This window comes from Allokutzneria oryzae (genome assembly GCF_042429765.1).
Classification (GTDB): domain Bacteria; phylum Actinomycetota; class Actinomycetes; order Mycobacteriales; family Pseudonocardiaceae; genus Allokutzneria; species Allokutzneria oryzae.
On record NZ_JBHLZU010000006.1, the window covers coordinates 69,874 to 185,216 of the forward strand.

General features: G+C 71.3%; 80 protein-coding genes and 2 pseudogenes (1 of these 82 running past the window's edge). 41 read left to right on the forward strand and 41 right to left on the reverse strand.

Annotated features, from left to right (window positions below; genetic code table 11):
• Nucleotides 1-66: 66 nt before the first annotated feature.
• Nucleotides 67-1,728, reverse strand: a complete 1,662-nt coding sequence (locus tag ACFFQA_RS07180; protein ID WP_377850871.1) for an FAD-binding dehydrogenase — start codon at nt 1,726-1,728, stop codon at nt 67-69.
• Between the two features lie 333 nt (nt 1,729-2,061).
• Here ACFFQA_RS07180 and ACFFQA_RS07185 point away from each other — a divergent pair, with 333 nt between their 5' ends.
• The 7 genes from ACFFQA_RS07185 to secD all read left to right on the forward strand — a co-directional run bounded on the left by ACFFQA_RS07185 (nt 2,062) and on the right by secD (nt 9,162).
• Nucleotides 2,062-2,541: a universal stress protein gene (locus ACFFQA_RS07185; RefSeq protein WP_377850872.1), complete on the forward strand. Its 480-nt coding sequence runs from the start codon at nt 2,062-2,064 to the stop codon at nt 2,539-2,541.
• Between the two features lie 61 nt (nt 2,542-2,602).
• Entirely contained in the window at nt 2,603-3,631 is a 1,029-nt protein-coding gene (locus tag ACFFQA_RS07190; RefSeq protein ID WP_377850873.1) for a FecCD family ABC transporter permease, read from the forward strand.
• Complete coding sequence (locus ACFFQA_RS07195; RefSeq protein WP_377850874.1) at nt 3,631-4,635, forward strand: FecCD family ABC transporter permease; 1,005 nt, start codon at nt 3,631-3,633, stop codon at nt 4,633-4,635. The genes ACFFQA_RS07190 and ACFFQA_RS07195 overlap by 1 nt, the downstream gene beginning before the upstream one ends.
• A 28-nt stretch (nt 4,636-4,663) precedes the next feature.
• Nucleotides 4,664-5,653, forward strand: a complete 990-nt coding sequence (locus ACFFQA_RS07200) for an ABC transporter substrate-binding protein (protein WP_377850875.1) — start codon at nt 4,664-4,666, stop codon at nt 5,651-5,653.
• Nucleotides 5,654-5,751: 98 nt separating this feature from the next.
• On the forward strand, nt 5,752-6,138 hold the full coding sequence (locus ACFFQA_RS07205) for a hypothetical protein (RefSeq protein ID WP_377850876.1): 387 nt from the start codon (nt 5,752-5,754) through the stop codon (nt 6,136-6,138).
• A gap of 260 nt (nt 6,139-6,398) precedes the next feature.
• Nucleotides 6,399-6,770, forward strand: a complete 372-nt coding sequence (locus tag ACFFQA_RS07210) for a hypothetical protein (RefSeq protein ID WP_377850877.1) — start codon at nt 6,399-6,401, stop codon at nt 6,768-6,770.
• 82 nt (nt 6,771-6,852) lie between these two features.
• Entirely contained in the window at nt 6,853-9,162 is a 2,310-nt protein-coding gene (gene secD / locus ACFFQA_RS07215) for a protein translocase subunit SecD (RefSeq protein WP_377850878.1), read from the forward strand.
• Nucleotides 9,163-9,206: 44 nt separating this feature from the next.
• On the opposite strand, the gene ACFFQA_RS07220 is transcribed toward secD, so the two are convergent.
• Nucleotides 9,207-10,982, reverse strand: a complete 1,776-nt coding sequence (locus ACFFQA_RS07220; RefSeq protein ID WP_377850879.1) for an ABC transporter ATP-binding protein — start codon at nt 10,980-10,982, stop codon at nt 9,207-9,209.
• 128 nt (nt 10,983-11,110) lie between these two features.
• Here ACFFQA_RS07220 and ACFFQA_RS07225 point away from each other — a divergent pair, with 128 nt between their 5' ends.
• Entirely contained in the window at nt 11,111-11,695 is a 585-nt protein-coding gene (locus tag ACFFQA_RS07225) for a TetR/AcrR family transcriptional regulator (RefSeq protein ID WP_377850880.1), read from the forward strand.
• Nucleotides 11,696-11,751: 56 nt separating this feature from the next.
• Here ACFFQA_RS07225 and ACFFQA_RS07230 read toward each other — a convergent pair.
• The 5 genes and pseudogenes from ACFFQA_RS07230 to ACFFQA_RS07245 form a co-directional block, all read right to left on the reverse strand.
• Nucleotides 11,752-22,503 (reverse strand): annotated as a pseudogene (locus ACFFQA_RS07230) (type I polyketide synthase); the annotation flags it as partial.
• Nucleotides 22,504-22,561: 58 nt separating this feature from the next.
• Nucleotides 22,562-34,684, reverse strand: a complete 12,123-nt coding sequence (locus tag ACFFQA_RS38075) for a type I polyketide synthase (RefSeq protein WP_512699652.1) — start codon at nt 34,682-34,684, stop codon at nt 22,562-22,564.
• Nucleotides 34,676-39,220: pseudogene (locus tag ACFFQA_RS38080) on the reverse strand (type I polyketide synthase); the annotation flags it as partial. The pseudogene ACFFQA_RS38080 and the gene ACFFQA_RS38075, both read right to left, overlap by 9 nt.
• Nucleotides 39,103-40,032: an ACP S-malonyltransferase gene (locus tag ACFFQA_RS07240; RefSeq protein ID WP_377850883.1), complete on the reverse strand. Its 930-nt coding sequence runs from the start codon at nt 40,030-40,032 to the stop codon at nt 39,103-39,105. The pseudogene ACFFQA_RS38080 and the gene ACFFQA_RS07240, both read right to left, overlap by 118 nt.
• Nucleotides 40,029-41,474, reverse strand: coding sequence for a class I adenylate-forming enzyme family protein (locus ACFFQA_RS07245; protein ID WP_377850884.1), 1,446 nt, complete (start codon nt 41,472-41,474; stop codon nt 40,029-40,031). The genes ACFFQA_RS07240 and ACFFQA_RS07245 overlap by 4 nt, the downstream gene beginning before the upstream one ends.
• A gap of 759 nt (nt 41,475-42,233) precedes the next feature.
• Here ACFFQA_RS07245 and ACFFQA_RS07250 point away from each other — a divergent pair.
• From ACFFQA_RS07250 to ACFFQA_RS07260, 3 genes are all read left to right on the forward strand, one after another.
• On the forward strand, nt 42,234-43,919 hold the full coding sequence (locus ACFFQA_RS07250) for a flavin monoamine oxidase family protein (protein ID WP_377850885.1): 1,686 nt from the start codon (nt 42,234-42,236) through the stop codon (nt 43,917-43,919).
• A gap of 83 nt (nt 43,920-44,002) precedes the next feature.
• Nucleotides 44,003-45,523 (forward strand): MFS transporter, encoded by a 1,521-nt coding sequence (locus ACFFQA_RS07255; protein ID WP_377850886.1) that lies wholly within the window; start codon nt 44,003-44,005, stop codon nt 45,521-45,523.
• A 44-nt stretch (nt 45,524-45,567) separates the two neighbouring features.
• Nucleotides 45,568-46,818: a glycosyltransferase gene (locus ACFFQA_RS07260; RefSeq protein ID WP_377850887.1), complete on the forward strand. Its 1,251-nt coding sequence runs from the start codon at nt 45,568-45,570 to the stop codon at nt 46,816-46,818.
• Nucleotides 46,819-46,844: 26 nt separating this feature from the next.
• Here ACFFQA_RS07260 and ACFFQA_RS07265 read toward each other — a convergent pair whose 3' ends face one another.
• Both ACFFQA_RS07265 and ACFFQA_RS07270 read right to left on the reverse strand, forming a co-directional pair.
• A complete protein-coding gene (locus tag ACFFQA_RS07265; protein WP_377850888.1) occupies nt 46,845-49,628 on the reverse strand; it encodes a helix-turn-helix transcriptional regulator in 2,784 nt (927 codons plus the stop codon).
• A 588-nt stretch (nt 49,629-50,216) separates the two neighbouring features.
• Entirely contained in the window at nt 50,217-50,360 is a 144-nt protein-coding gene (locus ACFFQA_RS07270; RefSeq protein ID WP_377850889.1) for a hypothetical protein, read from the reverse strand.
• Between the two features lie 133 nt (nt 50,361-50,493).
• Here ACFFQA_RS07270 and ACFFQA_RS07275 point away from each other — a divergent pair, with 133 nt between their 5' ends.
• The gene (locus tag ACFFQA_RS07275) at nt 50,494-51,528 is read left to right on the forward strand and encodes a zinc-dependent alcohol dehydrogenase family protein (RefSeq protein WP_377850890.1); all 1,035 of its coding nucleotides are present in this window, start codon (nt 50,494-50,496) and stop codon (nt 51,526-51,528) included.
• Nucleotides 51,529-51,555: 27 nt separating this feature from the next.
• Here the strand turns inward: ACFFQA_RS07275 and ACFFQA_RS07280 are convergent, their stop codons facing one another.
• On the reverse strand, nt 51,556-52,932 hold the full coding sequence (locus ACFFQA_RS07280) for a serine/threonine-protein kinase (protein ID WP_377850891.1): 1,377 nt from the start codon (nt 52,930-52,932) through the stop codon (nt 51,556-51,558).
• Nucleotides 52,933-53,452: 520 nt separating this feature from the next.
• Here ACFFQA_RS07280 and ACFFQA_RS07285 point away from each other — a divergent pair.
• The 4 genes from ACFFQA_RS07285 (at nt 53,453) to ACFFQA_RS07300 (ending at nt 56,681) form a co-directional block, all read left to right on the forward strand.
• Nucleotides 53,453-53,860, forward strand: a complete 408-nt coding sequence (locus ACFFQA_RS07285) for an RlpA-like double-psi beta-barrel domain-containing protein (RefSeq protein ID WP_377850892.1) — start codon at nt 53,453-53,455, stop codon at nt 53,858-53,860.
• Nucleotides 53,861-53,870: 10 nt separating this feature from the next.
• Nucleotides 53,871-54,479 carry a cell wall protein gene (locus ACFFQA_RS07290; protein ID WP_377850893.1) on the forward strand — a complete coding sequence of 203 codons (609 nt, stop codon included), beginning with the start codon at nt 53,871-53,873 and terminating at the stop codon, nt 54,477-54,479.
• Nucleotides 54,480-54,555: 76 nt separating this feature from the next.
• Nucleotides 54,556-55,356 (forward strand): MauE/DoxX family redox-associated membrane protein, encoded by an 801-nt coding sequence (locus tag ACFFQA_RS07295; RefSeq protein WP_377850895.1) that lies wholly within the window; start codon nt 54,556-54,558, stop codon nt 55,354-55,356.
• 179 nt (nt 55,357-55,535) lie between these two features.
• Nucleotides 55,536-56,681: a glycoside hydrolase family 88/105 protein gene (locus ACFFQA_RS07300; protein ID WP_377850896.1), complete on the forward strand. Its 1,146-nt coding sequence runs from the start codon at nt 55,536-55,538 to the stop codon at nt 56,679-56,681.
• Here the strand turns inward: ACFFQA_RS07300 and ACFFQA_RS07305 are convergent.
• The gene (locus ACFFQA_RS07305) at nt 56,667-57,872 is read right to left on the reverse strand and encodes a lipase family protein (protein WP_377850897.1); all 1,206 of its coding nucleotides are present in this window, start codon (nt 57,870-57,872) and stop codon (nt 56,667-56,669) included. The genes ACFFQA_RS07300 and ACFFQA_RS07305 overlap by 15 nt on opposite strands.
• Before the next feature lie 133 nt (nt 57,873-58,005).
• On the opposite strand from ACFFQA_RS07305, the gene ACFFQA_RS07310 reads away from it, so the two are divergent.
• Nucleotides 58,006-58,632: a TetR/AcrR family transcriptional regulator gene (locus tag ACFFQA_RS07310; RefSeq protein ID WP_377850898.1), complete on the forward strand. Its 627-nt coding sequence runs from the start codon at nt 58,006-58,008 to the stop codon at nt 58,630-58,632.
• Here the strand turns inward: ACFFQA_RS07310 and ACFFQA_RS07315 are convergent.
• On the reverse strand, nt 58,619-59,911 hold the full coding sequence (locus ACFFQA_RS07315; protein WP_377850899.1) for an FAD-dependent oxidoreductase: 1,293 nt from the start codon (nt 59,909-59,911) through the stop codon (nt 58,619-58,621). The genes ACFFQA_RS07310 and ACFFQA_RS07315 overlap by 14 nt on opposite strands.
• Entirely contained in the window at nt 59,908-60,387 is a 480-nt protein-coding gene (locus ACFFQA_RS07320) for a MarR family winged helix-turn-helix transcriptional regulator (protein WP_377850900.1), read from the reverse strand. The genes ACFFQA_RS07315 and ACFFQA_RS07320 overlap by 4 nt, the downstream gene beginning before the upstream one ends.
• Nucleotides 60,388-60,450: 63 nt before the next feature.
• Between ACFFQA_RS07320 and dprE1 the strand changes: the two genes are divergently transcribed.
• The 6 genes from dprE1 (at nt 60,451) to ACFFQA_RS07350 (ending at nt 66,340) form a co-directional block, all read left to right on the forward strand.
• Nucleotides 60,451-61,812 (forward strand): decaprenylphosphoryl-beta-D-ribose oxidase, encoded by a 1,362-nt coding sequence (gene dprE1, locus ACFFQA_RS07325; RefSeq protein ID WP_377850901.1) that lies wholly within the window; start codon nt 60,451-60,453, stop codon nt 61,810-61,812.
• Nucleotides 61,813-62,012: 200 nt separating this feature from the next.
• Entirely contained in the window at nt 62,013-62,198 is a 186-nt protein-coding gene (locus ACFFQA_RS07330; RefSeq protein ID WP_377850902.1) for a hypothetical protein, read from the forward strand.
• A 311-nt stretch (nt 62,199-62,509) separates the two neighbouring features.
• On the forward strand, nt 62,510-63,781 hold the full coding sequence (locus tag ACFFQA_RS07335; RefSeq protein WP_377850903.1) for an HNH endonuclease signature motif containing protein: 1,272 nt from the start codon (nt 62,510-62,512) through the stop codon (nt 63,779-63,781).
• 454 nt (nt 63,782-64,235) lie between these two features.
• Nucleotides 64,236-65,216 carry a Rieske (2Fe-2S) protein gene (locus ACFFQA_RS07340; protein ID WP_377850904.1) on the forward strand — a complete coding sequence of 327 codons (981 nt, stop codon included), beginning with the start codon at nt 64,236-64,238 and terminating at the stop codon, nt 65,214-65,216.
• 28 nt (nt 65,217-65,244) lie between these two features.
• Nucleotides 65,245-65,856 carry a flavodoxin family protein gene (locus ACFFQA_RS07345; RefSeq protein WP_377850905.1) on the forward strand — a complete coding sequence of 204 codons (612 nt, stop codon included), beginning with the start codon at nt 65,245-65,247 and terminating at the stop codon, nt 65,854-65,856.
• Nucleotides 65,857-65,938: 82 nt separating this feature from the next.
• Complete coding sequence (locus ACFFQA_RS07350; RefSeq protein ID WP_377850906.1) at nt 65,939-66,340, forward strand: hypothetical protein; 402 nt, start codon at nt 65,939-65,941, stop codon at nt 66,338-66,340.
• On the opposite strand, the gene ACFFQA_RS07355 is transcribed toward ACFFQA_RS07350, so the two are convergent.
• From ACFFQA_RS07355 to ACFFQA_RS07370, 4 genes are read right to left on the reverse strand one after another with little or no spacing between them, the layout of a single operon-like run.
• Complete coding sequence (locus tag ACFFQA_RS07355) at nt 66,333-67,838, reverse strand: FAD-dependent oxidoreductase (protein ID WP_377850907.1); 1,506 nt, start codon at nt 67,836-67,838, stop codon at nt 66,333-66,335. The two genes, ACFFQA_RS07350 and ACFFQA_RS07355, sit on opposite strands and share 8 nt — an antisense overlap.
• Nucleotides 67,835-68,533, reverse strand: coding sequence for a class I SAM-dependent methyltransferase (locus ACFFQA_RS07360; RefSeq protein ID WP_377850908.1), 699 nt, complete (start codon nt 68,531-68,533; stop codon nt 67,835-67,837). The genes ACFFQA_RS07355 and ACFFQA_RS07360 overlap by 4 nt, the downstream gene beginning before the upstream one ends.
• 4 nt (nt 68,534-68,537) lie before the next feature.
• Nucleotides 68,538-69,275 carry an SDR family oxidoreductase gene (locus ACFFQA_RS07365; RefSeq protein ID WP_377850909.1) on the reverse strand — a complete coding sequence of 246 codons (738 nt, stop codon included), beginning with the start codon at nt 69,273-69,275 and terminating at the stop codon, nt 68,538-68,540.
• Between the two features lie 4 nt (nt 69,276-69,279).
• The gene (locus tag ACFFQA_RS07370) at nt 69,280-70,218 is read right to left on the reverse strand and encodes a phytoene/squalene synthase family protein (protein WP_377850910.1); all 939 of its coding nucleotides are present in this window, start codon (nt 70,216-70,218) and stop codon (nt 69,280-69,282) included.
• Nucleotides 70,219-70,306: 88 nt separating this feature from the next.
• Here ACFFQA_RS07370 and crtI point away from each other — a divergent pair, with 88 nt between their 5' ends.
• Entirely contained in the window at nt 70,307-71,779 is a 1,473-nt protein-coding gene (gene crtI, locus ACFFQA_RS07375; protein ID WP_377850911.1) for a phytoene desaturase family protein, read from the forward strand.
• A 17-nt stretch (nt 71,780-71,796) separates the two neighbouring features.
• Here crtI and ACFFQA_RS07380 read toward each other — a convergent pair whose 3' ends face one another.
• From ACFFQA_RS07380 to ACFFQA_RS07400, 5 genes are all read right to left on the reverse strand, one after another.
• Nucleotides 71,797-72,594, reverse strand: coding sequence for an SGNH/GDSL hydrolase family protein (locus ACFFQA_RS07380; protein ID WP_377850912.1), 798 nt, complete (start codon nt 72,592-72,594; stop codon nt 71,797-71,799).
• Nucleotides 72,595-72,888: 294 nt separating this feature from the next.
• A complete protein-coding gene (locus ACFFQA_RS07385; RefSeq protein ID WP_377850913.1) occupies nt 72,889-73,860 on the reverse strand; it encodes a helix-turn-helix transcriptional regulator in 972 nt (323 codons plus the stop codon).
• A gap of 16 nt (nt 73,861-73,876) precedes the next feature.
• Nucleotides 73,877-75,418 (reverse strand): diguanylate cyclase domain-containing protein, encoded by a 1,542-nt coding sequence (locus tag ACFFQA_RS07390; protein ID WP_377850914.1) that lies wholly within the window; start codon nt 75,416-75,418, stop codon nt 73,877-73,879.
• Between the two features lie 338 nt (nt 75,419-75,756).
• Nucleotides 75,757-77,598 (reverse strand): glycoside hydrolase family 2 protein, encoded by a 1,842-nt coding sequence (locus ACFFQA_RS07395; protein ID WP_377850915.1) that lies wholly within the window; start codon nt 77,596-77,598, stop codon nt 75,757-75,759.
• 82 nt (nt 77,599-77,680) lie between these two features.
• A complete protein-coding gene (locus ACFFQA_RS07400) occupies nt 77,681-78,133 on the reverse strand; it encodes a nucleoside deaminase (RefSeq protein WP_377850916.1) in 453 nt (150 codons plus the stop codon).
• A gap of 72 nt (nt 78,134-78,205) precedes the next feature.
• Between ACFFQA_RS07400 and ACFFQA_RS07405 the strand changes: the two genes are divergently transcribed.
• Together ACFFQA_RS07405 and ACFFQA_RS07410 are read left to right on the forward strand one after the other, a co-directional pair.
• The gene (locus ACFFQA_RS07405) at nt 78,206-78,757 is read left to right on the forward strand and encodes a GNAT family N-acetyltransferase (protein ID WP_377850917.1); all 552 of its coding nucleotides are present in this window, start codon (nt 78,206-78,208) and stop codon (nt 78,755-78,757) included.
• 91 nt (nt 78,758-78,848) lie between these two features.
• The gene (locus ACFFQA_RS07410; RefSeq protein ID WP_377850918.1) at nt 78,849-79,802 is read left to right on the forward strand and encodes an LLM class F420-dependent oxidoreductase; all 954 of its coding nucleotides are present in this window, start codon (nt 78,849-78,851) and stop codon (nt 79,800-79,802) included.
• Between the two features lie 169 nt (nt 79,803-79,971).
• Here ACFFQA_RS07410 and ACFFQA_RS07415 read toward each other — a convergent pair whose 3' ends face one another.
• Nucleotides 79,972-80,406 (reverse strand): uL11 family ribosomal protein, encoded by a 435-nt coding sequence (locus ACFFQA_RS07415; RefSeq protein WP_377850919.1) that lies wholly within the window; start codon nt 80,404-80,406, stop codon nt 79,972-79,974.
• Nucleotides 80,407-80,697: 291 nt separating this feature from the next.
• On the opposite strand from ACFFQA_RS07415, the gene ACFFQA_RS07420 reads away from it, so the two are divergent.
• The gene (locus ACFFQA_RS07420) at nt 80,698-81,246 is read left to right on the forward strand and encodes a ClpP family protease (protein WP_377850920.1); all 549 of its coding nucleotides are present in this window, start codon (nt 80,698-80,700) and stop codon (nt 81,244-81,246) included.
• Nucleotides 81,247-81,264: 18 nt separating this feature from the next.
• Here ACFFQA_RS07420 and ACFFQA_RS07425 read toward each other — a convergent pair whose 3' ends face one another.
• Nucleotides 81,265-82,392 (reverse strand): acyl-CoA dehydrogenase family protein, encoded by a 1,128-nt coding sequence (locus tag ACFFQA_RS07425; RefSeq protein ID WP_377850921.1) that lies wholly within the window; start codon nt 82,390-82,392, stop codon nt 81,265-81,267.
• A gap of 115 nt (nt 82,393-82,507) precedes the next feature.
• Between ACFFQA_RS07425 and ACFFQA_RS07430 the strand changes: the two genes are divergently transcribed.
• A complete protein-coding gene (locus tag ACFFQA_RS07430; protein WP_377850922.1) occupies nt 82,508-84,010 on the forward strand; it encodes an ABC-F family ATP-binding cassette domain-containing protein in 1,503 nt (500 codons plus the stop codon).
• On the opposite strand, the gene ACFFQA_RS07435 is transcribed toward ACFFQA_RS07430, so the two are convergent.
• The gene (locus ACFFQA_RS07435) at nt 84,011-85,684 is read right to left on the reverse strand and encodes a chitinase (protein ID WP_377850923.1); all 1,674 of its coding nucleotides are present in this window, start codon (nt 85,682-85,684) and stop codon (nt 84,011-84,013) included.
• Between the two features lie 248 nt (nt 85,685-85,932).
• Here ACFFQA_RS07435 and ACFFQA_RS07440 point away from each other — a divergent pair, with 248 nt between their 5' ends.
• Both ACFFQA_RS07440 and ACFFQA_RS07445 read left to right on the forward strand, forming a co-directional pair.
• Complete coding sequence (locus ACFFQA_RS07440) at nt 85,933-86,826, forward strand: hypothetical protein (protein WP_377850924.1); 894 nt, start codon at nt 85,933-85,935, stop codon at nt 86,824-86,826.
• 169 nt (nt 86,827-86,995) lie between these two features.
• On the forward strand, nt 86,996-88,783 hold the full coding sequence (locus tag ACFFQA_RS07445) for a beta-N-acetylhexosaminidase (protein WP_377850925.1): 1,788 nt from the start codon (nt 86,996-86,998) through the stop codon (nt 88,781-88,783).
• Between the two features lie 363 nt (nt 88,784-89,146).
• Here the strand turns inward: ACFFQA_RS07445 and ACFFQA_RS07450 are convergent, their stop codons facing one another.
• From ACFFQA_RS07450 to ACFFQA_RS07485, 8 genes are all read right to left on the reverse strand, one after another.
• Nucleotides 89,147-89,581 (reverse strand): right-handed parallel beta-helix repeat-containing protein, encoded by a 435-nt coding sequence (locus ACFFQA_RS07450; RefSeq protein ID WP_377850926.1) that lies wholly within the window; start codon nt 89,579-89,581, stop codon nt 89,147-89,149.
• A 360-nt stretch (nt 89,582-89,941) separates the two neighbouring features.
• Complete coding sequence (locus tag ACFFQA_RS07455) at nt 89,942-90,163, reverse strand: hypothetical protein (RefSeq protein WP_377850927.1); 222 nt, start codon at nt 90,161-90,163, stop codon at nt 89,942-89,944.
• Nucleotides 90,164-90,286: 123 nt separating this feature from the next.
• A complete protein-coding gene (locus tag ACFFQA_RS07460; protein WP_377850928.1) occupies nt 90,287-90,628 on the reverse strand; it encodes a DUF6896 domain-containing protein in 342 nt (113 codons plus the stop codon).
• A gap of 145 nt (nt 90,629-90,773) precedes the next feature.
• A complete protein-coding gene (locus tag ACFFQA_RS07465) occupies nt 90,774-91,319 on the reverse strand; it encodes a hypothetical protein (protein WP_377850929.1) in 546 nt (181 codons plus the stop codon).
• A 625-nt stretch (nt 91,320-91,944) separates the two neighbouring features.
• Complete coding sequence (locus ACFFQA_RS07470) at nt 91,945-92,580, reverse strand: SMI1/KNR4 family protein (protein WP_377850930.1); 636 nt, start codon at nt 92,578-92,580, stop codon at nt 91,945-91,947.
• 621 nt (nt 92,581-93,201) lie between these two features.
• Nucleotides 93,202-93,372, reverse strand: a complete 171-nt coding sequence (locus ACFFQA_RS07475) for a hypothetical protein (protein ID WP_377850931.1) — start codon at nt 93,370-93,372, stop codon at nt 93,202-93,204.
• A 64-nt stretch (nt 93,373-93,436) separates the two neighbouring features.
• The gene (locus ACFFQA_RS07480; protein WP_377850932.1) at nt 93,437-94,051 is read right to left on the reverse strand and encodes a DUF6928 family protein; all 615 of its coding nucleotides are present in this window, start codon (nt 94,049-94,051) and stop codon (nt 93,437-93,439) included.
• 164 nt (nt 94,052-94,215) lie between these two features.
• Nucleotides 94,216-94,959, reverse strand: coding sequence for a hypothetical protein (locus ACFFQA_RS07485; RefSeq protein ID WP_377850933.1), 744 nt, complete (start codon nt 94,957-94,959; stop codon nt 94,216-94,218).
• A gap of 290 nt (nt 94,960-95,249) precedes the next feature.
• Here ACFFQA_RS07485 and eat point away from each other — a divergent pair, with 290 nt between their 5' ends.
• The 10 genes from eat to ACFFQA_RS07535 all read left to right on the forward strand — a co-directional run bounded on the left by eat (nt 95,250) and on the right by ACFFQA_RS07535 (nt 105,050).
• Nucleotides 95,250-96,689 (forward strand): ethanolamine permease, encoded by a 1,440-nt coding sequence (gene eat, locus ACFFQA_RS07490; RefSeq protein WP_377850934.1) that lies wholly within the window; start codon nt 95,250-95,252, stop codon nt 96,687-96,689.
• 9 nt (nt 96,690-96,698) lie between these two features.
• A complete protein-coding gene (locus ACFFQA_RS07495) occupies nt 96,699-97,436 on the forward strand; it encodes a FadR/GntR family transcriptional regulator (protein WP_377850935.1) in 738 nt (245 codons plus the stop codon).
• Between the two features lie 78 nt (nt 97,437-97,514).
• Nucleotides 97,515-98,879 carry a glutamine synthetase family protein gene (locus ACFFQA_RS07500; RefSeq protein ID WP_377850936.1) on the forward strand — a complete coding sequence of 455 codons (1,365 nt, stop codon included), beginning with the start codon at nt 97,515-97,517 and terminating at the stop codon, nt 98,877-98,879.
• A complete protein-coding gene (locus ACFFQA_RS07505) occupies nt 98,860-99,591 on the forward strand; it encodes a gamma-glutamyl-gamma-aminobutyrate hydrolase family protein (RefSeq protein WP_377850937.1) in 732 nt (243 codons plus the stop codon). Before ACFFQA_RS07500 ends, ACFFQA_RS07505 begins: the two co-directional genes overlap by 20 nt.
• Complete coding sequence (locus ACFFQA_RS07510) at nt 99,588-100,949, forward strand: aldehyde dehydrogenase family protein (RefSeq protein ID WP_377850938.1); 1,362 nt, start codon at nt 99,588-99,590, stop codon at nt 100,947-100,949. Before ACFFQA_RS07505 ends, ACFFQA_RS07510 begins: the two co-directional genes overlap by 4 nt.
• 5 nt (nt 100,950-100,954) lie before the next feature.
• Nucleotides 100,955-101,719: a 3-oxoacyl-ACP reductase gene (locus tag ACFFQA_RS07515; RefSeq protein WP_377850939.1), complete on the forward strand. Its 765-nt coding sequence runs from the start codon at nt 100,955-100,957 to the stop codon at nt 101,717-101,719.
• A gap of 524 nt (nt 101,720-102,243) precedes the next feature.
• Nucleotides 102,244-102,978 carry an SDR family NAD(P)-dependent oxidoreductase gene (locus tag ACFFQA_RS07520; RefSeq protein ID WP_377850940.1) on the forward strand — a complete coding sequence of 245 codons (735 nt, stop codon included), beginning with the start codon at nt 102,244-102,246 and terminating at the stop codon, nt 102,976-102,978.
• Between the two features lie 7 nt (nt 102,979-102,985).
• Nucleotides 102,986-103,432, forward strand: a complete 447-nt coding sequence (locus ACFFQA_RS07525; protein ID WP_377850941.1) for a cupin domain-containing protein — start codon at nt 102,986-102,988, stop codon at nt 103,430-103,432.
• Between the two features lie 223 nt (nt 103,433-103,655).
• Nucleotides 103,656-104,261 carry a TetR/AcrR family transcriptional regulator gene (locus ACFFQA_RS07530; protein WP_377850942.1) on the forward strand — a complete coding sequence of 202 codons (606 nt, stop codon included), beginning with the start codon at nt 103,656-103,658 and terminating at the stop codon, nt 104,259-104,261.
• Nucleotides 104,262-104,396: 135 nt separating this feature from the next.
• Nucleotides 104,397-105,050: a biliverdin-producing heme oxygenase gene (locus ACFFQA_RS07535; protein ID WP_377850943.1), complete on the forward strand. Its 654-nt coding sequence runs from the start codon at nt 104,397-104,399 to the stop codon at nt 105,048-105,050.
• 266 nt (nt 105,051-105,316) lie between these two features.
• On the opposite strand, the gene ACFFQA_RS07540 is transcribed toward ACFFQA_RS07535, so the two are convergent.
• From ACFFQA_RS07540 to ACFFQA_RS07555, 4 genes are read right to left on the reverse strand one after another with little or no spacing between them, the layout of a single operon-like run.
• Entirely contained in the window at nt 105,317-105,544 is a 228-nt protein-coding gene (locus tag ACFFQA_RS07540) for an RNA-binding S4 domain-containing protein (RefSeq protein ID WP_377850945.1), read from the reverse strand.
• An 8-nt stretch (nt 105,545-105,552) separates the two neighbouring features.
• On the reverse strand, nt 105,553-106,302 hold the full coding sequence (locus ACFFQA_RS07545) for a succinate dehydrogenase/fumarate reductase iron-sulfur subunit (protein ID WP_377850946.1): 750 nt from the start codon (nt 106,300-106,302) through the stop codon (nt 105,553-105,555).
• On the reverse strand, nt 106,299-108,233 hold the full coding sequence (locus ACFFQA_RS07550) for a fumarate reductase/succinate dehydrogenase flavoprotein subunit (RefSeq protein ID WP_377850948.1): 1,935 nt from the start codon (nt 108,231-108,233) through the stop codon (nt 106,299-106,301). Before ACFFQA_RS07550 ends, ACFFQA_RS07545 begins: the two co-directional genes overlap by 4 nt.
• A gap of 1 nt (nt 108,234) precedes the next feature.
• Complete coding sequence (locus tag ACFFQA_RS07555; RefSeq protein WP_377850949.1) at nt 108,235-108,942, reverse strand: succinate dehydrogenase cytochrome b subunit; 708 nt, start codon at nt 108,940-108,942, stop codon at nt 108,235-108,237.
• Between the two features lie 77 nt (nt 108,943-109,019).
• Between ACFFQA_RS07555 and ACFFQA_RS07560 the strand changes: the two genes are divergently transcribed.
• Complete coding sequence (locus ACFFQA_RS07560) at nt 109,020-109,946, forward strand: LysR family transcriptional regulator (RefSeq protein ID WP_377850950.1); 927 nt, start codon at nt 109,020-109,022, stop codon at nt 109,944-109,946.
• A 7-nt stretch (nt 109,947-109,953) separates the two neighbouring features.
• Here the strand turns inward: ACFFQA_RS07560 and ACFFQA_RS07565 are convergent, their stop codons facing one another.
• The 4 genes from ACFFQA_RS07565 to ACFFQA_RS07580 all read right to left on the reverse strand — a co-directional run.
• Nucleotides 109,954-111,987: a sensor histidine kinase gene (locus ACFFQA_RS07565; protein WP_377850951.1), complete on the reverse strand. Its 2,034-nt coding sequence runs from the start codon at nt 111,985-111,987 to the stop codon at nt 109,954-109,956.
• Complete coding sequence (locus ACFFQA_RS07570; RefSeq protein WP_377850952.1) at nt 111,984-113,987, reverse strand: sensor histidine kinase; 2,004 nt, start codon at nt 113,985-113,987, stop codon at nt 111,984-111,986. Before ACFFQA_RS07570 ends, ACFFQA_RS07565 begins: the two co-directional genes overlap by 4 nt.
• Nucleotides 113,988-114,092: 105 nt before the next feature.
• A complete protein-coding gene (locus tag ACFFQA_RS07575; protein ID WP_377850953.1) occupies nt 114,093-114,869 on the reverse strand; it encodes a hypothetical protein in 777 nt (258 codons plus the stop codon).
• Between the two features lie 106 nt (nt 114,870-114,975).
• Nucleotides 114,976-115,343, reverse strand: partial view of an SPFH domain-containing protein gene (locus ACFFQA_RS07580; protein WP_377850954.1) — the final stretch only. It continues 1,099 nt past the right edge of the window; 368 of the gene's 1,467 nt are visible here — the last part of the coding sequence; the start codon falls outside the window, past its right edge — the gene reads right to left on this strand; it ends in the stop codon at nt 114,976-114,978.

Genomic DNA, 115,343 nt, shown 5'->3' on the forward strand with positions numbered 1-115,343 from the left:
GGGGGGGGAGGGTGCCGGGGGGGGTGAAGGTGCCGGGGGGAGGTGGTGCCACCTGTAGGGCACGAGCTAGGCGGTGGCCGCGGCGGCGGCTCGCCCGGCCACGCGGCCGGAGAAGATGCAGCCGCCGAGGAAGGTGCCTTCGAGCGCGCGGTAGCCGTGCATCCCGCCGCCACCGAAGCCGGAGACCTCACCCGCCGCGTACACGCCGGGCAACGGCTCGCCGCTGGACTGGAGCACCCGGCCGTCGAGGTCGGTCTCCAGGCCGCCGAGGCTCTTGCGCGTGATGATCGACAGCCGCACCGCGATCAGCGGGCCCGCCTTGGGGTCGAGCAGCCGGTGCGGGGCGGCGACGCGGATCAGCTTGTCCCCCAGGTAGTTCCTGGCCCCGCGCAGCGCCGTGATCTGGAGGTCCTTGGTGAACGGGTTGAGGATCTCGCGGTCGCGGGCGCGGATCTCCCGCTCCACCAGCTCGGGGTCCAGCAGCGGTTCCGGGGTGAGCTCGTTCATCCGGCGGATCAGCGTGGCGAGGTCGTTCTCGACGATGAAGTCCGCGCCGTGCCGCTTGAACGCCTCGACCGGGCCGGGCGCGCCGGGCAGTGCCCTGCTCAGCACCTGGCGGACGCTGCGGCCGGTGAGGTCGGGGTTCTGCTCCGAGCCGGAGAGCGCGAACTCCTTCTCGATGATCTTCTGGGTGAGCACGAACCACGTGTGCTCGTGGCCGCCGCGCATGATGTGCTCCAGCGTGCCCAGGGTGTCGAAGCCGGGGAACAGCGGCACCGGCAGCCGCTTGCCGCGCGCGTCCAGCCACAGCGAGGACGGGCCGGGCAGGATGCGGATGCCGTGCATCGGCCAGATCGGGTCCCAGTTCTGGATTCCCTCGGTGTAGTGCCACATCCGGTCGCCGTTGATGGCGTTGCCGCCCGCCTTCTCGGTGATACCGAGCATCCGGCCGTCCACGTGCGCGGGCACCCCGGAGAGCATGTGCTCCGGCGGCGTGCCCAGCCGCGCCGGCCAGTTGCGGCGCACCAGGTCGTGGTTGCCGCCGATGCCGCCGGAGGTGACGACAACGGCCTGCGCGGAGAACTCGAAGGGCCGCACCTCGACACGGGAGCTCTTCTCGCCGCGCGCGGCGTCGCTGTGTTCGAGGACCTGGCCGCGCACTCCGTCGACGACACCGCCGGTGACGGTCAGCTCGTCGACGCGGTGGCGGCTCTTCAGGGTCACCAGGCCCCGGTCGACGGCCGCGCGGACCCGGCGCAGGAACGGTTCGACCACGCCGGGGCCGGTGCCCCAGGTGACGTGGAAGCGGGGCACGGAGTTGCCGTGGCCGGTGGCGTCGTAGCCGCCGCGCTCGGCCCAGCCGACGACGGGGAAGAACTTCATCCCCTGCTGGCGCAGCCACGCGCGCTTCTCACCCGAGGCGAAGTCCACGTACGCCTCGGCCCAGCGGCGCGGCCAGTGGTCCTCGTCGCGGTCGAAGCCCGCCGTGCCGAGCCAGTCCTGCATGGCGAGCTCGCGGGAGTCGCGCACGCGCATCCGCCGCTGCTCCGGGGAGTCGACGAAGAACAGCCCGCCGAAGGACCAGAACGCCTGGCCGCCGAGGGAGGCGGGCGGCTCCTGGTCCAGCAGCAGCACCTTCCGCCCGGCGTCGGCGAGCTCGGCCGTGGCCACCAGCCCGGCCAGTCCCGCCCCGACCACGATCACATCGGCGCTCGCCTCTGCCGCCATCACCACACCCTCCGCTAAACCCGAACGATTCTCACATCAAGGTCGTCTCCGCACCAGGCCCTGCCGCCGACCGCCGGGTCGGGGCGCAGCCACCCGCAACCGTAAGCGGTGATCGCTCGCCGCGAGCCGGAATGCCGACCGGAACACGAGCGGCTTCACCGGCCGAGGCCCTCCCTGCCCAACGAAACGGAAACGACCGCAGGGCCCCGGACCGAACTGTCCTTTGTGGCCGGTGCGCCGCTGCCCGACGAGCGGCACCGACCGACTTCCTCCCTGCGGCGGCCTCGAAGGCGTGATAGGGCTAGAGCACGTCGTCAGAAGGGAGGCCGCGCCATGAACGAGTGCGCGCGTCGGAACACCATCGTCGTCGGCGTTGACGGCTCCGAGCCGAGCGTCCAGGCCCTGCGCTGGGCCTTCAAGGAGGCCACGCTGCGCGAGGCCTCGGTGACAGCGGCGATCTTCTGGACCCCGCCCGGCATCTCGCCGTCGAGCATGCCGATCCCCGTGGTGACGCCGATGGACGACGAGACACGGGTCTACCGCGAGGTGCTCACCGACGCACTGGACCGGGCCCGGCCCGGCTACGAGCACGTGCCGGTGCAGGAGATCGTCGAGCCCGGCCTCGCGGGCGCGCGGCTGGTCGAGCTGGCAGAGGGCGCGGAGATGCTGGTGCTCGGCAGCCACGGTCACGGGCACGTGGTCACCGCGCTGGTCGGCTCGGTGAGCGCGGCCGTGGTGCGCAAGGCCAACTGTCCCGTGGTGGTCATCCCGACCCGGCTGGTCGAGGAGCTGGGGCACTCGCGGAACCAGTAGTTCGCTCACATTCCCCGGCCGCGGCTACGCCGCACAACTTAGGCATGGCTATCCTCACCGCGTGACCACGGCTGAGAACGCTCCCACGCGGGGGCGGCGCATCGCCCGGCCCGTCGGCCTGGTGCTCGCACTGGCCGGTCTGGCGCTGTGCGCGCTGCTGTCGGTCATGGTCGGCAGCCAGGACCTCGGCGTGAGCACCGTGCTGAGCGCCCTCACCAGCCAGGACGGCGGCCAGGCCGAGACGATCGTCTGGGGCCTGCGGGTGCCGAGGACCGGTTTCGGGCTGGCCGTGGGCGCGGCGCTGGGCATGGCCGGTGCGCTGATGCAGGGCCTGACCCGCAACCCGCTGGCCGACCCCGGACTGCTCGGGGTGAGCGCGGGCGCCTCGCTGGCCGTGGTGCTGTCCACCGGCGTGTTCGGCATCACCTCGCTCAGCGGCTACATCTGGTTCGCCTTCGCGGGCGCGGCCGTGGCGTCGGTGGTGGTCTTCGCGCTCGGCAGCACGGGCTCGGGCGGGCCGACACCGACCAAGCTCGCACTGGCCGGGGCCGGGGTGAGCGCGATGATCGGCTCGCTGACCACGAGCCTGCTGCTCTCCGACGCCGCCACCCTGGAGCGCTACCGGTTCTGGTCGGTCGGCGCGCTCAGCGGCCAGGACCCGGCGACGCTGCTCCAGGTGCTGCCGTTCCTCGCGGCCGGCGCGCTGCTCGCGGCCGCCGTCACCCCGGGGATGAACCTGCTCGCGCTCGGCGAGGACACCGCGCGCGGCCTCGGCCAGCGGGTCGGCCTGGTCCGGGGGGCCGGGGTCGTCGCGGTCACGCTGCTCGCCGGGGCCGGGGTCGCGGTGTGCGGGCCGATCGCTTTCGTCGGCCTGGTGGTCCCGCACGTGGCGCGGGCGATCTGCGGGCCGGACCACCGCTGGGTGCTCGCCTACTCCGCCGTGCTCGCGCCCGCGCTGCTGCTCGCCGCCGACGTGCTCGGCCGGGTCGTGTCCCATCCGGACGAACTGCACGTCGGGATCGTCGTCGCCTTCCTGGGCGCGCCGTTCTTCATCGCCCTCGTCCGCCGCCAGCGGATCTCGGAGCTGTAGTGAGGACACGGGTGCACCCCAGGACGGTGCTGGTCTGCCTCACCCTCGCGGTGAGCGCTTTCGTGCTGCTGTGCCTGGAGATCACGATCGGCGACTTCCCGCTGACGGTGCCGGAGGTGGCGGCGGGCCTGCTCGGCGCGGGCGATCCGGCGGCCCTGCTGGTGATCAACGAGATCCGGCTGCCGCGCGCGCTGGTCGGCCTGCTGATCGGCGTCGCATTCGGGATCGGCGGCGCGCTCTTCCAGTCCCTCGCCCGCAACCCGCTCGCCAGCCCGGACGTGATCGGCGTGACCGAGGGCGCCAACACCTTCGCCGTCGCGGCGCTGCTGACCAGTGCGGGCGCCGGGCTCGGGCTCGGGCTGCCCGCGATGGCCGTGCTCGGCGGGTGCGTGGTCTCCGCGATCGTCGTCGCGTTGTCGTGGAAGCGCGGCACCACCGGCTACCGCATCGTGCTCGTCGGCATCGGTATGGCGGCGCTGTGCGGCAGCGTCACCGACTACCTGTTGCTCAAGGTCGGGGTCTTCCAGGCGCAGCAAGCGGTCGTGTGGCTGATCGGCAGCCTCAGCGGTCGCACCTGGGGCCACGTCCACCCGCTGGGGCTCGCGCTGCTGGTGCTGGTTCCCGCCGCCCTGCTGCTCGGCAGGTGGCTGGCGGGTCTTGAGCTCGGCGAGGACGCCGCGCGCGGGCTGGGCGTGCCGGTGCAGCGCGCCCGGCTGGCGGTCATGGCGGTCGGCGTCGGCCTGGTGTCCTTCGCGACGGCGGCGGCCGGACCGGTCGCGTTCGTGGCGCTGCTCGCGCCGCAGATCGCGCTGCGGCTGGTGCGCTCCTCCGGTCCGCCGCTGCTGACCTCCGGGCTGGTCGGCGCGGTCGTGGTGCTGCTGAGCGACCTCCTCGCCCGCACCGTCCTGCCCTCCGGCGAGCTGCCGGTCGGCGTGATCACGGGCGTCATCGGCGCCCCTGTCCTGTTGTGGCTGCTGGCCAGGATGAACCGGCGCGGCGCTTAAGTACCCGTTCGATGCGGAAGGAACGACCATGACCACCTCACGACGCGGTTTCCTGGGCGCCACCGGGCTGCTCGCGCTGAGCGGGCTCCTGAGCGCGTGCGGCGGCGGCAGCGGCGCGGCCACCGGAACCGCCTGGGAGTTCACCGACGACCGCGGCGCGAAGGCCGGGCGCCCGGCGCGGCCGCAGAAGATCGTCGCCCAGATCACCGCCGCCGCGGCCCTGTGGGACCTCGGCATCAGGCCGGTCGGCGTGTTCGGCCCGCAGAAGCGCCCCGACGGCTCGGCCGAGGTCATGGTCGGCAACATCGACCTGGCGGCGACGCAGTCGCTCGGCACGACCTTCGGCGAGCTCAACCTGGACAAGTACGCCACGCTGCGGCCGGACCTGATGGTGACGGTGCTCTACGGCGACCAGCTCTGGTACGTGCCCAAGGAGTCCACGCCGACCATCGAGACCCTCTCCCCCGTCGTCGGCATCCGGCAGGACGGCCGCTCCGTCCGCGCCAGCATCGAGGCCTACATCACGCTCGCGGAGGCCCTGGGCGCGGACATCCGCACCCCGGCGATCACCGGGGCCAAGGCGGCCTTCGACAAGGCGGCCACCCGCCTGTCCGAGTCCGCGAAGGCCAAGCCGGGCCTCAAGGTCCTCGCGGTCAGCGCCACCAAGGACAAGCTCTACATCGCCACCCCCGCCTACCACGGCGACCTCCGCCTCTTCCGCGAGCTGGGCGTGGACGTGGTCGCGCCGGCCGCTCCCGACCCGGCGTTCGAGGCGCTGAGCTGGGAGCAGGCCGAGCGGTACCAGGCGGACGTGATCCTGGTCGACAGCCGCGCGGCCACGGCGATCCCGCGCAGCGAGCTCAACGCGATCCCGACGTGGTCCCGCCACCCGGCGGTGCGCGCGGGCCAGGTCCACGAGTGGGCGGCCGAGACCCCGTGCAGCTACCAGCGCTTCGCCCCGGTGCTCACCGCGCTGGCCGACGTGCTCGACAAGTCCCGCGCCGACGTCGTCGCCTGACGCGGGCGCTCACGCCGCTGAGGCCGGTGCGTGGCAGTCCGCTGTGGACACGCCACCCCGAAGTACCGCGTCGGCGTGCGCGTGGGCACAATCCCGCCATGACCTCCGTGCTCGGTTACTGGTCCGACGGCGTCCTGGACCCGCACGCGGTGGAGAACGCGGAGCTGAGCCTCCGCGAAGACGGCACGGGCTGGCTGTACTGGGTGAGCTGGTCGGGGAGCTTCCTGGTGCACCGCTTCACCTGGACCAGCACCGAGAACAGCCTGAACCTGCGCTTCGGTGTCTGTCTCTCCGGCACGTGGTCTCTCGACGACGAGAAGAACACCGTCCACGAGGTCGAGGAGCGGGAGTCGGACCCCAGGGACGTCACGCTCGGCTACACCGTGGACACCGACGGCACCCTGACGTTCTCCGAGCCCGTGCTCCTCGGCCTCGCTGGCACGCGCTTCGCCCGCACGACACCGGTTCCTGACCCCACCCGCTGAACCGCCCTGGTGCGGTTGAGCCCGTCGGCGAGCATCGCGCTCACCGACTTCTTCTTGCCGCGCAAGGGAAAGGCCAGGATCGCCGACCTGCGGCGAGCCGGGAGGTGAGCGGTGGCGCGCGTTGCTCGGCGGGGTCCTTTACTCCGTTCTCTGTGGACAAGGAACCCCGGATGGCCGGAGACACCTTGTGACGTAGCCCGCTACGCTGTGCCGCGAAGCCGGATGCGAACGGGAATGCGAACGGGAAAGGGCACAGTGGCGTGACCGGGACGAGCGCGATGCGACGGCCGTGGCTGTCGACGCTGCTGGTCATGCTCGCCGCGCTGGCCGCTCTCGGCCTGGCCTCCCCCGTCAACGCCGCGGCGGCCGACGACACCGACCACCACGCTCGCCACGTCGTCTCCGAGCTCGCCCACCCGAGCCCGACGCTGCGCGGCCGCCAGCACGCCTACGCGGTCCCGGTGCGCGGCTACTTCGCCGTCGGCCCGGTGCTGCTCGCGCTGCTGCCGCCCGCCGAGCCGGTGCCCGCGCCGCTGGCCCCGCTGGGGTTCGCGCCGCAGGACGCCCTGCTCGGCGACGTCGCCGCACCGGTGACGCCGGTCGGTTCACGGGCACCGCCCGCCGACCTCTGAGCGAGAAACGTCATCGGGCCGCACCGGCCCGCACATACCCCTGTCCACTGTAGACAGCCGGGTTCACTCGGAGGCTTACCCAATGTCGCGCCAACGCGCGCAGCGGGGACCCGTCGCGAGGGTGTTCATCGCCCTCGCCGTCCTCGCCGCGTCCCTCTACCTCGTGCTCACCACCGCCCCGCGCCTCGGTCTCGACCTGCGCGGCGGCACCCAGATCGTGTTGCAGGCCAACGACTCCGCCACGGCGAAGGCGGATGCCGAGACCACCGACCGCACCCTGGAGGTGCTGCGCCGCCGCGTCGACCAGCTCGGGGTCGCCGAGCCGACGCTGGCCCGCTCCGGCGAGAACCGGATCATCGTCGAGCTGCCCGGCGTTCAGGACCCGCGCCAGGCCATCGAGGTCATCGGCCGCACCGCGCAGCTGACCTTCCACCCGGTGATCAGCTCGCTGCCGCCGGGCACCCCGCCGCAGCAGCCGCCAGCCGGGCAGAAGGTGCTCGCCACCACCGAGGGCGAGCAGCTGCTGCTCGGCCCCACCGCGCTGACCGGCGAGGGCGTCGCGGACGCCTCGGCGGGCATGGGCCAGGACGGCCCCGGCTACGTCGTGTCGATCAACTTCCAGTCGGCGGGCGGCTCGGCGTGGGCCAAGCTCACCGGCCAGGCCGCGTGCGCGCCGGTGGGCAGCCCCGCCCGCCGCGTCGCCATCGCGCTGGACGACAAGATCATCTCAGCTCCCGAGGTCAACCCCTCGGTGAACTGCAACGTCGGCATCCTCGGCGGCTCGACGCAGATCACCGGCAAGTTCAGCAACCAGGAGGCGACCGAGCTGTCGCTGCTGATCAAGGCGGGCGCGCTGCCGGTGCCGGTGGAGATCATCGAGCAGCGGACCGTCGGCCCGACCCTCGGCGCCGACGCCATCCAGGCCAGCGTGGAGGCCGGGATCATCGGCCTGGCGCTGACCGCGCTGTTCCTGATCGTGGTCTACCGCTTCGCCGGGCTGATCTCGGTGATCGCGCTCGTCGGCTACTCCGCGCTGTCCTACGCCATGCTGCTGTTCATCGGCGCCACGCTGACGCTGCCCGGCCTCGCCGGCCTGGTGCTGGCGATCGGTATGGCCGTCGACTCCACGGTGCTGGTCTTCGAACGCACCAGGGAGGAGTTCCTCGGCACCAGGAAGCAGACGCTGCCCAAGGCCATCGACAACGGCTTCGGCAACGCGCTCTCGGCGATCGTGGACTCCAACATCACCACGCTGCTCGCGGCGGGCCTGCTGTTCTGGTTGGCGACCGGCCCGGTCAAGGGCTTCGGCGTCACGCTGACCATCGGTGTGCTCGGCGCCATGTTCGCCACCCTGGTGCTGACGCGGGCGCTGCTGTTCCTGGCCGTCCGCGGGCCGTTCGTCAAGCACCACAAGCTCACCGGCCTCACCCACCACGGCATCGTGCGGCGCAAGCTGGAGGAGCGCGACCCCAAGCTCTACGACCGCGCGGGCCGCTGGCTGATCGCCTCGATGGCGGTGCTCGTGCTGGTCTTCGCGGGCGTGTTCGTGCGCGGGCTCAACCTCGGCGTGGAGTTCACCGGCGGACGCGTGCTGGAGTACTCCACCGGCGCGGCCGCCGACGTGGAGAAGATCCGCAGCGCCGTCAGCGACGCGGGTTTCCCGCGCGCCATCGTGCAGGCATCGGGTGAGAACGCGGTGTCGGTGCGCACCGAGCCGACCGAGGAGACCGGGGCGATCCGGGACGCGGTCGCGAAGGCGGCGGGCAAGGCCGAGCAGATCCGTGACGAGAAGATCGGCCCGAGCCTCGGCGACGAGCTGCGCAACAACGCGGTGATCGCGCTGCTGCTCGCGGTCCTGGCGCAGCTGGCCTACCTGGCGTTCCGCTTCGACTGGCGGCTCGGCCTGGCGACCGTGGCCGCGCTGGCCGCCGACGTGCTGATCGTGCTCGGCGCGTTCGCGTGGATGGACAAGACGCTCGACGCGGTGTTCCTCGCCTCGATCCTCACGGTGATCGGCTACTCGGTCAACGACTCCGTCGTGGTCTTCGACCGGGTGCGCGAGCTGCGCGGGCTGCGGCCGAAGGAGAGCTTCGCCAGGGTCAGCAGCGCCGCGGTGCTGCAGACCCTGCCACGCACGGTGAACACCGGTATCGGTGTGCTGTTCGTGCTGGCCGCGCTGCTGGTGCTCGGCGGCGGCTCGCTGGAGGACTTCGCGCTGGCGATGCTGCTCGGCCTGATCGCGGGCACCACGTCGACCATCGTCACGGCGGCGCCGGTCGCGGTGCTGCTGGACAAGCGGTGGCCGGGCGCGGGCAAGCGGCGCGGGAAGAAGAAGTCGCACTACTCCTCGCAGCCGAGCCGCAAGCGCGACCACTCCGGCGCGGTGGTCTGACGGGAACGGGGTCACGGCTCACCAGCCGTGACCCCGCCCCTCCGCTATGCGGGAAGTGAGATGCGCAGCGCCGCGACGAGGTCGCGGTAGAGCTCGTCGGTGCGGAGCAGCTCCTCGTGGGTCCCGCTCGCCCGGCACCTTCCCTTGTCCAGCACCACGATCTTGTCCGCGTCGACCACTGTGGACAGTCGGTGCGCGATGGTCAGCACCGCGCCCTTGCGTGCCACTCCCCGGATCACCTCGTGCACCGCGGACTCGGTGAGCCCGTCCAGCTGCGCGGTCGCCTCGTCCAGCAACAGGATCTCCGGCTCGGTCACCAGCGCGCGGGCCAGCGCGATCCGCTGCCGCTCCCCGCCGGAGATCGCGGCGCCGGAGAGCTGGGTGTCCAGGCCGTGCTCCAGCCGCCGGACCCGCTCGTCGAGCCGGACCGCGCGCAGCGCCGCCCAGATCGCGTCCTCGTCGGCGTCGGCGTGGGTGTAGAGCAGGTTCTCCCGCAGGGTCCCCGGCAGCAGCGGGGTGTCCTGCTCCACGTAGACGATCCGTCTGCGCACGTCCTCGATCGACCACTGTCCGAAGGGGACGCCGTCGAGGGTGATCTCCCCGTGCTCCGGCCGCAGGAAGCGCAGCATCAGCGAGAACATCGTCGTCTTGCCCGCGCCGGAGGGGCCGACGAAGGCGGTGTGCCCGGTCCTGGCGATGTCCAGGGTCACGCCGTCCAGCGCGGGCGGGCCACCCGGCGCGTGCCGGGCGGTGACGTCGTGGAAGGACAGCACGGCCGCCGAGGCGCGCTCGCCGATCGGGGTCACCCCCGCGGTCTTGGTGGAGCTGGTCTCGTCGGCGTCCTCGGTGGCCAGGCCCTCCACCTCGCGGATGCGCGCGGCGGCGGCGATGCCGGACTGGAGGTGGGTCACCGACTGGGTCAGCGTGTTCACCGGGTCCATCACCTGGAAGGCGTAGAGCAGGAAGGCGACGAGGCCGGAGACGGCGAGCGCGCCGGTGCTCACCCGCCACGCGCCGAGCGCCAGGATGATCAGGATCGCCAACTGGAGGCCGAACCCGGCCACCGTCCAGGCGAAGGCGCGGATGCGCACCGCGCGCACGCTCTGCCGGTTGGACTCCCGCGCCTCCATGAGCACGCGGTCGCTCTCCCTGCCCTCGGCGCGGCTGGACTTGACGGTGCGGATCGCGCGCAACGCCCCCTCCAGCACACCGCCGAGGCGGCCGACCGCGGCCTGGGCCTTGCGCTGCGCGAGCGCCATCGAGGGCAGCAGCAGCGCGACGCCGATCCCCACCGCGGCGAGCACGCCGATCGTGGTGGCCAGCAGCACCCAGTCCAGCGTTCCCATCAGCACCAGCGCGCCGACCAGCATCACCGTGCCGTTGACCAGGTCGACGACGCTGGAGGCCGCGGCCTCGCGCAGCAGCACGGTGTCCGAGGTGACGCGGGTGACCAGCTCACCGCTGGAGCGGCCGGACAGCTCGCCGACCCGGATGCGGAACAGCCGCCGGACCATCGAGGTGCGGGCGTCGAGCACGATGCGCTCGGCGAGCCTGCCCAGGAGCAGCCACTGGCCCAGCGCCAGCAGCGACCCCAGCACCAGCAGCGTGACCAGCAGCGTCAGCGGCCCGCTGACCGGGGCCGACACCGCGAGGCCGTCCAGCACCGTCTTGGTGACCAGCGGTGCAGCCAGTGTGGCTCCGGTGGTGCCCAGTGCCAGCAGCAGGCCGAGCAGCAGCGCCCCCCGGTGCGGCCGGACGAAGGCCCACAGCACCCGCACGTTGCCCCAGTTGGCGCGCGGCGGCGGACTCGTTTCCGTCATCGCGACCGACCCCCTTTGAGAGTGTTGTATCCATCTTTCGGACTCAACAGTATCAGGATGAGACATCACTGTCCCATTCTTGGCGTGTGACGTCCTTCTCTGAAGATCAAAAGGGTTAGAGTGGGAGCATGACGAGCACGCGGACCCAGGAATCGGGCAGCAGGAGCCGGACGCGGCGGGCGATCGTCGACGCCGCGATCGTCCTGCTCGCCGCCCGCCCCACCGCCTCGCTCGCGGAGGTCGCCGAGGCGGCCAACGTCGGACGCAGCACGCTGCACCGGTACTTCCCCGAACGCTCGGAGCTGCTCTCGGCGATCATGGCGGACTCGGTGGAGCGGCTGCGGTCGGGGATCGAGGCTGCCGAGCTGGACAAGGGCACGCCCGCCGAGGCGCTGCGCCGGGTCGTCCAGGCGTACTTCGAGCTCAGCCCGATCCTGGCGCTGCTGGTCGGGGAGTCGACCACCGAGCAGAACGACGACCTGGCCGGGGCGCTGGACGCGGTCGAGGCCCCCGTCCGGCAGCTGATCGAGCGGGGCCGGGCCGAGGGCTGCTTCGACGAGCGGCTGAGCACCGACTGGATCAGCCGGGTGCTGTGGTGGGTGGTCCACGCGGGCGTGGACGCGGTCAACGACGGCGGCATGGCCAGGCACGCCGCGCTGGAGTCGATCATCAGGACGCTGGAGGGCGGCGTGCTCGCCACGCCGAGCGGCTGACCGCACGACAACGGCACCGGCCGTGGCGAACCACGGCCGGTGCCGTCAGGCGATGGTCAGAGCCCGGCCGCCCAGTCCTTGATGACCTCGGCGACCTCGTGCGCGTAGTCGCCCATCATCGTGAAGTGGTTGCCGGAGACCTCCGCGACCTCGTGCGGGTACGGCAGGCAGGCCCGCCAGTCGGTCGGCTCGTTCCACTCCAGCATCGGCTCGGAGGGCCGCACCAGCAGCGTGGGCGCGCTGATCTCGCGCAGGCTCCAGTCCAGCTGCGAGTAGTGGCCCATCGAGGTCAGCCACGCCTCGCCCCAGATGTCCCGCTCGCCGCGGACCCCCTCCATCTCCACCATCATCGTGTCCATCATGGTGTCGATGAAGCGGCTCATCGCCTTCATCCCGTTCTCGTCCTCCAGCGCGTAGCTGTCGACCATGACCAGGCCGGCGGGCGTCAGGCCGAGCTTCTCCAGCTCGTGCACGACGCGCTGCGCGATCAGGCCGCCGGAGGAGTACCCCGCCAGCACGAACGGCTCGTCGTCGACGGCCCGCCGGATCGCCTCGGCCTGCACCCGCGCCACCGCGTCCGCCGTCGGCGGCAGCAGCTCGCCGCGCGCGTAGCCGGGCTGCCGCAGGGCGAGCACGTCGCGCTCCCCCCGGAACGAGCCCGCGAAGCGCGCGTACTCGTGCGCCCCGGACCGGCCGATGTAGGAGGTCAGGCAGAACAGCGTCGGCCCGCCGTCGCCCCGTGCCAGCCGGACCGGCTGCGGGACGTGCTCGGACTCGGTCTCCTCGGTGAAGACCGGCCGGAACTCCGACGCGGCGTTGAGCAGCTTCATGAACGCCGGGAACGTGCCGGCCTGCACGCTCTCCACGAACAGCGAGCTGAGCGTGCCGGTGGACTCCTGCTCGACCTCGGCGACCTGGACGGTGGCCGCCGACCGGGGGCCGGAGTCCGTGGTCAGCTCGGTCAGCAGGTACTCCGCGAGCGCCGCCGGGTTGGGGTAGTCGAAGACCAGCGTCGCGGGCAGCCGCAGCGCGGTCTCCCCGACCAGCCGGTTGCGCAGCTCCACCGAGGTCAGCGAGTCGAACCCGAGTTCGAGGAACTCCCTGCGCTCCTCGATCTCCGCCGCGCCGGTGTGGCCGAGGACCTGGGCGACGTGCTCGCGCACGAACTGGAGCACGAAGCCGCCGCGCTCCTGCTCGGCCATGGCCGCCAGCCGCTGGCGCAGCGTCGTCGTGCCGCTGGCGCTGCCCGCCGCCCGGCGGGCCGGGGCCCGGACGATCCCGCGCAGCGCGGCGGCGAGACCGCCGGAGGCGGCCTCCTCCCGCAGCGCGGCGAGGTTCAGGCTGATCGGCGCGAGCACCGCGTCCTCGACCGCGCACGCGGCGTCGAAGAGCGCGAGCGCGTCCTCCGTGGACATCGGGACCAGGCCGGAGCGCTCGATGCGCTGCCGGTCGGCGTCGGCGAGCACCCCGGTCATGCCGCTGGTCTCCGCCCACAGGCCCCACACCAGCGATGTGGCCACGAGCCCCTGTTCCCGGCGCAGCTCGGCGAGCGCGTCGAGGAAGGCGTTGCCCGCCGCGTAGTTCGCCTGACCGAACCCGCCGAGCACACCGGCGGCCGAGGAGTACAGCACGAAGGCGGCCAGGTCGAGGTCCTTGGTCAGCTCGTGCAGGTTCCAGCCCGCGTCGACCTTCGCCCGCAGCACGCCGTCCACCCGCTCCGGGGTGAGCGAGACGACAGCGCCGTCGTCGGTGACGCCCGCCGTGTGCACCACGGCGGTCAGCGGGTGCTCCGCCGGGATCGCCGCGAGCACCGCCGCGAGCGCCTCCCGGTCGGCGGCGTCGCACGCGGCCAGGGTCACCTGTGCGCCAAGGGCTTCCAGCTCCGCCTTCAGCTCGGCGGTTCCTGGGGCGTCCGCGCCGCGACGGCTGGTGAGCACCAGGTGCCGCATGCCGCGCCCGGTCACCAGGTGCCGCGACACCAGGGCCCCGAGCGTTCCGGTCGCTCCGGTGACCAGCACCGTGCCCTGTTCGTTCCACTGTGGACCGTCCTCGGCCACCTCGGTGACCCTGGCCAGCCTGCGGGCCCGCAGTTCGCCGGAGCGGATGGCCAGCTCGGGCTCGGCCGAGGCGAGCGCGCTCGGCAGCGCCCTGCGGGACTCCTCGTCCTCGTCCAGGTCGATCAGCACGATCCGGTCCGGGTTCTCCGACTGCGCCGAGCGGACCAGGCCCCACACCGGGGCGAGCGCGGGCGCTGCCGTGACCGCTCCCCTGGTGACCAGCACCAGCTTCGAGGACTCCAGTCGCGGCTCGGCCAGCCACTGCTGGACCAGCACCAGCGCCTCGGTGACCGCGGCGCGGACCGCACCGGGCACCTCACCGTCCACAGTGGATCCAATTCGGGCGAAGACCGCCTCTGGCACGGCCGTTCCCGTGTCGAGTGCGGCGAGGAGCGCGGGAACGTCCTCGTAGTCGGGGACTCCGAGCTCCAGGGTGTCCACGCCGACAACGGCCCAGTCACCGGCGCGAGCCGGGGCCGATGCCACGGTGGCCCACTCCATCCGGAACAGCGAGTCGCTGCCGCGCGAGCGCACCTGGTCCCCGGTCACCGGCCGCAGCACCAGCTCCTCGACCGAGGCCACCGCGGCTCCTGCGGCGTCGGTGACCCGCACCGAGACCGACTCCTCGCCGCGCGGGGACAGGTGCACGCGAAGCGCGGTCGCCCCACTGGCGTGCAGTGAGACATCGGTCCACGCGAACGGCAGCCGGGCGGTGCCAGAGCCGAGGCCGGGCAGGAACCCGACCGCCTGGAGGGCGGCGTCCAGCAGCGCCGGGTGCAGGCCGAAGCGGTCCGCGCCGTCCCGGTTCCGCTCGGGCAGCTCCACCTCGGCGTAGACGTCGTCCCCGGAGCGCCACGCCGCGCGCAGCCCCTGGAACACCGGGCCGTAGCCGTACCCGGCGTCCCCGAGACCGGCGTAGAACCCTTCCACGTCAAGCGGTTGCGCGTCGGTGGGCGGCCACGCCGCCAGCGTGAAGGGCTCGTTCACCGCGCCCGAGGCCAGCCAGCCGGTGGCGTGCTGGGTCCACGGCAGCTCGGCCGGGGCGTCCTCGGGTCGCGAGTAGACGGTCAGCGAGCGGCGTTCGCCCGCGTCGGCCGCGCCGACGACGAGCTGGATCTGCACACCGGCCGGAGCGGCGGGCAGCACCAGCGGGGCCGACAGCGTCAGCTCCTCGACCCGGTCGCACTCGATCTGGTCGCCCGCGCGGATCGCCAGCTCCACGAAAGCCGTTCCTGGCAACAGGACCGTGTCCATGACGGCGTGGTCGGCCAGCCACGGGTGGGTGTCCAGGCCGAGGCGGCCGGTGAGCAAGAGCCCGTCCCCAGCGGCCAGCGGGACCGCCGCGCCCAGCAGCGGGTGGTCGGCCGCGCCGAGACCGGCGGAGGTGACGTCGCCGACGGACGCGTCGTCCTCCAGCCAGAACCGCTGCCGCAGGAAGGCATAGGTCGGCAGGTCCACCCGACGACCGCCCCTGCCCTGGAACACCGCGTCCCAGTCGACGGCGATCCCGTTGGCGTGCAACTGGGCCAGGGCCGTGACGACGGCCCGCGACTCCTCGCGGTCGGCGCGCAGCACCGGCACCACCACGGCGGTGTCGGTCCGCTCGGCGAGGCTGTCCTGCGCCATCGCGGAGAGCACTCCGCCCGGCCCGAGCTCGACGAAGGTGGTGACGCCGAGCCCGTGCAGGTGCTGGACGCCGTTGTGGAACCGGACTGCCCGGCGGACGTGGCCCACCCAGTACTCCGGGGAGCACAGCTGCTCGGCGCCGATCAGCTCGCCGGTCACGTTGGACACGATCTCCACGGTCGGCTCGGAGTAGGCCAGCCCCTTCGCGACCCGCTCGAAGTCGGCGAGCATGCCGTCCATCAGCGGGGAGTGGAAGGCGTGGCTGACCTGGAGCCGCTTGGTCTTGCGCCCCAAGGACTTCCAGTGCTCGGCGAGGTCCAGGACCGCTGCCTCCGAGCCGGAGAGCACGGTGGACAGCGGGCCGTTCACCGCGGCGACGCCGACCTCGTGCTCGCGACCGGTGAGCAGCGGCCAGACCTCCTCCTCGGCGGCCTGGACCGCGACCATCGCGCCGCCTTCCGGCAGCGCCCGCATCAACCGGCCCCGCGCGGTCACCAGCGTCGCGGCGTCCTCCAGGGTGAACACCCCGGCGACGTGCGCGGCGGCGATCTCGCCGATCGAGTGGCCGAGCAGGTAGTCGGGGGTGACGCCCCAGCTCCGGACGAGCCGGTACAACGCGACCTCGATGGCGAACAGCGCGGGCTGGGTGTAGTCCGTGCTGTCGAGCAACGCCGCGTCCGCGCTGCCCGCCTCGGCGAACATCACCTCGCGCAGCGGCCGGTCCAGGTGCTGGTCCAGGTGCGCGCAGACCTCGTCGAAGGCGTCGGCGAAGACCGGTTCGGCGGCGTAGAGCCCGGCCGCCATGCCCGCGCGCTGCGAACCCTGGCCGGAGAACATGAACGCGATCCCGCCCTCGCGGGCGCTGCCGCGAACCAGGTTGGCCGCCGAGCGCCCCTCGGCGAGGGCGGTCAGCCCGGCGAGGAGGTCCTCCCGGTCCTCGCCGACGACCACGGCGCGCTGTTCGAGCGCGGAGCGCGAGGTGGCCAGCGAGTACGCGACGTCGGCGGGAGCCAGCTCCGGCCGCTCCTCGACGAACGACAGCAACCGCTGCGCCTGGACGAACAGGGACTGCTCCCCCTTGGCGGAGAGCACCCACGGCAGCGCACCGCCGCGCGAGACCTCCACGACGGGCTCGGCGTCGGCGGGCGGCGCCTGTTCGATGATCGTGTGCGCGTTGGTGCCGCTCACGCCGAAGGAGGAGACACCGGCGCGGCGCGGGCGGTCCCGCTCCGGCCAGTCCACCGCCGAGGTCAGCAGCGACACCGAACCCGCCGACCAGTCCACCTCCGGCGTCGGGGCGTCGACGTGCAGCGTCGGCGGCAGCACACCGTGTCGCATCGCCTCCACCATCTTGATCACACCGGCGACCCCGGCCGCGGCCTGGGTGTGGCCGATGTTGGACTTGATCGAGCCCAGCCACAGCGGGTCGTCGCGGTCCTGGCCGTAGGTCGCCAGCAGCGCCTGCGCCTCGATCGGGTCACCGAGCGAGGTGCCCGTCCCATGCGCTTCGACCGCGTCGACGTCCGAAGTGGACAGACCGGCGTTGGCGAGCGCCTGACGGATGACCCGCTGCTGTGCCGGGCCGTTCGGCGCGGTCAGGCCGTTGGAGGCACCGTCCTGGTTGATCGCCGAACCCCGCACGACCGCGAGGACCTCGTGACCGTTGCGCCGCGCGTCGGAGAACCGCTCCAGCAGCAGCAGGCCGATGCCGTCGCCCCAGCCGGTGCCGTCCGCGCCCGCCGCGAACGCCTTGCACCGCCCGTCCGGGGCCATGCCGCGCTGACGGCTGAACTCCACGAACGCCCTGGGGGTGACCATCACGGTCACACCGCCGGTCAGCGCCATGTCGCACTCGCCGTTGCGCAGGGCCTGGGCCGCGAGGTGCAGCGCCACCAGCGACGACGAGCACGCCGTGTCCACGGTGACCGCCGGTCCCTCCAGGCCGAAGACGTAGGAGATGCGGCCGGAGACCACGGCGGCGTTGCTGCCGGTGAGCATGTAGCCCTCAAGGCCGTCCGGCACGCGTTCCAGGTTGGTCGCGTACTCCTGGCCGTTGGAGCCGATGAACACCCCGGTCCGGGAACCGCGCAGCACCGAGGGGTCGATCCCCGCGCGCTCGAAGGTCTCCCAGGTGCCCTCCAGCAGCAGCCGCTGCTGCGGGTCCATGGCCAGCGCCTCGCGCGGGGAGATCCCGAAGAAAGCTGGGTCGAACTTGTCGGCGTCGTGCAGGAACCCGCCCTGCCGGACGTAGGTCGTGCCCGGGTGGTCGGGGTCCGGGTGGTAGAGCCGCTCGACGTTCCAGCCCCGGCCCTCCGGGAACTCGCCCATCGCGTCGGTGCCCGTGGACACCAGCCGCCACAGGTCCTCCGGCGACTCGACGCCCCCGGGGTAGCGGCAGCTCATCGCGACGATCGCGATCGGCTCGTCCTCGGTCACCGAGGTCCCGGTGGTCACCGCCGCCGGGGCCGCCTCGTCCGCGCCGAACAGCTCCGAGCCCAGGTGGCGGGCCAGGACCGCGGGCGTGGGGTGGTCGAAGGCCAGGGTCGCGGTGAGCCGGAGCCCGGTCGCCGACGCGAGCCGGTTGCGCAGCTCCACCGAGATCAGCGAGTCGAAGCCGAGCTCGCGGAACGCGCGGTCGGCGGGGACCTCGTCGGTGCCGGTGTGGCCGAGCACGGCGGCGGCGTTGACGCGCACCAGCTCCAGCAGCGCCCGGTCCCGCTCCGCCGAGGACCGGCCGGCCAGCCGAGCCGCGAACGATGTGTCCTCTGTGGACTCACCGAGCCCGGACGCCGGGCTGGACAGCGCGCGCACGGCCTCCGGCAGGTCGCCGATCAGCGGGCAGGGCCGGGCGGCGACCACGCCGGGGGCGAAGCGCTCCCAGTCGATGTCCACCACGGCGAGGAAGGTCTCGTCGTGCTCGATCGCCTGGCGCAGCGCGGAGATCGCGAGGCCGGGGTCCATCGGCGGGACGCCGTCGCGGCGCATCCGCTCCCCCACCTCGTCGGTGACCAGACCGCCGCTGCCCCAGGAGCCCCACGCCACGGAGGTCGCGGGCAACCCGGCCGCCGCGCGCTGCTCGGCGAGCGCGTCCAGCACCGCGTTGGCCGCGGCGTAGTTGCCCTGGCCGACGTTGGGCAGCGTGCCGGCGAAGGAGGAGAACAGCACGAACGCGGACAGGTCGAGCCCGGCGGTCAGCTCCGCGAGGTGCCGGGCGGCATCGACCTTGGTGCGGGTGACCGCGTCCAGCCGCTGCGGGGTGAGGTCGTCGAGCACCGCGTCGTCGAGCACACCTGCGGCGTGGAACACCGAGGTGAGCGGGAGCTCCGCGGAGATCGACGCGATGAGCCCGGCGACGGCGTCGCGGTCGGTGACGTCGCAGGCGGCCAGGGTCACCCGCGCGCCGAGGGACTCCAGCTCCGCTCGCAGCTCGGCGGCACCGGGCGCGTCCGGGCCACGGCGACCGGCCAGCACCAGGTGCTGCGCGCCGTCCTCGGCGAGGGACCGCGCGAGGTGCGCCGCGACGGAACCGGTCCCGCCGGTGATCAGGGTGGTGCCGCGCGGGGTCCACCCGCGCCCGGGGGCGGCGTCGGCCAGCGGCGCGCGAACCAGCCTGCGGGCGAAGACGCCCTGGGCGCGGACGGCGAGCTGGTCCTCGTCACCGGCTCCGGCGAGCACGGCGACGAACCGGTCGGCCGCGCGCTCGTCGGCGACCTCCGGCAGGTCGACCAGGCCGCCCCAGCGGCTGGGCAGCTCCATCGCGGCGACCCGGCCGAGTCCCCACAGCGCGGCGAGGCCGGGGTGGTCGAGCCGGTCGGAGCGGCCGACCGAGACCGCACCCCTCGTGACCGTCCACAGTGGAGCTTCGAGTCCGGCGTCGCCGAGCGCCTGGACCAGCGCCAGCGTCGCGGCCAGGGCCGAAGGCCGATCGTCGAGCCCGGCCAGCGAGAGCACCCCGGCGACGTCTTGGTCACCGGTCGCGGCGCGCACCGCGGCGGCAACGGCGGCGCGGTCGGCCGACGCGTCCACTTCGACGCGCAGGACCTGCGCCCCGTTGCGCTGCAACGCCAGCGGGGCGACGGTGCCCCACGGGTGCGTCCCGCCGTCCCCGACGACCAGCCAAGTTCCCGCGAGGGGCGTGGACGTGACCGACACCGGCTTCCAGCCGACCCGGTAGCGCCATGCGTCCACAATGGACTGGTCGAGGCGCTGGCGGTGCCATCGGGACAGCGCGGGCAGCAGCGCGGTCAGCGACGAGCGCTCGACGTCGTCAGCGAGGTTCAGCGACCCGGCGAGAGCGTCGAGGTCGCCGCTGTCCACCGCCGCCCAGAACTCCGCGTCGGCCGTGCCCTCAGCGGCAGCGGAGGCTGATGCGGGCTGCTCCAGCCAGTAGTGCTGCCGCTGGAAGGCGTAGGTGGGCAGATCGACGCGACCGGCGTCGGGGAACACCGGGGACCAGTCCACCCGCACGCCCCGCGTGTACGCCTCGGCCAGCGAGGTGAGGAAGCGGGTCAGGTCGCCCTCGTCCCGGCGCAGCGAGCCCACGGCCACGACCGGTGTTCCGGTGGCCTCCGCGGTGTCCTGCACGGCCATGGTCAGCACGGGGTGCGCGCTGGCCTCGACGAACGCGCCGAATCCCTGCTCCACCAACGAGCGCGTCGCGGCCTCCAAGCGCACCGTCTGCCGCAGGTTGCGGTACCAGTAGTCGGCGTCCATCTCCGTGGTGTCCAGCCAGTCGCCGGTGACCGTGGAGAAGAAGGGCACCTCCGACGCCCGCGGCGTGATCCCCGCGAGCACGGTCGCGAGCTTGTCCTTGAGCGCCTCGACGTGCGCGGAGTGCGAGGCGTAGTCCACCGGGATCGTCCGCGCGCGGACCTCGTCCGCCTCACAGGCCGCGACCAGCTCCACCAGGGCCTGCGAGTCACCGGAGACCACGACGGCGGCGGGGCCGTTGACGGCGGCGACGGAGACCCGTCCGTCCCACTGCGCGATGCGCTGCTCGACCTGCTCAAGCGGCAGCGCGATCGAGACCATCCCACCGCGACCGGCGATGTCCAGGATCGCCTTGCTGCGCAGGGCGACGACCTTCGCGGCGTCCTCAAGGGACAGTGCCCCGGAGACGGCAGCGGCGGCGATCTCGCCCTGCGAGTGACCCACCACAGCAGACGGCTCGACCCCGAAGGACCGCCACAGCTCGGCCAGCGACACCATCACCGCCCACAGCGCGGGCTGCACCACGTCAACCCGATCCATGGCCTCGGCGTCACGCAGCACGTCCAGCAGCGACCAGTCCACATACGACTCCAGCGCTGTCGCGCACTCGCGCAGCCGGTCGGCGAAGGCCGGAGCGGTGTCGAGCAGTTCCAGAGCCATCCCGACCCACTGCGAACCCTGCCCGGGGAAGACGAAGACGACCCGGTCGGCGTCCTGGGCGGAGCCGGTCACCAGGTTCGGCGCGGCCTCGTCCCGGGACAGCGCGCCGAGGCCGTCTATGAACCCGGCCCGCTCCGCCGCCAGCACGACGGCCCGCCGGTCGAGCGAGGCACGGCCGGTCGCGAGCGAGCTACCCACATCGGCGAGCGCGTGCTCCTGGCCGTCCACAAAGGACAACAGGCGGCCCGCCTGCGCGCGCAGGGCCTCCGGCGTGGCACCGGAGAGCACCCACGGCAGCACGTCGGCGCGCACGGCCGGCCGGGTGGCCTCCTCGACGACCACCGGCTCCTGCTCGGGGTCGGCCTGCTCCTCGACGGGCGCTTCGGTCGCCTGCTCCAGGATCAGGTGCACGTTGGTGCCGCTGATGCCGAAGGCGGAGACACCCGCGCGACGCGGCTCGTCCCCGGTCTCCCACTCCCGCGCCTCGGTCAGCAGCGAGACCGCGCCGGAGGACCAGTCCACGTGCGAGCTCGGACTGCTCACGTGCAGCGTCCGCGGCAGCACTCCGTTGCGCAGCGCCATCACCATCTTGATCACACCCGCGACGCCCGCGGCGGCCTGGGCGTGGCCGATGTTGGACTTCACCGATCCGATCCACAGTGGACGGTCGGAGGGACGCCCCTGCCCGTAGGTGGCCAGCAGCGCCTGCGCCTCGATCGGGTCACCCAGCGAGGTGCCGGTGCCGTGCGCCTCCACCGCGTCGACCTGCCCGGCGGACAGGCGGGCGTTGGACAACGCCTGCCGGATCACGCGCTGCTGCGACGGACCGTTCGGCGCGGTCAGGCCGTTGGACGCGCCGTCCTGGTTGATCGCCGAACCCCGCACGACCGCGAGGACCTCGTGACCGTTGCGCCGCGCGTCGGAGAGCCGCTCCAGCAGCACCAGGCCGACGCCCTCCCCCATGCCGAACCCGTCGGCGTCGTCGGAGAACGCCTTGCAGCGCCCGTCCTTGGCCAGCGCGCGCTGACGGCTGAACGCGACGAACGAACCGAGGTTCATCATGATCGCGACACCACCGGCGAGCGCCAGCGAGCACTCCCCGGTGCGCAGCGCCTGAACCGCGAGGTGCAGGGTCACCAGCGACGACGAGCACGCCGTGTCCACGGTGACCGCCGGTCCTTCGAGACCGAGGGTGTAGGAGACGCGGCCGGACATCACGCTGGAGGCGGTCCCGGTCAGCAGGTGCCCCTCCGAGCCCTCCGGCGCGTTCTCCAGGGTCGGGCTGTAGTCGTGGTAGTTGCAGCCGACGAAGGTGCCGGTGGAGCTGCCCTTCAGCGACAGCGGGTCGATCCCGGCGCGCTCGACGGCCTCCCACGCGGTCTCCAGCACCAGCCGCTGCTGCGGGTCCATGGCCAGCGCCTCGCGCGGGCTGATCCCGAAGAAGCCGGGGTCGAACTCCCCCGCCTCGTAGAGGAACCCGCCGTCCACGGTGTAGCTCTTGCCGTGCCGGTCCGGGTCGGGGTCGTAGAGGCCCTCGGTGACCCAGCCGCGGTTGGCCGGCAGGCCGCCGACGGCGTCGGCGCCGGAGGCGACGAGGTCCCACAGCTGCTCGGGACTGCTGACGCCACCGGGGAAGCGGCAGCCGATGCCGATGACGGCGATCGGTTCCTGCGCCTTGTCCTCGACCTCGCGGAGCCTGCGCCGGGTCTGCCGGAGGTCGGCGGTCGCGCGCTTGAGGTAGTCGAGGAACTTCTCTTCGTTGGACATCAGCTGCGGCTCCTCGTGTCTGGGTGGCTGCTTGTGTCGGGTCGGGTCATGACGCACCCAGTTCCTTGTCGAGCAGGTCGAAGATGTCGTCGGCGGTGGCGCTGCGCAGCGCCCGGTCCTCGGCGGCCTCGGCCGCGGCGCTCGCGCCGAGCGCGACCGTGCGACCGGTCCACTTGGCCAGCAAGGCCTCCAGGTGGGTGGTGATCCCGGCGCGCTCGCCGTCGTCGGCCGCCAGGTCCGCGAGCGCGGCCTCCAGCCGGTCCAGCTCGGTGTGCACCGAGCCCACCGTGACCGTGTCGTCGCCGAACATCTCCGCCCGCAGGTGCTCCACCAGCGCCAGCGGGGTCGGGAAGTCGAAGACCACGGTCGCGGGCAGGGTCAGCCCGGTCGCCGCCGTGAGCTTGTTGCGCAGCTCCACCGCGGCCAGCGAGTCGAACCCGTGCTCCCGGAACGCCTTGGCCGGCTCGACCGCCTCCGATCCGGTGTGCCCGAGCACGGCGGCGGCGGTGCCGCGCACCAGGTCCAGCAGGACGCGGGTGCGCTCCACCCCGGAGGCCGTCGCCAGCCGCTGGGCCAGCCCGGTGCCCCCGGCGGCCGGTTCGTCCACTGTGGACGCCGGGGACAGCAGGCGGGCGGCATCGCGGATCTCGTCGAGCAGCGTGCTCGGCCGCGCCGAGGTGAACACCGGGACGAAGCGCTCCCAGTCGATGTCGGCGACCGCGACGAAGGTCTCGTCGTGGTCGAGCACCTGGCGCAGCGCGGTCAGCGCGAGGTCCGGGTCCAGCAGCGGCAGCCCCTGGCGCAGCGGCCGTTCCCGCAGCACGACCTCCCGGTCGGCGGTGTCGCCCGCGTCCCAGTCGTTGAGCGCGTTCCAGATGCCCCACGCCACCGAGGTGGCCCGCAGGCCGCGAGCGCGCCGCTGCTCGGCGAGCGCGTCGAGGTAGGCGTTGCCCGCGGCGTACGCGCCGTGGTCCCCGCTGCCCCAGACGCTGGAGATCGAGGAGAACAGCACGAACGCGTCGAGGTCCTCCTCGGCGAAGAGCTCGTCGAGCAGCTTGGCGCCGGTGACCTTCGCGTCGAGCACCTCGGCGAAGGACTCCAGGTCCGTCTCGCCGAGGTGGCCGAGCTGGATGACCGCCGCCGCGTGCATGACCGCCGTGACTGGGGTGCCCTCGTCCCGCATCCGCTGCACGAGCGTGGACAGGGACTCACGATCGGTCACATCGCACGCGGCGACGGTCACCGTGGCCCCCAGCGCGGTGAGCTCGGCGCCGAGCTCCCGCGCTCCCGGGGCCTGTGCGCCGCGACGGCTGGTGAGCACCACGTGCTCGGCACCCTCGCGGACGAGCCAGCGGGCGAGCCTCGCGGCCAGCGCACCGGTTCCGCCGGTGATCAGCACCGTGCCACGGGGAGTCCACTCGCGCCGCGGCGTGCGCACGGCCAGTGGCGCGCGCACCATCCGCCTGGCCAGGACCGCCTGGCCGCGCACGGCGAGCTGGTCCTCGCCCGAGGTGCCCGCGACGACCGAGACGAACCGGGCGAGCGCCTGGTCGTCCGGAGTACCGGGCAGGTCGACGAGGCCGCCCCAGCGCTGCGGGAACTCCAGCGCGGCGACGCGTCCGGCTCCCCAGATCGCCGCCTGCTCCGGGCGCACCGGCTCGTCGGAGCCGCCAACGGACACCCCGCCGGAGGTCGCGCACCACAGCGGCGCGTCGATCCCGGCGTCACCGAGGGCCTGCAGCAGCGAGACGGTCGCGGCCAGACCGGTGGACATCGCGGGGTGCTCCGGGTCCGGCCGCTCGTCGAGACCGAGCAGCGACACCACACCCGAGACCGCCTCCGACTCGGCCAGCCGCTCGGCCAGCTCCGCGCGCCGCCCCTCGGCCGCCGCGACCGGCAGCGTCCGGACCTGCGCGCCCCGTGCGCCCAGGGCCGATCCGGCCGCGGAGGCCCAGTCACCGGCGACCCCGTCCTCGGGGACCACCAGCAGCCAGGTCCCGCTCAGCGCGGGAGCCGCGGCGTCGGCGACCGGGCGCCAGCCGATGCCGTAGCGCCAGCTGTCCACAATGGACAGCTCGTGCCGCTGCCGCCGCCACGAGGACAGCGCGGGCAGCACCGAGCCGAGCGCCTCGGTCTCCGGCAGGTCGAGGGTGCCCGCGAGGGTGTCGAGGTCCTCGCGCTCGACGGCGGCCCAGAACTCCGCCTCCGCCGCCCCGGCCTCGCCCGGCTCGGGCTCCTCGGCGTCGAGCCAGTAGCGCTGCCGCTGGAAGGCGTAGGTGGGCAGCTCGGTGAACCGCCCGCCGTCCAGCGCCGGGGTGAGGTCCACCGCGACCCCGCGCACCTGGGCCTCGGCCAGCGAGGTCAGGAAGCGGTCGATGCCGCCGTCGTCGCGGCGCAGCGAGCCGACGACCACCGCGTTCGCCCCGGCATCGGCGACGGTCTCCTCGATGCCCACCGCCATCACCGGGTGTGGGCTGGTCTCGACGAAGACGCCGTGGCCGGAGTCGATCAGCGTGCGGACGGTCTCGGCGAAGTGCACCGGCTGCCGCAGGTTGCGGTACCAGTAGCCCGCGTCCATCTCCGTGGTGTCCAGCAGCCCGCCGGTCACCGTGGAGTGGAACGGGACCTTCGACGCGCGCGGCGTGATCGGCGCGAGCACCGTCATCAGCCGCTCGTGGATGATCTCCACCTGGGCGGAGTGCGACGCGTAGTCCACCGCGATCCTGCGCACCCGGACGCCGTCGGCCTCGCACTCGGCGAACAGCTCGTCCAGCCCCTCCGGGTCACCGGAGACGACCACCGAGGCCGGTCCGTTCACCGCGGCCACCGACACCGCGCCCTCGAACCGCCGCAGCCGCTCCCGGACCTGCTCCACCGGCAGCGCGACGGAGGTCATGCCGCCCCTGCCGGAGAGGTCCTGCGCGATGGCCTGGCTGCGCAACGCGACCACGCAGGCGGCGTCGTCCAGCGACAGCGCCCCGGCCACGTACGCCGCGGCGATCTCGCCCTGGGAGTGGCCGACCACGGCAGCGGGCTCGACCCCGAAGGAGCGCCACAGCGCCGCTAGCGAGACCAGCACCGAGAACAGCGCGGGCTGGACCACGTCGACCCGGTCGTAGCCAGGAGCGCCCTCGGCGCCGCGCAGCACGTCGAGCAGCGACCAGTCCACATAGGACTCCAGTGCCGCCGAGCACGCCTCGATCTCCGCGCGGAAGACCGGCGAGGCGTCCATCAGCTCCACCGCCATGCCCAGCCACTGCGAGCCCTGGCCGGGAAAGACGAACACGACCTTGCCGAGACCGCTCGCGACGCCCCGCACGAGCCCAGGGGCCGGCAGGTCGGCGGCCAGCGCGCGCAACCCGGCGGTCAGCGCCTCGGTGTCCGCGCCGACCACGACCGCTCGGTACTCCAGCTCGGAGCGCGTCGCGGCCAGCGAGAAGCCGACGTCCACGGGGTCCAGGCCGGGGTTGGCCGACAGGTGCTCGGCCAGCCGCTGAGCCTGCGCCCGCAGCGCGGCCTCGGAGCCGCCGGAGAGCCGCCAGGGCAGCGCCGGCCGCTCGCCCAGCGCGGGCCGGTCGGCGGGGACGTCCTCCGGCTGCTCGATGATCACGTGGGCGTTGGTGCCGCTGATGCCGAAGGACGAGACGGCCGCACGGCGCGGACCGGCCTGCTCCGGCCAGTCCGTCTCCTCGGTCAGCAGCGCGACCGACCCGGCCGACCAGTCCACGTGCGGGGTCGGCTCGTCAACGTGCAGGGTCCTCGGCATCGTCGCGTGCCGCATCGCCATGACCATCTTGATCACACCGGCGACACCCGCGGCGGCCTGCGTGTGGCCCAGGTTGGACTTCACCGAGCCCAGCCACAGCGGGCGCTCGCGGTCCTGGCCGTAGGTGGCCAGCAGCGCCTGCGCCTCGATCGGGTCGCCGAGCGTCGTCCCGGTCCCGTGGCCCTCGACGACATCGACGTCCTGTGTGGACAGTCCGGCGTTGGCGAGCGCCTGCATGATCACCCGTTGCTGCGAGGGACCGTTCGGCGCGGTCAGGCCGTTCGACGCACCGTCCTGGTTGGTGGCAGAACCACGGACCACCGCGAGCACCGGGTGACCGTTGCGGCGCGCGTCGGAAAGCCGCTCCACCAACAGCATTCCCGCGCCCTCGGACCAACCGGTTCCGTCGGCGGCCGACGCGAACGGCTTGCACCGGCCGTCCTGCGCCAACCCGCGCTGACGGCTGAACTCCACGAACGCGTCCGGAGTGGACATCACCGTGACACCACCGGCCAGCGCGAGGTCGCACTCGCCGTTGCGCAGCGACTGCGCCGCCCAGTGCAGCGCCACCAGCGACGACGAGCACGCCGTGTCGATGGTGATCGCGGGCCCCTCCAGCCCCAGGGTGTAGGCCACCCGGCCGGAGGCGACGCTGGTGTAGTTGCCGGTGCCGATGTAGCCGTCCACGCCTTCGGGAACCGAGGGCAGCCGGGTGGCGTAGTCCGTTCCGAGCATGCCCGCGAACACGCCGGTCTTGCTGCCGCGCAAGGAAAGCGGGTCGATCCCGGCGCGCTCGAACACCTCCCACGAGGTCTCCAGCAGCAACCGCTGCTGCGGGTCCATCGCCAGCGCCTCGCGCGGGGAGATCCCGAAGAAGCCCGGGTCGAACTGGTCGACGTCGTGGACGAAACCACCCTCGCGGACGTAGCTCTTGCCGTGCCGGTCGGGGTCCGGGTCGTAGAGACCGGCCAGGTCCCAACCACGGTTGGCCGGGAACTCCGAGACCGCGTCCACCCCGTCGCGCAACAGCTGCCACAGCTGCTCCGGGCTGCGCACACCGCCGGGGTAGCGGCAGCTCATGCCGACGATGACGATCGGGTCGTCGCCGACGGGCGCGGCCACCACTGCCTTGGGCGGGACCACAGCGGCCCGGCCGAGGACCTCGGCGCGGATGTGCTCGGCGAGCACCGCGGGCGTCGGGTAGTCGAAGACCAGCGTCGCGGGCAGCCGCAGCCCCGTCGCCGCGTTGAGCCGGTTGCGCAGCTCCACCGCGGTCAGCGAGTCGAAGCCGACCTCCTTGAACGCCCGGCCCGCGTCCACCGACCCGGCACCGTCGTGGCCGAGGACGGCCGCGGCCTGCGCACGGACCAGGTCCACGACCACGCTCGTCTGCTCGGCCTCCTCCAGCCGGGAGAGCTGCTGCCGCAGCGCCGATCCCCCGGCGGGCGCGGTGGCGTCCACAGTCCTGCGAGCCGGTCCGCGGACCAGACCGCGCAGCACCACGGGAAGCGTGTCTGCGTTGGCGCGCAACGCCGCGGTGTCCAGGCGCATCGGCGCGACGGCCGCGAGGTCGAGCCCCGGCGCGGAGTCGAACAGCGCCAGCCCCTCCGCCGTGGACATCGAGATCATGCCGGAACGCGCCATCCGTGCCACGTCGGCGTCGGAGAGGTGCCCGGTCATCCCGCTGCGCTGCTCCCAGAACCCCCACGCGAGGGAGCTGGCCGCAAGCCCGTTGGCCCTGCGGTGCTGGGCGAGCGCGTCCAGGAAGGCGTTGGCAGCGGCGTAGTTGCCCTGTCCCGCGTCGCCGAGAACGGCGGCGGCGGAGGAGAACAGCACGAACAACGACAGGTCCATGCCGCTGGTCAGCTCGTGCAGGTTCCACGCGGCGTCGACCTTCGGCCGCAGCACCGCGTCCAGGCGTTCCGGCGTCAGCGACGTGACCACGGCGTCGTCGAGAACGCCAGCCGTGTGCACGACGCCGGACAGGGTGTGCCCGGCCAGCAACGACCGCAGTGCCTCGCGGTCCGCCGCGTCGCAGGCCGCGATGGTGACCTCGGCGCCCAGCTCCGCCAGTTCCGCACGGAGCTCCTCCGCGCCGGGCGCCGCAGGACCACGACGGCTGGTGAGCAGCAGATGCCGCACACCGTGCGCGGTGACCAGGTGCTTGGCGACCAGCCCGCCGAGCGTTCCGGTGGCGCCGGTGACCAGCACCGTGCCGCTCGCCACTGCTTCGTCCACAGTGGACTGACGTGCGGCGGCGACCCGCGCGACGCGACCGGCGAACACCTCGCCGCCGCGCACCCGCAGCTGCGGCTCCCCCGCCTCCAGCGCGGCGAGCACCGAGCGGACCACCGGCTCCGTAAGGTCGCCGTCGGTGTCCACCAAGGCGAACCGGTCCGGGTGCTCCGAGCAGGCCGAGCGCAGCAGACCCCACACCGGAGCGTGCACTAGGTCGGTCACGTCCGCGCCGACGGCCTTCGTGGTGACGAGCACCAGACGTGCCGCCTCGAACCGCTCGTCGGCCAACCAGGACTGGACGAGGTTGAGCGCACCGTGCGCCGCGGCCCGCGCCGATCCGGGGACGTCCGGCGTCGGCGCGTCGGACAAAGGCAGGAACACGATGTCCGGGACCTCGGCGGCACCCAGCGCGGCGAAGTCGGCGTAGCGCTGCCCAGAAGCGAACTCCCCGTCACCGAGGACCGCCCAGCTGGCCGTGGGCTCTGCGGCAACCGTGGACACCCAGTCCAGGTGGAACAGGGCGTCGTGGTGCCCTGCCGCGCTCAGCTGCCCGGCGGAGACCGGACGCGACACCAGCGACTGCACGGTCGCCACAGGAGCGCCGTTCTGGTCGGCGACGTCGATCGCGACCGCCCCGGTGCCCGCCGGGGACAGCCGGACGCGCAGCACGGTGGCTCCGGTGGCGTGCAGCGACACCCCGGTCCACGCGAACGGCAGCCGGATCCCCCCGGCGTCGTCGTCGAAGGAGCCGAGCATCGTGCCTTGGAGTGCGGCGTCGAGCAGTGCGGGGTGGATCCCGAAGCCCCCGGTCTCCACGCCCTCCGGCAGCTCGACCTCGGTGAAGATCTCGCCGCCCCGACGCCACGCCGCGCGCAGCCCTCGGAAGACCGGACCGTAGCCGTAGCCCTGCTCCGCGAGCCGCTCGTAGACGCCGTCCAGGGACAGCGGCTGGGCCTGGGTGGGCGGCCATGCGGTCAGGTCGGCGGCGTCACCGGGCTCCGCCGGGCTCACCCAGCCGGTGGCGTGCCGGGTCCACGGCACGTCGGCGTCCTCCCCGCGCGAGTGGATGACCACCTGGCGGTGGCCGCCGGAGTCCGCCGCCTGGACCAGGACCTGGAGCCGGACCCCGCCGCGCTCGGGCAGCGCCAGCGGCGCCTCCAGGGTCAGCTCGTCCAGCCGACCGCAGCCGAGCTGGTCGCCTGCGCGGATGGCCAGCTCCACGAACCCGGTGCCCGGCAACAGGATCGTGCCGGCGGCGGCGTGGTCGGCCAGCCACGGGTGGGTGTCCAGGCCGATCCGGCCGGTCAGCACGACCTCGCCGGAGTCGGCGAGCTCAACGGCCGCACCCAGCAGCGGGTGCTCGGTCGCGCCGAGGCCCACCGAGCCGACGTCGCCGGTCGCCGCGCCCGCGGTAAGCCAAAAACGCTGGTGCTGGAAGGGGTACGTCGGCAGCTCGACCCGGACCGCGCCCTCGAACAGCGACGACCACTCGACCGTCGCGCCGTGCGCGTACGCCTCAGCGAGGGAGAGCAGGAAGCGGTCGAGCCCGCCCTCGTCCCGGCGCAGCGAGCCGACGGCGAAGGCGACCGCACCGGTGTCCTCGGCACTGGCCTGGATGCCCACGGTCAACACCGGGTGCGCGCTGGTCTCGACGAAGACACCGTGCTCCGAGGCGAGCAGGCCACGGACCGTCTGATCGAAGTGGACGGTCTGCCGCAGGTTCCGGTACCAGTACTCGGCGTCCAGCTCGGCGGTGTCCAGCAGCTCACCGGTCACGGTGGAGTAGAAGGGAGTCGTCGCCGGACGGGGCCGGATGCCGGAGAGGATCTCCAGCAGCTCCTCGCGGATCGTCTCCACCTGGGCGGAGTGCGATGCGTAGTCCACCGGGATGCGGCGGACCCGGACCTCCTCGGCCTCCCACTGGGCGAATAGCTCGTCCAGTCCCTCCGGCGAACCGGAGACGACCACCGAGGCCGGGCCGTTCACCGCGGCGACGGAGACCTGTCCCTGCCAGTCCCGCAGCCTCTCCTCGACGCGTTCGACCGGCAGGGCGACGGACATCATGCCGCCCTTCCCGGCGAGCCGCCGGGCGATGGCCTGGCTGCGCAGGGCGACGACCTTCGCCGCGTCCTGCAAGGACAACGCGCCCGCGACCGCAGCGGCAGCGATCTCGCCCTGCGAGTGGCCCACCACCGCCGACGGCTCGACCCCGAAGGACCGCCACAGCTCGGCCAGCGACACCATCACCGCCCACAACGCGGGCTGCACCACATCGACCCGGTCGTAGCCCGGAGCGTCCTCGTTACCGCGCAGCACGTCCAGCAGCGACCAGTCCACATAGGACGACAACGCCGTTGCGCACTCGTGCATGCGGTCCCGGAAGACCGGCGAGGTGTCGAGCAGCTCCACGGCCATGCCCGCCCACTGGGAACCCTGGCCGGGGAAGACGAAGACCGCCCGCCCGTCGCTGTGCGCGACGCCGGTCACCAGGCCGGGCGCTGGCAGGCCCTCGGCGAGGGCGTTGAGGTCCTCGGTGCCGAAGACCACGGCGCGGTGCTGCATGGCGGCCCGCCCGGTGACCAGGGAGTGGCCGACATCCACCGGGTCCAGCCCGGCGACGTGCTCGCCCAGCCGCCGCGCCTGGCTCCGCAACGCCTCCTCGGTTCGCGCCGAAAGCACCCACGGGATGCCGTGTTCGCGCTGCGGCCGGGTCACGACGGGCGCTGCTTCGACGTCGGCTTCTTCGAGGATGACGTGCGCGTTGGTTCCGCTGATGCCGAAGGAGGACACGGCCGCGCGACGCGGGCGCTCGCCAGCGGGCCAGTCCTGCTTCTCGGTGAGCAGCGCGACGGCGCCCGCCGACCAGTCGATGTGCTGCGACGGCTGCTCGATGTGCAGCGTCCTCGGCATCATCGCGTGCCGCATCGCCATGACCATCTTGATCACACCGGCGACACCGGCGGCGGCCTGCGTGTGGCCGATGTTCGACTTCACCGAGCCCAGCCACAGTGGACGGTCGCGGTGCTGGCCGTAGGTGGCCAGCAGCGCCTGCGCCTCGATCGGGTCGCCGAGCGAGGTGCCCGTTCCGTGCGCCTCGACAACGTCCACATCGGACAGACCGAGGCCGGCGTCGGCCACCGCGCGGCGGATGACGCGTTGCTGCGACGGTCCGTTCGGCGCGGTCAGGCCGTTCGACGCGCCGTCCTGGTTGGTGGCAGAACCACGGACCACCGCGAGCACCGGGTGACCGTTGCGGCGCGCGTCGGAAAGCCGCTCCACCAGGAGCACGCCGACACCCTCGGACATGCCGAACCCGTCCGCGGAAGAGGAGAACGCCTTGCAGCGCCCGTCCCGCGCGAGACCGCGCTGGCGGCTGAACTCCAGGAACATGTCCGGGTTGGTCATGACCGTGACACCACCGGCGAGCGCCATCGAGCACTCCCCGTTGCGCAGCGACTGGACCGCGAGGTGCAGCGCCACCAACGACGACGAGCACGCCGTGTCGATGGTGATCGCGGGCCCCTCCAGACCCAGGGTGTAGGCCACCCGCCCGGAGGCGACGCTGGCGGTGTTGCCGGTGGCGAGGTAGCCCTCGACGCCGTCCGGCGTCTGCCGCAGGCCGACCCCGTAGTCCTGGTAGGTCAGGCCGGTGAAGACTCCGGTCGCGGTGCCCTTCAACGACGTCGGGTCGATCCCCGCGTGCTCCAGCGCCTCCCACGAGGTCTCCAGCAGCAACCGCTGCTGCGGGTCCATCGCCAGCGCCTCGCGCGGGGAGATCCCGAAGAACGCGGGGTCGAACTCGCCCGCGTCGTGCAGGAACCCGCCCTCGCGGGTGTAGGTGCGGCCCGGGGTGGCCGGGTCCGGGTGGTAGAGGCCCTCGATGTCCCAGCCGCGGTCGGCCGGGAACGCCGAGACCGCGTCGCCCTCGGCGACCAGCAGCCGCCACAGGTCCTCCGGCGAGCGGACCTCGCCGGGGAAGCGGCAGCCCATGCCGACGATCGCGATGGGCTCGTCGGCGGCCACCGGGCCCGCCGTGGTCTCCGCGACCGCGCCGCCCGCGATCCGCAGCACGTCGGCGAGCAGGTACTCGGCCAGCGCGGTCGGCGTCGGGTAGTCGAAGACCAGGGTCGCGGGCAGCCGCGCGTCCACGGCGGCACCGAGCCGGTTGCGCAGCTCGACCGCGGTCAGCGAGTCGATGCCGAGCTCCCGGAAGGTTCGTTGCGCGCCAACGGCTTCGGCACCGGAGAAGCCGAGAACGGCGGCGGCCTGCGTGCGAACCAGCTCGACGACCGCCCGGTCCCGCTCGGCGACGGGCAGCCTGGCGAGCCGGTCGGCGAGCGAGGCCCCTCCGGTGGTCGCGGCCTGCGCGCTCCGGCGCGTGGCGCGGACCATGCCGCGCAGCATCGGGTGCGGGTCAGGGACGGCCGCCAGCGCGGTGGTGTCCACCCGCATCGGGACCAGCACGGCCTCGTCCACCAGACGCGCGGCGTCCAGCAGCTCCAGCCCCTGCTCGGAGGACAGCCCGAGCATGCCCGCACGCGCCATCCTGGCCACGTCGGCGTCGGTGAGGTGGCCGGTCATCCCGCTGCGCTGGTCCCAGAACCCCCACGCCAGCGAGACCGCAGCGAGGCCGCGTGCCCTGCGGTGCGCGGCGAGCGCGTCCAAGAAGGCGTTGGCAGCGGCGTAGTTGCCCTGCCCGGCGTCACCGAGGACGCCCGACGCCGAGGAGAACAGCACGAACTCGGCGAGGTCGAGGTCCTTGGTCAGCTCGTGCAGGTTCCACGCGGCGTCGAGCTTGGGCCGCAGCACGGCGTCCAAGCGCTCCGGGGTCAGCGACGACAACGTGGCGTCGTCGAGGACACCGGCGGCGTGCACCACCGCGGTCAGCGGGTGCTCGGCGGGGATCAGCGCGAGAGTGGCGGCCAGCGCCGTCCGGTCGGCCGCGTCACACGCCGCCACGGTCACGGTGGCGCCGAGATCCTCCAGCTCGGCCTTGAGGACGTCGGCACCGGGGGCGTCGAGTCCACGGCGGCTCGTCAGCACCAGGTGCCGCGCGCCGCGCTCGGTGACCAGGTGCCGGGCGACGAGCGCGCCCAGCGTGCCCGTCGCACCGGTGACCAGCACCGTGCCCTCACTGTCCATAGTGGACGATTGGGTGAGCACGACCTTGCCGATCTGGCTCGCCGTGCTGAGGAAGCGGAACGCCTCCGGAGCGCGGCGCAGGTCCCAGGTCCGCACCGGCAGCGGCACCAGCGCGCCGCTGTCGAACAGCGCGAGGACCTCGGCAAGCAGCGCGCCGATCCGCTGCGGCCCGGCCTCGATCAGGTCGAAGGCGCGGTAGCTCACCCCGGAGTGCCGTTGTGCGACCTCGTCGGGATCACGGAGGTCGGTCTTGCCCATCTCCACGAAACGCCCGCCGCGCGGCAGCAGTCCCAGCGACGCGTCGGTGAACTCCCCGGCGAGGGAGTTCAGCACGACATCGACACCGTTGCCGCCACTGGTGGCCAGGAACGCGTCGGCGAACTCCAACGTGCGCGAGGAGGCGATGTGGTCATCGGCGAGACCCAGCCCGCGCAACGCGTCCCACTTCCCGGGGCTGGCCGTGCCGTAGACCTCGGCGCCGAGATGCCTGGCCAGCTGAACCGCTGCCATGCCAACGCCTCCGGCCGCAGCGTGCACGAGCACGGACTCCCCGGAGCGCAGGCCGGCCAGGTCCACCAAGCCGTAGTAGGCGGTGGTGAAGACCAGCGGCACCGACGCGGCCTGGGCGAAGGACCAGCCCTGCGGCACGCGTGCGAGCATCCGACGGTCTGTCACCGCGAACGGGCCGAACGCACCCTCGAAGACACCCATCACCGCGTCACCCGGCGCAAGGTCGGTGACCTCCGCGCCGACCTCGGTCACCACCCCGGCGGCCTCGCTGCCCAGCAGCGCGTCCGCGTCGGGGTACATGCCGAGCGCGATCAGCACGTCGCGAAAGTTGAGGCCGGTCGCGCGCACCGCGACCCGGACCTCACCCGCAGCGAGCGGGGCCTCGGCGACGGGCACCGGCGCCAGGCTGTCAAGCGTGCCCCTGCGCTCGGCGTCCAGCCGCCACGCGCCCCGCGCGGGCGGCACCAGCGCGGCACTGGTCGCGGCGCGCGCCAGCCGGGGCGCGCGGACCACGCCGTCGCGAACGGCGAGCTGGGACTCCGCGCCCAGCGCGGCCAGCAGAGCCTCCACCGGCAGCACGTCCGCGTCGCCGGAGACGTCCAGCAGCGCGAACCGGCCGGGGTTCTCCGAGATCGCCGAGCGCAGCAGCCCCCACAGGGGCGCGTGCACCAGGTCGGAGACGTCCTCGCCGGACCGCGTGGCCACGGCGCCCACTGTCAGCACGACGAGCTTGGCCGAGGCGAACCGCTCGTCGGAGAGCCACTCCTGGACCAGCGCGAGCGCGCGGTGCGCTGCGGTGTGCGCGGCACCCGCGATGTCCTCGGCGTGCTCGGCGAGGACGAACGGGGTGATGACGATCGGCGGAACTTGGCTCAGTGAAGCCAGATCTGGGACCTGCTTGGCGGTGAACGCCTCGGCGAGCCCTGGCATGCGCGGTCCGACCACCGCGGTGGCGGTGGGCTGCGACGGCGTCGCCGCGACGTCCGTCCACTCCAGACGGAGCAGTGAGTCGTTGTGCGCGGGCGACGCGGTCAGCTGGGCGGCCGACACCGGGCGCGAGACCAACGCCTCCACCGTGGCGACGGGGGCACCGGTGGGGTCAGCGACCCGCACCGACACGGCGTCCTTGCCCGCAGGCGCGATCCGCACCCGCAGCGCGGTGGCACCGTTGGCGTGCAGGGAAACCCCGTTCCACGCGAACGGCAGCCGAACCGCGTCGTCAGCGGGACCGGCGAGGTCGCTGGCGTGCAGCGCCGCGTCCAGCAGCGCCGGGTGAAGCCCGAACTTGCCCGCCTCGGCGGGCTCGGCCAGCTCGACCTCGGCGAAGACCTCCGAGTCCCTGGTCCACGCGGCGCGCAGTCCCTGGAACAGCGGGCCGTAGCCGTAGCCGGTCGCGGCCAGCCGGTCGTAGAAACCGTCGAGATCCACCGGCTCGACTCCGGCGGGCGGCCACACCTGCTCGGCGAAGCCCTCCACCGTGCCCGCGACGGCGAGCGCCCCGCTGGCGTGCCGGGTCCACGGGCGGTCGGCGGGCGCGTCCTCGGGACGCGAGTGGATCCGCAGCGGACGCCTGCCGGACTCCTCGGCCGCGCCGACCCACACCTGGAGAACGACACCGTCGCGCTCGGGCAGCGGCAGCGGCGCCTCCAGCGTCAGCTCGTCGAGCAGGTCGCAGCCGACCTGGTCGCCCGCCTTGACCGCCAGCTCGACGAAAGCCGTTCCTGGCAACAGGACCGTGCCCATCACGGCGTGATCGGCCAGCCACGGGTGCGTGCGCAGCGAGACCCTGCCCGTCAGCAGCAGCCCACCGTCCACGGCGACGGAGACCTCCGCGCCCAGCAGGGGGTGCTCCGTGCCGCGCAGACCGGCGGCGGCGACGTCACCGACACCGCTCGGCGTCTCCATCCAGAACCGCTCGCGCTGGAAGGCGTAGGTCGGCAGGTCCACGACGCGCCCGGCGGCCGGGCCCCACGACACGTCGGCGCCACGCACGAAGACCTCGGCGACCGAGCCGAGGAACCGGTCGAGACCGCCCTCGTCCCGGCGCAGCGAGCCCACGGCGACCGCGTCCCGCCCGCTGGCCTCGACGGCGCCCTGGATGCCCGCGGTGAGCACCGGGTGCGCGCTCGACTCGACGAAGATCCCGTGCCCCTGCTCGGCGAGACCGCGCACCGTCTGGTCGAAGTGGACGGTCTGCCGCAGGTTGCGGTACCAGTACTCGGCGTCCAGCCCGGTGGTGTCCAGCAGCTCACCGGTGACGCTGGAGTGGAACGGAACCTTCGACGCGCGCGGCGTGATCGGCGCGAGCACGGTCAACAGCTGCTCGCGGATGGACTCCACGTGCGCGGAGTGCGACGCGTAGTCCACGGGGATGCGACGGACCCGGATCCCCTCGCTGTCAAAGGCTTCGAAGAGCTCGTCGAGTGCCTGCGGGTCGCCGGAGACCACGACGGAGTCCGGGCCGTTGACGGCGGCGACCGAGATCCGGCCGTCCCACCGCGCGAGCCGCTCGGTGACCTGGTCCACCGGTAGCGCGACGGAGGTCATGCCGCCCTTGCCCGCCAGCTCCCGCGCGATGGCCTGGCTGCGCAAGGCAACCACCCACGCGGCGTCCTCAAGGGACAGTGCCCCCGCGACGTAGGCCGCGGCGATCTCGCCCTGCGAGTGACCGACGACAGCGGAGGGGTGCACGCCGTGGGAACGCCACAGCGCGGCGAGGGAGACCATGACCGCGAACAACACGGGCTGAACGACGTCCACGCGCTCCAGCGACGCGGCGCCGTCCACACCGCGCAGGACGTCGAGCAGGTCCCAGTCCACGAAGGGCTCAAGGGCCAGCGCGCACGCCTCGATCTCGGCGCGGAAGGCGGGCGCGGTCTCCAGCAGCTCCACCGCCATCCCGGTCCACTGCGACCCCTGGCCGGGGAAGACGAAGACCACCCGGGGAGCACCCTCGGCGACACCGGTGACCACACCCGGCTCGGCGCGGTCCTCGGCGAGCGCGTCCAGCCCCGACACCAGCGCGTCACGGGTGCCTGCGACCACGACACCCCGGTGCTCGAAGAGCTCACGGGTACCGGTCAGGGAGTACGAGAGGTCGGCGAGCGCCGCGTCCTCTTCGCCGTCGAGGTGCTCACGCAGCCGCACCGCCTGCGCCCGAAGGGCTTCCCTCGACCGTCCGGAAAGGACGAACGGCAGCATCCACGCGGGCTCGTCGACCGCAACACCCTGCGGCTCAACGGGTTCGGAGGGCTCGGCCTCCTCGATGATGACGTGCGCGTTGGTGCCGCTCATGCCGAACGAGGAGACACCGGCGCGGCGCGGGTGCCCGTTGGGCGTCCAGTCCACGTTCTCGGTCAGCAGCGAGACCGCGCCGGAGGACCAGTCGATGTGCGGGCTGGGCGCGTCGATGTTGATCGTCCTCGGCAGCACGCCGTTGCGCAGGGCCAGCACCATCTTGATCACACCGGCGACACCGGCGGCGGCCTGGGTGTGGCCGATGTTGGACTTCACGGAGCCCAGCAGCAGCGGCCGCTCCGGCGCGCGCTCCCTGCCGTAGGTGGCCAGCAGCGCCTGCGCCTCGATCGGATCGCCGAGCGTCGTTCCGGTGCCGTGCGCCTCGACCGCGTCGACCTCGTCCGGCTTGAGGCCGCAGTTGGCCAGCGTCTGGAGGATGAGCCGCTGCTGCGACGGACCGTTCGGCGCGGTCAGGCCGTTGGAGGCGCCGTCCTGGTTGATCGCGGAGCCGCGCAGGACCGCGAGCACCTCGCGGCCGTTGCGGCGCGCGTCGGAGAGCCGCTCCAGCACGATCATGCCGGCGCCCTCGCCCCAGCCGGTGCCGTCGGCCGCGGCGGCGAAGGGCTTGCAGCGGCCGTCGACCGACAGCGCGCGCTGACGGCTGAACGCCACGAAGGAACCGGGGTTGGACATCACCGAGACACCACCGGCGAGCGCGAGCGAGCACTCACCGGCGCGCAGCGCCTGCGCGGCGAGGTGCACCGCGACCAGCGAGGAGGAGCAGGCGGTGTCGACGCTGACGGTCGGGCCCTCCAGCCCCAGCGTGTAGGCGATCCGGCCGGAGGCCACGCTCGTGGTCACGCCGGTGACCAGGTACCCCTCGGTGCCCTCGGGCGCCTCGTGCAGCCGGGGGCCGTACTCCTGCGGCTCCGCGCCGACGAACACGCCGGTCTGGCTGCCGCGCAACGACTTCGGCCGGATACCGGCCCGCTCCAGCGCCTCCCAGGAGGTCTCCAGCACCAGCCGCTGCTGCGGCTCCATCGCGCTGGCCTCGCGAGGGTTGATGCCGAAGAACACCGGGTCGAACTCGGCCGCATCGTGCAGGAAGCCGCCGGAGCGGGTGTAGCTGGTGCCCACCCGCTCCGGGTCGGGGTCGTAGAGTGCGTCCAGGTCCCAGCCCCGGTCGGTGGGGAACTCCGAGATCGCGTCCCCGCCCGCGAGCAGGAACTCCCACAGCCGCTGCGGACTGTCCAGCCCTCCGGGGAAGCGGCAGCCCATGCCCACGATCGCGATCGGCTCGTCCGAGCCCGCCGACGCCGACGGCGCGATGACCGCCGTGCCCAGCCCCAGCGACTCGGCGAGCAGGTGCTGGGCGAGCGCGAGCGGCGTGGGGTAGTCGAAGGCCAGCGTCACCGGCAGGTCCAGCCCGGTGGCCTCGGTCAGCCTGCGGTGCAGCTCGACGGCGGCCAGCGAGTGCAGTCCCAGCTCCCGCAGCGGCCGGTCGGGCGCGAGGCCCTCCGGGCCAGGCAACTCCAGCGCCGCGGCCGCCTCCGCCCGCACCAGCTCCAGCAACACCCGGTCACGCTCGGCTTCGGACAACTCCGCGAGACGGTGTGAGAACAACGATCCTCCCCAGGACGAGCGCCGGGGCGCGGACGCGCTCCGGGCGAATGCGTCGATCGATGTGGCGCGGATCAGCGCCGGACGAGCGTTCTGCGGTGCCGCAGCGCGCGGTCCGGATCGACCGCGAGCACCTCGAAGGTCTTCGTGGACTTCAAGCGGCGGAACAGGTTGTCCGAACCGGAGACGCACACGTCGGTCACCCCCTGCTCCCGCAGCGTCCGCACGACCGCCTCCCAACGGACCGCGCGGACGAAGGTCGCCATGTGCAGCTCGTACATCCCCGCCGCGGTGGTCACGAGCGTCCCGTCGTGGTCGGCGACCACGGGCAGGACGGGATCGGCGAAGGAGTACTTCGGGTAGATCTCCCGCGCCGCGTGCTCGCGCTGCGGCTCCAGCAGCGCGGAGTGCACGGCGGGGCGCATGGTGTACATCGAGTAGCCGCCGACGTCCCGGATGCGCTGCTTGAACCAGTCGAGGTTGCGCTCCCGCAGCGACACCATGAAGAAGCCGGGGTCGAGGTAGGAGGAGACCTCCGCCCACTCGCCGCGCTCGCCGAGCTCATCGAGCATCTCGGCGAGCTGCTCCTGCGGCGTGCGGACGAAGGAGTGCGTGACGAGGTCGGCGTTGTCCGCCTGGGCGAAGTACTCCGCCTCCCACCGCGCCAGGTCGGCGGTCAGCCGCACCGTGTCGGCGAAGGAGAGCGCTCCGGAGAACGCGGTCGCGGCCCGCAGCCCGTTGCTGGGGCCCGCGCACAGCACCGGGGCCACGTCCAGGGTCTGCCGCGCCCAGTCGGCGAGCGCGACGGAGTTGACCACGAAGGCGACCTGCGCTGCCTCGGTGTAGGCGTCCTCGGACCGGCTGAACGCCGCCAGCACGTCGTAGCCGAGCACCTCGCGCGCCTCGGCGAGCCGGGCTTGGGCGAACGGGTTGACCACCATGAACTTGCCGACCTCGGCGAAGGTCGCTGGCCCCATCCCGGGGAAGACCATCGCGGTGCTCATGCCGGGGCTCCGACGGGCTCGGCGGCAAGCGCCATCCGCTCCAGCTCCTTGCGGTCGGGCTTTCCGTTGCGGTTGAGCGGGAACCGGTCAAGCACCCGCACCTGGTTGGGGTGCTCGAAGGGCGGCAGCACGGCGGAGAGCACCCCGCGCCAGTGGCGCGCGTCCCGCTCCTGCTCGTCCTCGACGAAGAACACCAGCTGCGCTCCCCTGCGCTCGTCCGGTGTCGCGATGATCTTCACCGAGCAGCCCGCCGCGGCGAGCTTGTGCTCGATGATCTCCGGGTAGAGGACGTAGCCCATGCGCTGCACCGCGAACTTGCGGCCGATGACGAAGACGTTGCCGTCGTCGTCGAGGAAACCGAGGTCGTTGGTGCGGAACCAGCCGCCCTCCGGGGCGATCGGCACCAGGCCGCCGTCCAGGCCGAGGTAGCCCTCCATCAGGTCCGGGGTGCGCACGATCAGCTCGCCGACCTCGCCCGGCACCACCTCGGCGCCGTCGTCGTTGATCACCCGGACCTCGATGCCGTCCATCGGCTGCCCGGTGCCGACCGCGTTGTCGGTGGTGGCGAAGGCGACGTTGCCCATCTCGGTGCTGCCGTAGCTGTCCAGCAGCGGCAGGCCGAAGGTGGCGACGGAGCGCTCGACCAGCGTCGGGTCCAGCGGGGCCGCGCCCGCGCAGAGCATCCGCGCCGAGCGCAGGTCCTCCCGCAGCGCCGGCCTGCGGCCCACCATGTTCAGGATGCTGCGGTAGGTCGCGGGCGTGGCGTCCACGACGGTCACCCCGGCCTGCCCGGCCAGCCGCAGCGCGCGGTCGATCCGCTTGTACGGCGCGATGACCAGCGAGCAGTCGGCCAGCCAGGCGATCAGCACCATGGACAGGCCGTACTGGTGGGAGAAGGGCAGCAGCGGCAGCAGCACGTCACCGCCGCGGTGCCCCATGTGCTCGGCGTTGCGGACCAGGTTGCGCAGGAACTTCCCGCCGGACTTGACGATGCCCTTGGGCGTGCCGGTGGACCCGGAGGAGTACATGATGAGCCCGTCCCGGCGCTCCCCCCACGCGGTGAAGTCCAGCCGCGCGCCCTCGGCCGGTTCCGGCGTGTCCTCCCCGAGCGCGGCGACGAAGAGCTCGTAGAGGTAGACGCGGTCCTCGTCGTCGGGCAGCGGGGCGTCGTCGTCCACCAGGCACCAGGCCGCCCCCGCCTGCCTGGCGAGGAAGCGGGTCTCCTCGGCGCGCTCCTGGGGGTCCACCAGGACGATCGAGGCGCCGAGGTGCATCAGCGCGAACAGCGCGCCGACGTAGGCCAGCGAGTTGCCCGCCTTCAGCAGCACTCGGTCTCCTGGACGCATCCCCTTGCGGCGCAACACTTCCACCACTCGCAGGGTGTTCCGCTCGAACTCCGGGAAGGTCTGCACCGAGTCCGTGGCGAAGAACTTTGCCGTCATCGGATCGAACTCCTTACTGCATTGTCCCCGCGAGCCGCCCTGCGCCCCGCGGGCTGCCGAGCGCCCCTCGGTGCCGGCGCGCCCGCTTGTCTCGACCGGGTCACGACCGCGCCGAGGGCAGCGCGGTGCGATCGTCGGGAGGCGAGGGCGAGTACGGCGGCAGCGAAGGGCAGCACGGCGGTCCCCAGTGAATCCCCAGCGTGCATGCACATATAAGTCGAACGCCACGAAGCTACGACCGATCGAGTGAGGATGACACCCTTAGGAGCCCCTTAACCCCCCTAAAAAGAAGGACACGGAACGATAACGAAAGCCTTAACCTGGCCTTTTGTCGACCACTCGGACTTCCCGATAAAAATCTCCTCAGGACCCGGCGGGGCGAAGCCCGAAAACCCACAAACGATCATGATGGCGGCGTACCATAACGCCCTGATCTGCGAATATGTGGGGGCATAGGGGTTGATGAGCACACCGGGACGGCTTAGCGTGACACCACCTCGGGGCGCACCGGCCACCTGCGGCGAACGAGAAGGAACGTCAAAGCGACGTTTGTCCGACTTTTCGATGCCAAACTCGGCAATATAGCTCAGGAAGCCACGTGTGCGGTATCCAAAAATACTGTCACGGGGGACTACGCGATTCCGCGGAACCCCTGGTGGAAAGTGGCCGGTCCCCTCGCGGGGGCCACGGCCCCGAGAGGCGCCGCTCGCGCACACCGTCCGGCCGCTCGCGGCCGTCACAGTTCTGGGGGACCCACCGATGACCGCGTTGCTGTCCGACCCACGAGCGCTGTCGGAGCTCTCCGGCCCGCTCACGATGTTCGGCCCGGACTTCCCGTTCGCCTACGACGACTGGCTGGCCCATCCCGGCGGGCTCGGCCGGGTCCCCGAGTCCGCCCACGGCTGCGAGGTCGCGGTGATCGGCGGCGGGCTCTCCGGCCTGGTGACCGCCTACGAGCTGATGAAGCTCGGCCTGCGCCCGGTGGTCTACGAGGCCGACCAGCTGGGCGGGCGGATGCGCTCGGTGAGCTTCGAGGGACACCCCGAGTCCAAGGCGGAGATGGGCGCGATGCGCTTCCCGCCGTCGGCCACGGGACTGTTCCACTACGTCAACACCTTGGGGCTGCGCACCGTTGCCTTCCCGAACCCGCTCGGGCCGCACACCCCCGGCACCGTGGTGGACCTCAACGGGGTCAGCCACTGGGCCCGCACCTCCGCCGAGCTGCCCGAGTCCTACCGGGAGGTCGCCGACGCCTGGGCCAAGGCGCTGCACGAGCACGCCGAGCTGTCCGTGATGGACGCGGCGATCCGCAGGCGGGACGTGCCCACCATCAAGGCGATCTGGAACCGCCTGGTCCCGAAGCTGGACGACGTGTCCTTCTACGGCTTCCTGTCCTCGGCGCCGTCCTTCGCCTCCTTCCGGCACCGGGAGATCTTCGGCCAGGTCGGCTTCGGCACCGGGGGCTGGGACACCGACTACCCCAACTCCATGCTGGAGATCCTGCGCGTGGTCTACACCGGCGCCGACGAGGACCACCGGCGCGTCGTCGGCGGCTGCCAGCAGGTCCCGCTCGGCCTGTGGGAGCACCGGCCCGACCGCGTCGCGCACTGGCCGGACGGCACATCGCTCTCGTCCCTCCACAATGGACGGACACGGCCCGCCGTCACCGACCTGGACCGGGTCGGGCGCGACTACCGGGTGCGCGACTCCAGCGGCGAGGTCCGGGAGTACCCCGCCGTCGTCTTCGCCGCGCAGAACTGGATCCTGCTCTCCAAGATCCGGTGCGCGGAGTCGCTGCTGCCCGGACCGGTCTGGACCGCGGTGGAGCGGACGCACTACATGGGCTCCTCCAAGCTCTTCGTGCTCACCGACCGCCCCTTCTGGCGCGACACCGACCCCACCACCGGCCGCGACGTCATGAGCATGACCCTCACCGACCGGCTGCCCCGCGGCGTCTACCTCTTCGACGACGGCCCCGACAAACCCGGCGTGATGTGCCTGTCCTACACCTGGAACGACGACTCGCTGAAGCTCGCGGCGCTCTCGCTCGACGAGCGGCTTGACGTGATCCTGGCTTCTCTCAAGCAGATCTACCCCGACGTGGACATCCGATCGCACATCATCGCGCCACCGGTCACCATCACCTGGGAGACCGAACCGCACTTCATGGGCGCCTTCAAGTCGAACCTGCCCGGCCACTACCGCTACCAGCGGCGGCTGTTCACCCACTTCATGCAGCGGGACATGGAGCCGCGGCACCACGGGTTCTTCCTCGCGGGCGACGACATCTCCTGGACGGCGGGCTTCGCCGAGGGCGCGGTGGGCACGGCGCTGAACGCGGTCTGGGGCGTGGTCACCCATCTCGGGGGCAGCACGCACCCCGGCAACCCCGGCCCCGGCGACGTCTTCGACCGGATCGCGCCGGTGGAGCTGCCGGAGGACTGAGAGCAACCACCCACGCGGTGTCACCGGGGTGCGCTAGCTTCGGGAACCGGCCGGAAAGTAGATCTACAGGGGGATCGAGCACGATGGTCACGATCGGCGCTGGGCGCTGGGGGATTCTCGCCGCACTGGCACTGAGCCAGCTGCTGGTGGTGGTGGACAGCACCGTCTTCGGACTGGCGATCCCCACGATCACCCAGGAGTTACGGCCGACGCTCACGCAGCTGCTGTGGATGAACGACGTCTACCCGCTGGTGCTGGCGGGCCTGCTGATCACCGCGGGCGCGGTCGGGGATCGCTTCGGGCGCAAGAAGATCCTGCTCATCGGCTTCGTCGTCTTCGGGCTCACCTCCACGTGCGCCGCGTACGCCCCGACCGCGGGGCTGCTCATCGCGGCCAGGGTCGGAACCGCGATCGGCGGCGCGATGATCATGCCCGCGGTCATGTCCATCACCAGGATCGTCTTCCCCGAGCGAAGAGAGCGCACGCTCGCGCTCGCCGTGATCGGCTCCGTGCTGACCATCGGCGCCTCGGGCGGTCCGCTGCTGGGCGGGTTCCTGCTGGAGCACTTCAGCTGGGGCTCGGTGTTCCTGATCAACGTCCCGGTGATCGCGGTGGCCTCGCTGGTGGTCACGCGGTTCGTCCCGGAGTCGCGCAACCCCAACGCTCCCAGGGTGGACCTGGTCGGCTCGGTGCTGTCGATGCTGGGCATCGGCTGCCTGGTCTTCGGCATCAAGAAGGCCACCGAGTCGGGCATGGTCGGGCTGACCTGGCTGCTGCTGCTCGGCGGCGCCGCGCTGATCACCGCGCTGGTGCTGTGGCTGCGCCGCACCCCGAACCCGTTGCTGGACCTGACCCTGTTCGGCAACAGGGGCTTCAGCACCGGCGTCGGTTCCGCCGGCGTGGCGATGCTGGCGATGTCCGGCGTGATGTTCGTGCTGGAGCAGTTCTTCCAGTCGGTGCTGCACTACAGCCCGATGCGCGCGGGCCTGGCCCTGCTGCCGCTGCTGGTCTCCATCGTCGCGGCGTCCTTCCTGGGCATGGTGCTGCTGCGCTGGGGGCACCGGCTGGCCTTCGGCATCGGTCTCGGCCTGACTGCGGTGTCGCTGCTGGCGATGTGGCCCGCGCTGGAGCTGGGCGGCTACCTGCCCGTCGCGGCGGCGGTGGTGGGGCTGGGCATGGGCATCGGCGTCACCATGATCTCGGCCAACGACGCGGTGATGTCGGTGGCCCCCGCGGAGCAGGCGGGCAGCGCCGCCGCGACCGAGGAGACCACCTACGAGCTCGGCATCGGCATCGGCATCGCGGTGATGGGCGGCATGGCCTTCTCCGTCTACGGCAGCTCGCTGGCCTCGATCCCGGGCATTCCCGAGCCGACCATGAACGCCGCGCGGGAGTCCGCGAGCGCCGCGGTGGCCGAGGCCGCGCACCTGCCGCGGGAGCTGGCGGCCCGGCTGCTCGCCGACTCCGGAACCGCCTTCGTCGACGGCATCCAGTCCACGGCGCTCGTCGGCGGAGCGGTGCTGGCCGTGGTCACCCTCGTGGTGTGCGCGGTGATGCCGAGGCACGTCGCCGCGGCCGAGGACGTCGCGACGGGCAACCACTGACTTCGAAACCCTGACAGCACAACACAACTGGGGAGCCGACCACGATGAGGATCGTCATCATGGCGGTCGGAGGCCGGGGGGACGTCGCGCCCTACACCGGTCTCGGACTGCGCCTTCGCGAAGCCGGTCACGACGTCGCCATCGCCGCCGAGAGCGCCCACGAGCCGCTGGTGCGCTCGGCCGGGCTGGAGTTCCGGGTGCTGCCGGGCAACTCCCAGGCCGACCTGGACACCGAGGACGGCAAGCGGTGGCAGGAGTCCGGCACCGGGGTGCGCGCCCTGGTCTCGGCGACCCGGCTGTTCACCCAGCTGATGAAGGACCTCTGCGACGGTGTGCGCGGGGCGGCGGAGGGCGCCGATCTCCTTCTGCTGCACCACCTGACGATCTACCAGGGCTACGCGGTCGGCAAGGCGATGGGCATCCCGACGATGGCGCTGGAGCTGTTCCCCACCGGGATGGCCCCGACCGGGGACTTCCCGCCCGCCGAGCTGTCCCTGCCCGACCTCGGGCGCTGGGCCAACCGCAACGTCGACCGCCTCGTCGGCGCGCTCACCTCGCCGGCCGTGCGCTTCTTCGCCGACTTCCAGCGGGAGCTCGGCCTGCCCGGCATCGGGCTGAGCTCGATGGTGCGCGCGCTGCACGAGGAGGACTGGCCGATCCTGCACGGGTTCAGCCCCGAGGTGGTGCCCCGGCCGCGGGACTGGCGACCCGGCATCGAGGTCAGCGGCTACTGGTGGCCGGCGGTGCCGCAGGGCTGGCGTCCCCCCGCCGAGCTGGTGGACTTCCTCGACGCCGGGCCGCCGCCGGTCTTCGTCGGCTTCGGCAGCATGGCGCAGGGCGAGGGCGAGCGGCTGTCGGAGATCACCGCGGCGGCACTGCGCCGGGCGGGCGTGCGGGGCATCGTCCAGGCGGGCTGGGCGGGCATGGCCGTCGCCGGCGACGACGTGTTCTCCGTCGGCGACGTCCCGCACGAGTGGCTGTTCCCCAGGACGGCGGCGGTCGTGCACCACGGGGGCGCGGGCACCACCGGGGCCGCGCTGCGCGCGGGGGTTCCGGCGATCGCCGCGCCGCTCATGGCCGACCAGCCGTTCTGGGCCGACCGGCTGGTGCGGCTCGGGGTGAGCCCCGGCTCGGCCGGGCTGCGGGCGCTGGACGCGCGGCGGCTCGGTGAGCTGATCACCCAGGCGGTGACCGACCCCCGCTTCGGCGACCGCGCGCGGACCCTCGCCGAGCGGATCCGCGCCGAGGACGGGGCGGGGCAGGTGGTCAAGGCGGTCGAGCGGCTGGCCCGCTGACACCGGTCGGCGCGCTCCGGGCGGGACTACCCGGAGCGCACCGACGAGGAGCTCTGCACGCCCTCCCACACCGGGAGGTCGGCCCGGTTGCTGACCTTGAGCTTGCGGTAGACCCGGGTCAGGTGCTGCTCGACGGTGCTGACCGTGACGAAGAGCTTGCGCCCTATCTCGCGGTTGGTGTGGCCGAGCGCGGCCAGCATCGCGACCCGGCGCTCGGCCTCGGTGAGCAGCGTCAGCTGCTGCGGCCCCGCCCCCTCCGCCGGGTGCGGCGCGGGCGGCGCGCCCAGCGGCAGCAGGTCCCGGCACACGGTGCGCTCCGCCGAGCAGCTCTCCGCCAGGTGCACGGCGCGGCGCACCATCATCCGGGCCCGGTTGAACTCCCCCAGCGCGTAGTGGGTGCGGCTCAGCTCGGCCTGGGTCTTGGCCAGCTCCAGCCGGTCGTCGCAGGTGTGCAGGATGTCCGCGGCCTGGCGCAGCAGCCCCGGCCGCTGCCGCAGCTCCACCGTGGCGGCCAGCACCCGCAGCGCGATCCCCCGAGCCCTGGTCAGCGCGGCCCCGGTGCGGGCGAGGTGCTGCTCGGCGAACTCACGGGCGCGCGCCCAGGTGCCCGCGCGCAGGTGCGCCTGGGCCAGCTCGGCGCGCCACGGCACCAGCGCCGCCTGGTCGATGCCCCACTGGGTCATCAGCTCGCCGCAGGTGCGGAAGTCCGCGAAGGCGGCCTGGGAGCGCCCGGCCTCCAGGAAGTGCAGACCACGGGCGTGCAGGTAGGTCAGCCCGTGGCGGGAGCGGAACACCGCGTCCGGCACCGGGTGCCGCAGCAGCTCCCTGGCGGCGCCGTGCTCGCCCATCTCGGTCAGCGCCCGCACCCGGATGCCCAGCGCCGTGCCGACCCGGACGCCAAGGCCCTGCGGGGACACGTGGGTCATCGCGGCGGCGGCGAAGTCCTCAGCCTCGGCCAGGTCGCCGTGGCGGAACGCGATCTCCGCGCGGGCCAGCGCCAGCACCGCCTGCCACATCGGCACCTGGCGGCTGGTGGCCTCGCCGAGCAGCGGGACGCACCAGTCCACGGCGAGGTCCGCCCGGTCGGCGAGGACCAGCGCGGACAGCGCGGCCTCGATCGCCTCGACCGTGCCCGCCTCCAGCGGGGTGCCCTGCAGCAGCTCCTCGGCCGCCGCCGCGACGCGCTCGGGATCGTCACCGGTCAGCACCGAGGCGAGCAGCTCGGCGGCGGAGGGCAGCGCCACGGCGCCCACGCCGGGCTCGGCGGGCGTGGCCCGCCCGGCGCGCGGGCCACGGGGCAGGCGCGCGCGCAACGGCGGGTGGTCGGCGGCCAGCTGCTGCCGCAGGGCGAGCAGCTCCGGCTCAGTGCCCTCGGAGCGGGTCCCGAGGTGGGCGAGCACCCCCGTGGCCTCGTCGAGCCTGCCCGACCACAGCAGGCAGCGGACCAGGCGGACCTCGTCGGCCGGGTCGAGCAGACCGGACTCGGCCCGCTGGACCAGTTCGCCGAGGTGCCGCGCGGCCTCCGCCGGGCCGCGGTGCCACAGCGCCAGTACCAGCCGCAGCGTCACCGCGGCCCGCCCGCGCAGCCCCGTGCAGGCCCGGCGCGCCAGCTCCAGGCAGCGCACGGCGAGCTCGATGTCGTCGCGCTCCAGCGCGGTGGTGGCGGCCTCGCGCAGGATGGGCACCACCTCCGGGTCCTGGTCCCAGTCCACCGCGAGCAGCAACCGCGCGGACTCCGCGGCCGGGGCCTCGTCCTCGCGCAGCAGCCACGCCGCGCGCACGTGCAGGTCCACCCGCTCCGCGGTCGACAGGTTCTCCAACGCGGCCTGCCGCGCCGCGGCGTGCCGGAGCCTGCCGCGGTCGAGCAGGCCCGCCGAGGTCAGCGTCCGCACGGACCGCACGACCGTCTCGGCCTCCATGCCGAGCAGCCTGCCCAGCGTCGTGACCGACGCGCCGGGGGCGAACACCGCCAGCGCGGCGGCCACCTCGGCGACGGCCGGTTCGCACCGGTGCAGGCAGGCCAGCACGGCCCGCCGGTAGCCCTCGCCGACGACGGGCTCGGCCGTGCGGCCAGGGGGCAGGACGCGCTGCGCGGCGCGGTAGTCCTCGATCAGCGCGTCCAGCAGCATCGGGTTCCCGCCGCTGGCGTCCAAATACGTCGGCGCGGCGCCGGTCGCCTCCTCGCCCAGTTCCGCCTCCAGCCTGCGCAGCACCCCGGAAGGGGAAAGCGGATACAGCCTGATCCGCTTGCAGGAGGGCTGACTGAGCAACTCCGCCCGAAAATGCAGATACGGCGGGACAACGTGGTCACTTTCGGTGACCACAACCAGAACTCGCGCTACCCGGAGTCGCCGGACCAAATACAGCAGGAATCGCAGCGACGGCCCGTCCGCGTGGTTCACGTCGTCCAGGGCCAGCACCAGCGGGCGGTCGGCGGCCAGCGCGACCAGCGCGGAGCACAGCTCCTCGGCCAGGCGGGCCTGGGCGCCGGAGAGCGCGCCGGGGTCCTCGCCGGAGCCCGCTCCCGACGCGCATCCGGCCAGCGCCGCCGAGGTGTCGGGTCCGACCAGCAGCTCGTCCTGGAACAGTTGCCGCACAAAGGCGAGCGGCAGCGACCGCTCCGCGCGGGAGCCGGTGGCGACGAGCACCCGCGCCCCCGCGGCGACCGCGTCCTCGGTGAGCACTCGCAGCAGTTCGGTCTTGCCGACCGCCACGCCGCCGGAGACGACAGCCACCCTTCCCCCGCCGGCGCGGTCCGCGAGCATCTCGCGCAGGACGCCCGACCCTTCCTCCCGCTCAACGACAACCACACTGCCCCCTAGTCAACCGGCCGATCACCACAGCCGCCCGGTTGGTCGCCGAAACCCACACGACACAGGTGGCCACAACGAGATCGCCCGCCTCAGCGGCAAAAATCCTATCCTTGACACTTCACTAAAGGACGCCACCATTCGGGGTAATCCGATTTACACATTAATGCTGATATCAGAAGAATGGTGTCAACATAACTGCGGCCGGAAATAGAACATTCTGATCCAGCTCGGCGAAGCCCGGACGGGCGCCGGGGCGCGGAGCGCGGGCAGGGGGCAGCGACGGGGCCGCCGCGGGGGCGCGAAAAAGTCGTTGCCGGGTCCGCCGAGGGCGTTCTAGCCTGGCGGCACACGGGAGAGGAGGTGGTCCAACGTTGAATAGCGACAGGACTCGTGAGGTGGCTGTCCGCTAGGACCGCCAACGGCCTTCACAACGTCGGCCCCGTGGTGCACCGCGGGATAAGCGTCCGGCGAATACCAGGCAGCTACCCGACCCCCGGAGCTCCGAGCCACAGTCCAGCTCGGCCTGCACAGCAGGAAGCAGCCCGGGGGTCGCTGCTGTTCACGGGAAGGTGTTGACGGAAAGGGTCAGCGCCTGCGGAACTTCCGCAGCGCGTCGGTCACCTTGCGGCGGGTGTGCGGGTCCTGCGCCAGCCGCCGCGCCTTGTGCTGGAGCTCACGCCCCTTGGGGCTGCGCAGGAAACGCTGGATCTTGCTGAACAGTCCGGCCATGTCGGTCCCCTTTGTCCGCTTTCCTTCGAGTGTGCCAGTTCGGCCGCACGGGCCGTGGTGCAAGCTGGAGAAGCCGCCGCCGCGCTTCCACCCCGCGTGCACCCACCACACGCGCCGAACCCCAGGGACATCCATGCTCGCGACCACCCTCCACGGCCCCGGCGACATCCGCGTCGAGCAGGTGCCCGACCCGGTGATCACCGCGCCGACCGACGCCGTGGTCACGGTCACCCACGCCTGCATCTGCGGCAGCGACCTGTGGCCCTACCAGGGCGTCTCCCCCTCCAAGCCGGGCGCCCGCATCGGCCACGAGTTCCTCGGCCGCGTCGCCGAGGTCGGCGCCGGGGTCACCACCCTGCGCCCCGGCGACCTGGTCGTCGCCCCGTTCATGTTCAGCGACGGCGAGTGCGTCTACTGCCGCGAGCAGCTGCCCACCTCCTGCGTCAACGGCGGCATGTGGGGCAAGGCGAACGACGGCGGACAGGGCGAGGCGCTGCGCGTTCCCTTCGCCGACGCCACCCTGGTCAAGCTGCCCGCCGACGCCGACGAGGCGCTGATGCCCGCGCTGCTGTCGCTGTCGGACGTGCTGCCGACCGGCCACCACGCCGCCAGCATCGCCGGGGTCCGGCCCGGCGCGACGGTCGCGGTGGTCGGTGACGGCGCGGTCGGCCTGTGCGGCGTGCTCGCGGCCCGCCGCCTCGGCGCGGAGCGCATCATCGCCATGGGCCGTCACGAGGCCCGCACCGCCATCGCCCGCGCCTTCGGCGCCACCGACGTGGTCGCGGCGCGCGGCGAGGAGGCGGTGGCCGCGGTCGCCGAGCTGACCGGCGGCGAGGGCGCGCACGCGGTGATCGAGGCGGTCGGCACCGCCCAGTCCATGCAGACGGCGATCTCGATCACGCGCCCCGGCGGCGGCATCGGCTACGTGGGCGTGCCGCACGTCGGCGGCGAGGGCCTGGACATCAACCGCCTGTTCACCCGCAACATCGCGCTGCGCGGCGGGGTGGCCCCCGCCCGCTCCTACATCGAGGAGCTGCTGCCGGACGTGCTCTCCAGGGCCATCGACCCGTCCCCGATCTTCGACAGCACGATGAAGCTGTCGCAGGTGGCGGAGGGCTACGCGGCGATGAACGAGCGCAGGGCGCTGAAGGTCCTCATCACCCCGTGACCCCGGCTCGGCGCCGTCCCGGCGGGGTCAGGGGAAGATCTCGCCGGGACCCGAGCGACCGCCGCCGCCCTCGCCGCCGGGGTCGGGGGGCTGCGAGGAGCTCGTCGGGCCCTGGGTCTTGGTCGGCGTCGTGGTCGTCGGCTTCGACGGCGTGGTCGTCGTCGGATGCGTCGTGTGGGTGGTGGTCGGGTGTTCCGCGGTGGTCGAGCTGACCGGCGGCGGGAGCACCGTGTGCGACCGGCCCCTGCGGGATGTCGTCGTCTCCTCGCCGCTGACCAGGGGCACCGAGCTCGGGACGTGGACGGGCTGCTCACCGCCGACGCCACCGGTGCCCGGCGGGTCGGGGCGGTCGAGCAGCACGGCCACCGCCAGGGCCGCGCCCGCGGTGAGGACCGCGACGCCGACCCCGGCGGCGACCTTCGCGGAGGTGCCGCGGTACCACGGGGCCGAGGCGGCGGCCGCCGCCTTGAGCGCGGGCTGGACGCGGGTCGGCTCGCCCTTGACCAGCGAGGCCGTCGCGCCGGTTCCCGCGGAGACCAGGACCGTCGCCGCCTCGTCCTCGCCGAGGTCGCCGAGGGCCACCCGGCGCAGGACGGCCTCCACCTCGGCCGGGGCGGGGCGCTCCTCCGGCTCCTTGCGCAGCATCGCCTCGATCAGCGGGCGCAGCGGACCGGCCTTGACCATCGGCTCCGGGTCCTCGGTGAGCACCGCGGTCAGCGTCGGCAGCGCGCCGGTGCGGTCGAAGGGCGGCTTGCCCTCCACGGCCGCGTACATGGTGGCGGCCAGTGACCACAGGTCGGAGGCGGAACCGACCTCCAGGCCGCGGGCGCGTTCCGGGGCGATGTAGCCGGGCGCGCCGACCAGCATCCCGGAGACGGTCAGCGAGGCGTCGCCCTGCACGGTCGCGATGCCGAAGTCGGTCAGCACCGTGCGGCCGGTGTCGTGCACCAGCACGTTCCCCGGTTTCACGTCGCGGTGCAGGATGCCGTGCTCGTGTGCGGCGCTGAGGGCGGCGAAGACCTGCAGGGCGATCGCGGCGACCCGGCTGGGCGGCAGCGCGCCGTCCTGCTCGACGACCTGGGCCAGCGACCGCGCCCGGACCAGCTCCATCACGATCCACGGGCGGCCGTCCTCGTCGACGACGTCGTAGACCGTCACCACGTTGGGGTGGCTGATCCTGGCCGCCGCGCGGGCCTCGCGCATGGTGCGCTCGGCCAGCGAGCGGCGCTCGTCGTCGCTGACCCAGGCAGGGGCGGTGACCTCCTTGACCGCGACGTCGCGGCGCAGCATCTCGTCGACCGCGCTCCACACGGAGCCCATGCCACCGCGCCCGATCAGGTCGCCGAGGCGGTAGCGCCCGCCCAGCAGCCGTCCCTGATCGTCGTCGGGCTCTGTCGACGTCATCGCTTACCCCGGATCCCCACGGTCGTCGGTGTCGGTGTCCCCCTAAGCCTAGGAGGATCGGCCCCCCGGTCGGATGACAAAACACCGGCGGGCTTGCGGCACTCCGCGGGTATTCCCGGACGCACAGCTGTGACCTGCGACTACTCCATTCGATGGACGGTGTGGCGGGAACCACGTCGCGAGAAGGCGCACGTGGTGCAACCCCGGGGCGCGCTGCGCCGTTAGGCGGTACCGGCTGATCGGGACGGAGCCTCCCCGAAAGCAGTTATCCGGATTATGGTGATTCCGGTTACTCGGTAACCAAACCCTGCGCTCACGTCGCACGCCGACGAGGAGGCCAGCCCGGAGACGGCGGGCTCGCCTCCCCGGCGTTCCCGGTCGTCCACCGGCGGCGTCGTCCGCGTGCCGCCGGCGTCCTGACCGGCCCGCGCGGATCTCCATCACGGCTTCGCCCTCCCCTGCCCGGCGATGCCGTCAGTTCCCTGTGCTCCGTCTCCTCATCACGAATGGGGGCAGTGACATGGCTCCGTCCACCGGCTCCACCAGCTGGTTCTGCTGCGGCTCCGCCTGGGGTCCGTGCGGCTCCACCGGCAAGGGCTCCTGCGGGACCTGCAACTCCGCGAGCATGCAGTGCGCGTGGCCCAACGCGTCCGACGCCTGCTACGCCATCACCCGGCCCGACAAGTGCGGCAAGGACCTGGCCCGCCGCACCTGCGGGCACCAGTTCACGATCACCAGCCTGTGCAACAACAAGGCCGTCCGGGTCAAGATCGCCGACTGCGGGCCGCAGACCGACCTGTGGTGCGGCGAGAAGAGCTGCTGCGGCAGCAAGTGCGGCACCAACCGGATCATGGACCTGACCCCTGCCGCGTTCAGCGCGATCGGCAGCCTCTCCGCGGGGCGCCTGCCCTGCACGGTCGCGAGCTGAGGGGGCCGGGATGAGCAACGACAACGGCCTGGGACGCAGGCGGTTCCTCAGCACGGCGGTGCTCGGCGGCGCGGCCGTGGTGGGCGCGACCGCGTTCGGCTCGCTCGCCCCGGAGCAGGCGCTGGCCTCCCCGGCGCTCGACCTCGACCCCGGCGCGCCGGACCCGAACTTCGCCGAGGGCCGGATCTCGGCGATCACCGGGTCGATGCTGCTGGTGACCGGGTCCGACCGGACGCTGCACCGGATCCACGTCACCGGCGGCACCAGCGTCTGGAAGCTGCGGCCGACCACCTTCGACGAGATCCGCGTCGGCGACGGGCTCTACGCCCGCGGCGCGCGGCTGGACGACGGCACCCTCGCCGCGGACGCGCTGTGGGTCAACATCGTCAACCTGACCGCCCACATCACCGCGATGGACCGGGACGTGCTGCACCTGGACCACCACGGTGACCGGGTGGTCGGCCACGTGGTCGCGGGCACCACCGCAGCGGTCTACAACAACACCCCCGCGGTCTCCGACCTGTCGCTGTTGCAGGTCGGCAGGCACGTGCAGGTGATCGGCGCGTGGCGGCCGGACACCAACGAGGTGGACATCGCCACGGTGTTCGCCGCGGCCTGATCCGGGCGACCACGAGGGATCCGGGCGTCCCTGCCGCGCCCGGATCCCTCCACCCACCGGCGGGAGGAGATCCCCGATGTTGTTGTCCTCGCAGGTTTTCGTGGTCGCGGTGGTGCTGGCGTGGACCGGCGGTGTGAAGCTCTTCGGCCGGTCGCCGGAGCTCGCCGCGCGGCGCACGGCGCTGGACCGGCTGGTCGGCAAGGGTCGCGAGCTGACCGCCTACCGCGCGGTCGGCGTCGTCGAGCTGACGCTGGCCTTCACGCTCGCCCTGCCCCCGGCGGAGCCGGCCGAGGCCGCCGCGGCGACCCTGCTGGCACTGGGCTTCGTCGGCTACCTGCTCTACGCCCGCCAGGTCCGGCCGGAGTCCGACTGCGGGTGCATGGGCGGCAGGGGCGGGCCGATCGGCTGGCGCACGCTCAGCCGGGCGGGCCTGCTCGTGCTCGTCTCCGCGCTGGCCGTGGGCGCCGGTGGCGAACCGGGCTCCGCGCTGGTCGTGCTCGCGGAGGTCCTCCTGTTCGTCGCGCTGTCGGCGGAGCTGGACCGGTACTGGCTGATCCCCTTGCGGCGCTTGAGGATTCGGCTCAGCCACCCGCTCGCCGGTCTGCCGGAGCGGGTGCCGCTGGAGGCGGGCGTCGAGCAGGTGGAGCGCAGTGACGCCTACCGCGCGGTCGCCGCGCTGCTGCGCTCGGACGTGCGCGACACCTGGACGGAGGGCGGGTGGCGCTTCCTCAGCTACTCCGCCCGCTACCAGGACCGCGCGGCGACCGTGGTGTTCGCCGTGCCGGGCGAGCGGTTCTCGCCGGAGGACGTGCGCGCCGCCCTGGTCGACGAGCACAGCGAGGAGACGCTGTGGAGGTTCGAGCCCGTTGCCGCATGAGCGACTTTGACCCGATCTTTAGGGAGCACCTTTCGCGGGTATAGCCCTATCACTGCTCTCTTAGCTCGAATAGGTCCTACCTTTTCTTGACCGCGCGAGAACGGCGGGTGTACAGCTCAGGGAGTCTCGAACCGTGCGACTCCGGGCCTCCCGCCGCGGGCTCGGCTGGAGGAGCAGCCATGCCGTTCACCCACCGAGTCGTCGCGCTGCTGTTGGCCGCGGCGCTGTCGTCCACCGTCCCGGCAGCCGCCGCGGCCCCCGCGCCAACGGACTGGTCCAAGTCCGTGGTGGAGTCGACGATGAAGCGGTACACCCCGGCCACCCTCGGCGGCTGGGGCTACACCAGGGGCCTGTACCTGCACGGGCAGTACCTGGTCTACAAGCGCACTGGCGACAAGCGCTACCTGGACTACGTCCGGGCGTGGGTCGACCGCTTCGTCTCCGCCGACGGCAGCATCGACAACGGTTTCAGCAACCTCGACGCGATGCGCTCCGGCACACTGCTGATCCTGCTGCACGCCGAGACCGGGCAGGCGAAGTACCGGAAGGCGGCCGACAAGATCCGCGCGGTGATCACCTCCTACCCGCGAACCTCCGACGGCGGGATGTGGCACGCCAAGAGCAGGGTCGGCCAACTCTGGGCGGACGGTGTCTACATGGCGCAGCCCTTCCTCGCCATGTACGGCAAGGCGTACGGCGACGAGAAGTACGCCTACGACGAGGCCGCCAGGAACATGACCGCGTACTTCAAGCACCTCAAGGCGGACAACGGCCTGCTCTGGCACGCCTACGACGAGCAGGGCGACGAGCCGTGGGCGAACAACCCCGGCAAGCACTCCGCCGAGCACTGGGCCCGGGCCATCGGCTGGTTCGGCATGACCGCGATCGACCTGCTGGAGATCCTGCCGGCCGACCACCCGCGCCGGGCCGAGCTCATCGGCATCGTGCGGCACCTCGCCCGCGGCTACGAGCGGTACCAGGACCAGGCGACCGGCCGCTGGTTCCAGGTCGTCGACAAGGGCGGTGACGCCAGGAACTGGACCGAGACCTCGGCTTCGTCGATGTACACGTTCATGCTCTCGCGCGGTGTGCAGCGCGGATACCTCGACGCGAAGTACGCGGCGGTGGCGGCGAAGGGCTACCGGGGCGTGCTCGCGAAGGTGTCGGTGAACCCGGAAGGGCTCACCGACATCCAGGACATCTCCGAGGGCACCAACGTCGGCGACGCGAGCTACTACTTCAACCGCAAGCGCGTCACCAACGACCTGCACGGGCTCGGCGCGTTCCTCATCATGTCCGAGCAGCTCCGTTCAGCAGGACGTTGAGGCCGGTCGGCCGGCGAAGCGGGCGGAAAGCCACTCCACCGCCAGCGGGGTCGCGACCACGTCACCGGTGATGTGCCCGGCCAACGGGATGGTGCGCCACTGCGCCTTCGCTCCGAGGGCGCAGTAGGAGCTCAGCAGCGGCTTGGCGATGTCGTGCGGGATCAGCGGATCGACGTCACCGTGCACCAGGTAGACGGGGGCACCGGGCGCCTTCTGCCCCGCCCGGTTCTCCGCGAGCCGCGCCTGCCACTGCGGGTTCGCCAGCGGGTCTGGGACCGAGGCGATCGTGGCGAAGCTCTGGAAGGCGTTGCGCGGCACCATGACCGCGACGCAGTCCTTGCTGGTCTCCGCGACGAGGCGACGGCCGTGGGCGTTGAGGATCTCCTCGAAGGGCAGCTCCGGATAGGCGGCCTTGTAGCCCGCCATCACTCCGACCGCGAGGCCGAAGAACGGGCCGCCGTTCATCACCGGCGCCAGCGCGGCGAGGTCGCGGGGCACACCGCCCGCTGCCACCCCGACGAGGTTGAGCTCGGGAGCGTAGGACGGCTGGAGCTCCCCAGCGAACGCGGACGCCTGGCCGCCCTGCGAGAAACCCCAGAGCCCGACGGGCCCGGCCGGGCTGAGGCCGGGCCCGGTGAGGCGCTGCGCGGCGCGGGCGGCGTCGAGCACGCTGCGCCCCTCCGCCTGGCCCACGGCGTAGGTGTGCACCCCGGGCGTGCCGAGGCCCTGGTAGTCGGTGATCACCACGGCCCAGCCCTTGAGCAACGGCTGGGCGATCAGCGCGACCTCGTTCTCGATCCCCGCGCGCAGCGTGAACGACGGCGCGCAGATGTCGCCCAGCCCGTGGGTGCCGACCGCGTACGACAGCAGCGGGCGCGGCCCGGCGGTCCACGGCGTCGGCGGCACGAGCACCGTGCCGGAGACGGCGATCGGCAGACCGGTCGCGGAGGTGGAGCGGTAGAGGACCTGCCACGCCTCGACCGGCGCTGGCAGCACCGCGACCTTGACGGTGATCTTCCTTGACCGGATCACGTCACCGGGTTCGCCGGGCGGCAGCGGGCTCGGCGGCTGGTAGAAGGGATCGGCCGACGGCACCGGGACCGGGGCGGCGACCGCGGGCGACGGGGCGATGACCAGCAGCAGGAGCAGGGAGACGAGCGCGGCGAGACGGGTACGGGAGAACGGCGACATCGACGACTCCTTCGCAAGCTACCCAACTTTGATAAGCAGGGTTTTCACAAAGTAGCCACCGTTACCGCAATCTGACAATCCCCATGACCAGTCCTGCTCTACGCTGGTGATCACCAAGACCGCAGGAGGACCCATGGCTCGATCGACACGCACCTACCGGGGCGTGCCCGCCGAGCAGCGCAGGGCCGAGCGCCGCACCCGGCTGCTCCACGCCGCGCTGGAACGCTTCACCAGCGAGGGGTACCACGCCAGCCGGATCGAGCGGATCTGCACCGACGCCGGGGTGTCGACCAGGAACTTCTACGAGGAGTTCCCGACCAAGCAGGCGCTGCTGCTCACGCTGCACCACCAGATCAACGAGACCGCGCTGGAGCGGGTGGCGACGGCACTGGAGCGGCTCACCGACGAGGACGTGCCGAGCCGGATCACCACGCTGCTGAGCGCCTTCATGGCCAGCGTCACCGCGGACCCCCGGCTCCCCCGGCTGAACTACGTCGAGGCGGTCGGCGTCAGCCCCGAGCTGGAGCGCCAGCACCAGGAGTGGGTGGCGCGGTGGGCCGCGCTGATCGCGGACGAGGCCGCGCACGCCGCCTCGGTCGGCCACGCCCCGGAGCGCGACTACCGGCTGATCTCCATCGCCCTGGTCGGCGTGGTGACCGGCCTGCTGCGCGAGTGGCAGGCCCACGACAACCTCCGGCCGGTCGAGGAGATCACCGAGGCGATCCGGCACGTCATGGTCGCCGCGATCACCGCTCCCTGACGGCGTCCTGGTCCTCGAACCCGCCGAAGGCCCGCCGCTTGAGCGCGGGAACCGCGTCGAGCACCCGGAAGACCCCCCTCGACGTCAGCCGCGCCGCCTTGGTGCCACCGACGGCGCGCTGAGCCGCTTCGAGCGAGGTCCGCACGGCGGCGAAGCCGTACCCGGTCATCTCCGCCTCGTACTCGGCGATACCGCCGACCAGTGGTCCACCGCGGTCGGCCGCGACCAGCTTGCGGCACAACAGCTGCGCGTCACGGAGAGCGGTGTTCGCGCCGATCCCCCGGAACGGCGTCATGCTGTGGACCGCGTCGCCGAGCAGGGTCACCGCGCTGCTCGTCCACTTCTCCACGGCGACGGCGGAGCGGATCGGGAGCGCGGTCAACGTGTCCACTTCGGACAGAGCGACCATCGCCCGGAGCTGCGGCGCCCACCCCGTGGTCATCTTCAACGCGAGATCGCGAAGTTCCAGGCACCCCAGGGACTCCACGTCGGTGCCGTAGTACTCGCGCTTCGCCGCGAACGCCCAGAAGACGTAGGGCTTGGTGTTGTCGAACAGCGCACCGGGGTCGTCCCGGTCGTTGACACCGACCCCACCGTCGAGTTCGTGCGGCGCGACGAACATGCTGCAACTCTTGGGTGGCATCACGCTCAGCGGCCCCGAGCGCAGCTCGGGAGGCAGCAGCGCCCGGCTCTCCTCGGTCAGCATGTACTTGCCCGCGATCGCCACGATGCCCGTGTCCACGCGTCCGGCGTGCGGGAGGTACTGCGCGCGAACCCGCGAGCCACCACCGTCCGCACCGACGAGGACGTCTCCGGTCGCCGAGGTCCCGTCGGCGAAATGCGCTGTGACGCGGCCGTCCGGCTCCAGCTCGTAGCGCTCGAACTTCTTGTCGAAGTGGACCACGTCCTCCAAGCCCGACAACAGGATCTGGCGCAGCGTGATCCGGCTGACCCCGTAGTGACCGTCCTCCGGCGCGCTCGAACCACCGGTGGTGATGTCCTCGTCCAGGCGCAGCAACCGCTTCATGCGCTCGGTGACGAAGGTGAGTTCGTTGCCGCCCTTGCCGCCACTGGCGACGAACGCGGCGAAGAGCTCCGGCGGCAGGCAGTCGCTGAGCGCCCGGCTGCCGTGCGGGTTGATGTGGATCCTGAAGCCCTGCAACCGATCCGCGCGATGCCGGTCCCGCTCGTGGACCGCGACGGCCACCCCCGACTTGCGCAGCCCCTGCGCGAGCGCGAGCCCACCGATGCCGCCCCCGACGATGATCACCCGCGTCATGCCTCACTCCATCCGAAACGTCGTTTGGCGCGGAACGCGCGCTGCTGCTCGGCCCCCTTCTCCGCCCAGTCGGCGATCAGCCGGTCGAGCAGCGCGGTCAGGGTTCGGACGTCCTCCGCCGACCAGTCCGCGACCACGGCGCCGAACACCTCAGCTCCGGCCTCGGCGAACTGCCGCACCTGCTCGCGGCCCGAGTCGGTCACCTCGATCAGCGAGGCACGGCGGTCACTGGGGTCGGTCGTCACGACGAGGTGCCCCAGTTCGGCCAGCACCTGGACGTGCCGGGTCACCGAGGACGGGAGCACGTCCAGCACCTCGGCCACCTCGCCCGGCCGGACCCGGCCGCGCTCGGCGGCGACCCGCAGGACGCCGACGCGCACCGGGTCGTAGGCCCGCGCGGTGCCCCGGCGCAACGCCTCACCCATCCGCTCGACCGTGGCCGCGAGGCCGGACACGTCCCTTTTGCTTGCTTGCATGAAACAAACACTACGACAGTTGTTTCATCGAAGCAATCACCTGCCCTGCCTACACTCGGCCCGGTGGGAGCCAGCACCGAAGTCCAGACCGAACTGCGCACGCTGACCGGCTGGGGGCGCACCGCGCCGACCACCGCCCGCGTGATCAGCACCGACAACATCGACGAGATCGCCGGCGCCGTGCGCACGGCGGGCCCGCGCGGCGTGATCGCGCGCGGCCTCGGCCGCAGCTACGGCGACTCCTCGCAGAACGCGGGCGGCCTGGTGGTCGACATGACCGCGTTGGACAAGGTGCACCTGATCAACGTCGACGAGGCCACCGTCGAGGTCGACTCCGGCGTCAGCCTGGACACCCTGGTCCGCAGGCTGCTCCCCTACGGCCTGTGGGTCCCGGTGCTGCCGGGCACCCGCCAGGTCACCGTCGGCGGCGCGATCGGCGCGGACGTGCACGGCGGCAACCACCACACGCAGGGCAGCTTCTGCAACCACGTGCTGTGGATGGACCTGCTCACCGCGGACGGCCAGGTCCGCCGCCTCACCCAGGACGATGACGTGTTCTGGGCGACGGCGGGCGGCATGGGCCTGACCGGCATCGTGCTGCGGGCCGCCATCCGCCTCAAGCGGGTGGAGACCTCCTACTTCCTCGCCGACGTCGAGCAGACCGACAACTTCGACGAGCTGCTGGAACGGTTGCAGGACAACGACGACCAGTACACCTACTCGAAGTCCTGGTTCGACTCGCTGATCACCGGCGAGCGCATGGGCCGGGGCACCCTGCTGCGCGGCTGGCCCGCGAAGCTGGAGGACCTGCCGAAGAAGCTGCGCAAGGACCCGCTGAAGTTCGACGCGCCGCAGATCTTCACCGCACCGGACATCTTCCCCAACTGGTGCCTGAACAAGTTCACCGCGAAGATCATCAACGAGGCGTACTACCGGATGGGCGCAACGAGATTCGGCTCGGTGCAGAACATCACCCAGTTCTTCCACCCGCTGGACCTGGTCGGCGAGTGGAACCGGGGCTACGGCAGCAACGGTTTCCTGCAGTACCAGTTCGTCGTCCCCTTCGGCCAGGAGCCGTTCCTGCGCACCACCATGGAGAAGATCTCCTCCTCCGGCCACATCTCCTGCCTGAACGTGCTCAAGCGGTTCGGAGCGGGCAACTCCGGCCACATCTCCTTCCCGGAGCCGGGCTGGACCCTGGCGGTGGACATCCCGATCAAGCCGGGCCTGCACCGGCTCTGCGACGAGCTCGACGAGATGGTGCTCGACGCGGGCGGCCGCCTGTACCTGGCGAAGGAGTCGCGCACCCGCGCGGAGACGATCGAGAAGATGTACCCGCGCATCGACGAGTGGCGCAAGATCCGGGCCGCGGTCGACCCGGACGGCGTCTTCATCTCCGACCAGTCCCGCCGCCTGGCCCTCTGACCTCTTCTTCCCACCGTGGCCCCGTTGTGAGCACATAACGGGGCCACGGTTCTCCTGCGCGAGGATGACTTCCTGCAACCGTTGTGGCGCAAGGCTTTCTTCGCCCGCACCACTCGAATGCGGCGAGGGTGGTTTCGTCCACGACGTCGACCAGTTCGCCCCGGACGGCGACCAGGCCCGATCAGCAGGTGTTCTACTGGATGCCGATCGACGGTTCCCGGCACGCGATCTGCGGCGAGACCGGCCAGACCCTGTGCGGCGAGTCCATCGTGATCCGCCCGGCCGCCGAGACCGAGTGGATCACCTGGCCGACCTGCGACAAGTGCTGGCAGGTGGCCAAATCCGTGCTCGGCGAACTCAAACGCACCCGCCCCCGCCTCTGGTAACCACCCCCGCAGGCGCCCCATCACCACACCGGTGAGTGGGGCGCTTTTGTGTTCCCCCATGCGCCGCTGACACCTGTGGCGTGACAGTTCCCCGCCCTGTCTGTGGTAGACGCGCTGATTTCCCTACCCCGCAAGGACTCGGCGGCTCCGCTCGTGGCGGCCAGGTCCGCTCTCGGCGGCATGCCGGTCACCCGGTTGGGGAGTGGTGCGTCTTCGATTTCCCTTTCACCCCAACGGTTTCACCCGCTCGTGCTTTGCTGTCGATCATGTGTTCGAGTTCAATGGAGTGTGACGAAAGGAGGTGATTCCCCTTGGACACCCACGACTACATCGATCACTTGTCGGAGCACCTCGCCACCGGCCGCTCCCACCAGATGCCCGAAGCCGAGATCCTGCCCATGTTGCAGGCCCTGGAAAAGGCCTCCCGCCTCATCACAGCCGTCTCCCACGAGTTAGCGACCCAGGCCGAGCAGCGCAGCCTGCACACCCAGCACGGCTGCCGCGACATCGCCGCCCTCCTGCGGGGCGCGCTCAACCTCACCCCGCTCGAAGCCCGCCGACGCGGCCGTCTCGTCCACGAACTCCCCACCCTCCCCTCGACGCAGCAGGCGTTGCGGGAGGGTGAGATCACCCTCGACCACGCCCTGGCCGTCTCCGACGTCCTCCGCGCCCTCCCGGCCACCCTCCCCGTGGAAGTCACCGACGACGCCGAGAAGGTCCTGGCCGAGCAGGCCCGGTTCCTCAACCACAAAGAACTGCAGAAGGCCGGAAAACACCTCCGCGCCGTCCTCGACCAAGACGGCACCCTGGCCGAGGAGAACGAAGGCATCGCCAAACGCTTCCTGCGCGTCTCCCAGGACGCGAAGGGCTGGGTGCACCTCACCGGGTGTCTGGACCCCGAAGGCGGGGAAGCGTTCCGCACCGCGATCCACGCGTTGTCCAAACCTCAACCCGCCGCCGACGGCGACGTCGACCTCCGCTCGACCGACCAACGCCAAGCCGACGCCCTGGTCGCCTTGACCACCCAAGCCCTGCAAGCCGGTGAGCTGCCCAAGGTCGGCGGGGAACGCCCGCACATCAGCGTCACCATCGACTACGCCGACCTCCGCGACGGCCTCTCCAGCGGCTGGGCCTCCTGGGGCGGGCCGATGACGGCGAAGACGATCCGGCGGATGGCCTGCGACGCCAAGATCATCCCGGTGGTGCTGGACACCATGGGCATTCCCCTGGATGTCGGCCAGGCCCAGCGCACCGTCACCGGCCCCTTGCGCACAGCGTTGGCGGTGCGGGACAAGGGGTGCGCGTTCCCCGGGTGCACGATGCCCGCGGCGTGGGCGGATGCCCATCACGTGATCCACTGGTCCGAAGGCGGCCCGACAGCCCTGTACAACACGGTGCTGCTGTGCCGACATCACCACACCGTGATCCACGACGGCGACTGGGAGATCGAGTTCGACAACGGGTTGCCGGTGTTCATCCCACCCAGCTGGGTTGATCCACAACGACAACCCCGCCGCAATATCCGGACGGCGTGGCAGACCGTGCTGCCGACCGGCGGTGGTCGGTACGAGAACCCGGGGTAGTGGGCTGGCGGGTCCCGGATCGCTCTCCCGCACGTAATTGCCGTCGTCCTGGACGGGTGACCACGCCTGCCCACCGCTAGGTTCCTGGGTGGGTTGACCTGCCGGGGCTGAGTCCAAAGATCGGTTTTCTTGAGAACGTAACGGGTTGCTGGGAGGACGGGAGGATGCTCAACGGGCTTCGGACGTCAGGGGCACGCAACGGTAGCTGGGGCAGGAACCCCGCCCGAACCCATGCTCAGCGCGCTGGAAGGACGGGGCACAACCCGACGAAACCCCTCACGTATCAATGCCAGCCCCAACGCCCCTCCCCACAACACCCGACCGACCCCCCTCACCCAGCAACACCTGACCGAACCCGCTCACGCAGCAACACCCGACCGAGACCCGGAGAAAAGGAACGACCCGGCGACCCACAAGGCTGCATCCCCGCTGATCGGGGCCTACTGTCGAAGGCATGACGTGGCCGAAGAACTGGCCCATCCGGCCGATCTCCCCGCCGCCGTGGGCACGGCAGGAACCCACCTGGCGCGGCGCGAGACCGGCGCTCATCGCCTCCGCGCTGGACAAGGCCCTTGCCAGACCCTCCGGCAACTGGTTCGTGTTCGCGGCCAGCTCCGAGGTCACCTCGGCGCGCCCGTTGGGCAGGCGGGTCGCGGGCCGGGAGCTCGTCGCGTGGCGGGACCAGGGCGGCGAATTGCGGATCGGCCCTGGTGCGTGCCCGCACCTCGGCGCGCCGTTGTGCGATGCCGCCGTGGACGGGGGTTCGCTGGTGTGCCGGTGGCACGGGTTGGCTTTGGGCGGGGACGCGCCCGTGCTCGGGTGGCGGTGTCATCCCGCGCATGACGACGGTGTGCTCGCGTGGGTGCGGCTGGACGAGGTCGGGGGCGAGGTCCCGCTGGAGCGGCCCGTGCTGCCCGAACGGCCTCCGCGTGACACCTCACTTGACGCCGTGGCAACCGTGCTTGGTCGGTGCGAGCCCGAGGACGTCGTGTTCAACCGGCTCGACCCGTGGCACGGGGCTTGGTTCCACCCGTACTCCTTCGCCGAGCTTCGAGTGCTCGACGCCGGTGACGAGGAGTTCCTCGTCGAGGTGACCTTCCGCCTGGCCAAGCGGGTCGGGGTACCCGTGCTCGCACGGTTCACCTGCCCCGAGCCGCGCACCGTCGTCATGCACATCGTGGAGGGCGAAGGCGTTGGCAGCGTTGTGGAAACGCACGCCACTCCCCTGGGCGTCGGTGCCGACGGTGTTCCCAGGACCGCCGTGATCGAGGCGACCATCGCGCACTCCCCGCGCCCCGGCTTCTCGTACGCGCGGACCGTGGCGCCGGCGCTCAGGCCCGTGATGCGGTGGGCGGCGAAGCGGCTGTGGCGCGACGACATCGCATACGCCGAGCGGCGGTACGAACTGCGCAGCACCGGGCGGTGGCCCGGATAGTCCGCGTCGGTGTGGGTATCCGAGCCGCATGACTCTCCGTGCGCTGGTGCTCAACTGCACCTTGAAGAAGTCCCCCACCGAGTCCAACACCGAGCGGTTGGCGTCCGTCGTCACGACCGAGCTGGAGCGGCTGGACGTCTCGGTGGAGGAGATCCGGCTGGTCGACCTCGACATCCCGCCCGGGGTCGAGACCGACGTCGGCGCGGGTGATCCCTGGCCAGCGGTGCACGAGAAGCTGCTGAGCTCGGAGATCCTGGTGTTCGCGACGCCGACCTGGCTGGGGCGGCCGTCGTCGGTCGCGCAGCGGGCGCTGGAACGGATGGACGCGATGCTCGCCGAGACCGACGACGAGCGGCGGCCTGTCGCGTACAACCGGGTGGCGGGGGTGGTCGTGACCGGCAACGAGGACGGGGCGCACCACGTGATCAGCGAGATCAGCGGCGGGCTCGGTGACATCGGCTACACCGTTCCCGGGCAGGCGTGGACCTACTGGAACCGGGGTCCGGGACCCGGTCCGTCCTATTCGGACACCGATGAGGGCAAGGACTGGTCGCACAGCACCGGACGGGCGATGGCGGGCAATCTGGTGGCCGTGGCGCGCGCCCTGCGTGACCAGCCAATTCCACCACCGAGAAGTTGATCACCTGATCGTGTGAGGTTCCTGGGCGCGCGGACAGGGTAGAACCGGTGCCGCAACCACTCACGCCCTCCCTGGAGTCCCCATGCGCGCACTGGTGCTCGACTGCACGCTCGACAGCCGCTCCGAGCCCACCATCTGTTCGGATCTGCGGTCCTGGGGAGTGCGCGTCGACTGGGTGCCCGCAACGGAGGTGCCCGCGTCGGTGACCGACTACGCCGTCGTGGTGATCGTCACTCCGGGCTGGCTGGGGCATCCGTCCAGGCTGGCGCAGTGGGTGCTCAACCGATTGCCCGGCGGGAGTCCGACCACAGTGGCCGGTGTCGCCTCGCTCAACGAGCTCGCCGACGGCCGGTGGACGCGGACCACGCTGTCCTCGCACCTGTGGAACCGCGGCTACACGGTCCCGGTCCGCCCCACCGCCACGCACTTCGTCCGGACCGCGATCCAGGCGCGGCGCAACCGGACGTTGACCACCGCTAGCTGAACCGGTCGGCGAGCCCGCGCAACGGCGCCCATCTCCCCGAGGTCGGAACCGTCCACAGTGGATGTCCTTGCACGCCGAAGAGCCTCAGCAGCAGGTTCGCCGCGTGCATCCCGGTCGTCGCCGCGCGCTCCATCAGCGCCACCGGTAGGTCGATGCGGACGAGGTCCCCTGCCAGCACGAGACCTTCCTGCGGGGTCCGCACCGTCGGGCGGTGCGCGAACCCGCCGGGCGGGAACAGCGGACAGTCCTCACGCAGCTCGTGGCGTTCGTCGACGATTCGCGCCGACGCGGTTTCCGGGTAGACGCGGTACAGCTCCGCGATGAGCCGTGCGCGTGCACTGTCCACATCGGTCAGTGCGTAGCCGTGCGTCTCCACCACGGAACCGCCCGTGCGGGCCGCCCAGTCCCGTGACTCGCGCTCGTAGCGGTTGAGCACGCTCACGTTGTCGAGCGGCCCGTATCCGCTGGTGCCGAGGAAACCCGGGCGGCCGGCGCGAACGGGCCGGTCCAGCCACAACCGCGAGACGAGAAACGGCGGCGCCGTGCGCAGGCCCGCGATCCGGGCCCGCCACGGTTCGTCGCCGAGCGCCGGAGACGCCGAGACGAGCGAGCGCAGCCCCGTGACGTCGGCAGCGAGGACGACGCCGTCAACCTCCAGATCGTCCACGACGAATCGGCGCGCACCTCCGGGACGGATCGTGCGCACCGTGGCGCCCAGGTGGATCTCCGCACCGCGCGCCGCGAGGTAGGCGCCGAGGGGGTCCCACAACGCGGCGGGGAAGGAGTCGGCCGCGACGTCGAAGACCAGCCCCTCGCTGGAGCCGAGGAAGTAGAGGTGGAACATCGTCGCCAGCTCGGCGGCGGAGAGGTCGCTCGGCGCGGCGAAGAAGCTGCGGGAGAACACCTCGAACGCCAGGTGCCTCGCGGCGCGCGGGAAACGCAGTCGTTCCAGGAACTCCTCGGCGTTGACGTGGTCGAGCTTGTCGTAGGTGCCCGGCACCTGGACGTCCACCAGTGGCAATGCGGCACGGGCGTTGAGCCGGGTGAGGTCCCGCAACGTGAAGGTGGGGCTGTTGAGGGCGAACGCGACCGCGTTGAACGGCGGGGTTCTCGGGAGGTTCTGGAAGGTGTCGCGGTAGCCGTCGCTGTGCACGAGCGGGTAGTCCCGCATCGGGGTGAGCGCCGCGAGCATCGGGTCCGTGCGCCGGAGCAGCGCGCGGAGGTTGTAGTACTGGCGGAAGAACGCGTGGAATCCCCGGTTCATCGTCGCCGATGAGCCGTCCGCCAGGCGGATCGGCCAGCCGCCGACGCGCCCGCCGAGGTACGACTCGCGCTCCAGCAGCACCACGCGCACGCCGCGTTCGACCAGCGCGGTCGCGGCGGACAGTCCGGCGATCCCGCCGCCCACCACGGCCACGACGCGATCCTCGGCGGACGGGCGACCGGGTGCGGCGCGGTGCAGGACGGCGCGACGGTCGCGGCCGGGCAACGGGCTCACCGCTGCGGCCCGCGCGCGAAGAAGGTGTGTGCGACACCGCGTTGCCAGCCCGACATCCGTCCTGTTCGGACGGTGTTGAACCCGTTGTTCCACAAGCGTTTCTCGAAGGCTGCCACGCCGTCGAAGTCCAACACGCTGCGCCAGAGGTAGCGGTAGAGGGAGGCGTCCCCGGACGCGAGGCGGCCAGCCGGGATGATCACCGTCCAACACACCGCGGTCCACACGGCCTTGGCGACGGCCGAGTCGGCAACGGAGTACTCGTGCGCGACGAACGGGGCCCCTGGACGCAGGAGGTCGCGAACCGCGCGCAGCACCGCGTCGGGGTCGGACAGGTTGCGCACCAGGTAGGCGGCGAAGATTCCGTCGAACGGGCCGCGCACTCCCGAGTCGGCGAGGTCCTCGGCTCGCGAGTGGACGAAGCTGACGGTCGACGGCCAGCTCTTCTCCCTGGCGCGAGCCAACATTCCCGATGACCCGTCAACCGCCACGATCTCCGCTTCCGGGGCCGCGTGCAGCAGCGCGGCGGTCGAGGCTCCGGTCCCGCATCCGAGGTCGAGCAGCCGCAGTCCCTTGCCACGGCCGGGGATTCCCATGCGCCGCGCCGACAGCCTGAGCTGCGCGTGGTAGCCGGGGTTCGCGCCGACCAGGCGGTCGTAGTCCGCCGCGGCCTTGTCAAAGCCATCCGTGACACGCATCGTTTCAGAGACCGCCCGAGATTCGAATGGTGGTTCCGGTCGTGTAGGAGGCGTCCGGCGAGAGCAGCCAGGACACCGCGCCCGCGATCTCCTCCGGCTGCCCGGCACGGCCGAGCGGGATGCGGCTCGCGACGCGGTTCGGGCGGTCCGGATCGCCCATGTCGGCGTGGATCCCGGTGTGCACCGTGCCGGGCGCGACGCCGTTGACGCGGATGCCCTCGGCCGCGAGTTCCTTGGCCAGTCCCACGGTCATCGCGTCCGTCGCGGCCTTGCTCGCGGCGTAGTGGACGTACTCGCCGGGGCTGCCGAGTGTCGCCGCTGCCGAGGAGATGTTGACGATCGCGCCACCACGCCCGGCCATGTCCCGCGCGGCCCTTCGGGCGCAGAGCAGGTACCCGAGCACGTTGACGTCGAGCACCCGCCGCAGGTCTTCGGTGCTGGTGTCCGCGAGCGTTCCGAGCTTCCCCGTCACTCCGGCGTTGTTCACCAGCCCGGTGACCGGCCCCAGCTCGGTCGCGGCGGCGTCGAAGAGCCGCTCGACGTCGGCCTCGGCGGAGGTGTCCATCGCGATCGTCAGCGCGCGGCCGCCGAGCGCGAAGACCTTCTCCGCCACCGAGGCCGCCGCCCCGTCGTCGGCGCGGTAGCCGATCACCACGTCGTGGCCGTCGGTGGCCAGCCGGGCGCACACCGCCGCGCCGATACCCCGGCCGCCGCCGGTGACGATGGTGACGGGACGGCTCATCCGACTACCTCCAGGCACTGCGCGCGATCAGGGCCGCACCGAGCGCCGGTACGGCGACGGCGAGCCTACGGGCCTTGGGCACAACAGCGCGACGGGCGAACACGTCGTAGTCCGCTGCCACGATCTCGTCGAGAATGCCGCTGTAGAGCCGAAAAGCCGTGCGCACGCAGGGGCGGGACTCCGGAGCGAGCATGGCGATCCCCGGCTTCGCCGCGCGGTAGTCGGCGAAGTTCAGCGCGACGAGGTGGGCCAGCGCGGCGCGGACGGCCCGGTCCGCCGATCCGCGCGACCGGCACCACACGAGCCGGTCGCGGTCGACGCCGAAAGCTGCCAGCTCCGCGAGGGGAAGGTAGATCCGGCCACGGTCGAGGTCCTCGTCCACGTCGCGCAGGAAGTTGGTGATCTGGAACGCCAGGCCCAGCCGCGCCGCGTGCGGCGCCGCCTCGGAGCGGGCGGTGACCGTGCCCAGCACCGGGAGCACCTGGAGGCCGATCACTTCCGCCGAGCCGTGCACGTAGTGGTCGAGGTCGGCGAAGGTGGCGTACTCGGTGACCGTGAGGTCCATCCGCATCGAGGCCATGAAGTCGGTGAACAGCCCGTGCTCCAGGTCGAACCGGCCGACGGTGTCGACGAGGGCGGCCAGCACCGGGTGGTCGCTGGAGCCCTCCTCCAGCGCGCGGGTCAGGGCCGCCGACAGCGAGTCCAGCACGGCCGCACTGTCCTGAGTGGACGGGTTGACCGTGTTCGGGTTGTCAACGACCTCGTCCGCCCAGCGGGCGAACCCGTACAGCGCGTGCACCGCGGGCCGCCGGTGCGGGGCGAGCAGCCTGGTCGCGAGGAAGTACGTGCGGCCGTAGCGGGCGTTGAGCGCGCGGCAGCGCAGGTACGCCCTCCGGAGCCGGGGGTCGGTGATCCCGGCCGCGTCGAGCTCGCGGCTGCCCATGCTCGTCCTCCTCTGCTCGCGCGTCACGCTATCGGCCGCCGACCTACGATGCCGGTTGAGCCTGAGGTATCCCAGGAGGAGACGACCCATGCGCACAGTTCCCGGACGGACGGACCACGTCGTGGTGGTCGGCGCGGGGTTGGCGGGGCTGTCGGCCGCGTTGCACCTGCTCGGCGCGGGCCGCCGGGTCACCGTGCTGGAGCGCGACGGCACTCCGGGCGGCCGGGCCGGGCGGCTGGACCTGGGCGGCTACCGGCTCGACACCGGGCCCACCGTGCTGACCATGCCGGAGCTGCTGGACGAGGCGCTGTCGGCGGTCGGCTCGTCGCTGCGCGAGCACGTGGAGCTGGTGCCGCTGCACCCCGCGTACCGCGCCGAGTTCGCCGACGGTTCCGCCATCGACGTGCACACCGACGCGGAGGCGATGGAGGCCGAGGTCAGGCGCGTGGCGGGGCCGGTGGAGGCCGCGGGGTACGCGCGGCTGCGTGCGTGGCTGACGCGGCTCTACCGGGCCGAGATCGACCGGTTCATCGGCGCGAACTTCGACTCCCCGCTGGACCTGGCTGGGCCCGCGTTGGCGAAGCTGGCCGCGCTGGGCGGGTTCGGGCGTCTCGGTCCCGCGATCGGGCGGTTCGTGCGCGACGAGCGGCTGCGCCGGATCTTCTCCTTCCAGGCCCTGTACGCGGGGGTCGCCCCGGAGCGGGCGCTGGCCGCCTACGGGGTGATCGCCTACATGGACACGGTCGCCGGGGTGTGGTTCCCCAAGGGCGGGATGCGGGCGGTGCCGGACGCGCTGGCCGCCGCCGCGAGCGGCGCGGGCGCGAAGTTCCACTACGACACGACCGTGACGCGCCTGGAGCGCACCGGTGAACGGGTCACCGCGGTGCACACCGCCGACGGGGAGCGCATCGCCTGCGACGCGGTGGTGCTGACGCCGGAGCTGCACACCTCCTACCGGCTGCTCGGCCACACGTCGAGGCGGCCGGTGGCGTTGCGGTACTCACCGTCGGCGGTGGTGCTGCACGCGGGCTCGACGGGGAGCTGGCCGAGGCTGGCGCACCACACGATCTCCTTCGGCCGGGAGTGGGGCCGGACCTTCACGGAGATCATCGACGCGGGGGTGCCGATGTCCGACCCGTCGTTGCTGATCACCCGGCCGACCGCGTCGGATCCCGGACTCGCCCCGGACGGCAGGCAGCTGTACTTCGTGCTCGCGCCCTGCCCGAACCTCCGGGCCGGGCCGCTGGACTGGGCCAGGATCGGGCCGCGCTACCGGGACGAGCTGGTCGCCGTGCTGGAGGCGCGCGGGCTGACCGGGTTCGGCGCCGGCATCGAGGCCGAGCACCTGGTCACCCCGGCCGACTGGGCGGCGATGGGCCACGCGGCGGGCACCCCGTTCGCCGTGGCGCACACCTTCGCCCAGACCGGCCCGTTCCGGCCCGCCAACCTGGTCGGCGGCGTGGCCAACGCGGTGCTGGCCGGGTGCGGCACGACTCCGGGTGTCGGCGTGCCGCCGGTGGTGATCTCCGGCAGGCTCGCGGCCCAGCGGATCACCGGCTGACCGCTCAGGCCGGAGGGTCAGCCCAGCAAGGCGGTGAGCGCGGGCAGGTAGCCGTTGGCGTGACCGGCCTTGTTCGGGTGGTAGGAGTCGTCGGCGGGCAGGCCGGGCTCGTTGATCCACGGGCGGGGCGAGCACAGCTCGTGCCCGGCGAAGGCCGCGCGCCCGTCCAGGAACGAGAACCCGGCCGCGGCCGCGCGGGCGGAGATCACCGCGGCGAGGGAGTCGGTGATGGAGACGACCTCCGCTCGGCGGGGACGGGTGAGGACGTCGCACGCGTAGCTGCCCGGTTCGAAGATCCGCGGATAACCGACGACGACGACCTTCGCCGCGGGCGCGGCCTTCCTGATCGCCGAGTAGGTCGTGTCGAGCTTGCCGGACAACGACCTCGCGATCACGTTCTTGGCATTCGCCAGAATGCGGTCACACCCCGACTCGGAACCGATCGTGCATTCGCGCATCGCGGCCGGGGCACCGATGTCGTTGCCGCCGATGGAGACGGTGACCAGCGTGGTGGCGGGCGTGAGCGCGGCGATCTGCTTGCCGAGAACGTCGGCGGTGGTCGCGCCGGAACAGGCGACCGACGTGAAGCTCTCCGCCTCGGTGGCCGTGGCCAGGAGCGCGGGGTACGCCCTCGGGCCGCGCGCGCAGTCCCCGGAGCCACGGTCGTAGCGGCCGGTGCCCTGGCCGGAGGCGTACGAGTCGCCCATGGCCACGTAGTGCGACGTCACGGCACCCCCGGCCAGCGCGGGCGTGGCCGTGAGCAGGACCGGGACCAGCGACGCCACGACCAGTGCTGCCAAGCGGGACGAGCTCATGCGGAACCTCCAGGTAGAAGAGCTGTCCCCTGATCTACCAGCGACGCGGAATCCGGCGAAACACACAACCAGGTGATCATGACGGGTTATACCGTCACTCCGGAGCAGCGACCACGGTCGATTTTCGCATCGCGCATCGGAATTTTGCCTGGAAAAGCAAACTCACCCGGTCAACCGGAAACACCATGACCGGCAGAACACGCCCTCCCGAGTTTCCGAGGCACGAAGTCACGAATCGAAGAACACGGATTCCCGGCGACGTGCTCGCCACCCCGGTCACGCGGAGGCCGCCCCTCACCCGTAGATGCCGAGCATCTCGCGCGCGGTGGCCGCCAGCCGCTCGCGCAGCTCCGCCGGGGCCAGCACCTCCGCGTCCGCGCCCAGCTTCAGCACCTCCGTGTGGCCGATCTCCAGGGACTCGATGGGCAGGTCCGCGGTCACCCAGCCGTCCGCGTCCGGCTCCCCCGCCGTGGCGCGGACCACGCGCTTCTCGTGGAACCCGAGCACGTACGGCACCTTCGCCATCCCGGCGGGCGAGAGCCGGACGCGGGCGAGGATCCGGTACTGCTCGGCTTCGAACCGCTCGGCCCACTCACTCCAGAACCCGGCGAGGTCGAACTCCTCCGGCCGGTCGAAGGTCTCGCCGAGGTCGGTCACCTCCAGCACCCGGGACACGCGGTAGGTCAGGTCCCTCTCCCCCGAGCGGGCGACCAGGTACCAGACCCCGCCCTTGAGCACGACGCCCAGCGGCAACAGGGTGCGGGTGACCTCGGGCGGGTCGCCCCAGCGCCGGTAGCGGACGCGCACGACGCGAGTGCCCCACACCGCGTTGGCCAGCTCGGCGAGCCGCGGCACGCCCTCGGCCTCCCGGAACCAGACCCGCGCGTCCAGGTGGAACCGCTCGCGGATGCGTCCCGCCCGGCTCGCCAGCTCCGGCGGCAGCGCGGCCATCAGCTTCAGCTCCGCCGCGGTCAGCTCCGCCCCGAGGCCGAGATCCGTCGCCGGACCGGGCATCCCGGTGAACGCGAGCGCCTCGGCCTCCGCCCCGGTCAGCCCGGTCAGCCGCGTCCGGTAGCCGTCGAGCAGCTGGTAGCCCCCGGCGCGGCCCTGGTCGGCGTAGACGGGCACGCCCGCGGCGGACAGGGACTCGATGTCCCGGTAGACGGTGCGGGGCGAGACCTCCAGCGCCTTGGCCAGCTCCGAGGCGGACATCCGCCCACGGGTCTGCAACAACATCAGCAACGACAGCAGTCGACCGGCACGCACGGCACGAGTGTGGCACTCACGAGTGCTCGACGGAGAGCTCCCGCGGCCCCGGGTCGGAACCGTGCACCACCAGGGTGCCCTTGCCCTTGCGCTTGGCCGCGTACATCGCCGCGTCCGCCTGCCCGAGCAGGTCGTCCGGCGAGAGGGCGGGGTCCATCGCGCCGAAGCAGACCAGCCCGATGCTGGCGCGCACCATGCGGTTCTCGCCGCGGATGCCGTACGGCGCCTCCAGCACCGCGAGCACCCGCGCGCCGACCTGCTCCGGGGTGCCGTCGCCGGTGGTGATCAACACCGCGAACTCGTCGCCGCCGAGCCGGGCGACCACGTCCTCCGCCCGCACCGCGGCGCGCAGCCGCCCGGCGACCGCGCACAGCACCTCGTCGCCGACCGCGTGCCCGTAGCGGTCGTTGACCGCCTTGAAGTCGTCGACGTCGACGAACAACAGGATCAGCGGCCGCGAGGAGCGCAGCGCCCGCCCCAGGCAGTCCTGGAACAGCGCGCGGTTGGCCAGCCCGGTCAGCGAGTCGTGGAAGGCCTGGTACTGCAGCTGTCTCTGGCTCTGCCGGATCTCCTCCAGTAAAGCCACGTTGTCGGTCATCGTGATCAGCTGGCGGAGGATCACCATGGCGACGACGGCGAGCCCGACGTAGACCTCGGCCGGTCCGAGCCGGACCCCGGTCGCGGTGCCGACGCCGACGAACATCCCGGTGATCAGCAACGGCAGGTACGGCACGGCCAGGTGCAGGTAGTCGCCGGTGCGCAGCGGGTCGGGGCCGGGCTCGCGGCGCGGTGCGGTCGGCGCCCACGGGGCCAGCGCGTAGAACACCGGGCAGGCCATGAACCCGATGTCGGCCCAGACCGGGATGCGGTCCACGCCGTTGGCGACGAGGTAGGCGAAGATCCACCCCGATGTGCTCTGCGCGACGGAGGCCAGCCCGATCAGCAGCAGCGGCATCTGCCACGCGACCCGGTGCCGCCGCGCGAGCAGCAGCACGACCACGATCACCACCAGGTAGAGCGCGGGGTGCAGCACGGTGGTGAGCAGCCCCGCGACGTCGGAGGTCCAGATCCGCACCACCGACTCGCCCGCGGTGACCAGCGTGAGCACCACGACCGCGCCGAGCACGATCAGCCCGTCCAGCACCCGCAGCCACGGTCCGCGCGGGCGGGGAACGGTGTTCGGTCGCTGCCCGCGCGCCAGGGTGAGCAGGGCGAACAGCGCGAGCACCGGCGTCATCATGAAGCCGATCGGGGCGAGGGTGGATGCGGGCAGCCCGATGCCCATGAACACCAGGCCCCAGGTCCAGGTGACCAGGCCGATGGTGAGGCTGGCCATGGCCCCCGCCATCCACAGCCGCCACCTGCGGTCGCTGCCCTCGGCCCCGCGCGCGGTGACCAGGAACCCGACCAGCGCGGCGGCCGAGGCGAGGACCTGGCCGAACTTGTCCACCACCTGCGTCGTGTCGGGGTCGAGCACACCGAGGACGACCGCGAGCACCATGACGGTCAGCGCCGCGAGCACGGACGCCGCCACCACCGCGAACTTCTTCGGCGACATTGTTTCGTTACCATTCAGTGGAAAGCCGACCGGCCGACTGTAGTAATCACTAAATGCAGTGTCGACCACGGGGCCGGACTTTCGCCGCATTACCGCTATCACGTCATCTGATCGGTCTAGCGCCCGCCTTGACCTGCATGTTGCACACACAACAAGGTCGCGGGGAAAAGGATTGGATGCGCCGGAGAGTCGTGTCGCGCAAATCCGTACGAGTGGTGGCCGCACGAATGGAGCACAGTGCGGAACACGCGTCGTGGCACTGCGTGTGGCATCGCGGTTCGCGACCACCGCCGGCCCGGGGACCCGTGTCCCGCTGGGGTCCCCGGGCCGGCGGGTGGTCAGCCGCGCGCGGCCCGCTCCGCCTCGGCCCGGTGCGCCGAGACCTCCTCGGTCGGGATCGCCTTGGCGGGCCTGGTCAGCAGCTCCCGGATCAGCTCAGGGTCGACCTTCGGCTCCCGCGCCGCGGTGAGCAGCCCGTTGGTCTCCTGCTCGGTGTCGGTGAGCTGGGTGTAGCAGAACCCGGCGAGCTGGTCGCTGGCCAGCAGCGCGCCGACCAGGTCGCCCAGCCGCTCCAGCAGCGCCTCCGGTGAGTCCACTGTGGAGTAACCGAACCAGTTGTCCCCGGCGGAGGGCACGTAGCTCAGCCCGCCGAACTCGGTCAGCATCACCGGCTGCCCCTCGTTGAGCCGGTCGTCGAGCAGCACCCGCAGACCGCCGGGCCTGCCCTCGCCGAGCGCCCGCTTGATCGCCTCCGGGCTGGAGTAGCGCTCCCGCAGCGAGGCCCCGGAGGGCGCGTAGTCGTGCACGCCCCAGATGTCGCTGACCGTGTGCTCCCAGCCGTCGTTGGCGATCACCGGCCGGGTCGGGTCGATCGACTTGGTCAGGTGGTAGAGCGCGGTGGCGAAGTGCCGCTGGTCCGGCCGCTCGGCGATCTGCGGCACGCCCCAGCTCTCGTTGAGCGGCACCCACGCGACCACGCACGGGTGGCTGCGGTCGCGGCGCAGCACCTCCAGCCACTCGCGGGTCATCCGCTCCACCGTGGAGGTGGAGAACTGGTAGGCGTCGGCCATCTCGCCCCACACCAGCAGGCCCAGCCGGTCGCACCAGTACAGGAAGCGCGGGTCCTCGACCTTCTGGTGGATCCTGGCGCCGTTGAAGCCCAGCTCCTTGATCAGCTCGACCTCGCGGCGCAGCGCCTCGCCGTCCGGCGCGGCCAGGTGCGACTGCGGCCAGTACCCCTGTTCCAGCACCATCCGCAGGAAGTACGGGCGGCCGTTGAGCAGGAACCGCCCGTCCGCGGTGTCCACCGAGCGGTAGCCGAAGTAGCTGTGCACCTCGTCGACGACCACGCCGTCGGCGTCGAGCAGCGTGAGCTCGGCGTCGATGAGGTTCGGCGACTCCGGCGACCACATCAGCGCGTGCAGGTGCTGGCCGTGCCGCGCGGCGGGGATGGCGATGTCGCGCACGCTGACCGCGTCGAGCACCCGGTGGGTCTCCTCGGCCAGCAGCTGCGCGCCGGACCACAGCCGCACCCGCAGGTACAGCGGTGTGGCGGGCGGGCCGTCCACGGTCGCCTCCAGCCGCACCCGCGCCTGGGTGAGGTCGGGCGTCCACTGGATCTCCGAGAGGTGGCTGGCCGGGACCGGCTCCAGCCACACCGGCTGCCAGATCCCGGTCGTGCGGTGGTACCAGATCGCGTGCGGCTCGGGCAGCCAGTCCTGCTTGCCCCGGGTCTGCGTCGGGTCCTCGGCCTCGTCCTGCGCCCTGACCACGATCACCTGCTCGTCGGCGTCGGTGTCCAGCGCGTCGGTGATGTCGGCGGTGATCGGGGTGTGCCCGCCGACGTGCTCGGCGACCAGCATGCCGTTCACCCAGACCCGCACGTGGTAGTCCACCGCGCCCAGGTGCAGCAGCAGCCGCCCGCCGAGGTACTCGGCCAGCTCGGCGCGGGAGAAGGTCCTGCGGTACCAGACGATCGGGTGCGGCGACGGGTCGTGCACCCCGGAGCGCTCCGACTCCGGCGGGTAGGGCACCAGGATGTCCCGGTCGAATGCGGACTCGCTGTGCTGCCAGCCCTCGGTCAGGCCCTGGTCCGCGTCGTCGTATCCGAACCGCCACGGGCCACAGAGGTCGATCCAGTGCTCCCGGACCATCCTCGGGCGGGGGTGCAGCTCGTCCACGGGCAACAGCCTCCTAGATCGGCTCGTCGGCTCGGTGAAGGTGCCTTCCTACCCCACCGCGCCCTCCCCCGTGGCGAACGGGTCAGTCCTCGCCGATGTCCTCATGCCACAGCTCGGGGTTCGCGTGGATGAACTCCGTCATCAGCGCCGCGCAGCGCGGGTCGTCGAGCAGCACGACCTCCACCCCGTTCGCGGCGAGCCACTCGTGCTGGCCCTGGAAGGTCCGGCACTCCCCGACGACCAGCCGGGTGATCCCGAACTGCCGGACCAGCCCGCTGCAGTACCAGCACGGGGACAGCGTGGTCACCATGGTCGTGCCGCGGTAGCCGCGCTGCCTGCCCGCCGCGCGGAATGCGGAGGTCTCGGCGTGCGTCGAGGCGTCGTCGTCCTGCACGCGCCTGTTGCGGCCCCGGCCCAGCAGCTGCCCGTCGGGGCCGAAGAGCGCGGCGCCGATCGGTATCCCGCCCTCGGCGCCTCCGGCGCGGGCCTCCTCCAACGCGACGTCGAGCATGCGGTGTGCTTCGTGGCGGCTCATGGGGCCATGATCCTGGTCCCGGTTCGCGCAAACCAGGTGAACGGTCCCGGTGGTGCCACTAGCGTCCGGCACATGCTGCGGCCAACCTTGCCGATCGAGACCGATCGCCTGCTGCTCCGCCCGTTCACCCCCGACGACCTCGACGCGCTGCACGACATCCAGTCCCGGCCCGAGGTCGTGCGCTACCTGTACTTCGACGTGCGCACCGTGGACGAGGTGCGGACATCGCTGGAGGCCAGGCTGTCCCAGACGAGCCTGGAGCGGGAGAACGACGCCATGGTGCTGGCGGTGCAGCGCAAGGACACCGGCGAGCTGATCGGCGACGTGGTGCTGTTCTGGCGCAGCGAGGCCAACAAGCGCGGCGAGCTGGGCTTCGTCTTCCACCCCGACCACCAGGGCCAGGGCTTCGCCGCCGAGGCCGCGCGGGAGATGCTGCGGCTGGGGTTCGAGGAGCTGGGCCTGCACCGCATCGAAGGCCGGTGCGACCTCCGCAACACGCCGTCCTCCAGCCTGCTGGAGCGGCTGGGCATGCGCCGCGAAGGCGTCTTCCTGGAGAACGAGTACGTCAAGGGCGAGTGGTGCGACGAGCTCGTCCTCGCCATCCTGGCCCGCGAATTTCACTGACCCTTTCGGCCATTCGCGGGCTTATGGACGCTTTCTGAGCGCGAAACAGGTCCATAAGCCCGCGAATGGCGCTCACTGTGGAGGTGGCACTGTGGCACTGGGCATCACCGTCCCGTTGGGACAGTCACTGCACGAGCACGCCGACCTGCTGCGCGGGCTCCACGACGGCGGCTACACCGACTTCTGGAGCAGCGAGACCGCGGAGCTGGACGCGTTCACCCCGCTGGCCCACGCCGCGGCCCTGCTGCCGCACGCGCGGTTCGGCACGGCGATCGCGTCGGTGTTCACCAGGGGTCCCGCGCTGCTGGCGATGAGCGCGGCGGCGGTGGCCGAGGCGGCCCCGGGCCGGTTCACCCTGGGCATCGGAGCGTCCTCACCGGCGATCGCGCGGCGGTGGAACGCGGTGCCCTACGAGCGGCCGTTCAGCCGGGTGCGCGACACGCTCCGGTTCCTGCGGCCCGCGCTCGCCGGTGAGCGGGTCGAGCAGGAGTACGAGACGTTCCGGGTCGAGGGCTTCCGGCTGGAGCGGCCGGTGGCGCACGCGCTGCCGATCGTGGTGGGCGCGCTGCGGGAGCGGATGCTGGGCCTGGCCGGGACCGAGGGCGACGGCGCGGTGCTGAACTGGCTCTCCGCCGAGGACGTGCGGCGGGCGGCGGCGGTCGTGGGCCCCGGCAAGCAGCTGGTGACGCGGATCTTCGTGTGCGTCTCCGAGGACACGGCCCTGGTGCGCTCGGTGGCGAAGCGGTTGGTCACCGGCTACCTGACGGTGCCCGCCTACGCGGAGTTCCAGCGTTGGCTGGGTCGCGGCGAGGTCCTGGGGCCGGTGTGGACGGCGTGGGCGGCCGGCGACCGCAAGGCGGCGCTGGCGGCCGTTCCCGACCACGTGGTCGACGAGCTGGTCGTGCACGGCGGCCCGGAGGAGTGCGCCGAGCACGTGCGGCGCTACGTCGAGGCCGGGACCACCACGCCGGTGATCAAGTTCCTGCCGCTGGACCCGGCACGGGACCTGGCCAAGGACGTGCTGGCGCTGGCCGCGGCCTACTGAGCCCAGCCACCGGGCCCAGCCACCGGGCCCAGCCACCGGGCCCAGCCACCGGGCCCAGCCACCGGGCTCGGACACCGGGCTCGGACACCGGGCTCGGACACCGGGCTCGGACACGGAAAGGCCCCGGCCGGAGCCGGGGCCTTTCCGATCAGTCTGGTACTGCTGTCGCTCAGCCGGCGACGGAGACGCCCATGGAACGGGCACAACCGGCGACGATCTTCTCGGCGGCGGCGGTGCTGGTCGCGTTCAGGTCGGGCATCTTGCGCTCGGCGATCGCGCGGACCTGGTCGGCGGACAGGGTGCCGCCGGACTTGTGACCGGGCTGCTCGGAGCCCTTCTGCGCACCCAGCGCCTGACGGATCAGGAAGCTGGTCGGCGGCGTCTTGTAGCGCAGCGAGTGGGTGCGGTCCTCGTAGACCGTGACCACGACGGGGACGATCTCGCCACGGTGCGCGGCGGTGGCCTCGTCGTACTCCAGCTTGACGCCACGGGTGTTCACACCGGTCGGACCCAGCATCTTGCCGAGGTCGACCATAGCGGCGTTGCCGGCCTCGAGTTCGAGCGTCGCCTCGAACGTCACGCGCAGCTTCTTCTTGGGCGGCATTCCGCGAACCCCTTTTACTGTCTTCACTACTACTGGTGTCAACGTCAATGGGGGAGCCTAGTCCAGCCTGCCGTAGCGGCGGTCGGCACCCCGGGAACTGCCTCCACTCGTGCCGTCCGCACTGTTCCGCGTCCGTGCCGTCGAGCCAGCAGCCCGATCAGTCTAACACCGGCCGACGGCGCCCCCGAACCACCCCGCCTGTTCACCTGTCAGCGGAAACGGCCTGATCAACGCGCCCGCACCCCTACCGTGAAGATCACACAACGGCGTCAAGGCTTTCGAGGAGTGCCCATGAGCTCACTGTTCGCCGACGGGGTCGCGGAGCGGATGCTGGCCCACCGGATCGTCTTCCTCGGCGAGGAGATCGACGACGCGGTGGCCAACCGGGTCTGCGCCCAGCTGCTGCTGCTGGACGCGGAGGACCCGGAGACCGACATCGGCCTCTACCTCAACTCCCCCGGCGGCTCGGTCACCGCCGGGATGGCGATCTACGACACGATGCTGTCGATCACCCCGGACGTGGCGACCTACGGCTTCGGCCTGGTCGCCTCGATGGGCCAGTTCCTGCTCACCAGTGGTGCCCCCGGCAAGCGCGCGGTCCTGCCGCGAGCGCGGGTGCTGATGCACCAACCGCACGGCGGTATCGGCGGAACGGCCTCGGACATCCTGATCCGCGCGGAGGTCTACAAGGCACACCGCCGGGAGCTGGCGGAGCTGACCGCGCGGCAGACGGGCCAGTCGGTGGAGCGCATCCTGGCCGACAGCGACCGCGACCGCTGGTTCACCGCCCAGGAAGCGGTCGACTACGGCCTCGCCGACACCGTACTCGCCCGTCCCTGAGCCACGCGGGCGGGCTCGTCAGCGGAGGAGGTGGCGAGCGATGACGAGCTTCTGGATCTCGCTCGTCCCCTCGTAGATGCGGTAGAGGCGGGCGTCGCGGTACAGGCGCTCCGCCACCACTCCGCGCATGTAGCCGAGTCCGCCGTGCACCTGGACGCACCGGTCGGCCACGCGACCGGCCATCTCGCTGCAGAACAGCTTCGCGCAGGACGGGCCGAGCTTGCGGTCGGTGCCCGCGTCGTAGTCCGCTGCCGCGGCCAGGACCATCGCGCGGCCCGCGTACAGCTCCGCGCGGGACTCCGCGATCAGCGCTTGGACCAGCTGGAAGTCACCGATCACCCGTCCGCCCTGTTTGGCGGAGGAGGCGTGGGAGACCATCTCGTCCAGCGCGCGCGTCGCCAGGCCAACACAGGCCCCCGCGATGTGCAGGCGGCCCCTGGCCAGCGAGGACATCGCCGCGTGGAAGCCCCGGCCCTCCTCACCCCCGACCAGGGCGGTCAGCGGGACCCGGGCCTCGTCGAAGGAGACCTCGGCCGTCCACGCGCCCGCCTGGCCCATCTTCGCGTCGCGGGCTCCGACCGTGACGCCGCGTCCGCCCGCCTCCACCAGGAACGCCGAGATGCCCCTGTCGCGCGGGTCGGTGCGCGCGAAGACCACGAACACGTCCGCGATCGGCGCGTTGGTGATGAAGCGCTTCACGCCGGTGATCACGTACTCGGAGCCGTCGCGGACCGCGCGCGCCGTCATGCCGCTCGGGTCGGAGCCCGCCTCGGCCTCGGTCAGCGCGAAGGCCGCGATCGCCCGCCCCGACGCCAGCCTGGGCAACCAGTGCGCCTGTTGCTCCGCAGTGCCGTAGGAGACGATCACCTGGCCCGCGATGCCGTTGTTCGTGCCGACGAGCGAGCGCAGGGCGGGCACCGTGTAGCCGAGCTCCATGGCGAGCTGGACGTCCTCGGCCATGGTCAGCCCGAGCCCACCGTGAATCGCGGGCAGCGCGAAGCCGAACAGCCCCATGTGCGCGGCCGTGGCCCGGATGTCGGCGGGCAGCTCGTCGTCCCGCTCGATCTCCGCCTCGCGCGGCAGCACTGTCTTCCGAACGAGGTCGCGGACCGTGGCGAGCACCGCGGCGAAGTCGTCTGCTTCCACCGCGCCACGGTAATTCGGATGCGCGCCCCCACCCGGCAGTGACATGGTGTCGGCGTGACCTTCTGAGGCGTTCACCCCAACCCGCGTTCGCGACTTCTCTCATCCGGGTGGCCTCATGTCTCACATCACTCTTTCCAACCTGTCTTTCGCGTGGCCGGACGGCACTCCGGTCTTCGACGGCCTCAACGCCGTCATCGGTGACGGCCGCACCGGCCTGATCGCGCCCAACGGCTCCGGCAAGACCACGTTGCTGCGGCTGGTCACTGGCGAGCTCCTGCCCGGTTCCGGAACGCTCGGCGTTCCCGGCTCGGTCGGCTACCTCTCCCAGTCGCTACCGCTGCGCACATCCGGCACCGTCGCAGAGCTCCTCGGCATCGACGAGGCCGTGCGCGCGCTCCGCGCGATCGAGCAGGGCGACGCCAGTCCCGAGCACTTCACCGCCGTCGGTTCCGACTGGGACGTCGAGGAGCGGGCGCGGGTGGTGCTCGCGCGGCTCGGGTTGGCGGAGCTGGAGCTGGACCGCGAGCTGACCGGGCTCTCCGGCGGCGAGATCGTCACGCTCGGCCTGGCAGGGCAGGTGCTCACCGCACCGGAGGCGCTGCTGCTGGACGAGCCGACGAACAACCTCGACCGGGACGCAAGGCGGCGGCTCTACGAGGTGGTCGAAGGCTGGACCGGCTGTCTGGTCGTGGCCAGTCACGACCGCGAGCTGCTCGACCTCATGGACAACATCGCGGAGCTGTCCGCGACGGGAATCCGTTGGTACGGAGGCAACTTCACCGACTACACCGAAGCGGTCGAGCACCAGCAGGAGGTGGCGATGCAGGCGGCGCGGACCGCCGAGCTCGACATGAAGCGGCAGAAGCGCGAGCTCCAGACCGCCAAGGAGCGCAGCGAACGGCGCAACAACAACGCCCGCCGCAACGAGGGCAACGCGGTCTTCCCGCGCGGCGTCGCCGGAAACCGCAAGCGCTTCGCCGAGGTCGCCGCGGCGAAGTCGACCGGCATGCACCAGCAGCGGTTGGCGGACGCGGCGGAGCGCTTCGCGGTCGCCGCCACCGCGGTCCGGGAGGAGGAGCTGATCGCGATCGAGCTGCCGGACACCGAGGTGCCCGAGGGCCGAATCGTGTTGGAGTACCAGGATCTGGTCGTTCGCGGACCGGAACGGATCGCGCTGTGCGGCCCGAACGGTTCCGGCAAGACCACATTGCTGCGGGCCATCGCCGCGCACAGCACCGCGCGCTACCTGCCGCAGCGGCTGGATCTCTTGGATCCCGACGCGAGCGTGCTGGAGAACCTCAGCGCCTTCGCGCCGGACCTGTCGCCGAACGAGCGACGGCATCGGCTGGCGCAGTTCCTGTTCAAGGGCGACCGCATCCACCTCGCGGCGGGGACGTTGTCCGGCGGGGAGCTGCTGCGGGCGAGCATCGCGTGCCTGCTGTGCGCGACGCCCGCCCCGCAGCTGTTCCTGCTGGACGAGCCGACGAACAACCTCGACCTGGTGAGCACCCGGCAGCTGGTGCGCGCACTGACCGTCTACAGAGGAGCGTTCATCGTGGTCAGCCACGATGAACGCTTCCTCGCCGAGATCGGTGTCACCAGGCGGATCGAGCTGTGATCAGCCCAGTCCACCCAGGTGCGGGCGGACGGTGTTGGAGAACCTGTCTCCGCTGGACTTGTCCCAGTTGATCGACCAGGTCATGGCCCCGCGCAGGTCCGGGTAGGTCTTCGACGGCTTGAAGCTGCCACAGTTCGTGCCCTTCGCCAGGCAGCTCAGTGCGTTGTTGACCACGCCCGGGTCGACGTAGCCACTGCCAGCGCCGGAGGGCGATGCCGGCACGCCGAGCGCGACCTGGTCGGCGCGCAGGGTCTCCAGCAGGATGCACGCCTGGGCGGTGATGAAGTCGACGCCGCCCTGCGAGTAGACCTTGCCGTCGCAGCCGTTCATCGAGCCGGAGTTGTAGTACTGGGTGTGCACGACGGTGGTGATGTCCTTGATCTTCGAGAGCAGCTGGAGGTAGCGGCCGCCCGGCTGAGTGTCGATGGTCTGCGGCGCCATGGTCAGCACGAAGCCGGAGCCGAAGCGCTGCTGGAGCTGGCGCGATGCGGCGGCGACGTTGTCGACGTGCATGCCGTGTTCGAGGTCGATGTCCAGGCCGTCAACGCCGAACTTCTTGATCAGCGCGTCCATGGACTCGACGAAGTTCGCCACGTTCGCCGCGCTGCTGAGGTCGACGTTGCCCTTCTCGCCGCCGACGGAGAAGACGAACTTCTTGCCCTGCGCCTTCTTGGCGGCGATGTCGGCGATCATGTCGGCGTCGGAGTAGCCACCGAGCGCCGAGGACAGCCCGGAGTCGACCTTGAACGTCACCCCGCCCGGCTTCGTGGTGTCCGCGTCGGCGAAGGCGATCGCGATGATGTCGTAGTGGTTGTTGACGTCGCGGATGCGCAGCGGTGCCGCGCCGTTGACGAAGTTCTGCCAGTACCCGGTCAACAAGTGCTTGGGCAGGGCGGGGTTCGGGTTGCCGCCCTCGCGCCCGGTGGTCGCGGAGATCGTCGCCGACCGCGCCGACTCCCCGGCTCCGTTGTACGCCGCGACCGCGTAGGTGTGCGTGGTGGACGGCTGGAGCCCGGTGTCGGTGTAGCTGGTCCCGGTGGCGTTGCCGACCTTCGCCCCGTCGCGGTACACGCTGTAGCCGTCCGCGCCCGGAACAGCGCTCCAGGCAAGGGAGATCGAGCTGGACGAGGAGGCGGTCGCGGACAGTCCACTCGGGACGGCGGGAAGCTCCTGGCCGCCGCCGTTGCCGGGGGCGCCGTCGAGCACCACGTCGTCGACCTGGTAGGCGGGCTGGCCGTACCAGCCGTGGGTGAACACGCCGACGCTCGTGGTGGTCGCGCCGGTGGTGAAGCTGAGCGAGAGCTGCGTCCAGTCCGAGCCGCCCGGCGCCCAAGTGCTCGTCTCGGTCATCCCGGCTCCGCCCGCGCCGAGGTAGACGAAGCTTCCCTTGACCCACGCGGAGAGCTTGTAGGTGGAGTTCGGCTGGACGCGGACGGTCTGGGTGCAGCGGGCCTGGTCCTGTCCGGCCGGGGTCGCGGAGAGCGCGTAGCTCCCCGTGCGGGCCGGGGAGATCGCCGTCCCGGCGGAGCCGGTGCAGGACCAGCCCGCCAGGTTTCCGGTCTCGAAGCCGGGGTTGGTCAGCAGGTTGGCCGCGGCGTGCGCGGGCAGTGTGGACAACGTCGCCGAGACGACGAGCGCGGCCAAGGCCGCGGTGCGCAGGCGTGCGCGGGTCATGCCCCACCTCCAGTTCGGCCGTCCGGGCGCGTGCAGGGGCCCGGGCGGTTCTGGGACGGCGGCGTCGCAGACGAAACTGGACTAGACCATTGCGGCTGTCAAGAGTGTGAACACGATTGGTCCAGACCTTGACACCCCGACCGTCCTCCGCGGTGAGCGTTTTCCCCGTTCGACACCCTCGGCGACGGTAACGCCGCTATCATCCCCAGCTCGACGAAGACGGGTCGACGAACGTGGGGGCAGAGGACATGGCACACCCAGGGCCGCCGTGGCAACCGTCCGGGCCGTACCAAGCACCATGGCAGGGGCACCAGGGGCCGCCGGTCCAGCGGGTCAACCCGGGCGTGCTCGCCGGAGTCAGCGCGTGGCGCCTGCTCATCGCCGTCTTCGCCCTCTACGGGTTCAGCGACGCGACCGGCTGGACGCGGAACTTCGAGGGGCTGAGCCAACAGGCCAGCCTGTTCACCGGCATCGTCTACATCGGACTGCTGCTCTACCCCCTGTTCACGAGGGGCCAACGGCACGAACCGGAGTCGCCGTGGCTGCGCGGTGCGACGACCGTGCTCCTGCTGCTCGTGATGGGGACTTTCTTCGGCGTCATGGGCGGCAGCCTGAAGTCGCAGCCCTTCGAGCACCTGTGGACGCCGTTGGTCGTGCTCATCGACTGGATCTTCGTCGGCCGCAACCAGGCGAGGACCAAGTGGTGGCACCCGCTGACGTGGATCGCCTTCCCGCTGGCCTACCTCGTGTACTTCCTCTCCGCCGAGGTCTACCGCAGCCTCTACCGCTTCCTCAACCCGACGAAGAGCGGGTTCGCGGTCACCGTGCTGGTGTTCCTCGTCGCGGTCATCGCCGTCGGGTACGCGCTGTACGGGATCGCCAAGCTCAAGACGGTCATCGCGGGGCAGAACCACACCGTGCCGCCGCAGGGCTACGGGCCCCCTGCGCCGCAGCAGAACTACGGACCACCCGCCTCCCCGCCATTCGGCTTCGGACCGCCCGGAAACGTCCCGGTACCCGGCGCCCCGCCGCACGGCTACGGAGGCCCCAGCGGCCCGATGCCCGTTCCCCCGCCGCCTGTCGCGCAGCCGCCCAACTACGGCCCGCCCGGGGCACCGCCGCCGAACATCCCGGGGCCCTGACGCCCTTTCCGCCGTCGCTGGTCTAGACCTTGACACCGGTCACAACCCCGGATATCCATGGATCGGACCTGCCCCTCAAGCCTGGGCCCGGTCCCAGCTGGGGCGCCGCCGCCGCGTTCGTCCACCGCCCCGGTGCAGTGTGTGCCTGACTCCACCGGGAAGGAAAACCGTGAGATCACCACGCATCGGCGCACGGCTGGGCGGCGCTCTCGCCGCGGTCGTGCTCGCCGGCGCCGGGCTCGCCGCGAGCGGCCCCACCGCACGCGCACACGCGCCCGCCTCCTCCTTCGCCGACGTCGTCCCGGCTCCGGTCAAGGCGACTCCGAACGCCGCGGTGACGTTCGCCGTCACCTCCGGCACGAAGATCTACACCCAGCCGGGCTCGGCCGAGGCCGCGGGCGTCGGCAGCTACCTCGGCGAGCTGCTGCGCCGCCCCACCGGCTTCCCGCTGCCGGTGTCTCCCTCGGCCGGGACGCCCGCCGGCGGCATCTCGCTGCTGCTGACCGGGGCCGACCCGGCCGTCGGCGAGCAGGGCTACCAGCTGGAGACGACCGCCGACAAGGTGGTCATCCGCGCCACCAAGGCGGCGGGCCTGTTCGCGGGCGTGCAGACGCTGCGCCAGCTGCTGCCCGCCGCGGTGGAGAGCACCACTGTGAAGCCAGGCCCGTGGACGGTGCCCGGAGGCTCGGTGCTGGACCACCCGCGCTTCGGCTACCGCGGCGCGCACCTGGACGTCGCACGGCACTTCTTCCCGGTGCAGACGGTCAAGCGCTACATCGACGAGCTCGCCGCCTACAAGATCAACAACCTGCACCTGCACCTGACCGACGACCAGGGCTGGCGCATCGAGATCAAGAGCTGGCCGAAGCTCGCCACGTACGGCGGCAGCACCCAGGTCGGCGGCGGCCCCGGCGGCTACTACACCCAGGAGCAGTACAAGGAGATCATCGCCCACGCCGCCTCCCGGCACATGACGGTGATCCCGGAGTTCGACATGCCGGGCCACACCAACTCGGCGCTGGCCTCCTACGCGGAGCTGAACTGCAACGGCGTCGCCCCGCCGCTGCGCACGGACATCGAGGTGGGCTACAGCTCCCTGTGCATCAACAAGGACATCACCTACAAGTTCGTCGACGACGTCGTCCGGGAGATCTCCGCGCTCACGCCGGGCAAGTACTTCCACCTCGGCGGCGACGAGGCGCACGCGACCTCCGAGGCCGACTACAACACGTTCATGACCAAGGTCGTGCCGATCGTGACGAAGTACGGCAAGACCGCGATCGGCTGGCACGAGGCGGCCAAGACCAAGCCGGACCTGCCGACCTCGACCGTGCTCCAGTTCTGGGACACCAAGAGCAGCAACCCGGCGGTGGCCGCGGCGGCGGCGCGCGGCAACAAGGTGCTGATGTCCCCTGCCAACAAGGCGTACCTGGACATGAAGTACAACGCCAACACGCCGCTCGGCCTGAGCTGGGCGGGCTACATCGAGGTCCAGGACGCCTACAACTGGAACCCGGCGACCTACGCCCAGGGTGTCGGTGAGTCCTCGGTGTTCGGCGTCGAGGCTCCACTGTGGTCGGAGACGCTGAAGACGTTGTCGGACATCGAGTTCATGGCGTTCCCACGGCTGCCCGCGATCGCGGAGCTCGGCTGGTCCCCGGCGTCGGCGCAGAACTGGGACGCGTTCAAGCAGCGCCTCGGCGCACAGGGCCCGAGGTGGGCGGCGGCCGGGATCAACTACTACAAGTCCCCACAGGTGCCGTGGCGCACCGGGACCACGGACCCCGAGCCGGGCGCGTGCGACAACCCGGCCTGGGACCGCGTCAAGGTCTACACCGGCGGAACGGCCGTCTCCCACGGCGACCGCGAGTGGCGCGCGAAGTGGTGGACGCAGGGCGACGAGCCCGGCACCACCGGCCAGTGGGGCGTGTGGCAGGACCTGGGCGCCTGCAAGTAAGTCCACTGTGGACGGGGCCCGGCACACCACGTGCCGGGCCCCGTTTCGTCACCCGGCGGCACCGCTCTCGCCCTGCCCGCCTGAGCCGTGTCCCACAAGTCCCCCAGGGACGACCTACACCCCGATGCGGTCATCCCACCGCCACTCACAGGGCGCATCCCACGGGGCAACGGCACCGGGTCGACCGCCGCCTGGGCCACTCACGGACACATCCCGCGGGTAGTGGCACCACCCCATCCACCCGGCGTCCACCACGCCAACCCCCCTCGTTCGCGTTTTGTAGCCTTAATGCGAAAAGAGAGCGCTCTCTCGCGCAACAAGGTGACAAAACGCGCACATCGCGTCGGCCCACCGACTCGCCCCCTAGCCGCACCGCTGCGGCGCATGACCGGCCCGGATCGTCACATCCCCGTTGTAGTCGAAGGAACACGGCGTCACGGTGTTTCGGGAGACCACGGCATCGCTGACGGGCTCGACGGCCCCGATCGCGATGCCGGGCCGCGTCCGGCTACCGCTGACCTTGTTGCCAGTGATCTCGATGGCCTTGTTGAGGTTGTAGGACCTCACGTAGATCCCACTCTCACAGTCCTCCACCGTGTTGCCGACAATGCGCACGTCCTGCGCGTTGAACGTGCCGATGCCGTCCCACCGCACGTTGCGCACGGTGTTGCCCTCCATGAGCACCTTGCTGTGCGTCACCCCGGCATTCGCGCTGCGCGACCCGGTGAACTGACCGAACCCGAGCTGCGAGCCCGACTTGTCGCAGGTGTTGTCGTGCCATCCGCCTTGCCTGCCCACGTGGTGGCCCCGGTGGCCAGGTCGAGCTGCAACGCCTCGCCGTGCCACAGCCCTTGTTTCGGGTCCTTGATCCACCCCAGCAGCGAGCAGGTGCGCACAGTGCCGTTCTGGATCGCGTTCAGCCCGATGACTTGGTGTGGATCAACGTGATCGCGTTCATCGCGGGAGCCTGCTCGCCGACCCCGCGCTGGAAGAAGTCCCACGTGGGATCCTACGACCCACCGGTGATCGCGATGTTCCCGCCGGTGGTGGCGGAAACGCGTTGAGCACCATGGTCTTCTTGACACCCCTCGCCGGAAACCGCGCCACGATGCGGATTCCGGTGACATCGAGATGCGTGTTGCCGTGGATGATCAACGGCTAGGTGAGCAGATAGGTCCCCTTGCCGGGCTTAGCGCTGAACCGCCCGGCGGAGTCCTTGGCCCCCTTGCCGTCCCGAGCATTGTTCAGCGCGGCCTGGATCACCTTGCCGCTGATGTACTTCGGCAGCGCATAGGCCCCTGACGCCCCGACCGTCAGCGCGGCCCCACCGACCGCGAGCGCACCCAGAAACGTCCCCCGTCCACAGTCGTTGTGACCCACTGTGGTTCCTCCCGTGCAGGTCGTTGCGGCACGCGACGTGCCCACGCCCCAACTGCACTCCTTTTCGGCTGAGCGTCAAAGGTTTCGCTCCCGAACCGACGAGACAAGGCTCAGACGAGACGATCATTCCCCGACAAGCGCGTACCACCCGGGCCTGGCTTCGACGAGGACCTTGACCCACACGAGCTGCTGCATCGCCTGGTCGATCTCGTCCTTACCCACGTCGCAGGCCCTGCTGACACTCTCGCAGTACCACGCAACGCGCCAGGCATCGAAAACGATCGCTCCATCTACCTCGAAATCGAAGTCCACCTCCTCGCCTGCGGAGGTGAGACAGAGAACCCCGATGCCGTGCCCCCGGTACCGAACACCTGACTGTCCCTCGAACCACTCGCGAACCCGCTTCTCCGTCCTGAGGAAGGCGAGGAGGTCACCGGGCGCCCGATGCCAGAAAAGTCCGAGCACAGCGATGGAAGCACGGTCCGCAACGCCCCCACATAGCCCTCGACACACCCGACCACGTTCACTGCCACCTCCATCTTGCGCGCTACCAGGCCGCCAAGTCGGCATGATTGACAACGTTCCGGCAATCAGGGCATCCCTCTACCAGTCAAGACTGCTCGAACGTTTCCAGGCTGGAGCGATAACCATCCCTTTGAAGCTCTGCGAAAATTTCGACAACAAAATCCGGCAACGCCGCTGAAGTGGGTTCTCCAGAACTGTTAACACTTCCCGGATCGGCATTCCAGTCGATCAGGTGAATCACCACCGAGTACCGCCCAGGGGAAAGCGGAATCTCGGACTTGTCGACCCCGGAGTAGCTACCAACAGCTTCGATGCCACCAATCTCGAGAGCCCCACGTGAGACGAAGAGGTAGGGTTCCGACGAGACAAGCCGATACTCTGACTCTCGCTCGGTCAGTTGCCCCGGAACCTCGACCTCACGCACGTCAGCCTGGAACGCTCCATCGCCGCCGACATTGATCGGTACAAACAGGCCGGACTGGACGAAGCTACGCAGAGCGCTGTCATCCGCAACCTCATCCTCCCAGTTCTCGAACTCCGTGATGTGCGCGAACGCCTCCGGTTGCCACAAGCCGCAGAAACCAGCATCTGTCGTGATCGAGCACGAAGAACCAAGTTCACGAAACTTCACAACCAACCCACTTAACACTTGCAGGCCTATGGGATACCAAGCACGTTAGCGACCGCTTCATGGACCCCAGCAGGACGAAATCCAAGCCGAGAGTTCACTCGGGCAAGGCCTCGTTGAGGGCCACCAGTTCCACTGGCGCACCACCGAGGTGACCAATCGTCGACCTCCTGACAAGCCGCGAAGCTACCCCCAACTCCACCGCACCAGCCTCCTCGTCGCAAACAGGGGAAAGCATGCTCAACTCATCAGCGAGGACGATCGACCAACTCACCGGAACGCCTTCGCAGGTCCGCGGCATCAATAGTGACCGCAGTCTCTTCCGCACCTTCCCATTTTGGACGCGAATGGGGAGCAAATAGGAGCTCGTCTCCGGCATCTATCAAGAACCATGAATCCACACGAAGCAGTAGGACCGACTTTCTAACTGAAACCAACATTTCAAAGGTGGTGACCAGGAAATTTCACCACTTCGACAAGGATCACCACCTCATCTATTTCCAACCAGCATCGAGCCGCGACACACACTCAACCGACGAACGCCTTCCAAGCGGCCACGGATCGGCCGACGCTCTCAGAGTGAAAGTCGTGCTATACACGAAAATCCACTCTCACCGTCGAAATACCGTTACTCGATGACCGAAATCTTGACAGTTGCACCATCGGGAAGGTCCCTGATCTGCGCAGAGAAATCCGCCCGAAAAAGCATGATCTTCGACGCTTCAGCAGCATAGAGATTACAGAGCTCATATCCCCCACCGACCACAAAGGGAATCTTGGGGGTAAGCCTCATTCCCGCCTTCAGCTCTCCGTTAACCTTCTGCCACTCATGAGCTATCGGGTACCCTGCCCAAAGGTCAAAATCGGCCAGAACGACTTCGGCCCAGCTCTCAAGGGAGGACGCGACTTCCTCGACCTCGCCCGTCTCCGCCCGGAACACCCCAATCCCGTCTTCGCTGATAAAAAACTGGTCGCCGAAGACGTCTTCGGCGAAGAAAAAGTATCCCGGGTCAAGCTCAGAGAACCGTTCCCTCCACAGCGAGGGGGTATTCCATTCTTCCGCCGACCGACCATCGACCTGCATCCCCGACGGCAGCGAAGGGAACACATGCAGCGCCGACTCAAAGGCATAGAAGCCGTTCTTCAACGACAGGAGGCTGAGCAACTGCGAAGGAATAGACTTTCCCCATCCCTCCACCGACGGGAGGGACGGGGAGAGAGCAGAGCCGCCGACCTGAACAAGCTTGCTCAACGCACTGGGCACTCATTCACTCTATCGCACATACTCTTACTTTCGCGCCCATGACACGCTCAGCAGCTGCCAAATCAGTAAGCGTAGACGAGCTGCGAATTTTTTCGCGCGATCAGCTCTGCGCCAGCTTTTCCGACGTGCCAGCCAGGTCACCGAGCAGATGCAGGATAGGTATCCCAAACCGTCAGCGACCTCGGATATCTACTGAGCGCATCCGTGGATCATTTCTTTCGCGACGCCGAGCGCCCACAGCAATAGCTCTGGAGGCACCTCGTCCAGCTCGGGTGCAACTACGAGCTTGGCATTGTCCCAGTGATCATCTCCCCTGACAACCACTGCAGCGAAAGCACCTCCGACCAGAGTCTGGTCGTCCCGAAACTCGGCTACATACTCATCGGCAGACACGTCACTGATCCCAACAAAGTCAATAGCTCGACCATGAAAATCCCTCGAACTCAAATCTTCAACCCGCCTCAATCATCAAGAGATCCGGAGAACTTTCCACCAGGGCCGAACCTCGCCCCGCGGCCACTCGATGCGGTCATCCCACCACCTGGGCCAACGCCAGGACGCATCCCACGGGTAGCGGCGCGGCACCAGGTCAGCCCCCTCTCACCACACCACTGCGAGACATCACCGGCCCGAAACGCCACATCCCCGTTGCAGAAGGAACACGGCCACAATGTTTCCGGACACCACGACATCGCTGGCGGGCTCGACGGCCCCGATGCCGGACCGCGTCCGGCTCCCGCTGACCTTGTTGCCGGTGATCTCGATGGCTTTGTTGGGACCGTAGGACTTCACCTAGATCTCCCCCTCACAGTCCTACCCCGTGTTAGGACTGCAAGGAAATTTCTCGAGAGCACACCTACGAGGCGGTCACGAAAGCCGGGATCTCAATTTTCTCAGGATCAATGCAAGAGTCATCTTCGGATCCTTCGAGAATAAAGCAAAAGAACTTCCGCAACGCCTCGTTGCCAAAATCAATTGGATGAAAGGGCAATGCATAGTTCGTTTCGCCCCGAACCGGTCGTTCACCCTTCCAGAAAGGCAACTCGAACGGAAGGCGTTCCCCTCTGTCCTCGATGACTCCAGCTTCCGGAATCACACTCAATGACCTGACGAGATCTCCCCCAGACCAGACGGCGAACGCAGCCCAGTCTTGAGCGCTATGCATAAACACACCATATGCGTCCCTTCCTGCCGCCAACCGAGATATCTGTTCGGTCAACTCACTGGGACGGTTACGCGCGAGCCCACGGCAACAGAAAACCTCAAAACCGGGAAAGCTTGCCACACACGCCACCCCAGAGTCAGGCCAAACAGCCAGGTCGAGCGCAAGAAGGCCCGTTTCATTCACTGCGGCACCGAGAACGCTTTCCGCGAGCTTTTTCGACTTGGCACGATCGATCTCAGGAGTACCCTGAAAAGCCTTCTTTGAGTCCACCCCTGCAAAGACAACCAGAGCAGCTTTCGATCCCATCGAACACCTCTCAGTTCTCCCGATCACACCTTCCCAGAAAGCCTTCCTCATGGTCTTCTGTTCCGACGTCGGAGACGCTGTCGCCACCGGAAGGTGGGTGACCGTCGCACCGAGAACGAGCCAGGCCCTGTTCCGAACGACAGGGACCGGCCAGACCTGTGAAATCAGGAAAAGAGAACGCGGATCTCGTACCAGTAGATCGGCGACCGGTTCCCAGCCCGATCGACCGAACGGACCGTCAGGAAGGTCGTACCTTCCTTGGTCGGCGCCCAGGTCACCGAAGCCTCACCGCCGAGCCCGCTCGCGTCGACCCGGGTCGAGGGATTCGCTCCGTCACCGGAGAACGAGTACAGGTAGTGCTGGACGTCGGCGTTTCCGTTGGCGCGGAACGTGAAGGTGCCGGGCCTTCCCACACCGAGCGTGGGCGTCGCCTCCGGATACTCCACAGAGGACACCGAAGGCTTGCCGGGTGCCACGCTGTCGACCTCGAACTCACAGAACCGCGACCACGTCCGGCCACTGTCGTCACCGGCCCAGAGATGCCAGGTGTAGACCTGACCGTCCTCCACGACACCGGGGCTCACGGTGACGCTGGCGACCGAACCGGACGGGACGGACGTGACGCGCTGCTCGTTGCCGTCCCACGTGTGGTTTTCGGCGGTTCCGCGCAACACCCGGAATCCCGCGTCCATCCAACTGCCGTCCTCGTCGGTCAGCAGAGCACGGAGCTCAGGCGTCCTGGTGTGGACGAAGGGCCGGCCGGAGCCGACGACGCACGGGATGAGCCCGCTCTCCATCCCGAGTTCCGACGGCGCGTTCGGCGGACTGCCCGCCGCTGCGAACGCGATCGGCGCCTGGATCAACGAGAGCCCGACCACCAACGCGGACAGGCGTCGGAAAAAGGACATGCGGACATGCCGAACAGGACTGGTGCGCACTGCTACTCCCCCTACAACACAACACGAAGTTGGTCGCGAGCCCCCCATAGCGCGCAAACCACCGCAAAAGCCGGGATAGCTTCGCCTTGAACTCGCATGGAGCGCAATCAGCCGTTCGGACGACGGTCGGGGTGCCGCGCCGCGAGTGGACCTTGACAGGGTGTCAGGGGTTTGTAACCTCGCTCACACGCGATGGCAATGGTCTAACTCTTGACTATTTGACGGCCTGGGCGGCAGGTCGACGCGGTGGGAGGAAGCCGGTGGGCAGAGACACGCACTACGACGACGTCGGCCAGGGGTACTTGGCGAAGCGGCAGCTCCGCACCGGCCGCGCCGGGTGGGTGCTGCTGGCCGGGCTCGGCGTGTCCTACGTGATCTCCGGCGACTACTCGGGGTGGAACTCCGGGCTGGCGCAGGGCGGGTGGGGCGGGCTGCTGCTGGCCACCGCGTGCATGGCGCTGATGTACACCTGCATGGTCTTCGGCCTGGCGGAGATGGCATCGGCGATGCCGGTCGCGGGCGCGGGGTACGGCTTCGCGCGGCGGGCGCTCGGGCCACTGGGCGGCTTCGCCACCGGGACCGCGATCCTCATCGAGTACACGATCGCGCCCGCCGCCATCGTCGTGTTCATCGGCGGCTACGTCGAGTCGCTCGGCCTGTTCGGGCTGACGAACTCGTGGCCGGTCTACCTCGCCTGCTACGTGGTCTTCGTTGGCGTGCACCTGTACGGCGTCGGCGAGGCGCTGCGGCTGATGTTCGTGATCACCGCGGTCGCCGTCGTCGGGCTCGGCGTCTTCGTCGTCGGCATGCTGCCCACGGTGGAGTGGTCCAAGCTGTTCGACATCGCGCCGACGGATGCCTTGGGCGCCAGTCCTTTCCTGCCGTTCGGCGTCGCCGGGGTGCTGGCCGCTTTCGTGTACGGGATCTGGTTCTTCCTCGCCGTGGAAGGAGTTCCGCTCGCCGCGGAGGAGGCGCGCGACCCCAGCAAGGACATGCCGCGCGGGATCGTGGCAGCGATGCTGGTGCTGCTGGTGTTCGCCGCGTTCATCCTCGTCGTCGCGCCCGGTGGCGCTGGCAGCAAGGCGCTGATGACCTCGGACAACCCGCTGGTGCACGCGTTGCGCACCGCGTACGGCGGCAACCCGGTCATCGCCGATGTGGTCAACTACATCGGCCTTGCCGGACTCGTCGCGAGCTTCTTCTCCATCATCTACGGGTACTCGCGGCAGCTGTTCGCCCTGTCCCGCGCGGGTTATCTGCCCCGCTCGCTGTCGCTGACCGGGCGCCGCAAGACGCCGTACCTCGCGCTGCTGATCCCGGCGACGATCGGCTTCGCGCTGGCTGCGATCACCCAGAACGGCGCGAAGCTCATCAACATCGCGGTGTTCGGGGCCGCGGTGTCCTACGTGCTGCTGATGGTCTCGCACATCGTGCTGCGGGTGCGCGAGCCGAACCTGCCCCGGCCGTACCGGACGCCCGGCGGGATCGTCACGACGAGCATCGCGCTCGTGCTCGCGTGCGCCGCCGTGGTGGCGACCTTCCTCGTGGACATCGCCGCGGCCGGGATCACCGCGGGGATCCTCGTCGCGGCGCTGGCGTACTTCTGGTTCTACAGCCGCCACCGGCTCGTCGCGCAGGCGCCGGAGGAGGAGTTCGAGGCGATCCGCCGTGCCGAGGCCGAGCTCGGCGATCCCGCCTAGGGTCAGGGCATGTCCGAGCACCCGAGCAGCTTCGCCGACCTGGCGGTGTTCCGGCCGGTCCGCAGCGGCAACGCCTTCGAGGAGGCCGTCGAGCGCATCCTCCAGGCCATCAAGCTGGGCGTCGTGCCGACCGGCGAGCGGCTGCCGCCGGAGCGCGAGCTGTCCGCGCGCCTGGGGGTCAGCAGGATGACGCTGCGCGAGGCGATCAGGGCGCTGCAGCAGGCCGGGTACGTGGAGTCGCGACGGGGACGCTTCGGCGGCACGTTCGTGGCCTACCGGTCCAGCTCGGCGCCGCACGACCCGGACGCGCTGGCGAAGGTGGTCGCGGGCATGTCGAGCGGCATGGAGGACGTGCTGACCTACCGGTGGGTGCTGGAGGTCGGGGCGGCGCGCGCCGCGGCCGCGCGGACGCTGACCGCACGGGACCGCGAGCACCTGGTGACCATCCAGGCCGAGGTGGAGTCCTCCGGCGAGGACACCTACCGGCAGCTCGACTCGCGGCTGCACCTGGCGATCGCCGAGATCACCGGGTCACCGTCGCTGGCGTCGGCGCTGGCCGACAACCGGATGCGGGTCAACGAGCTGCTGGACGCGATCCCCCTGCTGCGGCACAACATCGAGCACTCGCACAGCCAGCACCGGGCCATCGTGCAGGCGATCCTGTCCGGCAACGCCGACCAGGCGGGCACGGCGATGGCCGAACACCTGGAGGGAACCGCCGCGCTCCTGCGGGGCTTCCTGTCCTGAAACGCCCAGTCCGTCTTGACATCCACCGGACCCCACAGCACGCTGCAAAGGTCCAGTGCTAGACCATTGGAGGCGCCCGTGTCGAACAGTCCGGCCCCGCTGTCCGTCGACCAGCTGCGGGAGCTGGTCGACCGCGGCGAGATCGACACCGTCGTGCTGGCGATGACCGACATGCAGGGCAGGCTCCAGGGCAAGCGCCTGGACGCGCGGCACTTCCTCGACGACGTGCTGCCGCACCACGCCGAGGCGTGCAACTACCTGCTCGCCGTCGACGTCGAGATGTCCACTGTGGACGGCTATGCGATGTCCTCGTGGGAGACCGGGTACGGCGACTTCACCCTCGACCCGGATCTGAGCACGCTGCGCCGCACGCCGTGGCAGCCGGGAACGGCCCTGGTGCTCGCCGACGTGCGCTGGGAGGACGGCAGCCCGGTCGCCGCGTCGCCGAGGCAGGTCCTGCGCGCGCAGCTGGACCGGCTGGCCGCGCGCGGGCTGACCGCGATGGTCGGCACCGAGCTGGAGTTCATTGTCTTCCGCGACAGTTACGAGCAGGCCTGGGACAAGGGCTACGACGAACTCGTCCCGGCCAACCAGTACAACGTGGACTACTCGCTGCTGGGCACCGCGCGGGTGGAGCCGCTGCTGCGCGCCATCCGCACCGGCATGTCCGGCGCGGGCATGCGGGTCGAGTCGGCGAAGGGCGAGTGCAACCTCGGACAGCACGAGATCGTCTTCCGCTACGCCGACGCGCTGACCACCTGCGACAACCACGGCCTGTACAAGAACGGCGCCAAGGAGATCGCGGCGCAGCAGGGCATGAGCCTGACGTTCATGGCCAAGTACGACCAGCGCGAGGGCAACTCCTGCCACATCCACATCAGCCTGCGCGGAACCGACGGCGAGCTGGTCTTCGCCGGGGACCGTCCACACGGGATGTCCGCAATGGCAGAGCACTTCCTCGCGGGCCAGCTGGCCGCGCTGCGCGAGCTGACCCTGCTGTTCGCGCCGAACATCAACTCCTACAAGCGCTTCGTGCCCGGGAGCTTCGCGCCGACCGCCGTCGCGTGGGGCCGCGACAACCGGACCTGCGCGCTGCGCCTGGTCGGCAAGGGCGCGGGACTGCGGGTGGAGAACCGCGTGCCGGGCGGCGACGTCAACCCCTACCTGGCGGTGGCCGGGCTGATCGCGGCCGGGCTCCACGGCATCGACAACGAGCTGCCCCTGCCCGAGGCGCTCACCGGCAACGCCTACGCCAGCGACGCCGAGCGGGTGCCGACGACCCTGCGCGAGGCCGCGGAGCTGTTCGGCGCCAGCGAGATCGCTCGCTCGGCCTTCGGCGACGAGGTCGTCGAGCACTACGTCAACGCCGCGCGGGTGGAACAGGCGGCCTTCGACGCGGCCGTCACGGACTGGGAGCGGGTACGTGGTTTCGAACGCCTCTGAGCCGCTGATCGGGATCAGCACCTATCTGGAGGAGACCAGCTGGGGCGACTGGCGCCGCCGCGCCGCGCTGCTGCCGGAGAACTACATCAGCGCGGTGACGAGGACCGGCGCGATCCCTGTGCTGCTGCCGCCGGTGGACGCCGACGCGACCGCGGTGGTGCGCAGGCTGGACGGGCTGCTGCTCGCCGGTGGAGCGGACCTGACGCCGCAGAGCTATGGCGCACAACCACATCCGAAGACCGTGGGTATCCGGCCGGAGCGGGACTGCTGGGAGCACGAGCTGCTCAACGCCGCGCTCGTCGCGGACCTTCCGGTGCTCGCGGTGTGCCGGGGAGCGCAGCTGCTCAACGTGGCGTGCGGCGGGACCCTGCACCAGCACCTGCCGGAGGTGGTCGGGCACGACGCGCACCGGCCCTCCCCCGGCGACTTCGGGCCGATGGCCGTGCGGCTGGACGACCAGCGGCTGCCGGGAAGCGTGCTCGGCGGCCAGGTCAAGGTGTGCTGCTACCACCACCAGTCGCTGGACCGGATCGGCGACGGGCTGCTCGCGAGCGGCTGGGCCGAGGACGGCACCGTCGAGGCGGTCGTGCTGCCGGGGCGCGAGTTCGTGGTGGGTGTGCAGTGGCACCCCGAGGAGACGTTGGACGACGTGAGGTTGTTCGCCGCTTTCGCCGACGCGGCGCGGCGGTACGGCGCGAGGAGGATGGCGTGACAGTGCACGAGGTCGTCAACCCGGCCACCGAAGAGGTGGTCACCGAGGTCGAGCTGCTCGACGAGACGGCGACGGACGCGGCGATCGACCGCGCGGTGAAGGCCGGGGAGTCCTGGCGCGCGGTTGCCCCCGGCGACCGCGCCCGGCTGCTGGCGCGCTTCGCCGACGCGGTGGAGGCCGACCTGGAGAACCTGGCGCGGCTGGAGGTCACCAACTCCGGGCACACGCTGGGCAACGCGCGCTGGGAGGCGGGCAACGTCCGCGATGTGCTGCGCTACTTCTCCGGAGCGCCGGAACGCCTGTTCGGCAGGCAGATCCCGGTCTCCGGCGGACTGGACGTGACCTTCCGCGAGCCGCTGGGCGTCGTCGGGATCATCGTGCCGTGGAACTTCCCGATGCCGATCGCGTCGTGGGGCTTCGCGCCAGCACTGGCCGCGGGCAACACGGTGGTGCTCAAGCCCGCCGAGCTGACCCCGCTGACGGCACTGCGGCTGGCCGAGCTGGCGCGGTCGGCGGGGGTTCCCGAGGACGTCTTCCAGGTGCTGCCTGGCCGTGGATCGGTTGTGGGACAGCGGTTCGTCACCCATCCGGCCGTGCGCAAGGTGGTCTTCACCGGCTCGACGACGGTCGGCAAGCAGATCATGGCGGGCTGCGCGGACCAGGTGAAGCGGGTGACCCTGGAGCTGGGCGGCAAGAGCGCCAACATCGTCTTCGCCGACTCCGACCTGGAGAAGGCGGCGGCGACCGCGCCGTACGGCGTCTTCGACAACGCGGGCCAGGACTGCTGCGCGCGCTCGCGCATCCTGGTGCAGCGCAGTGTCTACGATCGGTTCCTCGAACTGCTGGAACCCGCCGTCCAGGGCGTCCGCGTCCAAGATCCGTCCACTGAGGACAGTGAGATGGGGCCGCTGATCTCGGCCGCGCAACGGGAGCGCGTGGAGTCCTATGTGGACCCAGATCGCGTCGCGTTCCGTGGCTCCTGCCCCTCAGGATCGGGTTTCTGGTACCCGCCAACGGTCCTGCTGCCCGCCGACGAGCGGGACAGGGCCTGGCGGGAGGAAGTCTTCGGGCCGGTCGTGTCGGTGCTGCCCTTCGAGGACGAGGCGGACGCGGTCCGGATGGCCAACGACACCGAGTACGGCCTGTCCGGCTCGATCTGGACCCGCGACGTGGGGCGGGCGCTGCGGGTCTCCCGCGCGGTCGACGCGGGCAACCTCTCGGTGAACTCGCACTCCTCGGTGCGGTTCTGGACCCCCTTCGGCGGCTTCAAGCAGTCCGGGCTCGGCCGCGAGCTCGGCCCGGACGCGCTGGACGGGTTCACCGAGGTCAAGAACGTGTTCGTGGCAACGGAGGAATGAGGGTCATGCAACGTCTCCAGGACAGGGTCGCCGTGATCACCGGCGGGGCCAGCGGCATCGGCCTCGCCACGGCGAGGCGCTTCGCCGAGGAGGGCGCGAAGGTCGTGGTCGTCGACCTCGACGAGACCGCGGGCAAGGCGGCCGCCGAGGAGGTCGGCGGCGACTTCCACCGCGCCGACGTGGCCGACGAGGACCAGGTCCGCGAGCTTTACGCGGCGGTGCACGCCCAGCACGGCCGGATCGACATCGCCTTCAACAACGCGGGGATCTCGCCGCCGGAGGACGACTCGATCCTCACCACGGGCATCGAGGCGTGGCAGCGGGTGCAGCAGATCAACCTGACCTCGGTCTACCTGTGCTGCAAGTACGTGCTGCCGTACATGCGGCAGGCGGGCAAGGGTTCGATCATCAACACCGCGTCGTTCGTGGCGGTGATGGGCGCGGCGACCTCGCAGATCTCCTACACGGCCTCCAAGGGTGGCGTGCTCGCGATGAGCCGCGAGCTGGGCGTGCAGTTCGCCCGCGAGGGCATCCGCGTCAACGCCCTGTGCCCCGGCCCGGTGAACACGCCGCTGTTGCGGGAGCTGTTCGCGAAGGACCCGGAGCGCGCGGCGCGGCGGCTGGTGCACGTGCCGATGGGTCGCTTCGCCGAAGCCACCGAGATCGCGGGCGCGGTGGCGTTCCTGGCCAGCGACGACTCGTCGTTCATCACCGCGTCGCAGTTCCTGGTCGACGGCGGTATCGCCGGCGCCTACGTCACTCCGCTGTAGTGGTCCGGGTTCGCGTTGTGGCTCACGGGGTTGCCACGACGCGAACCCGGTCAGCGTGGGTTGTGGTGGTGCCTGCCGTTGTAGGACGGACTCGGCGGACTCGACGTTCTCGTGCTCGCTGTCGAGACCGGCGCGCTCGCTCGTGACCTTGTCCAGGCGGCCGTCGCAGCCCAGCGCGGACCTGGCGGAGCGGCGCACCGCCCCCGTGTCCCGGTGCGTGCGCGTGGCGCTGGCTGGCGTGGTCGGTGTTCTCGCGTTTTGTAGCCTTAATGCGCGAAAGAGCGCTCCAAAATCGCGTTAAGGCTACAAAACGCGAAACGTGGGGCACGCGTCGTGGGCTTGGGGTGAAGGGGGCGGGCGGTCGGCAGGGTGGTGCCGCTACGTGCAGGACACGGCCTAGCCAGTTCGCCCGGCTCGTCCGTCTCGCTTCGCCTCCGGACGCACCAGGGGCCCGGCCGCCGCTGTCGGTCGGTTCATGGACAACCGGGCGCGGCCGGAGCAGTGCGGCGGCGATAATCGACGGCATGATCAACCTCAAGGGTCAGCGGGTGCTCGTGACCGGCGCGGGCGGCAACATCGGCGCGGGCATCGCCAGGCGGTTCGCCGCCGCCGGAGCCGAGGTCGTCGCGCACTACCGGCACAGCGCCGAGGCCGCGACCGCGCTGGCCGAGGAGATCGGCGGCAGCACCGTGCGGGCCGACCTCACCGATCCCGCGCAGGTCGAGGCCATGGTGGAGCGGGTGGGCACCGTCGACGTCCTGGTCAACAACGCCGCCGTGCAGTCCGTCTGCCCGCTCCGGGAGCTCTCCACGAGCGAGTGGCGCGAGATCTTCGACGCCAACCTGCACGCCGTCTTCACGCTGACCCAGGCCGTGGTGCGCCGCCTGCTCGACGAGGGCCGGCCCGGATCGGTCATCGCGATCTCCTCCATCGAGGGCGACCAGCCCGCAGCGGGCCACGCCGCCTACGCCAGCGCCAAGGCCGCGATGAACATGCACACCAGGGCCTCCGCATTGGAGTACGGTCGCGACGGCATCCGCTTCAACACCGTCTCCCCCGGCTTCATCGGCCGCCCCGGCATCGACGAGCACTGGCCGGAGGGGGTGGCGCGGTGGCACGCCGCCGCCCCGCTGCACCGGCTCGGCACTCCCGAGGACGTGGGCAACGCGTGCGTGTTCCTCGCCTCGCCGCTCGCGGAGTGGATCACGGGGCAGAACCTCGCGGTGGACGGCGGAGTGTCAACGCACCCGACCTGGTAGGGGAAACGTGACGTACCAAGAGATCGTCGACGCGCTCGGGCTCCAGCCGCTCCCGGTCGAGGGCGGGTTCTGGGGACAGACCTGGCTCAGCGAGGACTGTTCGGGCATCTACTACCTGATGACCGCCGAGGACTTCTCCGGGATGCACCGGCTCAAGCACCTGGAGATCTTCAGCTACCACGCGGGCGCCCCGGCGCAGATGGTGCTGCTGCACCCCGACGGACGGGTGGAGCGCCCGGTGCTCGGCCCCGACCTCGCCAAGGGGCAGCGGCCGCAGGTCGTGGTGCCGCCCGGGGTCTGGCAGGGCAGCCGCACCACCGGTGAGTGGAGCCTGCTCGGCACGTTCATGTCGCCGCCGTACTCCGACGACGCCGTGGAGTTCGGCCGCGCCGACGAGCTCGGCGTCGCCTACCCGGCGCACGCCGAGGAGATCTGCTCGCTCTGCCGCTTCTAGCGCCCGGCGCCCCGGCGTTCCCCGGGGTTCTCGCGGGGTTCTCGCGTTTTGTCACCTTGATGCGCGAAAGAGCGCTCTCATTTCGCATTGAGGTGACAAAACGCGAACGGTGGGGCGCGAGTGGCGGGCGCCGGGCACGGCCTGGCCCCGGCGGTTCGACGCCGCCAGGCGCTCCTTCCCGAGAGGTGCGGGGCACCGCTGGCCAGGGCGGTATCCTGGCGGCGTGCCGAAGATCATCGGGGGGTCCCTCGCCGCGCACCGGGAACAGACCCGGCAGCGGATCTTCGACGCGTTCGCCGGGCTGATGTACGAGCGCGGTTTCGACCGGATCACCCTCGCCGACATCGCCTCGTCGGCCGGGGTCGGGCGCACCGCGATGTACAACCACTTCCCGGACAAGGAGTCGCTGCTCGTCGCCTACGCGGCGGCCGAGACCGAGCGCTACGTGGTCGAGCTGCGCGCCGCGCTGTCCGAAGTGGACAACCCGGTGGAGCGGCTCGCCACCTACGTGCGCTTCCAGCTGCGCGAGGTCGCCGCGCACCACATCCCGCCCGGCCCCGCGCTGCGCTCGCTGCTGCCGCAGTCGGCCTACGGCCAGGTCGTCGAGCACGTGCGCGATCTGGAGCAGGAGCTGCGTGGCGTCCTGCGCAGTGGGATCGACCAGGGCTACCTGCCGGAGGGGGACGTGGACGGGCTGATCCCGCTCATCAACGCGTGCCTGTCCGGCGGCGCCGGGGACGCCGAGCTGACGACCCTGTTCGTGCTGCGCGCGGTGGGTGCGCGGCTGGCGGCGGACGGGTCCGCCCGCAAGCTCCCGCGCAAGCGCTGAGCCACTCCGATCGGAGCATTGCCACCCGCTCGCCCAGCGGGTTAGGTTTGCCTAACAAGCGCGCCGCTTCCTGACATGTCGTCAGAATGATGTGACATACTGTCAGAACAACCCGTGTTCGACTCGGAGGCCGCGATGACGAGTACCGACGCCCGCCCCGGTTTCGCCGAGCTGATCAAGGACGTGACCAGCGATGCGCACCGCAGGGCGGAGCGGACCTCGATCATCGGCGCGCTGGCGGACGGGAAGCTGCCGGTCGAGGGCTACACGGCCATGATCGCCCAGCACTACTTCTTCTACGAGGCCCTGGAGCGGGCCGCCGAGGTCATGCGCGCCGACCCGGTCGCCGGGGTCTTCGTCCACGACGAGCTCACCCGCCTGCCCGCGCTGGCCAAGGACCTCACCGCGCTGGCGGGACCGGACTGGCGGGACCGGATCACGCCGGGCGAGGCGACGCTGCGCTACTGCGCGCGCATCCACGAGGTCTGCTTCGAGTGGGCGGGCGGGTTCGTCGCGCACCACTACACGCGCTACCTGGGCGACCTGTCCGGCGGGCAGATCCTGCGCGCGCTGCTCAACCGCCACCTCGGCCTGACCGAGGAGACCGGGCTGTCCTTCTACGTCTTCCCCGGCATCCCGAAGACGCCGGTGTTCAAGGCGCGCTACCGGCAGCTGCTGGACGACGCCCCGTGGGACGCGGCCGAGCAGCGCCGCATCGCCGAGGAGTCCAGACTGGCCTTCGAGCTCAACACCGCGATCTTCGAAGAGCTCGGCGCGCGCTTCTGCTAGTCCCCGTTCTCCCAGCACTCACAGAACACGGCCAAGCCGCACTCCGACCCTCACACCCACAGCCCGCCAGGCCGCGCGCCCCTCGTTGCGCTCCTCGTTCGCACTACGAACCCGCCCGCGAACCCGCCCACCCGGGCCCCTTAGTTCGCGTTTTGTACGCTTAATGCGAATTGGGAGCGCTCTTTCGCGCAATAAGGTGACAAAACGCGAAAACCCGACCACGCCAGCCCGCGGGCACCGCGGCGGGGTGGTTCAGCGGAGAAGGTCTACGCCGACCGTGAGACGAGGCGGGCCTTCTCGCCGAGCACCGCGATGACGTCGCCGGGGGCGAGCTGCTTGCCGCGCCTGGTCTCCTCGCGGCCGTTCACGGTGACCTCGCCCTCCTCGATCAGCGTCCGCGCGTGCACGCCGTCCTCGGCGAGCCCGGCCAGCTTCAGGAACTGGCCGAGCCGGATGGACTCGTCGGAGATCTCCACTTCGCGGATGCCGCTCATGGCTCCATCTAACGCTGCGAACGCAACGAAGCCCGCAGCAGGTCCCGGTTGAGCCGCCCGATGGACTCCAGCGGAATCCCCTTCGGGCACACCGCGGTGCACTCGCCGGTGTTGGTGCAGCCGCCGAAGCCCAGCTCGTCGTGCGCCTCGACCATGTCGAGCACCCGCGAGTCCCGTTCCGGCTGTCCCTGCGGCAGCACGCTCAGGTGGGTGATCTTCGCGGCGGTGAACAGCATGCCGGAGCCGTTGGGGCAGGCCGCGACGCAGGCGCCGCAGCCGATGCACGCGGCGGACTCGAATGCGGTGTCCGCGTCGGGTTTGGGCACCGGCACGGCGTGCGCGTCCGGGGCGCTGCCGGTCGGGGCGCTGATGTAGCCGCCCGCCTCGATGATCCGGTCGAAGGCCGAGCGGTCGACGACGAGGTCCTTGACCACCGGGAAGGGCTTGGCGCGCCACGGTTCGATGGTGATCGTCGCGCCGTCGGAGAAGTGCCGCATGTGCAGCTGGCAGGCGGTGGTTGCCCGCTCGGGGCCGTGCGCGACGCCGTTGATCATCATGCCGCACATGCCGCAGATGCCCTCGCGGCAGTCGTGGTCGAAGGCGACGGGCTCGTCCCCTGCGAGGACCAGCTCCTCGTTGAGCACGTCCAGCATCTCCAGGAACGACATGTCCTCGGAGACGTCGTCGAGGCGGTAGTCGACGAGGCGACCGGAGTCCTCCGATGTGGACTGTCGCCAGATCCGCAGTGTCAGTCTCACTTGTAGCTCCGTTGCGTCGGCTCGACGTGGTCGAAGGTCAGCTGTTCGCGGTGCAGCACGGGCGGTTGCCCCTGCCCGGCGAACTCCCACGCGGCGACGTAGTCGAAGTTCTCGTCGTCGCGCCTGGCCTCGCCGTCGGGGGTCTGGCTCTCCGCGCGGAAGTGCCCGCCGCAGGACTCGGTGCGGTGCAACGCGTCCACGCACATCAGCTCGGCGAGCTCGAAGAAGTCCGCGACACGGCCCGCCTTCTCCAGCGACTGGTTCAGCCCCTCCCCGGTTCCGGGGACCTTCACCCGCCGCCAGAACTCCTCGCGCAGCGCGGGGATCAGCTCCAGCGCCTTGCGCAGCCCCTCCTCGGTGCGCTCCATCCCGCAGTGCTCCCACATGATGTGGCCGAGCTCGCGGTGGAAGGAGTCCACCGTGCGGTCGCCGTTGACCAGCAGCAGCGCGGTGATCCGGTCCACCACCTGCGAGACCGCGGCCTCGACGTCGGGGTGCTCGTCGGTGACCGGCTCGAAGGGGCCTGCGGCGAGGTAGTCGCCGATCGTGTTGGGCAGCACGAAGTACCCGTCGGCGAGGCCCTGCATCAGCGCGCTCGCGCCGAGGCGGTTCGCGCCGTGGTCGGAGAAGTTGGCCTCGCCGATCACGAACAGGCCGGGGATCGTGCTGCGCAGGTCGTAGTCGACCCACAGCCCGCCCATCGTGTAGTGCACGGCGGGGTAGATGCGCATCGGCACCTGGTACGGGTCCTCGCCGGTGATGCGCTGGTACATCTCGAAGAGGTTGCCGTACTTGGCTTCGACGGCCGACCGCCCCAGCCGCTTGATCGCGTCGGCGAAGTCCAGGTACACGCCGAGCCCGCCGGGACCGACGCCGCGCCCCTCGTCGCAGACGTGCTTGGCGGCCCGCGAGGCGATGTCACGCGGGACAAGGTTGCCGAAGCTCGGGTAGATCCGCTCCAGGTAGTAGTCCCGCTCGTCCTCGGGAATGTCGTTGGCGGCACGGGAGTCGCCGCCCTGCTTCGGCACCCACACCCGGCCGTCGTTGCGCAACGACTCGCTCATCAGGGTGAGCTTGGACTGGTGCTCACCGCTGACCGGGATGCACGTCGGGTGGATCTGCGTGTAGCACGGGTTCGCCATCAGCGCTCCGCGCCGATGCGCTCGCCAGATGGCGGTCGTGTTGCAGCCCTTGGCATTCGTGGAGAGGTAGAACGCGTTGCCGTACCCACCGGTCGCCAGCACCACCGCGTCGGCGAAGTGCGTGGAGACCTCGCCGGTCACCAGGTCGCGCACCACGATGCCCCGCGCGCGGCCGTCGACGACGACGAGGTCGAGCATCTCGGTGCGCGGGTGCATCTCCACCCGACCGGCCGCGATCTGCCGGGACAGGGCCTGGTACGCGCCGAGCAGCAGCTGCTGCCCGGTCTGGCCACGGGCGTAGAAGGTGCGCGAGACCTGTGCGCCGCCGAAGGAACGCGTGTCCAGCAGGCCGCCGTACTCGCGGGCGAAGGGCACGCCCTGCGCGACGCACTGGTCGATGATCTCCACGCTGATCTGCGCGAGTCTGTACACATTGGACTCCCGGGCGCGGAAGTCACCGCCCTTCACCGTGTCGTAGAACAACCGATAGATGCTGTCGCCGTCGTTGCGGTAGTTCTTGGCCGCGTTGATGCCGCCTTGCGCCGCGATGCTGTGCGCTCGGCGCGGACTGTCCTGGTAGCAGAAGGACTTGACGTTGTAGCCGAGCTCGCCGAGCGTCGCGGCGGCCGAGCCACCCGCGAGACCGGTGCCGACCACGATCACCGTCAGCTTGCGCTTGTTGGCCGGGTTGACCAGCTTCGCGCCGAACCTCCTGCGGTCCCACCGGGTCTCGATCGGGCCGTCCGGGGCCTTCTCGTCGACGATCGGCTCACCCTCGGTGTAGAACATCTCACCTCACCAACCCGAACTGGACAGCGAACGGAACGGACAGATAGCCGACGCAGATCACCACGGCGACACCGAGCGCGATCGCCCGCAACGAGCGCTCGCGGCGGGCGTTGGAGACGCCGAGGCTCTGCAACGCGCTCCAGACTCCGTGCCGGATGTGCAGGCCGAGCGCCAGAACCGCCACGGTGTAGGCCAGGGTCACGTACCAGAGCTGGAAGTCGGCCGTGACGTTGCGGTAGACCTCGCCGTGCACCCCGTGCGGGTTGAGCACCCCGACCGTCAGGTCGAGGAGGTGGTAGACGACGAACAGCACGATGATCACGCCGCCCCAGCGCATGGTGCGCGCGGCGTAGCTGCCCTGCACCGGCTTGCGGCTGCGGTACGCCTCCGGCCGGGCGGCGCTCGCGCGGCGAGCGAGCTGCACGGCGGCGGTCATGTGCAGCGCGATCATCACGACCAGTCCGATGCGCAACGCCCACAGCACGCCCTCGTTGCCGAGGAGCGCGGAGCCGATGGAGCGCAGCCAGCGGGCGTAGCCGTCCATCGACTCGGGGCCGACGAAGACCTTGAGGTTGCCGACCATGTGGGCGACGACGAACAGCAGCAGGCCGACGCCGGTGACGGCCATGACGGCCTTCTTGCCGACGGTGGAGCTCCACAGCCTGCCGACCGTCGTTCGTGGTGGGGTGGTTCGGGACGCGACGGGCACAAGCCGACGCTAGGAGCGCCGGTTTCGATAAGTCCAATACATCGTCAGACTCATCTCGATAGCGCTAGGCTATTGAAATGACGTTGCAGCAGCTCAGGTACTTCCTCGCGGTGGCCCGGACCCGCCATTTCACCAGGGCCGCCGAGGAGGCCGGTGTGGCGCAACCCTCACTGAGCAAGCAGGTGCGCGCCCTGGAGGACGAGCTCGGCGCGGAGCTGTTCACCCGCGTGCGCGGCAACATCGCGCTCACCGCGGCGGGCGAGGCGCTGCTGCCGATCGCCGAGCGCATCCTGTCCGATGTGGACACCGCGAGCCTTGAGGTCCAGGAGCTGGCGGGCCTGCGCCGCGGCCGTGTCCGGGTCGGTGCCCCGCCGAGCCTGTGCGCCAGCCTGTTCGCCGACGTGCTGCGGCGCTTCCACGACAGCTACCCGGGAATCCGGCTGCTGGTGGAGGAGGGCGGCTCGCAGGACCTGGTCGGCGCGCTGAACCGGGGCGAGCTGGACCTGGCGCTGGTGATCGCCTCGGAGCCGCACACGCCGGAGCAGCTGACGAGCACGCCCATCCTGCGCGAAGACCTGGTGGTGGCCTCCCCCGCGGCAGCGCCGCCACCGACCACGCGCAGGCACCTGCGGCTCACCGACCTCCGCGACCGCCCGCTGGTGATGTTCCGCCAGGGCTACGACCTGCGCCAGGTCACCCTGGAGGCGTGCCACCGCGCGGGCTTCGAGCCCACCTTCGCGGTGGAGGGCGGCGAGATGGACGCGGTGCTGCGCTTCGTGGAGGCGGGTCTGGGCCTGGCGATCGTGCCGAGCATGGTCCTCGCCGCGCGCCCGGCGCTGCGGGGAACCCCGTTGGCGCCGCCGGGGATGAGCCGCACCATCGCGCTGGCGCAGCGCACCGACATCACCCCGACCAACGCGGGCCGGGCCTTCCGCTCGACCCTGCTCGACCACCTCACCACAGCCACCGGCACCCTCCCCACCGGCGTCCGCTCCCTGGTCTGACCGGCGGTCACCGCCGCGCACCCGGAGCGGGCGTCACCGAAACGGGACCTCGGTCCAGCGGGAAGCGGGCGCGGACCACGGTTCCCGCCGATCCGGTGTCCAGCGCCCAGGCACCGCCCGCCGCCTCGGTTCGCTCGCGCATCGACTCCAGTCCGACACCGAAGCGGACCGGCTGCGCGATCCCGGTTCCGTTGTCGCGGACCTCGACGGTCAGCGACCGCTCTGCCACGGTGACGCGCAGCGCGACCGCGCTGGCCCCGGCGTGCCGGACCGCGTTCGCCAACGACTCCGCCGCCACGTGGAACACCGTGTCAGCACAGTGATCCGGCACGTCCTCCGCGATCTCCGCTGTCACCGGAGTCCGCTCGGTGGACAACCGGCGGCACAGCTCAAGCAACGCTCCGCGCGGTCCGTGTTCGTCGAGCAACAGTGGTCGCTGGTTCCTCGTCACACGGCGGAAATCGTCCAGGATCTGTCTCATGTGGACTGTCACCGCCGCCAGCAGCACGGCGCCCTCCGACCGTGGCGGCAGCATTGTCCGGACCGCGCCGAGCTGAAGCGTCACCCCGGCCAACGCCGGGCCGAGCCCGTCATGCAGGTCCCGCCGCAGCCGAAGCCGCTCCTCCTCCACTCCACGCTCCAGCCTCTCCCCGATCAGCAACGTGGCGATGACCGCCGCGGTCTGCTCGGCGACCGGTTCGAGCACCGAGATGTCCAAGTCGTCCAACGCTTCCTGACCCGCGCGCGGCCAGACGAGCAACGCACCCAACCGCTCCCCCTGGTGCACGAGGCCGAGCGCGGTCGGCCGCCCGGAGGGGACACCGACGCTCGCCAGCCTCCTGCCGTCCACGTCGATCGCGGCGGCGGGCAGACGCAGCAGGCTGACCACCGTCTGACACACCACTAGAGGAGTCTCGCCGGGCGGCAGCCCCTCGTTGAGCCGCCGGGGCAACGCCCGCAACACCCGGTACGGCTCGGCACGCTCCCCGTAGAACGCCCGGTCCACCCGCCGCCGCACCACCCGAACCGCATCGCGCAGCCCGAACCCGGCCAGCCCGGTCGCAGCGGCGACGACCAGCGCCCCCAGGGACGCCGCGCCGGGCAGCACTCCCGACAACAGCGCGGTCACCACGACGTAGGACAGGACCAGCCCGCCGACCACCGTCACCACGATCAACGTGACCCGCGCCGCTCTGTCGATCTGGTGCAGGCGGGTGCGGGTGAGCGCGTAGCCGAGGGCGGGCAGGCCGACGACGGCGATCAGCAGCCGCAGCACCGTCAGGAGGTCGTCCGGCACGGTGACCACGGCCCTGGCGAAGGACTGCCTGGTGAACCACATCTCCAGCAAGAACGAGACGTAGCCCAGCCCGAAGATCGTCAGGACCACCGCGATCTGACTGCGCCGCAGGCCTTTCGGCCGTCGTCGCCAGTCTGCGTAGGTGGCCGCCAGGCACAGCGCCCACACCACCTGGAAGGCCACGATCGAGCCGCGCAGCAGAGCGATCCCCAATCCCGGGGAACCGGGAACGCTCACCGCGCCGCCCGGCGTCGGCACCGTGAGCAGCAGGGCGGTCAGCTGGGCGAGCGCGATGAGCGCGAGGGCCGGGAAGGTCCAGCGCCAGCGTGGACCCGGCAACGAACCGTCCGGGGTGAACAACGCCAGCAGCGGGAACAGCACCACACCGGCGACGTTGACCGTCAACCAAGCCAGGAAGACCAACGTCCCCACCGTGAACGGGAGCGGATGGCGCAACGCCGCACCGAACAACGGGTAGAGCACGTCGGAGACGCCGAGCGCGATGAACAACCAGGCCAGCGGCATGCGTGGGACATGCGCGACGAGGAGCACGCCGATCGCCGCGAAACCCAGTCCCTCCACGGACTTCTCACCGACCAGCAGCCAGTACCAGAGCGGCCGGACCGGACCGGCCGGTGCGGTGGCGTAGAGCACCCACGCGGCCGCGGTCGCGATAAGGCAGCCGAACCCGAGCGCCACGGCGAGCACTATCGGCCGGCCGAACGGCCGCTCCGCCGAACTCACCGGGCGGCCAGGGGGACTCGGACGTGGACCGTGGTGCCACCCGCGCCCGTGTCGATCTCGCAGTGGCCACCGGCCATCCTGGCGCGCTCACGGATGGATGCCAGCCCGACACCGACTCCAAGCGGCCCCACTATGCCCACCCCGTCGTCGCGCACCTCGACCGTGACCCACTGCTCCGTCATCGCGACGCGCAGCGCGACCGCGCTGGCCCCGGCGTGCCGGACCGCGTTCGCCAACGACTCCGCCGCCACGTGGAACACCGTGTCAGCACAGTGATCCGGCACCTCCTCCGCGATCTCCGCTGTCACCGGAGTCCGCTCGGTGGACAACCGGCGGCACAGCTCGCACAGTGCCTCGCGCAGACCGTGTTCCTCCAACAACAAAGGCCGCTGGTTCCTTGTCACACGGCGGAAATCGTCCACGATCTGTTTCATGTGGACAACTGTGGTCTCCAGCAGCGCCGCCACCTCCGAACGCGGCGGCAACATCGTCCGGACCGCGCCGAGCTGAAGCGTCACCCCGGCCAACGCCGGGCCGAGCCCGTCATGCAGGTCCCGCCGCAGCCGCAGCCGCTCCTCCTCCACTCCACGCTCCAGCTTCTGCTCGATCAGCAACGTGGCGATGACCGCCGCGGTCTGCTCGGCGACGGGTTCGAGGGCGGCGATGTCCAAGTCGTCCAACGCTTTCTGGCCTGAGCGAGGCCACACCAGCAACACGCCCGTCCGCTCCCCGTTGTGCCGGAGGTCCAGCGCCGTCGGCTCTCCGTCGGAAGCACCCACGCTCGCCAACCGCTTGCCCGCGACCTCGATAGCGGCGGCGGGCAGACGCAGCACGCTCACCACCGTCTGGCACACCGCGAGCGGAACCTCCCCCGACGGCAAGCCTTCGTTCAGCCTGCGCGGCAATGCCCGCAGCACCCGGTACGGCTCGGCACGCTCCCCGTAGAACGCCCGGTCCACCCGCCGCCGCACCACCCGGACGACATCGCGCAGCCCGAACCCGGCCAGCCCGGTCACCACGGCGACGACCAGCGCTCCCGGCGTCGCGGCGCCCGGCAGCACACCTGACAGCAACGCGGTGACCACCGCGTAGGACAGGATCAGCCCACCCACGACGGTCACCACGACGACCGTGGCCCGCGCGGCGCGGTCCAGCTGGTAGAGCCGCGTGCGGGTGAGCACGAAGCCGAGCGCGGGCAGGCCGACGACGGCCACCAGCACCCGGCCCACCAGGAACACCTCGTCGGGCAGGGTGAGTCCGGACCAGACGAAGGACCGCTTCGCGAACCAGATCTCCAGCGAGAACGCCAGGTAGATCAGCACGAAGATCACCAGGACGATGCCGATCTGCCTGCGCGCGAAGCCCTCCGCGTGCCGCATCCGGGCGTAGAGGGAGCACAGGCACAACGCCCACAGCACCTGGTGCGCGGCGACGGCGACCCGGACCATGCCCACACCGGGACCGCCGACCCCTGGCTCCTGCACGGCGGCGGGGATCAGGGTCCCGGTCAACGGCACCGCCGTCAGCACGGCGACCAGGTCGAACAGCGCGATCGCGGGCAGTGCCACCACCATCGGCCGCCAGCGCCTGCTCGGCAGCGTGCCGTCCGGGGAGAACAGCGCCAGCGCCGGGAACACCGCGACGCCGAGGAAGTTCACCCCGAGCCACACCACGAAGATCGCCACCCGCGCCCACGGCGGCAGCTCGTGGAGCAGGGTCGAGCTCAGCAGCGGGTACAGCGACGGGGAGATCCCCGCGGCGATGAACAGCCAGGCCAGCGGCTGGCGCGGCCGGCGCGAGACGACCAGGGTGCCCATCACCGAGAAGCCCAGCCCCTCCGCGGACTGCTCGGCCATCAGCACCCAGAACCACGCGGACTTGTCCTGCCCGCCGGGGGCCGAGGCGTACATCGCCCAGGCCGTGACGGTCACGGCAACGCACCCGAACGTGATCGCGGTGGCCACCACCCTGGCGCGGGCGGCGAACCGCTCCCCCTGCATGGACTGAACTCTAGGACCGCCCGGCCCCGTGCGGCTCATCCGTCCGAGTCAATCTCCCGGCGTTTCCGGCCACTGTGGACCACCAGAGCGACGGGGCGGGCAGGCTCACCGGGACGGCTCGTCGTGCCGCCCGGACACCAGCTCCTGGAACCAGATCTTCACCCTGATCACCGGCACCCGGAGCCGGCGCTCCCGCCACCGCGCCCGCGCGAGCTTGCGCCGCCCGATGGGGGTGTCCGGCCGGTAGCGCCACCGCGCCCACGGCGAGGCGGGCCGGGCCAGCCGCAGGGACCCGACCACCAGCAGCACCGGCACGAACAGGCCGAGCAGCCCGGACCACACCTTGCCCTTGAACAGGGTCACCGTGGCGAGCACGAGGTCGAGCAGGATCACCAGCACGGTCAGCGCGATGGCTCCCGGCTCGTCCTGCGCGACCCAGGTGGCCGCCTCGTCCAGCCCGAGCGGACGCAGGCCGAGCAGCAGCATCCCGGTCAACGCGATCGCCACGAACACGGCGTCGACGGAGATCCGGCCCTCCTCGGTCCAGTACACGTCGCGCAGGTGCAGGATCAACGCGAACTCGTCGAGCACGAGCGCGGAGCCGATGCCGAACACCACGGCCGCCGTCGCCCGCCAGCCCTCGTGGACGTCGGGCACGGCCAGCGCGGCGACGCCGCCGATCATCATGAACACCACGCCGAAGACCACGTGGTGGATGTGCAGCCCGCCGGGTGTGAAGTTGCCAGGCCACCAGCGGACCTTCGCCCTGATCAGCCGCACCGACATCCGGATGAAGGCGAAGCCGGAGACCATGCCGGCGAGGAAGCACAGCAGGGGCAGCCTGCCGGTCTCCACGAACGTCCGCGTGAACCACTCCGCCATACCGGCTGTCCGCACTCCCCCCGGCCGCGCCTCGGTGAACCCACCGGGCCGCTAGTCACCCCGAGCGTAACGAACGGCGCGGTGGGTCCCTCCCCGCAGTACCGAGCTAGTCCTTTGTGGACAGTTCAACCGGGATGGGGGTCGCGCCGCCGGACTTCGCCGCAGGCTGCTCGGCGCTCATGGCCCGCATGAGGGTGCGGGCGAGCCCCAGGCCGGTGCCGCCCATCGACAGTGCCTTGGTGAACAGCTCGGACATGCCCTCGGCGCCGTTGAGCACCACCATGTTGTCCACGTTGGCGAAGGCTCCCGCGCCGGCGGAGACGATCTCGGGCCAGCGCTCGGCGAGCTGCTGGGCCACCACCGCCTCCTGGTTCTCCGCGAGCGCCGTCGCGCGGGCCTTGATCGCGTCCGCCTCGGCGAGGCCCTTGGCCTTGGCGGCCTCCGCCTCGGCCAGTCCACGGGCTCGGGCGCTGT

What these genes read in the sequence shown, in the direction of transcription:
- ACFFQA_RS07365 (WP_377850909.1), bottom strand. Translation starts at nt 69,275, where the DNA reads ATGAGCCGTCCCGTCACCATCGTCACCGGCGGCGGCCGGGGTATCGGC.
- ACFFQA_RS07225 (WP_377850880.1), top strand. Translation starts at nt 11,111, where the DNA reads ATGACGAGCACGCGGACCCAGGAATCGGGCAGCAGGAGCCGGACGCGG.
- ACFFQA_RS07535 (WP_377850943.1), top strand. Translation starts at nt 104,397, where the DNA reads ATGACGAGTACCGACGCCCGCCCCGGTTTCGCCGAGCTGATCAAGGAC.
- ACFFQA_RS07305 (WP_377850897.1), bottom strand. Translation starts at nt 57,872, where the DNA reads ATGTCGCCGTTCTCCCGTACCCGTCTCGCCGCGCTCGTCTCCCTGCTC.
- ACFFQA_RS07340 (WP_377850904.1), top strand. Translation starts at nt 64,236, where the DNA reads ATGACGTGGCCGAAGAACTGGCCCATCCGGCCGATCTCCCCGCCGCCG.
- ACFFQA_RS07540 (WP_377850945.1), bottom strand. Translation starts at nt 105,544, where the DNA reads ATGAGCGGCATCCGCGAAGTGGAGATCTCCGACGAGTCCATCCGGCTC.
- ACFFQA_RS07290 (WP_377850893.1), top strand. Translation starts at nt 53,871, where the DNA reads ATGAGCAACGACAACGGCCTGGGACGCAGGCGGTTCCTCAGCACGGCG.
- ACFFQA_RS07295 (WP_377850895.1), top strand. Translation starts at nt 54,556, where the DNA reads ATGTTGTTGTCCTCGCAGGTTTTCGTGGTCGCGGTGGTGCTGGCGTGG.
- ACFFQA_RS07400 (WP_377850916.1), bottom strand. Translation starts at nt 78,133, where the DNA reads ATGAGCCGCCACGAAGCACACCGCATGCTCGACGTCGCGTTGGAGGAG.
- ACFFQA_RS07435 (WP_377850923.1), bottom strand. Translation starts at nt 85,684, where the DNA reads ATGACCCGCGCACGCCTGCGCACCGCGGCCTTGGCCGCGCTCGTCGTC.
- ACFFQA_RS07310 (WP_377850898.1), top strand. Translation starts at nt 58,006, where the DNA reads ATGGCTCGATCGACACGCACCTACCGGGGCGTGCCCGCCGAGCAGCGC.
- ACFFQA_RS07570 (WP_377850952.1), bottom strand. Translation starts at nt 113,987, where the DNA reads ATGCAGGGGGAGCGGTTCGCCGCCCGCGCCAGGGTGGTGGCCACCGCG.
- ACFFQA_RS07360 (WP_377850908.1), bottom strand. Translation starts at nt 68,533, where the DNA reads ATGCGTGTCACGGATGGCTTTGACAAGGCCGCGGCGGACTACGACCGC.
- ACFFQA_RS07250 (WP_377850885.1), top strand. Translation starts at nt 42,234, where the DNA reads ATGACCGCGTTGCTGTCCGACCCACGAGCGCTGTCGGAGCTCTCCGGC.
- ACFFQA_RS07415 (WP_377850919.1), bottom strand. Translation starts at nt 80,406, where the DNA reads ATGCCGCCCAAGAAGAAGCTGCGCGTGACGTTCGAGGCGACGCTCGAA.
- ACFFQA_RS07220 (WP_377850879.1), bottom strand. Translation starts at nt 10,982, where the DNA reads ATGACGGAAACGAGTCCGCCGCCGCGCGCCAACTGGGGCAACGTGCGG.
- ACFFQA_RS07480 (WP_377850932.1), bottom strand. Translation starts at nt 94,051, where the DNA reads ATGGGATCGAAAGCTGCTCTGGTTGTCTTTGCAGGGGTGGACTCAAAG.
- ACFFQA_RS07390 (WP_377850914.1), bottom strand. Translation starts at nt 75,418, where the DNA reads ATGTCGCCGAAGAAGTTCGCGGTGGTGGCGGCGTCCGTGCTCGCGGCG.
- ACFFQA_RS07300 (WP_377850896.1), top strand. Translation starts at nt 55,536, where the DNA reads ATGCCGTTCACCCACCGAGTCGTCGCGCTGCTGTTGGCCGCGGCGCTG.
- ACFFQA_RS07440 (WP_377850924.1), top strand. Translation starts at nt 85,933, where the DNA reads ATGGCACACCCAGGGCCGCCGTGGCAACCGTCCGGGCCGTACCAAGCA.
- ACFFQA_RS07205 (WP_377850876.1), top strand. Translation starts at nt 5,752, where the DNA reads ATGACCTCCGTGCTCGGTTACTGGTCCGACGGCGTCCTGGACCCGCAC.
- ACFFQA_RS07320 (WP_377850900.1), bottom strand. Translation starts at nt 60,387, where the DNA reads ATGCAAGCAAGCAAAAGGGACGTGTCCGGCCTCGCGGCCACGGTCGAG.
- ACFFQA_RS07420 (WP_377850920.1), top strand. Translation starts at nt 80,698, where the DNA reads ATGAGCTCACTGTTCGCCGACGGGGTCGCGGAGCGGATGCTGGCCCAC.
- crtI (WP_377850911.1), top strand. Translation starts at nt 70,307, where the DNA reads ATGCGCACAGTTCCCGGACGGACGGACCACGTCGTGGTGGTCGGCGCG.
- ACFFQA_RS07405 (WP_377850917.1), top strand. Translation starts at nt 78,206, where the DNA reads ATGCTGCGGCCAACCTTGCCGATCGAGACCGATCGCCTGCTGCTCCGC.
- ACFFQA_RS07200 (WP_377850875.1), top strand. Translation starts at nt 4,664, where the DNA reads ATGACCACCTCACGACGCGGTTTCCTGGGCGCCACCGGGCTGCTCGCG.
- ACFFQA_RS07380 (WP_377850912.1), bottom strand. Translation starts at nt 72,594, where the DNA reads ATGAGCTCGTCCCGCTTGGCAGCACTGGTCGTGGCGTCGCTGGTCCCG.
- ACFFQA_RS07275 (WP_377850890.1), top strand. Translation starts at nt 50,494, where the DNA reads ATGCTCGCGACCACCCTCCACGGCCCCGGCGACATCCGCGTCGAGCAG.
- ACFFQA_RS07255 (WP_377850886.1), top strand. Translation starts at nt 44,003, where the DNA reads ATGGTCACGATCGGCGCTGGGCGCTGGGGGATTCTCGCCGCACTGGCA.
- ACFFQA_RS07370 (WP_377850910.1), bottom strand. Translation starts at nt 70,218, where the DNA reads ATGGGCAGCCGCGAGCTCGACGCGGCCGGGATCACCGACCCCCGGCTC.
- ACFFQA_RS07575 (WP_377850953.1), bottom strand. Translation starts at nt 114,869, where the DNA reads ATGGCGGAGTGGTTCACGCGGACGTTCGTGGAGACCGGCAGGCTGCCC.
- ACFFQA_RS07280 (WP_377850891.1), bottom strand. Translation starts at nt 52,932, where the DNA reads ATGACGTCGACAGAGCCCGACGACGATCAGGGACGGCTGCTGGGCGGG.
- ACFFQA_RS07240 (WP_377850883.1), bottom strand. Translation starts at nt 40,032, where the DNA reads ATGAGCACCGCGATGGTCTTCCCCGGGATGGGGCCAGCGACCTTCGCC.
- ACFFQA_RS07520 (WP_377850940.1), top strand. Translation starts at nt 102,244, where the DNA reads ATGATCAACCTCAAGGGTCAGCGGGTGCTCGTGACCGGCGCGGGCGGC.
- ACFFQA_RS07495 (WP_377850935.1), top strand. Translation starts at nt 96,699, where the DNA reads ATGTCCGAGCACCCGAGCAGCTTCGCCGACCTGGCGGTGTTCCGGCCG.
- ACFFQA_RS07430 (WP_377850922.1), top strand. Translation starts at nt 82,508, where the DNA reads ATGTCTCACATCACTCTTTCCAACCTGTCTTTCGCGTGGCCGGACGGC.
- ACFFQA_RS07245 (WP_377850884.1), bottom strand. Translation starts at nt 41,474, where the DNA reads ATGACGGCAAAGTTCTTCGCCACGGACTCGGTGCAGACCTTCCCGGAG.
- ACFFQA_RS07515 (WP_377850939.1), top strand. Translation starts at nt 100,955, where the DNA reads ATGCAACGTCTCCAGGACAGGGTCGCCGTGATCACCGGCGGGGCCAGC.
- secD (WP_377850878.1), top strand. Translation starts at nt 6,853, where the DNA reads ATGTCGCGCCAACGCGCGCAGCGGGGACCCGTCGCGAGGGTGTTCATC.
- ACFFQA_RS07560 (WP_377850950.1), top strand. Translation starts at nt 109,020, where the DNA reads ATGACGTTGCAGCAGCTCAGGTACTTCCTCGCGGTGGCCCGGACCCGC.
- ACFFQA_RS07550 (WP_377850948.1), bottom strand. Translation starts at nt 108,233, where the DNA reads ATGTTCTACACCGAGGGTGAGCCGATCGTCGACGAGAAGGCCCCGGAC.
- ACFFQA_RS07345 (WP_377850905.1), top strand. Translation starts at nt 65,245, where the DNA reads ATGACTCTCCGTGCGCTGGTGCTCAACTGCACCTTGAAGAAGTCCCCC.
- ACFFQA_RS07485 (WP_377850933.1), bottom strand. Translation starts at nt 94,959, where the DNA reads ATGTCCTTTTTCCGACGCCTGTCCGCGTTGGTGGTCGGGCTCTCGTTG.
- ACFFQA_RS07350 (WP_377850906.1), top strand. Translation starts at nt 65,939, where the DNA reads ATGCGCGCACTGGTGCTCGACTGCACGCTCGACAGCCGCTCCGAGCCC.
- ACFFQA_RS07270 (WP_377850889.1), bottom strand. Translation starts at nt 50,360, where the DNA reads ATGGCCGGACTGTTCAGCAAGATCCAGCGTTTCCTGCGCAGCCCCAAG.
- ACFFQA_RS07285 (WP_377850892.1), top strand. Translation starts at nt 53,453, where the DNA reads ATGGCTCCGTCCACCGGCTCCACCAGCTGGTTCTGCTGCGGCTCCGCC.
- ACFFQA_RS07260 (WP_377850887.1), top strand. Translation starts at nt 45,568, where the DNA reads ATGAGGATCGTCATCATGGCGGTCGGAGGCCGGGGGGACGTCGCGCCC.
- ACFFQA_RS07180 (WP_377850871.1), bottom strand. Translation starts at nt 1,728, where the DNA reads ATGGCGGCAGAGGCGAGCGCCGATGTGATCGTGGTCGGGGCGGGACTG.
- ACFFQA_RS07330 (WP_377850902.1), top strand. Translation starts at nt 62,013, where the DNA reads ATGCCGATCGACGGTTCCCGGCACGCGATCTGCGGCGAGACCGGCCAG.
- ACFFQA_RS07185 (WP_377850872.1), top strand. Translation starts at nt 2,062, where the DNA reads ATGAACGAGTGCGCGCGTCGGAACACCATCGTCGTCGGCGTTGACGGC.
- ACFFQA_RS07315 (WP_377850899.1), bottom strand. Translation starts at nt 59,911, where the DNA reads ATGACGCGGGTGATCATCGTCGGGGGCGGCATCGGTGGGCTCGCGCTC.